Below are 109,377 nucleotides of genomic sequence, written 5' to 3' on the forward strand. Positions count from 1 at the left end.
GCGTTTTCCATCAAGTATCCGCACTTGGCGGAAAGCCATGTCTGATCCCTAACTTGCATTTCTGGCAATACGAATTGCTTTTCGTAACTGATCGGGCGTCCGGATAACGTACTTAACACAGAGTTCACGACAGTGCTCGCGGCTCATATGGCTGAACCTCTTTCGCATGACGGGCTGATGACGTTTATGTCATTATATTCAAATGATTAAAGCACTATATCGTCGACTAAACCACTGTAACGACCTGGCGGTAATAATCAGCAAGGCCAATACTGCACAACTGCAACAGTTAAAAGCGGAACTGGCCGAACTGATCGGGACACCCACGGGATGCTATACCATGGGCATTCCAGCTGTTCTCAGTACCCTTGGGGTGATCGTCAGTTTTGGGATACCGCAGCTGTGGTTAGGTTACAAAGTCAGCGCCGCCCTCGGGCAGCCTGAAGAAAGCGTATTTATATGGGTGGTTTTGATCGCCCTGCTGTTCTCAGGCATTAATGGCATGACGATGTTCCCGGTCTCAGCTTCACGTTCTGGCTGATGGCCGTCTTAAGGTCATTGACCACCGACACCATATCCCTGCCGCGGGCATCAATATAGATCCAGCTGGTTGGTCGGGCATTTTCCGTTTTCAGCATCGTCGGGCCGGAAACGACACGTATGTCCGCCACATCCCCCAGCGTGATTTGCTGCTTCATCGGGGTCAGGATCGGCATCTCTTTCAATGCCTGCGGGCTGTTCCGGTAGTCCTGAGGATAACGAATATTTATCGGGTACCGGGCCACGCCCTCAACCGTTTCCCCTACTGTCTCGCCACCAATGGCGGAGGAGACGAACAGCTTCACATCCCCCACCGTCATACCGTAGCGGGATGCTTTTTCACGATTAATATCCACATCAATGTAACGCCCGCCTTCCAGCCGCTCTGCCAAAGCAGACACCACGCCGGGTACGGTTTTGGCGACCGCTTCAATGCTCTGCGCCGTGGCGTCGATATCCGACAGAACGGTGCCTGACACCTTGATACCGATTGGGCTTTTAATCCCGGTAGAAAGCATGTCGATGCGGTTACGGATCGGCGGCACCCAGAGGTTAGCCAGACCGGGCAGACGGACGGTTTTATCGAGTTCGTCAATAATCTTGTCAATCGTCATCCCGGGTCGCCACTGATCCTCGGGTTTCAGCTGAATGGTGGTTTCCACCATTTCAAGCGGTGCGGGGTCCGTTGCTGTCTCTGCCTTACCGGTCTTGCCAAACACAGACGCCACTTCAGGAACGGTTTTGATGAGCTTGTCCGTGGTCTGCAACAGCGCAGCCGCTTCAGCCGGAGAAACGCCCGGCAGTGTTGATGGCATATACAGCAGATCGCCTTCGTTGATCTTCGGCAGAAACTCGCCGCCCATCTGACTCAGCGGCCATATAACCGTGAAGATCGACAAGGCCGCCACCAGCAGGGTTGTTTTTGGCCAGTGAAGCACCCGCAGCAGCAGCGGATGATAGGCTTTAATCAGCAGCCGGTTCAGCGGGTTACTGCTCTCGGCAGGAATTTTCCCCCGGATCCAGAAGCCCATCAGAATGGGAATGACGATAATGGCCAGCGCGGCTGCGCCTGCCATGGCGTACGTTTTGGTAAAGGCCAGCGGACCAAACAGACGCCCTTCCTGACCTTCGAGGGTAAAAATAGGGATGAACGATAAGGTGATGATAAGCAGGCTAATAAACAGCGCGGGGCCAACTTCAACGGAGGCGTTAGTGATCACCTTCCAGCGGGTCGCGTTATCAATCTGCTCGCCAGGGTGCTGATGATCCCACTCCTCAAGCCGTTTATGCGCGTTTTCAATCATCACGATGGCGGCATCCACCATCGCCCCCACGGCAATGGCGATCCCGCCCAGGGACATAATATTGGCGTTCAGCCCCTGGAAATGCATGACGATAAAGGCAATACACAGGCCTAGCGGCAGAGAGATAATCGCCACCAGCGCAGACCGCACATGCCAGAGAAACAGCGCGCAGACGATGGCCACCACAATAAACTCTTCCAGCAGTTTATAACTCAGGTTATCAATGGCCCGGTCAATCAGCTGGCTGCGATCGTACGTGGTAACAATCTCAACACCTTCCGGCAGGCTGGCCTTCAGCGTCTCCAGTTTATCTTTTACCGCGGTAATCACTTCACGTGCGTTTTTACCCGAACGCAGGATCACCACGCCGCCCGCGACCTCTCCCTGCCCGTTAAGCTCGGCGATCCCGCGCCGCATTTCAGGCCCGGTTTGTACGCGAGCAACATCACGCAGATAAACCGGTACTCCGTTCTCGCCGGTTTTCAGGACGATGTTATTGAAATCATCAATGGTCTGAAGATAGCCGCTGGCCCGGACCATATACTCTGCTTCCGCCATTTCGACCGATGAGCCCCCTGCTTCCTGATTAGAGGATCCCAGGGCCTGCTTCACGTCTGCCAGACTGATGCCGTATTGCGCCAGTTTCAGCGGATTGACCTGGATCTGATACTGCTTTACCACCCCGCCGACCGAGGCCACCTCCGCCACGTTCGGTATGGTTTTCAGCTCAAATTTCAGGAACCAGTCCTGCAAGGAACGCAGTTCGGACTGGTCGTGTTTTCCGCTGCGATCCACCAGCGCATATTCAAAGATCCAGCCCACGCCCGTAGCGTCTGGCCCAATTTCCGAACTGACACCAGCAGGCAGCTTCCCCTGAACCTGATTGAGATATTCCAGAACGCGCGAGCGGGCCCAGTAGAGATCGGTCCCGTCTTCAAAAATGACGTACACATAGGAATCACCAAACTGTGAAAACCCACGCACGGTCTTCGCACCCGGCACCGACAGCATGGTCGTGGTGAGCGGATACGTCACCTGGTTTTCGACAATTTGCGGTGCCTGGCCGGGGTAGCTCGTTTTAATAATCACCTGAACATCAGACAGATCGGGTAAGGCATCCACCGGCGTATTGATGATGGTCCATGTTCCCCAGACGCTAAGAAACAGCGCCCCCATCATCACCAGGAAACGGTTGGCGACAGCGCGCCGGATAATCCATGCAATCATCGTCGTCTCCTCAATGGCCTGAATGACTCTTTTCAGGTTGACGCATACGCTCCAGCGCACCGGTAATATTGGCTTCGGAATCAATCATGAACAGACCGCTAACCACCACCGACTCCCCTTCGTTGAGGCCGGATCCTACGGCGGACTGCTGCTGGGATTCGTGCAGAACGTGGATCTGCTTCGGCACAAACCGCCCTTCCGCATCAACGGTGATGACCCGCTGTTCTTTACCCGTATCGATAACGGCCTGGGAGGGGATCAACAGCATCTCCTGGCTTTGGGTGTTCAGCTTCAGATATGCATTCATGCCCGGCTTGAGCCGTTCGTCTTTGTTGGAAACCTGCAAGCGAACCTGCAGCGTACGGGTGGCAGGATCGACGCTTGGCAAAATGTTCCATTTTTCAACATGAAACGACGTGTCCGGGTACGCCGGGACCGAAATGTCAAACTGCGAGGAGTCTTTCAGCAGATACGCGATGGATTCAGGTATGGCCGCGCTGATCCACACCGGATCCATCCCCTGAATCTGTGCCACAACCTTATCTTTCGAAATATTCATCCCGGTACGCAGGTCAAAGCCGGTGATCACCCCGTCAATGGGGGCTTTGATGGTAAACCGGGTCTGGACCGTGCGGGTCGAGCGTAACCTTTGAATATCCGCTTCCGGCATGCCTGCCAGACGAAGCCGTTCAAGCACCCCTTTCAGCTGCGCGGGCGTGCCACCGGTGCCGGACAACAGAAGGAACTCACTCTGCGCTTCCACCCACTCCGGAATAGTAATGTCGATGAGCGGCGTGCCTTTCTTCACACGATCGCCTGTCGTCAGGGGATAGACCTTCTCCACAAAGCCTTCGGATCGTGACTGCACAATCACAAACTGATATTCGTTATAACTGACGTTGGCCGGGATGGTCTGGGCATAATTCAGCGTGCCGCGGGTTACTTTTTGCGTTTTTAATCCCAGGTTCTGAACCTGCGTCGGATCAATACGGATACCGGCACCGTTTTTATCGTCATTCTCATCCGCGTATTTAGGTACCAGATCCATATCCATAAACGGCGATTTACCGGGTTTATCGAATTTAACGTCGGGCTTCATCGGGTCATACCAGAAAAGCACCTTTCGTTCCGGCGGGGTATTTTCTGTTTTTTCGGCAGCATAAATATACTGCCACGCCGTCACTGCAATCAGCCCTCCCGCAAAAAGGCTGCCGATTATCATTGCAGCATATTTAACCTTTAACGATGCCATGCCGTTTCTCGCTATTTAATGCTTTTGAGTAAAGAGATATTGCCCTGCTGCACAAAAGAAAATTTCACGCGGTTGCCGACTTTTACGGCCTTAATACTTTCGTCTGCGTCGGTAAAGGTGAAACGCATGGTCATGGCGGGCCAGCCAATTTCCGGGATGGCTTCATGAGCGATCGTTACCTTTTTGTTTGTGAGATCAATGTCCTTTACGATGCCAGTCCCGGAGACAACCTGCTCTGTGGCCCCTTCGCTGGCAGCACTCATCTCTGCATGCTGATGAACCTCGGCCTGCAGGCCGGCAGAAAACATCATGGAGATCGCACCGAATACAACGGCCTTCATTGAATTACGCATATTATTTTCCTGTTGAGTTAATTATGGTTATTCGACCCAACCGCCGCCCAGCGCGGTGAAGAGATTAATTTCATTAACCTGTCGGGCATAAATAAGGTCGAGAATGTTTTGCTGCGTAGAAAACAGCGCGCGTTCCGCGTCTAATACTTCGATATAACTGACCGCACCGCGGGTATATAACCCTCTGGCACGCTGCAGGGTCATGTTTAGCGAATCAAGATACCGCTGTTGCGCAGCAAACTGCTGGCTGAGGCTGTCCCGCAGCGCGAGCGCGTCGGCGACCTGTTTAAAGGCGGACTGAATTTTTTGTTCATAATTCACAACCGACTGCTGCTGGCGAATTTCGGCCAGCTTCAGGTTGGCTTTATTCCTGCCCGCATTAAAAATGGGAATGTCTATTTTGGGAATAAAATTCCACATGCCGCTGCCGGACGTGAAGAGGCCAGATAATTCCATGCTGCCCGTTGAAAGCCCGCTGGTCAGGGAGATGGACGGGAAAAAGGCAGCGCGCGCCGCGCCAATATTCGCATCGGCCGCTTTAAGCTGATACTCCGCCTCCATAATATCCGGGCGCTGCAGCAATATTGCCGATGAAAGATGGGGTGGTAGTTGTACCGGCACAATATCGCTGGCGTTCATTCCGCCGTCGCCCGGTAGCGCGCGATACGTTCCGAGGACCAGTTGCAGGGCATTATTGGCCTGTGCCAGCTCCCCCTCTCTTTTGGCAATTTCTGCCCGGGTACTTTCGATCTGCCCCCGGGCCTGCTCCAGCGCCAGCACGTTCGTACTGCCCGTCACCAGCTGTTGCTCAACGAAGGCGTAAGACTGCTGATAATTTGACAGCGTATCGCGTGCGATACGCAGCTGTTTGTAGGCCAGCTGCTGGTTGAAATAGCTCTGGGACACATTAGCGACAAGCAAAATATGCACGGCACGACGGGCTTCTTCGCTGGCGAAAAAGTTTTGTCGGTCGGCATCGCTCATGTTCTTTAGCTTGCCAAAAAAGTCGAGTTCGTAGCTAAGCGCAAGTCCCGCGTCGTACTGCTGGGAAGTGGGTTTGTTACTCTTAAGCCCCCCGCTGTAAGTGATGCCCGAGGAGGCGTTCAGTTGAGGATAACGATCCGCATCCGTCACGTTGAACTGCGCCCGGGCCTCTTCAACCTTCAGCGCGGCCATTTTTATATCGCGGTTGTTCTTCAGGGCCTCTGTAATCAATCCCGCGATTTGCGGATCGACGAAGAAGTTGCGCCAGCCGGTGTCCTGATACATGCCCTCCACGGGCGTCAGGCTGTTACGCGACAGCGAAAACTGCTGGGGTACCGGTGACGTCGGGCGCTGGTATTCAGGGGCCAGCGAGACGCATCCTGTCAGGATAAATACCGTAGTGATGCTTAGTCGTTTTAGCAGGAACATAGCGGTTCAGATGAATTCCAGAGTATTTTTAGGGCTACTCTACTGAACGCGTCCTGTTTGACGGGTGACAGGATAATGACAATGTTGTCATTTATGGCGTAAGTCATTGTTAACGGTCACGGGTGCAATAGAATGTGCTGAGCAGCCAGTCGGGGAAGCGTGATGAAAATATTGATTGTTGAAGACGAAATTAAAACCGGTGAGTACCTCAGCAAAGGGCTTACGGAAGCGGGCTTTGTGGTGGATCGCGCTGACAACGGCCTGACCGGCTACCATCTCGCCATGACCGCCGATTATGACCTGCTCATTCTGGATATCATGCTTCCTGATGTGAACGGCTGGGATATCATCCGCATGCTCCGCTCTGCCGGAAAGGGAATGCCGGTCCTGTTGCTGTCGGCTCTCGGCACCATTGAACACCGGGTGAAAGGCCTGGAACTGGGGGCGGATGATTACCTGGTTAAGCCCTTTGCCTTTGCTGAGCTGCTCGCCCGGGTCAGAACGCTGTTACGACGCGGCAATACGGTGATCGCCGAGAGCCAGTTTACGGTGGCAGATCTGAGCATCGACCTCGTATCAAGGAAGGTAAACCGCGCCGGAAACCGCATTCTGCTCACCAGCAAGGAGTTCAGCCTGCTGGAGTTTTTTGTTCGCCATCAGGGTGAAGTGCTGCCCCGCTCGCTGATTGCCGCGCAGGTCTGGGATATGAATTTCGACAGCGACACCAACGCGATTGACGTCGCGGTGAAGCGGTTACGCGCCAAAATCGACAACGATTATGAACCGAAGCTGATCCAGACGGTGCGCGGCGTGGGCTATATGCTGGAGGTTCCGGATGCAGAGTAAGCCCGCCAGACGCCCCTTCTCCCTGGCTCTGCGCCTGACGTTCTTTATCAGCCTCTCCACCATTCTGGCTTTTTTCGCGTTTACATGGTTTATGCTCCACTCCGTTGAAAAGCACTTTGCCGAGCAGGATATCAGCGATCTGCAACAAATCAGCCGCGCCATGCACCGCATACTGCAGTCACCTGCGGATCCGGATGAAAAGAAAATCAGCAAAATCAAAGAGTCGCTGGCCAGCTATCGCAACGTTGCCGTCCTGCTGCTCGATCCCCGTGGCAATGTGCTCTTCAGCTCACAGGGCGAGGCCATCCGGCCAGCGGTGAATACCGCGGATTTCAGCGCCCATCGCCGCGCGCAGGATGTGTTTCTTTGGTCAGTGGAGGACGCTGGCAAGGCGATGCACGCCGGGTCCGACATGAAGATGGAAACATACCGGATTATCGCCTCTTCCGGCACGGCGACATTGCAGGGAAAAGAACAACACTATGTCATGCTGATCGGCCTCTCCATTAATTTTCATCTTCACTACCTTGAGGCGCTGAAAAAGAACCTGATTGCCATCGCGGTGGCGATCAGCCTGCTGATTATTCTGCTCATTCGCATCGCGGTACGTCAGGGACACCTGCCCCTGCGTAACGTCAGCAATGCGATAAAAAATATCACCTCAGAGAATCTGGATGCGAGGCTTGAGCCGTCGCGGGTGCCGGTTGAGCTGGAGCAGCTGGTGATCTCGTTTAACCACATGATTGAAAAAATTGAGGATGTCTTTACCCGTCAGGCAAATTTCTCTGCCGATATCGCCCATGAGATCAGAACCCCGATCACCAATCTGGTAACGCAAACGGAAATTGCGTTAAGCCAGAACCGCTCGCCGAAAGAGCTGGAGGATGTGCTGTACTCAAGCCTTGAAGAGTACAACCGGATGACCCGCATGGTCAGCGATATGCTGTTCCTGGCCCAGGCGGATAATAATCAGCTGATCCCTGACAGGGTAACCTTTGATTTGAGCGCGGAGGTGATGAAAGTCTTTGATTTCTTCGAGGCCTGGGCGGAAGAACGCCATATCACGCTGCGTTTTAACGGCACGCCCTGCCTGATAGACGGCGATCCGCAGATGTTCCGAAGAGCCATCAATAACCTGCTCTCCAATGCCCTGCGCTATACGCCGGACGGAGAAACGGTGACCGTGTCGGTAAGTGAAAAGGAAAACGCGTGCGAGCTGATCGTTGCCAACCCCGGCAAGCCGATCCCTGAGTCGCATTTGCCCCGGCTGTTCGACCGCTTTTACCGGGTGGATCCGTCCAGACAGCGAAAAGGAGAAGGCAGCGGGATCGGCCTGGCGATTGTGAAATCCATCATCACCGCGCATCACGGCAACGTGCGTGTGGAATCCGATGCTGTGTCGACCCGTTTTATATTATCGGTGCCGCGACTGATGGCACACCGCTAGCACCTTCTCTCTGAGCCACCGGTGGCCCGGATCCTGTTCCATCCGCGGGTGCCACATCTGCGATACGGTAATGGTCCGGGTGTTGAACGGCAGTTCAAAGATGTGCACATTCTCGCTCATCGGTTGATTGAGCAGATACAACGCCGGGACCATCGCAATCAGATCGGACGCCAGCGCCACGGATAACGCAGTAGGAAAACCGGGCACCACGCTGGCGATTTTGCGTTTCATCCCCCGCGCGGCCAGGGCATCATCAACAAAACCGTGTGATGAGCCATTTGGCGCGGTCACCACATGACCCCAGGCGACATAATCCTCAAGGCTGACTATTGGCAGCGCCGCCAGCGGATGCCCTTTGCGCACCGCGCCAACAAAGCGGTCCTCAAAGAGCCGCTGCAGACGAATTTCGGGCCCCATGTTGCTCTGCACACCAATTTCCAGGTCAACCAGCCCCTCCCGCAGATAACGCGACGTTTTCTCCGGTTTTGGGGCAAAGCGGATGCAGACATCCGGCGCTGCTTCCGCAACGGCCGCAATCAGCAACGGGCCAAACGCCACCACAAAGCCATCATTGGCTCTGACAGTAAACACCCGTTCAAGATTTTCTGCCCGGAAGGTGTCCGTTGAAGGCTGTAGTACCGCCCTTGCCTCATGCAGCGCATGTCGGGCGCGATCCCGGGTGGATTCGGCCCACGGAGTCAGCACCATCTGACGCCCGGCCCGCACCAGAATCGGATCGCCGGTGACCTCACGAAGCCTGCTCAGCGTGCGGCTCATGGCTGAGGTGCTCAGGTTAAGACGCCGCGCCGCCCCCGCCACGCTGGCTTCAGCCAGCAGGATGTCGAGCGCGACAAGCAAGTTGAAATCAGGATCGGTCACAAAACCTCCTCATACAGGGCGTTTGATGCAACGTATAAGTGCAAATGCTGCGTCTTCCGCCCTGTATAACCCATTACTATAGTGTCGTCATCAACATTCTTGCCTGGAGATAACACGATGACGCTCTTTTCATACCAACCCGGCGACGAAGGATTACCGGGACATGAACGCGCCCGGGTGATGGCTGCGGTGATGACCACCACGTTGATGGGCGTATTCGATGGCACCATGATCAACATTGCCCTGCCATCAATGGCCAGCGCGATGCAGGTGCCCGCGAATGTCGCAGTCTGGTTCGCCAACGGTTACCTGCTGTCAGCGGCAATGACGTTAGCCATCTTCGCCGCACTCGCCGCGCGCGTGGGTTACCGCCCGGTGTTTCTGGCAGGACTGGCTACGTTTACCCTGACCTCGCTCGGCTGCGCGCTGGCAACAACGCCGGAAATGCTGATCGGGATGCGTATTTTGCAGGGTATCGGCGGCGCGGCCACGCTGAGTATTGCCCCGGCGATCCTGCGCTCGGTGTTCCCGGGACGGCTGCTTGGCCGCATTCTGGGGCTGCACGCTCTGCTTATCGCCGCCAGCACCGCCATTGCGCCGGTGCTGGGCGGAACAATACTCGACGTACTGAGCTGGCAATGGCTGTTCGCGATCAACATTATTCCCGGTACCGTTGCCCTGATGCTGGCCTGGAAAGCGCTGCCGCGGGCGACGGCCTCTGATAGGTCCCCGTTCGACGTGCCCGGTGCCCTGTTGTCCGTGATCCTGCTGGGGTCGATGATCATGGCGGCAAACAGCGTAGAGAATAGAGCGCACGCCATCAGCACCGTTTGCTGGGCATTTGTCGCTACGGTCAGCCTCATCGCTTTTGTCTGGCATATCCGCCGTGCCCGGAGCCCCATCCTGCCGCCTGTGATATTCAGCAACGGACGGTTTACCCTCGCCGCGCTAACCTCGCTGGCCTCGTTTGTGAGTCAGGGCATTACCTTTATCGCGCTGCCGTTTCTGTTTCAGAGCGTGTACGGCTATAGCCCGGCGATCTCCGCTTTACTGTTCACCCCCTGGCCGATAGGTATCGTACTCATTGCGCCGCACGCGGGCCGTTGGGCAGACACGATCTCCGCCCCGTTGATCTCCACGCTTGGACTGATGATTTTTGTCGTTGGGTTGATTTTGCTGGCGACGCTGCCTGCCAGCCCTTCTGCCTGGGATATCTGCCTCAGGAGCCTGGTGTGCGGCATCGGCTTTGGCTGTTTCCAGAGTCCCAATAACCGTGAAATGCTCTCTAACGTTGCCAGGGAGTACGCCAGCTATGCATCCGGGGTGTTGTCCATCGTCAGAACGTTCGGCCAGTGTCTCGGTGCCGCCGTGGTGGGAATTTTGCTGGCTGCGACCGCAGGGTCAGATCATCAAATGCTGGATGACGGTGCCGTTCATCTTGCGCTGTGGATCGCGGTGATCGCGTCAACTGCGTCAGTATTATTTAGCGTTAGCCGACTGCGTCGCGCGCGACAGGCTACGGCATAAATGCCAGGGCAGCGTCCTGCGACGCTGCCCCCATATTTACTCCAGCGCCAGCAGCGCAAAACTCGCCAGCCAGTGCCCACCGCTGTAGTGGCTGCCGACAACATGCCCGACGCTCGCCGTCAGGTGTTTCGCCACCGCATCACGCAGCGCCTGCTGCGCCGGATGATCCTCCGGCAGCGCACTGGCAATATGTTTCATGCACCAGGCGCGGCTGAGGTTTAATCCGTCCAGATGCGCAATTTTGGGGTCGGTACGGTCGCTCACTTCTGCCGGGTTCATCAGCGCAGAGACAGCCCCGATATTCGGCAGAAACGCGTCGAACCAGGCCGGGAAATTCTCCGCGACCTTGCTCATCAGCAGAGCCTCTGTCAGCGCGCCGGATACATACTCATCACCACCCGGTTCATAGTGAGCCGGATACTGGGTATCCGCGTGATAAAACCGCGTCGCCGCCCCCAGAATGGCACTCTCCAGCGCGTTATCTTCCACCGCCCGGGCGTAATCGATCCCCAGCGCGAGGGCAAACGCGGTGTTGTAATGCGTGCCAACCCGAATCGGGTACGTCAGCTTACTGAGGTAATCCACCAGACGGTTGCGAATGTCCTGCGTTAACGGCGCAAGCGTCTGATACCAGCCTGCCGCCTGCGGCAGCGATGACTGTTTCAGCTCCTGGGCCAGTGCCAGCAGCCAGCCATAGCCATACGGACGCTCGAACGAGGCGCGGAACGGCGCGTTGAAATAAGCCAGCTCCTGCGCCACCTTTTCTGGCGTGAGATGGTCGGCAAACAGCGTGATAATGTCATCCCGGCACGACAGTTCCGGGTAGAGGCGCAGGCAGCGCAGCAGCAGCCAGTAGCCGTGTACCGCCGAGTGCCAGTCAAAACAGCCATAAAAAATGGGATGCAGTTCGCGCGGCGGCAGGACGTCCCCGTCATCATTGAGCAGATGCATAATGTGGTTCGGGTATTCCTGGCGCAGATAGGTCAAAGGCATTCTGGCAAAAGCATCAGCCTGGTGTTGCGTTAATTCCATCACAGCTCCTTAGGTTGCCACGCTTAGCGAAACACGAGGAAGTACATTAAGAACACGTTGACCACCAGCAGGGTTAACGCGGTCGGGATCTGGATCTTAATGACCTGATATTTGTCTTTCAGCTCCAGTAACGCGGCGGGAACGATGTTGAAGTTCGCCGCCATCGGCGTCATCAGCGTGCCGCAATAGCCAGCGTACATACCAATCGCCAGCAGCGGTGCCGGATTACCGTGATGCACGTGGATCAGAAACGGTAAGGCGATACCGGCGCTCAGCACCGGGAAGGCCGCAAAGGCATTACCCATGATCATGGTGAACAGCGCCATGCCGACGCAGTAAATCACCACCAGCATAAAGCGGCTGTCCGGGTTCACAAACAGGCTGACTACCTTCTGCACGGAGTTGCCGGTATTGGCCACCACAAAAACCCCGCCCAGCATGGCCAGCATCTGCGGCAGGATCACCGCCCAGCCAATGGTATCCACCAGTCGGCGAGACTGACGGACGGCATGCAGCGGCGTACCTTTTGTCAGCCACCAGCCGGTAAGGATGGCCGCCACACAGGCCACGCACAGCGCCGCCAGCGTGAGCTGTTTTTGATCGAGCAGGTAAACCCCGCCAATCGACACCCCTTTCAGGAACAGCGTGCCGATAACCGTCACTACCGGGATCATCAGGGCCGGTAAAAACAGCCAGTTTTTCAGCCGGTTTGAGGAGGCAATACGCTCAGGCTCACTGGCCATTTTGTACTGCCCTTTACCGACCAGCCCAAAGCCTGCCAGAAGGGCAATTACAATCACGGCGCCGCCAATGATCCGGTACGCCAGCGAGCGGCCCAGCTCCTGCACCATCAGGTCACCGAACAGGAAGATACCACCGAACAGAAACCAGAACAGCGCCGTGGTAAAACGTTTGGGGTTGGCGCGATCGCGCAGGGTCATAACCACCAGCAGCATCACGACAAAGCCAATCAGGTAGTACACGCGGTTAATGGTGAGCAGCGTCATCATGGCGCGATCTCCTGCGTTCCCTGCCCGGCTTTCCAGGCCATCACGTCACGGCGGATGCTGGCATCCAGGCGCAACAGACGCGTCATATGAATAATCAATGCCGCAATCGCCGTCGGGATCGCCCACAGGCCGATATGCAGCGGTTCAATACCCTGAATACCGTTCTCCTTCAGGAAGGCGTCGATCAGCAGCACCGCCCCGAAGGCGATAAAAATATCTTCGCCAAAGAACACCGCGATATTGTCACACGCGGCGGCATGGGCTTTGATTTTGTCGCGAATATGCTGGGGCAGTTCGCCGTACTCGTTCAGCGCCGCCCCTTCGGCCATCGGTGCCAGCAGCGGACGCACCGTCTGGGCATGACCGCCCAGCGACATCAGCCCCAGCGCGGCCGTCCCCTCGCGGGCGACAAAATAGATCATCAGAATACGCGCCGAAGTGGCGCTGGCGATCTTCGCCACCCACGCCTGTGCGCGCTCTTTTAGACCGTAATATTCCAGCAGACCAATAACCGGCAGGATCAGAATGAATGTAGCCAGAGAGCGGCTGTTGACGAACTTCTCGCCGAAGGTTTCCAGCAGCATGCCGAAATCCATCCCAACCAGCAGACCCGTCGTCAGCCCTGCTACCACGACCACCAGTAGCGGGTTGAAGCGCAGGGCAAAACCAATAACCACCACCGGGATCCCGATAAGCGGCAACAGTGTAGAACCGTCCATAAACGTTACCCTATCCAAAGTGAGCGTTGCGCGCCGACGGCTATTTTTTTAATTTGCGGCGAGCGATGTTGTGTTTTCCGTCAGGCTTCGAAAACCTGCGTTAAAAAGCTATATCTGAACCGCAAAAACATGTAAACAATTTATCAATAAAATGTTCTTATTTTATCGATGAGTTTACATTTCCGGGCAACAGCCACACTCCCGTAAGGAACGTTATGACCCTGAAGAATAGTGCTGCATCAATGAATCACGACGACATTAACGACGGCCGGATCGTCTCCTCCCGCCATCTGGTATCCGAGCGCTGCGCGGAGCTATCGGAGCTGGAGTACGCGCTGATCATGACCAGTAACGCGTTCAATAAATGGATGGTGCGCTGCATGACCGCGGCCGGTGAGCCGGATATGGGGGCCTTTGACGTCTCGCTTTTGCATCATGTGAATCACCGCAATCGCAAGAAGAAGCTGGCCGATATCTGTTTTGTGCTCAACGTGGAAGACACCCACGTGGTGACCTATGCGTTGAAAAAGCTGGTCAAGGCGGGCTACGTCACCAGTGAAAAGGCAGGAAAAGAGCTTTTCTTCTCCACCACCGAGGCGGGAAAAGCACTGTGCATGAAATACCGGGATGTGCGCGAAGCGTGTCTGATCAACATACATGCCGAAAGCGGGATTTCGGGTGCCGCTATCGGTGACACCGCCCAGCTGCTGCGCACCATTTCATCCCTGTATGACACCGCCGCACGGGCGGCGGCATCACTTTGACATCACGGGCGTCTGAAGAGAGTAATACTGCGCCCCGCCAGTTCGTAATCCACGGTCCGGGTGATGACCTCGCCCGTGGCAACTTCCCCCGCCGTGGAGAGTTCCAGCACCCAGCCTCCTTCACCAAACTGCGGGATCTGGAACGACACGGCGCCTTCGAAGGGGTTGAACAGCATCAGCACGTCGTGCCAGATCCCCTCCTCCTGGATGAGATCGGGCCGGCTGATGGAGACGCCGATTGTCGAGCCTTCCTCCCATTGCTCAGACTGCTGCGGTCCTCCTCCGGCGTTAAACCAGCGGATCTCAAGACCGTCTCGCCAGCTCTCCCGGCGCAGCAGCGGCTGTTTGGCGCGAAGCGCAATCAGGTGCCGGGTAAACTCGCGCAGCGCGACGTCGTTTTCTGACAACCCTTTCCAGTTGATCCAGGAGATCTCGCTGTCCTGACAATAGCCGTTGTTGTTCCCTTTTTGCGTCCGGCCAAACTCATCCCCGGCCAGCAGCATCGGTGTACCGTGGGAGAACAACAGCGTGGTGAGGAAGTTCCGTTTCTGCCGTTCACGGGTGGCAATAATGTCCGGGTTCTCGGTCGGGCCTTCCTCCCCATAGTTATACGCGCGGTTATCGTTATGCCCGTCGTTATTATCTTCACCATTATCGGCGTTGTGTTTCTCGTTGTACGACACCAGATCGTTCAGCGTGAAGCCGTCATGCGCGGTAATAAAGTTGACGCTGGCCCACGGGCGACGTCCGCGTAAATCATAGAGATCGCCCGAGCCCAGCAGGCGGGCGGCAAAATCAGTGGGAACGTTATCGCCCCGCCAGTATTCGCGAACGGTATCGCGATATTTGTCGTTCCACTCGCCCCAACCGGGCGGGAAGCCGCCCACCTGATAGCCGCCGGGGCCAATATCCCAGGGCTCACCAATGAGCTTGAGTTTTGATAAAACCGGATCCTGGGTCATGGCATCAAAGAAGCCGCCGCGCGGATCGAACCCTTCTGGCTCGCGCCCCAGTATCGTACCCAGATCGAAGCGAAAACCGTCGATATGCATCGATTCCGCCCAGTAGCGCAGCGAATCCATGATCATCTGCAGCACACGCGGGTGTGAGGTGTTCACCGTATTCCCCGTGCCGGTGTCATTGATGTAATAGCGATGCTGATCCGGCAAGGTGCGGTAATAGCTGTAGTTATCGATACCCTTGAACGAGAGCGTCGGGCCAAGCTCATTGCCCTCTGCCGTGTGGTTATAGACCACATCCAGAATCACCTCGATACCCGCGTCATGGTAGGCGCGGACCATATCGCGAAAACCCTGGATCCCTGCCGGGCCGTAATAACGTGACGCGGGCGCAAAAAAGCCCAGCGTGTTATAGCCCCAGAAATTCTTCAGGCCGCGGTCCAGCAGGTGCTGATCGTCCGGGAACCAGTGAACCGGCAGCAGCTCGACGGCGGTGATACCCAGACTTTTGATGTAATCGACCGAGGCTTTATGCCCCATGCCTTCAAAGGTGCCGCGCAGCTCGGGCGGTATCGCCGGGTTGAGCTGGGTAAAGCCTTTCACATGGCTCTCATAGACCACGGTATGCGGCCAGGGGATCGCTGGCCGCTGATGGTCCTGCCAGTCAAACGCATTCGGATCGATAACCCTGCATTTTGGAGTGAACGGCGCGCTGTCCCGCGTGTCAAAGCTCAGATCCAGCGCATCATGACCCAGTTCGTAGCCAAAATGGGCATCATTCCAGTCGATATCGCCCACCAGTTCACGGGCATAGGGATCGATGAGCAGCTTATGCGGGTTAAAGCGATGCCCGTTTTCCGGGTCATACGGCCCGTAGACGCGATAGCCATACAGCGCGCCGGGCTGGAGGTCGGGCACATAGCCGTGCCAGATCTCGTGGGTGTATTCAGGCAGCTCCAGACGGGCGATTTCCGTTTTACCGGAGGGATCAAACAGACAGAGCTCCACCCGCTCGGCGTGAGCTGAAAAAAGCGCGAAGTTAACCCCTTTCCCGTCATAATTTGCGCCCAGCTGCTGGCCATGACCGGCCCGTATGTCAAACGTATTTTCCTTTGCCATTTTCGTTCTCCACGATTATTCGCAGGTAAGCAGAACTAACAAACTTCCTGTTTCAGACGTTAAATCCAGCGTCTCCCGCAGCGCCCGACGTTCACCGGTAAACAGATCCCGGTAGCGTTTCCCGGAAAGCTCTTCGGGGATGACGACCGAAGTGTTGGCCCACAGCGTTTCGTTTGTGGGGGTAGCAAAAACCAGACGCGGTACGGCAACAATCAGCGCCTCCCCGTCCTTCACGCGCGCGTAGACAATCAGGTTTTCCTCGCGCTCGCCGCTGACCTTCAGCGGCAGCCAGTCGCCGTACTGGAAGAGCGGTAAATAGTGCTGCCGGACGCGTAACAGCGTGGCGGTGACATACTGCTTCACCCTGCCGTTTCGCCACTGCTGTTCGTCGGCAAAGAGCTTTGCGTCGGCGCTGCTCAGGTTTTGCCTCAGCGTGGCGAAATCCGGCTCCAGCCGGTTATCCGGGTCGACCAGGCTAAAATTAAGCGCCTCGCTTCCCTGATAGATATCCGGTACGCCCGGCGCCGTCAGTTTGATCACCGTCTGGCTCAGGCTGTTCATCAGCCCGGCGCGGATAAAAGGTTGCAGGGAGGACGAGAAATCATGCAGGAACAGCGTGTTCTCAGGGGACAGCAAGTGCCGGACGTAATTCAGCACCACGCTCTCATAGCTCTCATTGCTGTCGATCCAGTCGGTACGCTGTTTGGCCTCGCGCAGCGCTTTCTCAATAAACCCGAGGAAACGCGCTTCGAGAGACTTCAGCCCTTCACTATCGTCAGGCGACAACGTTGCAGGCCAGACGCCCGCCAGCGCCTGGTAGATCATCCAGGTATCGGCCGCGTTTGGCGCGGTACCGTCATTGAGAAAACGCACCTGGGTCTGGTTCATCTGTCGCCAGCGCGCCAGATTTTCGCCCCACTGTTCCGGGGCTTCCGTCAGGGTGTAGAGGCGTGCCCGCGCGTCTTCCCCGCGCTTGGTGTCGTGCGTGGAGGTCCCCAGCAGCGCATCGGGCTGACGGGCCAGACGGATGCGCATCTCCTGGTGAAAGCGGGATAACGAGAACGCGCGCGGGGTGGGATCGGCCCCCACTTCGTTCAGGGCGAGCTCGAGGTTATGGCGGAAAAAGAGCGTATCTTCCACCGATTTCGCCATCAGCGGCCCGGTAAGCTGCTGGAAGCGGGTTCTGAACAGCGAGGCCGCATCGCGGCTGCTGGCGTCCAGGTCGCCGGTGAGGATCCTCACCAACAGGCTTAACGCCGGTTCCGGTGCGTCGACGCTGGCAACAACGCGATTCAACAGCGCGACATCCGGGGCGGTTAACCCGTCGGTGGTGCCGTAGGTGCGGTAGACCGGAAACGCAATCAGCAGTTCGCGCAGCGTGTAACGTATGTCGTCCTGCGGTACGTCAATGCCGTTGCATCGGGCAAGGTCGGTGGCAATGTTAAGCAGCGTGGTGAATTCACCCTCAAAATTGCGATCGGTCATCAGCCCTTTAGCGTTGCGAAGTTCCGCATGGCGATCGACCGTCACGCCCAGCGTCTCGTCGTGGATTTTTTCCAGCCGCCCGAGGTTATTATCGTCGACCAGCACTTCGGCCAGCGAGGCGATAAACTCATATCCGGTGGTGCCGGATACCGGCCATTCCGCAGGCAGTTGTTCCCCTTTGGCGAGAATTTTTTCCACGGTGATATAACAGTCGGGACCGGTTGCCTGCCGTAACCGCTGCAGGTAACCCAGCGGGTCGGCCAGCCCGTCGATATGGTCAATGCGCAACCCGTCGACAATGCCGGTATGCACGAGCTCGAGGATCAGGCGATGCGTATCCTGAAACACCCCCTCGTCTTCCACTCTGACGCCCACCAGGCCGGTAATTTCAAAAAAGCGCCGCCATGAGAGCTGTTTCGGCGCTTCCCGCCAGGACATCAGCCGCCAGCTCTGCGCCTCGTGGATCGCCTCAATGCTTTTCTCCGCAGCCCATGTTCCGGGGTTAAGCGGATAGGCTGTGTCATAGTAGACCAGCGCGGCCTCACCGGTGACAATGTCACGTTTAAGAGCAATTGCCCCCTTCTCCAGCTCGGCCTCAAAGGTGTCGCCAAGGAACGGCAGCGTCAGCGGGCGCGACCAGTCGATATCAAAATAGTGCGCGTAACGGCTTTGCTGACCAAAGGCGATAATGTCCCGCCACCAGCGGTTTTCCAGCGAGGTCGACATATGGTTAGGGACGATGTCCAGAATGAGCCCCATTCCCGCCTGCCTGAGTGCCGCCGTCATGCGGTCGAAACCGGCGCGCCCGCCAATGGCAGGATCGATTTCGTTAGGATCGGTGACGTCATAACCGTGGGTTGAACCGGTGGTGGCGGTAAATATCGGTGAGGCATAGAGATGGCTGATCCCGAGGTCTTTAAGGTATGGCACCAGCTCCACCACGCGGTCAAAGGTCATGCCATTGCGGAACTGTATTCGGTATGTGGCACAAGGGATCATGATGCGTCTCCATCTGCAAAACGAATGACAATGCTGTTCGGCGCTAACACCTCAGCGGCCTCCGGCCAGCTAAAGAGCGTTTCGCCTGCCAGCGCAGGAACGTCAACGGGCTTATTACCGATATTCAGCGCCAGCGACAATGTCCCCGTCGGGAAAGACCAGCTCACCGCCACCATACCGGGAGCGGTCTTAACGATTTTGCCCTCAACGGTGCCGCCAGGGCGAAGTAACGGCACAAGATAGCGATGCCGCAGGACCAGCAGGCTTCGCGTGAAGCGCAGCCAGGATTTACCCTGTGCAGTCGTCACGTTGTGCCAGTCCAGTTTTGAGCGGGCAAAAGTCTGCTCGTCATTCGGATCCGGTACATCGCCATCGTGTCCGCTGTGGCCGGTAAACTCTTTTGCCCGCCCTTCCCGCACGGCTTTCGCCAGATCGCCATGAAAATCCGTAAAGAACAGGAACGGGTTGGTTTCGCCATACTCTTCGCCCATAAACAGCAGCGGGATATGGGGTGACAGCAGCAGCGCGGCGAGCAGAACGCGGGTTTTATCCGCGCCCGCCAGGGTAATAAGCCGTTCGCCCTGGGCGCGGTTACCGGTTTGATCGTGGTTTTGAATAAAATCGACAAAGAAGGTCGGCGGCTGGGTGTGGCATTCCACCCCGCGTGAGTGTCCGGTCTGCAAAGAGACCTCACCCTGATAGACAAATCCTTCTGCGAGTGCTCTGGCGAATTTTTTTTCCGGTTCGAAGGCAAAATCCTGATAGTAGGCATGCGTTTCGCCGGTGGCAAAGACGTGGGCGGCGTTGTGGAAATCATCATTCCACTCGGCGGTAAACAGCGGCGTGGCTCCCTTCTCATCCCGAGGATGCAGGAAAATCACGTTACGGCTGTCCTCGGTGGTGAGATGGATATGACGATCCGGGAGCGCTTCGCGGATCGTTTCCGCGATCTGCTGAAGAATATGTTTCGACGCCGTATCTTTAATCTGGTCGATGGCATCAAACCGTAAGCCATCCAGACGGTATTCGGTCAGCCAGAACAGGGGCGCGTCAAGAATGTAGTGTCTGACCGGCTCCCGTTCATAGGCGATACCGTTACCCCACGGTGTCATTCTCTGCGCATCAAAAAACGCGGGTGACAGCAAGGGTAAGTAGTTTCCTTCCGGGCCGAAATGGTTGAGTACGATATCCAGCACGACAGAAAGGCCCAGGCCGTGCGCCGCATCGATGAACGCGTGAAAATCCTCCGGCGTGCCATAGGCGGAATGCGGGGCATACAGCAATACGCCATCATAGCCCCAGCCGCGGCTGCCGCCGAACTGTGAAACCGGCATAACTTCAAGCTGGGTGATGCCGAGTTCAGCCAGATACGGCAGCTTGTCGATAGCCGCCCGGAAGGTGCCCTGCGGTGTAAAGGTGCCAATATGCAGTTCGTAAATCACCGTCTCTTCCCACGGTCGCCCTGCCCAGTCTGGGTTGATGGGCTGATAGCGGCCGGGATCAATCACCACGGAGGGGCCATTAACGTCCCCTTTCTGCGCCCGCGATGCGGGGTCAGGTACCGCCATGCCGTCCTGTAAAACGAACTGATACTCGGTGCCATGCGTCACGCCAGGTACGTCAATCTGGAACCAGCCGTTACCGACCGCCGTCATGGGCAGATCGCGTTCTGCCAGACGTAGCGTAAGTTGTTGTTGTCCCTCAGCCCAGACGCGAAAACGTACAACGTCACCGGAAATAAACTCAGCACCCCACTGCTTTTGAAATGTCCTGAATTCCATTCATTGTCCTCGAATGACCCACATTTTACGCGGAATGAAGTACAAGCTTAGTTCAGGATCGAAAGCACGTTTCAACAGAGCCCCAACGTGCAACCGTCATTTTTCTGTCACTTAAATTCATTACGCTTTCGTCATTTTGACAAGGGTGTTAAGGAAACAATAATGAATTCAATAGCTAAGGCTTTACTGTTGGCAGTACCGATGTTGAGCGCAACCGCTACCGCGGCAAATAATGAACTGTGTGAACCAAAAGCCTATGAAATGGCGCTGCGCTACCAGCAGAAGTCGGCTGAAATCATGGCGCTTCAACTGCAGACGTACCGTTTTGCCACCGGCCGTTTTGACGAGAAAGTGAAAGATCTGAAAACGCCAGAAAATTACGCGGTGGTCATGGATCTGGATGAAACCGTGCTCGACAACACCCCGCTGCTGGTGCGCGACATGGAACAGTGCCATGACTACACCCAATGGGATACCTGGAGCGACTGGGAAAAACAGGGAAAACCCGGCCTGATCCCCGGCGCGAAGGCGTTTCTTGAGCATGTGAATCAAAGCAAGGTGCGTATCTACTACGTCTCTGACCGCATGCAGGAAAATAAAGCAGATACCATCAACACGTTAAAATCCCTTGGCCTGCCGCAGGTCTCGGACGACAGCGTGCTTCTGGATACGGTGAGTAAAGAAGAGCGCCGCCAGAGCATCCTTAAAAAGCAACAGATCATTATGTTGTTTGGCGACAGCCTGCCGGATTTCGCCGTGCAGTTTAAAAACAAAAAACCGAGTGAGCAGCAGCGCGAGCTGGTTGAGGCAAGCGCAGAGCATTTTGGCAATGACTGGATTGTGCTGCCTAATGCCGCTTATGGCTCATGGTCAAAAGCCACGCCGGACAGCTGGAAGCCGTAACAATCTGCCCGCCGGGCACGGTATTGCCGTTGCCCGGTCACCCCACTGAGCTATCCATCCCATTTATAGGTCCTATCACTGTTGAGCGGGTTCTTAAATTTTGATGCATAAGTAAGATGAGGACTTACTAAAGGAGATCATCATGCTTACTGTCAAGAAACTTGCCCTCTCTACGCTCATCACCAGTTCACTGCTCTTCTACCCTGCGCTGCACTCCCTGGCAGAGACGCCTCAGCACGTGGTGGAACAACCGGCGGGCGGTTACAGCGTTCAGGTGGGCGACGTGCTGGTTACGTCGTTTACGGACGGCAGCGTCGCGCAGGATCTGCACACGCTGTTGCGCCGGACCACAGCGCAGAAAACCGATGCGTTACTGGCGAAAAATTTCCAGGCTAACCCGGTTGAAGCTTCCATTAACGCCTTTCTGATTGCGCTGCCGGGACACAAAATTCTGGTCGATACCGGTTCCGGCCAGCTTTTTAGTCCGGGCAACGGCGGGCGTTTAATCGAGAGCCTGGCAACGCAGGGGATCAAACCGCAGGACATCACGGAAATCTTACTGACGCACGCGCATTCCGATCATTCCGGTGGCCTGATAAAAGACGGTAAGGCGGTATTTACCAACGCCCGCGTGTTCGTGGGGAAACCGGATATCGACTTTTTCTTCAATGAAGAGAATCAGAAAAAAACCGGTTACGATCAGAACTACTTTGACGTGGCACAGAAGACTTTAAAACCGTATCTTGATGCCGGCAAAGTGGTGCCTTTTACCGGTACATCAGCGCTGCTGCCGGGTATTACCGGAACGGTTCACCCCGGCCATACACCGGGCTCGGCCTTCTATACGCTGGAGAGTAAAGGCGAGAAAATTACCTTCGTGGGCGACATTATCCACGTCGCTGCGGTACAGTTCCCGCAGCCTGATGTGACCATCGCCTACGATGAAGATCAGGACGGAGCCGCCCGTGTGCGCAAGCAGGCCTTTGACGACTTTGTCAAAAACAGAGATCTGGTTGCCGCGCCACACCTGCCGTTCCCCGGTATCGGTTATGTCACCAAAGGCGAACGCGCGGGCTATGCCTGGGTTCCCGTTACCTATACCAACCGGGACGCCAGCACAGCTAAATAAACAACGGAAAACAACATGACGCCATTTTCAGACCTGGATATTGACCTGATATTGACGTTGGATGCACTGCTCACCGACCGGAACATCACGCACGCCGCCGCACGTCTGGGGGTCAGCCAGCCCGCGCTGTCAGCCCGTCTTTCGCGCCTGCGTGCCATTTTTGGCGAGCCGTTGTTTATCCCTTCCCCACATGGACGTGGGGTGTTGCCCACACCCCGAGCCGAGGCGCTGAGGCCTCAGGTCGCGGCCGTTCTGCGTGGCATCAGCGCGATGCTTGCCCCCACCGGGTTTAACCCCCGCGAGAGCAATCGCACGTTCGTCATTGCCCTGCATGAAAACCCGGCCCTGATGCTTGGGGCTGAACTGCTGAATCACATCAGACGTGAAGCGCCGGGGATCCGCCTGCGTTTCGCCCTGCCGGAGTGGGTGAACCTGCCCCAGCAGCTGGAAAGCGGCGACGTTGATATTTACATTGGCGTGAGTGCGGGCGCGCATGACGGCTGGGTCAGACGCAAACTGTTTGAAGACGCGTTTGCCACCGCCCAGCGCAAAGGGCATCCTCGCGGTACGGGGCCGCTGGATCTGGCGCAGTATTGCGCCCTCTCTCATCTGGTGGTCTCCTCCCAGGGCGATCCATTTACCGGCTTTGTCGACCAGACGCTGGCCGGGCTGGGATATCAGCGCAACGTGGTGATGTCCACGCAAAGCTATGCCATGGCACCGCCTCTGGTGGCGGGGACTGACCTGATTTGCACCTTACCGGGACGCATGTTGCAGCAGTTCGCCACCACGCTCGATATTTTCCCGCCCCCGCTGCCACTCCAGCCGATCGCCATCAGCATGTTCTGGCATCCTAAAAACAGTCAGGACACGGCGAACGCCTGGCTGCGCGAACAACTGCTGCTGGCCGCCGGGCGTCAACCCTGAGCAACGGTGGTGAGGAATTTTTTTAAGACTTCAGAACGAATGATTCGGTGACAAACCAGCGTCAGTTCGCTCTTCCTGAGCCGATCAATAATGTCGACGTAAACCACATTCCCGACGCTCACCGCCCTTGCTGAGGCGGGCAAGAGCGCAATGCCAAATCCCGCCGCGACAAGGCTGATGACGGTGGGCACGTCGGTGGCATTCTGCACCACCTCCGGCTGGAAACCCGCACCGTTACAGGCGTCATAGAAATATTGTTCCAGCCCCATGCCTTGCGGATCGCGCAGCGAGATCCACTTTTCGTCCTTCACGGATGAAAGCGTCAGTGCGGATGACGTGGCCAGGGGGTGTTGGCGAGGCAGCGCCAGCACCGTTTTCTCTGAGGTAAAGGGGCGAGATTGCAGATCGTCAGGTAACGCAGGCAGCGGAGCCCGGATAATCGCCACGTCCAGCTGGTTGGTCTGCACGGCTTCGTAAAGCGTCTGCACGTTTCCGGTCATCAGCGAAATGGCAATCGCGGGCCAGTTCTCGTGCAGCTGGCGCAGCGTTGCAGGCAGCTTACCGTCGAACATCGCACTCGATACACATCCCAGATTCAACACCCCCTGTTCGCCACGGGCGGTTTGTCTGGCGTCCAGCACGGCCTGCTCGGTCATCGCAATTGCCAGCCGGGCTTTGACCAGAAACGCGTCTCCGGCAGGCGTCAGGGTTAAGCGACGATGTGCCCGGCTAAACAGTGTGACGCCCAGACGCGCCTCCAGCGCTTTAATCTGCTGGCTCAGCGCAGGTTGCGCCATGTTCAGGCGCTCCGCGGCGCGGTGCATATGGAGCTCTTCGGCTACCACCAGAAAATTACGCATCAGACGAAATTGCATGACGAAGTCCCGCGAAATTTGATAACAAAATTCTTATCAAAATAGCATCAATGATGCAATTGATGCTATCTGTCGTTCGCCCAACAATGGAGGTCAGCCATTAAGGGAGAAAAACATGCAAAACCCCATTAACGATCTCAGAAGCGCCATCGCGTTGCTGCAACGCCATCCAGGTCACTATATCGAAACCGATCACCCGGTAGATCCCAATGCTGAACTGGCGGGCGTCTACCGCCATATCGGCGCGGGCGGTACCGTAAAACGCCCCACTCGCACGGGCCCGGCCATGATGTTCAATAGCGTGAAGGGCTACCCCGGCTCCCGCATCCTGGTAGGTATGCACGCCAGCCGGGAAAGAGCGGCGCTTCTGCTGGGTTGTGAACCCTCGAAGCTGGCGCAGCACGTTGGTCAGGCGGTGAAAAACCCCGTTGCACCGGTGGTGGTTCCGGCCTCGCAGGCACCGTGCCAGGAACAGGTCTTTTACGCCGAGGATCCGGACTTTGACCTGCGTAAGCTGCTTCCGGCTCCGACCAACACGCCGATTGATGCAGGCCCGTTCTTCTGTCTGGGGCTGGTACTGGCAAGCGATCCGGAAGATACCTCGCTGACCGATGTGACCATTCACCGTCTCTGTGTGCAGGAGCGAGATGAACTCTCTATGTTCCTTGCCGCCGGTCGCCATATCGAAGTCTTTCGCAAGAAGGCCGAAGCGGCGGGCAAACCGCTGCCGGTAACCATCAATATGGGACTTGACCCGGCTATCTACATTGGGGCCTGTTTCGAAGCGCCAACCACGCCATTCGGTTACAACGAGCTTGGCATCGCCGGGGCATTACGCCAGCAACCGGTGGAACTGGTACAGGGCGTGGCTGTAAAAGAGAAAGCGATCGCGCGGGCGGAAATCATCATCGAGGGCGAACTGCTTCCCGGCGTGCGCGTAAGAGAAGATCAGCACACCAACACCGGCCACGCCATGCCGGAGTTCCCGGGCTACTGCGGCGAGGCGAATCCGTCTCTGCCGGTGATCAAAGTGAAAGCCGTGACGATGCGAAACCACGCGATCCTGCAGACGCTGGTGGGCCCGGGCGAAGAGCACACCACGCTTGCCGGTTTGCCGACCGAGGCCAGCATTCGCAACGCGGTCGAAGAGGCCATTCCCGGCTTTCTGCAAAACGTTTACGCCCACACCGCCGGAGGCGGTAAATTTCTCGGCATTTTACAGGTGAAAAAACGCCAGCCGTCAGACGAAGGACGTCAGGGCCAGGCGGCACTTATCGCCCTGGCCACCTATTCCGAGCTGAAAAACATTATCCTCGTGGATGAAGACGTGGATATCTTCGACAGCGACGATATCCTGTGGGCAATGACCACCCGCATGCAGGGCGATGTGAGCATTACCACGCTTCCGGGGATCCGCGGCCACCAGCTGGATCCGTCGCAGTCGCCGGATTACAGCACCTCGATCCGTGGAAACGGCATTTCCTGCAAGACTATCTTCGACTGCACGGTGCCGTGGGCGCTGAAGGCGCGGTTTGAACGGGCGCCGTTCATGGAGGTTGATCCCACACCGTGGGCGCCGGAGCTGTTTGCGACGAATAAGCAATAGTCCCACAGCACGCGTATGGTCATCGGGTCATACGCTTATTTTCTTTTCAAGCGTGGCGATATTCTCGCCCGCCACGCGCTCCACCGTAAAACGATCGACGCTCAGCAAAATCAGCATCAACCCTCTGCCGCTCTCCAGCAATGGCGATGTTTCACAAAATCGGTCTCGTCTGGCGGCATCAAGCCGCTCCTGCGGGAACGCCTCACCTGCGTCGGTAAAGATAAGGCAGACGTCGCTGTCGCGGATGTCGAACCGCACGCGGAATGCGCTTGAGGGATCCTCATGCAACGCATGCCGGATGATATTCGTCGCCACTTCACAGACGGCGAGATCGAGCGCGAAACGCCATTCATCATCAACGGTAAGCGCGCATAGCCTCTCTTCCAGCCAGCTTGCCAGCGGCGTCAGCGAGCCGAGCACCGCCGGAAATTCTGCCTGCTCCTGCGTCTGCATTTACTGCCCCAGCTGCGCAAGCGCGGTGCTTTTATCCGGATAGATGCGAAATATGCGATCCATCCGGGTCAGAGTGAACATATTCATGATCCCTGGGTTCAGGGAGCATAGCGCCATTTCGCCTTTGCCATTCATCAACTTGAACAACGACACCAGCATCCCCAGCCCGCTGCTGTCGATGAAATCTACTTTGCTAAAGTCGACAATCAGGGCTTTACGATCGCTGCCAATTTCTTCCGTCACAGTGGCTTTAAACGCTGCCGCAACGGAGGCATCCAGCCGCCGGACCGCCGGCGTAAGTACGTTGGCATGCGGTAATCGTTCAGTGTTCATCATCATTCTGTTCTCCCTGCCGCTCAATTACTAATAGTGAAACATCGTCAGTTAAGGCGGTCGGTTCATCGCGATGTGCGTTACGCCAGTCGGTCAGGTGTTGACCAAACTGTGATAACAGTTCATCAACAGGCAAACGGGCGTGCTGATGAAGCCAGCGCTGGAGACGTTGCGGGCCAAACTGCTCGCCCTCGACATTCTCACATTCCGTGATCCCGTCACTGAATAAGCATAAGCGATCCCCTGGATTGAGGGTAAACGCCACATCGTCCCAGCTGAGATCGGGGATCAGCCCTACAGGCGGTCCGCCGTCACCCACGGCGGTGACGGCACTGTCTGCATTCACAATTACGGGGGTAGGATGCCCTGCCTGACACAACAATCCCTGACCCGTTGCAGGATCGATTACCCCGTAGATAATGGTGAAATAGCTGGTGATGTCGTTCTCTTCACTGCAAAACCGGCTATTCAGAATTCTGATCACCTCAGCGGGAGACTGAACCCCGCCCGCTTCGGTAAACAAGAACCGGTCCACCACCCGGCCATGTAAAAACTGGCGCGCAACCGCGAGGGACATCATCGCCGCGCCTACGCCGTGACCGGAAACATCGACGCAATAAAAACCCAGATGGGAATCGAGCGCAAAAATATTAAAGACGTCGCCCGAGACCCAGGCTGAGGGTAAGAAAAGCCAGTCGGAAAAGTAATTGCCATAACGTAAGCGGTGCGAAGGCAGCACGGAGTGCTGGACACGCGCCGCCAGCTCAAGATCCTGTTCAAGCTGGTGTAAGGCCTCGCTCAGACGCTTATTGTGCGCGGCGAGCGTCGCTTCCAGCGTCAAAATGCGCCCTCCTGCGTGTAACCGTGCCCGTAGCTCTGCCTGCTCGACGGGCTTACTCAAAAAATCATCGGCCCCGGCATGAAAACCCTGCGTCAAATCGCCCGTGTTCTCGCGCGCCGTTAACAGGATGACGTAAACGTAGTGACCCCATTCGCGACTACGGATCGCCTTGCACAGAGCGAGCCCGTCCATCACGGGCATTTCCCAGTCGCTGATCACCATGCTGACGGGCTCGCTGGCCAATATCTCCAGCGCGGCGACGCCATTCTCCGCCTCGCTCACGATGTAGCCCCACTGGGTGAGCATCCGGGAGAGTAAACGACGATAAATCAGCGAATCTTCAACGATTAAAACGTGCAGCGCTGACATGCATCCCCCTATAGCGGTAAGAACCAGATAAGGCTGACGGTGCCTTCGCGGAACTTAGCATTCCCGTTACTGTGGCCAGGGTAGCGTGTCCCCGAGTAGTTCGCGTACTGGACGGAGAACGAACCCGGCGTATAGCCTGCATAACCAAAGCTGTAGCTGTAATCGCCGTTCCAGGGTTGTTGCTGACTGCTGTCGGGGAACCAGAATGCCGTTGCCCGAATAAAGAAATGCTGTTTAAAGGTGTAACCGCAGCCGCCGAGGAATACATTTTTATTTTTGCGAATGTCATCGCTGCTAAGGTCATAGTAACGTGGGACCCAACTGTACCCTGCCTGGCAGATAATAGAGTCGCCTTTGTTGATCAGAAGCGATTTTTCTATCGGCTTCGGTAAGGAAAACTTATAGGCGAGAGTCACCGCCCCCTGCTCGAAGTAGGTATGTCGTCGGCTACCAGGCGTCCAGAAGTGATTATCACCGTAGTTGCTGTACACAAGGCTAACCGTATTAGCATGCCAGTCGTCATAGCCAAAACTGTAACGAAAATCTGCGGTGTAGCGACTGGTATCCCTGACCGGCAGTCGGGAGGTAATGTTGGCAAACCAGAAGCTATAGGGCGAATACTGCAGGCTGAGATTCAGCGTCTGGTTAATTTTTCGCTTTTGTGTGGCGCTGTCTGAGCTGTTTGGAATGCTCATCCACTGCTCTTTCAGCCCCGAACTGAAACTCAGGGCACCTGAGAATTTTTTGTCATTACCCGAAAACAGGCGCCCCCATCGACTGGTAAATACGCCAGCCTGTACCGGTTCGCCGTTTTTATCGCGCAGGGTGTCATTTTCATTACTTTGTGCCGCATCTGCGGAAGATGTTGCGGCGAGCAGCACGCCCGCCAGAAGCCATTTCTCGCGCATAACCGCCATCCTTAGTTAGGTATCCAGCGTGCGGCGACGTTATATTTCGCCATGAGCCACAGTATGCCTAGTGCCGCAGCATGCACTAACGTGTTTTCTGTCCAGGCGTGACGCCATAAATCGAACGTAATGAACTGACTCACCAGCAACACCACGTACACATGCAAAATAAAGGTATAAAGCGAGTGCTGGCCTAACGGAATGAGAAACCATCCGAACATTTTGTTGAGCGGCACCCACCACCAGGTCAGCACCAGATAGACGGTAACCATCAGCGCGATATCGTTTAATACCCGCACCGGACCCAGCCCATTTTTTGCAGCCCAGGTGTGATAAAACGTGTTGAAGGTGTCAGATGGAATCACATGCAACAGCAGCGCAGGCGGCATAAACGGGTTGGTATGGTTCTGCGCAACAAACCCCAGAACAAGTGATACCATCACCAGCGCAACCACCACCACTTTACCTGCCGGCGTGCGGGCAAAAGAGAGTAATTCGGCTTTGTACCAGCCGCACGCCATGCCCAGCACGAAAATGAACTGCCAGGCCAGCAGCGGAAAAGCGAATTCGAATTCCGCTGGCGTCAGCCGCAGCGGCCAACGCTGCCACAGGCTGTACACCAGCAGCGACAGCCCCAGCAGCCACCAGACCTTCCCTTTCTGCAACATCCCTAAAAACAGAGGGCTAAAGAGCAATAAAAAGATATATAGCCCAAGAATTTGAGTCTGATGGGGGCCAATCTGCAAATAGAGAATGATATTGAACCAGGTCTCTTTTATTTGCGGTGTCACCGGATAAAGCGACCAGCTTTCACCCGAAAAGCGATCGGTAAAATGGGTAACCTCGAAAAGAGTAATATTGGGAACCCATGCCAGAAGAATAAATGACACTATGATAATGATATTTACGCGATATATTTTCCACGCCCGGAGATAAAGCCCCCATGACACCGTAAGTAATACCACTTTTTGCAGGCGAGCACGGTTGAGCATGCCCAACATAAAACCTGAGAGAATCACAAAACCCTCTGCGCCGGTGGTTAATCCGAAACGCTCCCAGGAAAATATATTAAATACTGACATCACTTCCGTATGTGCGACGACCATCATGACGAGGGCAATACCGCGCATAAAGTCGATTCTCAGGTCTCGTGCACCTGCAACGGCATACCGTCATGTTGTTGATTTTGATTTATCTTCTTGCGCGAGCGACGGCGCAATATGGCTCATAGGGTGTCCTTTACCAGGAAGCGAAAATAAAGTTCTAAATAAAGTAGATAGCCTATAGAAATAGTAACCGCAATTTCTCCCTGGCAGAGAAAATGGATTAAGCAAAATTTACATCCAATTAACCCATGCTAAATATTACTCATGTGCATGGCTGGACACTTTTATTCGGCGTTCTACACTTACCTTAAATTTCGTTCAATCGCTTTTTCTTTGGCCTTCGGGTAACTGTCTGCGCCGCAGAATGGGGCTGCATTTTCACGGAATCAGGAAAGCCGGATCTATGGATTTTTATTTTTCCCGTTTTGAACATCGTCAACCTCCGGAACCGTTAAAAACGCCACGTTGGGTCATGATGACCTGGCAGGTGTTAGCGGTCGCGGCGCTCATACTGGGCGCAAATTATATTTACTGGCGCTGGACCGCCTCCCTGAATACCGATGCCTTGTGGTATGCCATTCCGCTGGTTCTCGCCGAAACCCTGGCATGGATCGGAACCGTGCTGTTTACCATCAATTTGTGGAAAGAAGAGGATCCACCGCAAAGTCCCCCTCCCAGCGATATTAACGCCTGTCTGTCGCCCGAGGAGGCCACGGAACCGCGTCCTGTTAAAGTGGATTTATTCATCGCAACCTATTCCGAAGACACCGAGCTGGTACGGCTCTCCATTCAGGATGCGCTGAAGATGGATTACCCTTTCCCGATTGACTACCGGATCCACGTGCTTGATGACGGCCGCCGTCCGGATATGAAAGCCGTCTGCGAAGAGGAAGGCGTCAATTACATCAGTCGCCAGACTAACATCGGCTTTAAGGCCGGCAATCTGCGCAACGGCCTTGAGCAAACCGACGGCGACTTCATTGTTATTTGCGATGCCGATACCCGGGTCTTCCCTACTCTTCTCAGCCATACGCTCGGCTATTTTCGCGACCCCGATGTCGCCTGGGTACAGACACCCCAATGGTTCTTCGACCTCCCTGAAGGCGAAAATTTGTCACACTGGGGACACCGTAAAGCCGGGAAAGTTGGCTATGGCCTGGGCTGGGCGATCCAGAAGCTGGTTGGCCCGGTGACCCTTGGCCGCGATCCGTTTTTCAACGACCCGCGCATGTTCTATGACGTGATCCTGCGACGCCGCAACTGGGCCAATGCGGCATTCTGCTGTGGAGCGGCCTCCATTCATCGCCGTGAGGCCGTAATGCAGGCCGCACTGAGAAGCTATGCCTGGTCTGTTGAAGAGGAGATCCATCGCCATACCCGGGATATCCGTGACGAAGAAACGCGGGAAGCCTTGCAGAATGCGATGCGTCCGCACGTGGCATTTGACACCGAATTAACGCCCTACAAATTCCACGTATCGGAAGATATCTATACCTCAATTTTGTTGCACGGTGATGCCGCAAGACGCTGGCGTTCGGTCATGCACCCGCGCGTTGAATCGAAAATGCTCTCCCCGCAGGATATGCTGACCTGGATGATCCAGCGCTTTAAGTATGCCGCCGGTTCGCTGGATATTTTGTTCCATGACAATATCTTCAGTCGCCGCCGCTTTAAGCTTTCTCTCCCTCAGACGCTGATGTACGCCACAACCTTCTGGTCTTATCTGGCCTGCGTGTGGAACACGGTGTTTTTGATTTCGCCCATCATTTACCTGTTCACCGGCATTCCACCGGTTTCAGCCTGGTCGACGCCGTTCTATCTCCACTTTCTGCCCTTTTTTATCCTCTCTGAGCTGGCCTTTATGTTCGGCACCTGGGGAATTTCGGCCTGGGACGGCAGGGCCTCTTACCTCTCCTTCTTTTCCATGAATCTGCGCGCGCTCAACACCGTGCTGCGAGGCGAACAAATCAAGTTTCATGTTACGCCGAAAGAGAGGCAAACCGGCCGTTTTCTCTATCTGGTGAAGCCGCAGATTGCCATCGTGGTACTGACCCTGGCGGGGCTTCTCTGGGGAGGAATCCAGGTCGCTCGCGGCCAGGTTGACGATCCATCTGGTTACGTCATCAATATTTTCTGGGGGGCGGTCAATATCGCCGCCATGCTCCCTCTGATTTTCGCGGCCATGTGGACGCCAGCTGAAGAGGGAGAGGTCAGCCAATGAGACGACGCGATGCCCTGCTTTCTGCGCGCAGTTATTTGACAATTTTGCTGGGGTTCCTGCTCGGTTTTGCCATTGTGGTGTGGGTTGAGAAACAAATGCCTTCGCGTGTGGAAAGCAGCGGCGGCATTGCGCTCAGTAAAGATTTCCCTCCACTGCCTGCGACACGCGAACTGACCTATAACGAAGCCATCTGGGCGCGGGTGGCATGGCAGTATTACGTGAATAATACCCAGCCAAACGGGCTGGCGAACGCCAGCGACGGTGAGCCATGGCTAAGCCTCTGGAGCGTGGGAAGCTATCTCTTTGCGACCATCGCTGCACAGCAACTCAATATTATTACCACCGACGAGTTTGACGAGCGGATCGGCGCCGCCCTGTTCACGCTGGGGGCGCTACCGCTCAATGATAAAGGGCTCCCGGCCGCCTATTATCATGCGGACACGCTGAAGATCCTCGGCAAATCAGACGCCTCGCCCATAGGGCTCAGCCGCCTGCTGACGGCACTTCAGACTCTCCTGTGGCGCTACCCTCAGCACGCCGCGGCGGTTAGTGATGTGTTTAGCCACTGGCGTACCGGCTCGCTGATTGAAAATAACACTCAAAGCCAGGCGGCCGTGCCGCTTCATCACTGGACGCTGACTGCCGATGAACAGCGGGACAGCTTTGGCTATCGACTCTATGCCAGCCATACCCTGCGTTTGATTGACAGTGCAGCGGGCCTCGCGGTCACCAACCCGCCTCAAGGGCAAAAGATGATCGACCTGGATGGCATCATGGTCCCCGATGAAGGGTTACGTACGCCCTGGGGCAAGCAGACCTCTCTGATCAGCCTGCCCTATCTGTTAACCGGTCTTGAGCTGGGTTTTGATGCCCAGAGCGCGGAAATCGCGTGGCGAATTATGCAAATTCAGCAGCGTCGCCACCACCTCCGTACACCAAAACCGCCTGTCAGCACGGATTATGCCGAACCGGCACCGGATTATGTTACCGACCTGCCAGACAGACAGCCAGTACAGGCACGCGCCTTGCGCGACGAAGCACCGGAGAAGGTAGCCATTACCTCAACCCGTTCTGCGTTTGCCTGGTATGCCCTGTTTCGTAATAGCTGGAGTGAAGCGCTGCGCCAGCAGGTAGAGTCGCTTCAGGTGCCGGGCAAAGGCTGGCAAAGAGGATTAAATCTCAACAATAGCGTTAATTCCGTCGTAGATGCGGATACCAATGCCATTGTGCTGGAAAGCCTGTCTTATATCGCGCATGGCCAGATGCTCTGTCTGGCCTGTCTCTACACGGCCCCACGGCCATCCACTTCTGCAGGAGCAACGCCATGAAGCCACGATCCCTGATCTTCTTTCACCTGCTGACGGGAATAATGATCTGCTGGCTGGCATTATCGACCGTGCGTGCGGAAACCGGGCTGCCAGCATCGAATTACGCCCCGCGCAGTGGAGAGCTGACGGTCAGAGAGATGACCATTGCGAAAAATGCCTGGCAGTATTTTGTGGCGAATTATCAGCCCACGACGGGCCTGGTGAATGCGGTCAATAAATATCCCTCTACCACGATGTGGGACAGCGCATCCTATCTGGCTGCCATGACGGCGGCGCGTGAACTGGGGATCATTGATAAAGCAGAATTCGATCGCAGAATGCTGAAGTTTCTCGCCACGCTAAACACGCTGGTGCTGTTCCGCAACGAGCTGCCAAACAAAGCGTATAACACCATCAGCGGCCAGAAAGTGGACTATACCAACAAGCCCGGTGAAATTGGCTTCTCGGCCCTGGATATCGGACGGATGCTGGTCTGGCTGAAAATTATCAAAGAGCGTTACCCGGAATATGGCAACAGCATAGATAACGTGGTACTGGGATGGGATTTCAGCCATGTGATTGATCCCTGCGGTACCCTGTATGGTGCCTATCTGGAAAATGGCCAGCCCAAATATGTTCAGGAAGGTCGACTGGGCTATGAAGAGTACGGCGCGGCGGGTTTCCAGCTGTGGGGTTTTAATACCTGTAAAGCCAGTCGCCCGCAGCCTTATGAGCTGGCCGAAATTTACTGCGTACTCGTTCCCTATGATACACGCGACCCGCGTAACACATCTCAACATAACTATGTTGTGACGGAGTCTTACCTGCTTTACGGGCTGGAGTTCGGCTTCGATAAACCGACCGACCGGGATAACGCGCCCCGCGACTACTCCCTGACATGGATGAAGAACTTTGCCGACCGCGTTTATCAGGCACAGGAGAACCGCTATACCATCACCGGCGTCCTCACTGCCCGCTCTGAACACCAGCTCGATAAACCCCCATATTTCGTCTATGACACCGTATTCAGCGATGGTTTTAACTGGAACACCATCACCGATAAAGGCCAGTTCGTCCCTGGCGCTGCCGCGATTTCACTGAAAGCGGCGCTGGGGATGTGGGTATTGTGGAACTCGCCCTACACGGACCGCCTGCTGAATACCATTGAGAATGCAAACGAAGAGGGAAAAGGCTACTACGAAGGCCTGTATGAAAATGGTGACGGGCCGATCAAAGAGTTCACCGCGAACAATAACGGCATCATGCTGGAGGCGTTGTTATTCAAAAAAGAGGGAAAACTGTTGGCCTTCAATACCGACAACCCGAAGAGCAAGGATTTTGCCCCGTCACTCTGGGATCAAAAGCTGCTGGATCAGTTTGAAGAGAACAACGCGCTGCGTAGCCGACCGTTCCTTACCAGCACACCGGCAGTAAAAAGCTGGTGCGACCGGACCGGCGTCACGCTGCGCACCAAACCCGCCTGTCAGGCTTGTCAGTGCGCATCCTGCAGCGCGGACGAGCCTGTTAAACTGCCTCCGGTGACTGCGCAATGCTTAAAACCTTAGCCAGAGGGCTCGCGGGATTACTCCTCGCAGGCGTAGCGGTTTTTGCCCTGTTTGGCCATCAGGGGGCTGGCTGGCGCTGGCTGATAAACGGTGGCTGGCACTCCACTGCTCGCCTCGCCACCCTGACGCCGGAAGAGCAGAAATGGGCGGCAATTGCCTGGCGCTATTTCGTCAACAATACCCAGCCACAAACCGGGCTGGTCAACGGAAGCGACAAACAGCCGCGCGTCACGCTCTGGCAAATGGGCGATACACTTATCGCGCTGCTCTCAGCAAAAGAGCTGGGGTTGATTCAGGATGCCGAGTATGACGCCCGCTTAACCCGACTGATGGGGACACTCAACCGTCTGATGCTGACCGATACCCGTACACCAGGGCGGCTCTATTCCAGCCAGACAGCAACGCTTATCGATTTTAGCGGCAACCCGGTCAGACAGGGTTGGTCTGCCCGGGACATGGCTCGCCTGATGCTCGCTCTGCGCCTCACTGCAGAGCGTGAGCCGCAATATGGTGAGTATCTGGACAAAATCATTCTGCGGTGGAATTTCTGTCCGGTCATCGATAACGAGGGCGAACTGTGGTCATCTTCCCTGCAGAATGGCCAGCCGGTGGTGCGTGAGGAGCTGCGTCTGGGCGAAAGCGAATATGCCGCGACGGCGTTTCATCTGTGGGGATTTTCAGCGGAGAAGGCGTTTACGCCGCCGGTACATCACGTCATCATCGCGCAGCGGCGGCTGGCCGTGGATGCCCGCGATCCGCGCACCACGTGGCAGCCCTCCCTGATTACCACTCTTCCCTACATGCTGCCAGGTCTGGAGTTTGGCTGGGAACCCGATGGCGTGACGGCCGAACGACAAAAGCGTCTGCGTAAGCAAGCAGAAAACGTCTGGCTGAGTCAGAAGACCCGCTGGGAGATCGATAAAATCCTGACAGCGCGTGCTGATTTCGCGCTCTCACAGGCCCCCTGGCATATACAGGATACCGTCTGGGGAAATGGTTATGCCTGGAACTCAATAGGCGATGATGGCCGGGACTACACCCGGTTCGCGCAGGTGTCGACCAAAGCGGTCTTTACGCTGTGGGCCTTGTGGGATACCCCTTACACCGACGAGCTGATGTCAGTCACAAAACACCTTAACGATCCGCAAAGAGGTTGGTATGAAGGCCGCCTTGAAGCCACGGGCGATACCAATGCTGCCCTCACCCTCTCCACCAATGCCATGGTGCTGGAAGCCCTTTTCTTTAAGCATAACGCCGGGCCTCTCTTTGATACCCGCCAGTCAAGGAAAGAGAGCTACTTTACCCACCGTCTGGCAGATGAATATGCCCCCCCGGGACGTTGTCTGCCGGGTGAAAACGCCATAAGGAGGACGCCGTGAAATTCTACCGCGATCTGTTTGAATCCAGCCTGAACCGCGTCTTCCCGGATAATGAAAAAACGGCGTTTTTCGAGACGTTCTACGACGCTTTCGTGCATATGTCACCTGAGACGGAAGCACATTTTGCCCGTCTGCCGGATCAGGAAGGCCAGCAAACCCTGTTTAAAAGTTTCTTCGCCATGCTGGCGGTAGATGGCGCCCTGATTGTGCCGGATTTTCTTGAGCGCCTGGCGCGGGAGCAAAGCGATGACGGCTTGCACCTTCCGCCGCGTTTTTTTGCCCTCTGGCGGGAAGCGATGCTCAACACGGTGAGCCTGCGCGATCCGCAATGCGACGATGAGATCCTGACGGCATGGGCGATGGCAATTGCGCCCGGGCTGGAATACCTGCGCCGACAGGCAGAACTGCATTACCGGGCGTAAGGAGCATGACAATGCCTTCATTTAACTATGATCTTAACGCGCTCCCGGCTGCGGTCATGATTTATGACCGCAATGAACACCTGGTGGCCTGGAATCACAGCGTTGCCCTGTTTTATCCGGTCATCACTCCGTGGCTGAAAGCAGGTACGCCTCTTAAAGAGTTGGCAGAACGTTTCATTGACGCTGTTTACAACGTCGATCCAGGCCTTCGTCAAACGCTGCGTGAATCCATCGTTCGCAACTGTCGGCAGGATAAACATTGTGAAGTCAGACAGGCTGGTCAACGACGCATTTTTGTTCAACATCAGCGGCTTGCGGACGGCAGTATCGTCAGTCTGCATAGTGATATCACGGAGCTTGACGAAGCGCAGCGGTCGCGCCACCGGCTACATGACGATTTTCTGCTCACGGCGGAATCCATTCATATCGGAATTTGGGACTGGCAGGTTTCTGGTGACACTTTACAGGTGAACGACACGCTGCTGTCCATGCTCGGTCAGTCACGCACGCGGTGGCATTATCCGGTGCGTTTTTTGCTCAATCAGGTTCATGAGGACGATCGCGCTGCGCTGCGCAAGGCACTGCAGGCCTCAAAACAGGACCACCGTCCGGTCTTCGAATGTGAAATCCGCGTTCATCACCCCACAGAAGGGTTACGCTGGATGCTGTTGTCCGGCCAGGTGGTGACGCTCTCCATCGGGGGCAACGCTGAGCGGGTCATTGGTACACTACAGGATATTACCCGGCGTAAAGAGGCCGAAATACTGGCGATCAATGCCGCCCGGGAGGCCAGAAAGGCGAATGAGGCAAAAAGTGCATTTTTAGCCAATATGAGTCATGAAATTCGCACGCCTATGAACGGCATTATTGGCATGACGCAACTGTGCCTTGATACCCCTCTTGACGCCGATCAGCGTGATTACCTTACGCTGGTGATGAGTTCTGCCCAGTCTTTGCTGCACATCATTAACGACATTCTTGATTTCTCGCGTATCGAAGCCGGCAAAGTGGAACTGGAGACAGAGCCGGTTTCCGTGCGCCCCTTTATTCAGTCGCTTATTCGTCCGCACATGCCGGGTGCCAGTGAAAAAGGGATTGAGCTTCTGGTTGATATAGCGCCTGACGTTCCCGACGTACTGCTGGTGGATGGCGCACGGCTACGTCAGATCCTCACCAATCTGCTGGGAAATGCGCTCAAATTTACCCACCAGGGGGAAGTCATGCTGATTATTGAGCCGGAAGATGGCGAGCATCGCTGGCGTTTTCGGGTGCGTGACAGCGGTATTGGTATACCGGCGGATAAACAGAATGCCATTTTCGAAGCCTTCAGCCAGGCGGACAATTCAACAACTCGTCGCTATGGAGGTACGGGGCTTGGATTGACTATCTCTGCGCGGCTGGTTGCGGCGATGGGGGGTGAGTTAACCGTGACCAGCGAACCGGGTAAAGGCAGCGAGTTTACATTCGTGCTACCGCTGGCGACGCAGCCTCTGGCCCCGGAAGAACGGCCGTACAGCAAACGGTTTAGCGGGGAGCCGGTGCTTGTGGTCGATGATAACCAAACGAATCTGCGATTGTTGGCCGCAATGCTCAGCCAGATGGGGCTGAAACCCACCTGCGTCAATAAAGCCAGCGAGGCGATACATCGGGTTAAAGCGGGGCCCGCCTGGCCGTTAATACTGCTGGACGCGCAAATGCCTGAAATGGACGGGGTTTCTCTGGCGCTGGAGCTTTCAGTTCTGCCGCAGACAGCGGAGAGTCATATCATCATGCTGAGCTCCATGAGCCGACATTTTGACAGCAATATGCTGAAACGGATTGGTATCAAACACTATCTGCATAAACCCATCGCGCAGGACGAGTTGCATCAGGCCATTGCCGCAGCCTTTGAGCGGTTGCCGAAGCTAATGAGTGAAGCCCTCCCCGTGCCAGTCGCGTCATCGGGTCGTAAGGGGCTACGCATCCTGCTGGCTGAAGATAATCTGGTCAATCAGAAGGTGGCAGCACGGCTGCTTGAACGCCTCGGCCATAGCTGTCAGATCGTCGACAATGGACTCACTCTGCTTGAACGCTGGCGTTCGGGAGAATGGGACGTTTTGTTGATCGACCTTCAGATGCCCGAAATGGACGGTGAAACCGCCATTCGACGGCTTCGGGAAGAGGAACAGACCCTACCCGGCCCTGCTCAGCCAACCGTCGCCATGACCGCACACGCTATGCAGGGGGATAAAGAGCGTTGTCTCAATATGGGATTCGATGGCTATATTGCCAAACCCATCAGCCAGGAACGTCTTGCTGAAGAGATTGCCCGCGTTCTTCAGCGCGAAGATTCACTGGACTTTCCCGATGAAGCTCGCCTGCTGAACCAGTGCGCTGACGATCCCGCCCTGGTCCAGGAACTTCTGACCCTGTTTGGTGAAGAACTGGATGGGGCCGTGAAAGCCATCTCCCGGGCTATCAACCGTGATGACCGTGAAACGCTGCGCCGTGCGGCCCATAAACTGCGCGGCGAAGCCGTCACGCTGGACTTCCGGGGTCTCGCACAGCAACTGCAGGTGCTGGAGAGCGAAGCGCATACGCTGGAGACGCAACAGCTTGCGATGCTGAATGCCAAACTTCATAAGGAATCACGGCGCCTGATGGCCTGGCTCGCCAATCGTGGGGTAAATGTTATTCATGATTCGTAACTGCACGCTGCTTTTTGCATTGTTGACCCCCTCGGTGATGGCAACTTCAGTACCGATAAGCTGGTCTCTTGCGGGTGTATGGCAGGTTCAGGACGCCAACGATAACCCCCAGTCTGCCGGGGCAGGCTGGCGTAAACTGAACGTACCTGCCAACTGGTATAGCGCCGGGTACGATCATCAGGGGGCGTTGTGGTATCGCCACGCTTTTACCCTCCCCGCTCAACCGCCCGATATCATGACCACCCTGGTGTTTAACGGTGTCGACTACCTGGCCGATGTCACATTAAACGGCCAGTCACTGGGCCAGCATGAGGGTTATTTCCAGCGCTTTTCGCTGGATGCCACCGGAGCGTTACAACGTCACAACAAGCTTATAATTAGGGTTGATAGCCCCTTCGAAGATCCGCAGACGGTCTGGCCTCTGCATAAAACCGCCATGAAGGGGATTCTTAATCAGCATGACACTCGTCCAGGCGGGGCGTGGTCACCTGAAGGTCAGGATGCGAACTCTGGCGGCATCTGGGCACCGGTCAGACTGCATCTTAGCCGGGGAGCCACCATTGATGACATTATTCTGCGCCCCGACTGGACGCAGGGACTGACGCATCCGGCGTTAAAGGCTGAGATACGCTATCGCGCCCTCCAGTCGGAACGCGCTACCGTGCGGCTTACCGCAACCCCCGCCAACTTCAACGGCAAACGCTTTGAGGCTGACTTTCCGGTCACCCTCAAAAGCAACGCCCATTCCGTGCAGGTTACGCTGCCCATGACGGGGGCAAAACTCTGGTGGCCGGTCGGCACAGGGAAGCCACACCTGTATACGGTTCGCGCCTCATTACGCGATAAAACCGGGTTAATGGATACGGCTGTCACCCGCACCGGACTGCGCAAGATAGTAGAACAGCCGGGTAACACAGGCTGGCTTATTAACGATAAACGCCTGTTTATTAAGGGCAGCAATTACATCGGCTCCCCGTGGCTCAGCACCATGACGCGCGAGAAATACCGTCGCGATCTTCGTCTGGTCAAGACCATGAACGCCAACGCCATACGCGTACACGGACACGTGGCGGGTCGCGCGCTTTATGAGGTTGCCGATGAGATGGGAATGCTAATCTGGCAGGATGTTCCGCTGCAGTGGGGCTACGACAACAGCGAGGCCTTTACGAAAAATGCGGTTCGCCAGACTCGCGAGATGATCGAACAGTTCGGTAATTCTCCCGCCATCATCGTCTGGGGCGGTCATAACGAACCGCCCTGGAATTCACCCTGGATGGAAAAACGCTTCCCGGACTGGAACAAAAACCTTAATCGCGACCTCACGCAAAAAGTCGCGGATACGCTTGCCGAAGATACCTCCCGCATTGTGCATCGTTTTTCCGCCGTGGAGGAGCATTACTGGGCGGGATGGTATTTCGGTACCGTACGCGATCTGCTTGCCCCGGCCAAAACGGGTATCATTACCGAATTCGGTGCACAGGCCCTTCCCCGCCTGTCCACGCTAAAAACCATTATCCCGGCATCACATCTGTGGCCTAAAACGACCGCCGCCGACGACCCCGGCTGGACGCTCTGGAAATACCATAATTTTCAGCCGTTCCAGACCTTTAAGTTTGCCGGCATCGCGCGCGGCAATAACATTAAACAGATGATCCACAATACGCAGGCCTATCAGTCACAACTGGTGGCCACGGCGGCAGAGAGCTATCGTAGACAGCGATACCAGCCGGTAACGGCACTGTTCCATTTCATGTTTGTAGAAACCTGGCCCTCTATCAACTGGGGGGTGGTGGACTATTTGCGCAAACCTAAAGCCGGGTATTTCGCATTAAAACGCGCGTATCAGCCCATCCTGCCCTCCATTGAGCCGGTCACTGCGCAGTGGATGTCCGGCGCAGCGGCGCCCCTGCGTCTTTGGGCAATCAATGACACCTGGAAACCGTGCAATGAATGCCGTCTGATATGGCGTGTTACCCAGCGCGATAAGGTGCTGGCAAAGGGCACGATGACAATGACGATCGCCGCAGACTCCGGAAAAATGGTAAAAGCGCTTACGGTCACACCCGTGGGTCAGGACGCGGTGTTGATCAGATTCACGATCAAAAACAAAGCGGGGAAAACCGTCGGAGATAATCAGAGAACAGAATCCGTCATAAAGTGAGCGAGGGGAAAAGGAAAATTGCCGCTTCCCCTGCTTTCTTGTACCCTTTCAGCGTTTACCCCAATCCCCTGAAAATCGAGACACCAGACGTTTATGACTGCACATATTTCCAAAGATCCTTTGCATGGCGTTACGCTGGAGATGATGGTCAACGCCCTGGTGGCGCGATATGGCTGGCGCGAGTTGGGCGATCGAATCAAAATTAACTGTTTCAGAAATGACCCAAGCGTGAAGTCGAGCCTGAAATTCCTGCGCCGTACCCCCTGGGCACGGGCGGAGGTCGAGGCCCTGTATCTTGATTCCCTCAATGATAACGGGACCGCTGAACGCGAGGCGCCCGCTTTTAACCCCTGGGCCAATAGTCGGATAACCAAGAGCTAATACGCAAATGATGCGACATGTAAAACGGACTGGTGCGCTGCTTGGCTGCGCGCTTTTACTTGTTAGTTGCTCCTCAAAACCCCCAAAGTCGCTGGTCACACCGCTCCCGACCCCAGGCAAACCGACGCAGCAGGCAAACGAGCCGATGCGTGGGATCTGGCTGGCAACTGTCTCCCGTCTCGACTGGCCGCCGGTCGCGTCGGTGAATGGCCGCAGTGCTGACCAGCGTATTGCGATGCAAAAACAGGCGCTGATCGACAAACTCGACAATCTGAAACGCCTGGGAATTAACACGGTGTTTTTCCAGGTAAAACCGGACAGCACCGCGCTCTGGTCGTCCAAAATCCTGCCGTGGTCAGATATGCTTACCGGCAATATTGGCGAGTATCCGGGCTACGATCCGCTGCAGTTTATGCTCGATGAAGCCCACAAGCGTGGGATGAAAGTTCATGCCTGGTTCAACCCCTATCGCGTTTCAACCAATACCAAACCGTCAACCATCGCCGCGCTGAACCGCACCTCATACCAACAACCGTCCAGCGTCTATGTGCAGCACCCTGAGTGGGTTCGCATCGCAGGCGATCGGTTTGTGCTCGACCCGGGCATCCCGGAGGTGCGTGACTGGATAACCCGGGTGGTGACCGAGGTGGTGGCGAACTACCCGATAGACGGCGTGCAGTTTGATGACTACTTTTATGCCGAATCGCCTCGCTCAACGCTGAATGATGCGCAGACCTACAGACAATACGGCCAGGGGTTTAGCTCCAAAGCCGACTGGCGTCGCCACAATACGCAGCAGCTGATTGTGCAGGTCTCTCGGGCGATCAAACAGACAAAACCGCAGGTTGAATTTGGTGTCAGCCCGGCGGGTGTCTGGCGTAACCGCTCCTTTGACCCGGCAGGATCCGACACCCGTGGCGCGGCGGCGTATGATGAATCCTACGCTGACACCCGTCAGTGGGTGCAACAGGGGCTGCTGGACTACATTGCCCCGCAAATCTACTGGCCTTTCTCCCGCGATGCGGCACGCTATGACGTGCTGACCAAATGGTGGGCCGACGTGGTGAAACCGACCCATACCCGTCTGTACATCGGCATTGCGTTCTATAAAGTGGGCGAGCCGTCGAGAAATGAGCCGGACTGGACGGTTCAGGGCGGCGTGCCGGAGCTGAAAAAACAGCTCGATCTCAACGACTCCCTGCCGAACGTGAATGGCACGATCCTGTTCCGCGAAGATTACCTCAACCAGCCGCAGACGCAGCAGGCGGTAAACTACCTGAAAGGACGCTGGGGAAGCTAAGTACAGTCAGGCAGAAACGCCCTGTTTCTGCCTGATTTTTTACGGCTTCGGCCCGAACATCGCCTCAAGCTGCTTCGCGTCCGGCATACCGACAACCTGCTGGAGCTCATTCTGGTCATTGAGATAATAAATGGCCGGTGTGGCATTCGCCCCCAGACTGTCCATTAACGCCTGGTGTTTTTGCAGTATCGCCACGGTTTCACGCGAGGCGGTGCCTTCCGGTTTAGGCAGTTTTTTCCCGCCGGACAGTTCATACTCCTTCCACGCCGTAACCGGATCTTTTGCATTCAGGATCGCAGATGCGTTACGGCCGCTGTTTGGGTTGAGGAACGCCACCAGCAGCGTATTGAGCTGCACTTTACCCGCCGTCACCCACGGCTGTGCTTCTGACCAGAATGCCTTGCAGTACGGGCAGAACGGGTCGGCGAAGACAAACACTTTGCGTGGCGCGTTATCCGCCCCCTCTTTCAGGGGGTGCGCAGCGTTAAGCTGTTTCCACATTTCGCGTCCCATCGGGGCGTAGATCTCTTTCTGGAAAATACCCTCGCTGAGGTTTTTACCCTTCTCGTCATAGAGATAACCCGAAATAACGTGCTTTCCGTCAGGTGTCAGAAAGAGCGTCACTCCCATGTCCTGATATTGTCCCAGCCAGGCGGGTGCGCCACCGGGTACGTCGATCTTCTTGAGGATCTTAATCTCCTGCTGCTCGCTAAAGGTCTTCACGACATCAGGTATAGCATCCGCAGCCTGCGCCAGCCCTGACGCGGTCAGCAGCGAAAGTAACAGTAATTTTTTCATGTCCCTCTCCGGTTTGTTCGGGGGCCTGAGGCCCCCTTCAGGTTAGCGGTTTTTCAGTGCATCGGTGACCATTTCATCAAACTGTTCGAAAGGCACCCAGCCGGGTAACAGCCCTTCGCCAATCAGCGTGGCCGGTGTCCCCTGAATGCCCAGTTTTTCGGCGATGATCAGGCTGCGTTTTACCGTGACCAGGCTCGTATCATCCGGCGTTGCAACATTCACGCCCGCGCGCTTTTGCGCCTCCTGAATGCTGGCATCATCGTGATACCCTTTTTTCGCCATCAGGGTTTCGTTGAACTTCATAAACTGCTCAGGATGTGAACGCCAGACGGTTAACGCGTCGCGCGCGGCGGTTAGCGAGCTTTCCGAACGGAACGGCAAAAACTTAAACACCACGGCCACCTGCGGATGTTTCTCAACGATCTTCTCCAGATACGGATCGAATTTTTTGCAGTATGGACAGTTGTAGTCCGTAAACACCACCAGCGTCAGCGTTGGATTTTTGGCACCGATACGCGGTGAATCCGGGTCGTTAAACAGAAAATCGTAGACCAGCTTCTGAGCGCGTTGCTCCTGATCCGGGGTGATCGGGTCCGCCGCCATCACCTGGGCTGACGCGAAAAACAGCAGAAACGTAATAAGGATTTTTTTCATAACAGCGTTAGCCTTTTGCTTTGTTCAGGGTGGTCATCAGGGTGCGTTTGTCCAGCAATGGCGAGAGGATCTCGCCCTCCGGCGTTCCAGGGCCATACACCTGGTTAAACGGGATGGCGTAGCGATTGCGTGATTTCAGAAACGCCGCAATCGTCTCTGATGGCTGGCTCCAGTCTCCGCGTAGCGCCACCACATCCGGCTGGCGCAGCGCGGCGATAACCTCCGGCTGATTCAGCACCCGATGCTCATTCACCTTGCAGGTGACACACCAGTCCGCCGAGATATCCACAAACACACGTTTCCCCTGCGCAAGAGCATCGCTGATTGCCTCTTCACTGAGCGGCTGCCACGGGATCGTCTGTTCGCTATTCTCAGCCGTGGTTACCGGCGTTGCGTTCACTATCCCGCGCAGCTGATAGCCCCCGAATACGGCCAGCGCAATCACCACCACCCAGAACAGCGGCGATGATGTCTGACCGCGAAGGGCATAGACCACAATGGCGACCACAATCAGAAGCAGCATGAGGATGTGGCTGAACATCTCGCCCAGATGCAGACTCAGCAACGTCACCAGCCACAGGCTGGAGGCCAGCATCATCACCCCCAGAATCACCTTCAGGGTATTCATCCAGCGGCCAGGTTTTGGCAGCAACAAGGCGGTTTTGGGGATCAGCGCCACGAACAGCCACGGCAAGCTCATGCCCACCCCGAGCATCAGGAAGATAAGCCACAGGGAATGCAGCGGTGCGCCCAGCGCAAAGGCCACGGCCGTACCGAGGAACGGCGCGGAACACGGCGTGGCAAGCAGCGTGGCAAACACGCCTTCGCAGAAGCTGCCCGTCAGTCCGGTTCCGCCCGTTGTGGCGAGCCGTCCGGTGGCGGCGGAAGGCAGAAACAGCTCAAACGCACCAAACAGGTTCAGCGCGAAGATAAAGGTCACGGCAACCATCAGCCCAATAAACCACGGGTTCTGGAACTGGATGCCCCAGCCCAGCGACGCGCCGGTGAGTTTCAGAACGGTTACCATTGTGGCCAGCAGCATAAAGGAGGTCAGAATACCCGCACTGGTCGCCAGGAAACGCAGCCGGATTTTCCGCGTGTCCGTACCCGCCTGCAGGACGCTGCTGAGCTTCATGCCCATTACCGGCAATACGCAGGGCATCAGGTTCAGGATCAGCCCGCCCAGCAGAGCAAAGGCCAACATTTTGACTGTTCCCGCTGGCGCACTCTGCACCGCGTCTGCGGGGGCTGCGCCAACGGTCAGTTGCGTTTGCTGGGCTTTATCGCCATTGGTGACGACAAACGACAGCGTTTTCCCCGCAAGCGTCGCGGGTTTATCGCCCCACTCATCGGTGACCGGAACCGCGACCTGAAGCCGGTTTCCGGTGTGCTTAATCACCGGTTCGCCGGGCAGAATGTCACCCTCCAGCGGGTCAAAATAGATCCCAGGATTGACCCATTCGCCTTCCGTCGTGGCCGTCATCATCAGCTTGCCGTCTGATAACCAGGCGCTGAAGTCTGACGACACGCCTGACGCACCGGGTACTGAACGCATCGCGTCTTCAAATGCCGTACGAAAGCCCGCATCCGCTGGCGCACGGAAATCCAGATGCAGCTTGTAGTCCGTCAACAGACAGACGTTGCTGCAGGTTGAGAGCGTAAGCGTGGCGTCGAGCACATCCGCGTCCGTCCCGGCGATCGTGATGGGGATCGTAACGCTATCGTGGTAGCCCTGGGTCGTCAGGCCCGAGATATCAAAGCGGGAAGGAACCGGCCAGTACCAGGTATCCTTAACGCCCTGTGGCCAGCTGATTTTCGGGGCCACGCCGCCCTCGCCCGGCGAACGCCAGTAGGTTTTCCAGCCGGGCTGCAGCTCCACGCTGAGCAGGCCGATGATGCGGTCGTGATCCCGCTCAGCCTGAAAGCGGATGCGGGCGTGATCGTTTTGCGGTGACACCAGCCAGCCCGTATCTGCCGCATGAGCAATACCCATGCAGGACAGCCACAGGAGGACGAGTCCCCTGAAAAGGTTAACCATGTTTTACTCCGTGAATAGTGAAAATTATCGTGTGGTGACGATGTTTTTCATTCACGGAAAACGCAGTTTTTGAGGTGTATTCGGGGAGGCGGTGCCTGGACAGGCTGCTCCCTGGAGAGAAATGTGCGCCGTTGGGTAAATAACTGCAGCAGAGCGAAGAAGATAATAATCGCCGGTAGCGCACCGTCAAAAAACAGCGGCTGGGCGCAAAGCAAAGACTGTGCGCCAAGTTGACACGGCGACGGGCCGGGCTGTTCAGCCTCCTGACCCGGGGCGTCAGCCATCATGAGCGTTTGCACCTGAGGATCCAGCCCCTGTAAAAAATGGTTGAGATAAACCGCACGCTGAACCAGGCAAATTGCCATTGCCAGACACGTGATTATCAGAAGCCATTTACCGAGAAGCTGACGGTTGCGCATAACGTTCCAAAATAACAAGACGCCCCGATCATAAACGATAGTGATGAATCTACAAGTCCCGACAGTGTAAGGTTTTGTCTGCCGGGAACATTACCCCCCTGTCAGCGCGTCATACACATCCCGCAATCGCGTGCGCAGGAACAACACGGCCTTATGCTTACGCGATAATAATGCCTGCTCGCTAACCCCGGTTTCCCCGGCCAGCAATTTGATGCTGTAGCCCTGCAGCTCCGTCTTCTCAAAGACCTCGCGCTGCGCTGCGGGCAGTTCAGCCAGCGCCTGCCCCAGCTCTTCCCACAGCAGCGTTTTGAGGTACTCCTCTTCCGGGGTATGCGGAACGCCGAACAGGGTTTCAGCGATCTCATCTTCCGGAAAATCGTCATCCTCCTCGCCTGTGAAGCTGAAATAACCGGAGAGCGACACTTCACGCTTTTTCCGCGCCCGGTCGGTCATCTCATTTCGCGCCGCGCGAAACAGCCACGCGGCAACGTTTTCGACCGGCTGTTCCACCTTCATCAGCTGATACGTGATCTCCTGCAAAATATCGTCGGCGTCGTCACGTACCGGGGTTCTTCCGCGAATAAAGGCTCTCAGCCGGGCGCGGCAGGCATTAACCGCCGACATCAGCAAGGATCCGCCCGCCTCCCCGGTTTTCATCTCGCTCACTCTGCGTCCGGCGCTTTCGGCGCGTTGTCTTCACGCTTGTCGTCACGGTGGCCGTGCCAGCCACAGTGCCCGCGACCATGGCGACCAAATCCTTCCCGGCGCTGCTGCATGAACGCTTCACGCTGTTCGGGCGTCATGTTCATCCAGCGTTCGTGCATCCGGCGGTGCGCACCAAACATACCCGGACGGAACCCCAGACCACCAAACAGGATCCGGCTCAATATCAAAATGCCCAGCGCCTGCCAGAAGCCAATGGCTTTCACGCCGAGGATCGCCGGGAGTAAGGCGTTCCACAGGGACATCACCAGCAGGCCGAGCACGATAAAAATGACCGCGCCGATGACTAAGCCCTTGCCCATACGGTGGCGACCGAATCCGCGCCCGTGACCTCTGCCGTGCATATCAAACTCTCTCATGGTGTTAACCTCGTTTACAGTAACTGATTATGGCTTGTGATGAGGTAGACGGATGAGGAACAGAAATATTGCTAAAAATTTTTAAAAACATCGTAGTCAATGTGGTTTACGCTTTTCGCGACTGACGAACGGAAACAGCATAAAAATTAAAACCCGTAATAATGCCGTTCTGTTCGCGCTTTTAAATCAGGTTATTTATTCAGCAGGTTTGATATTGATGCTTTTTAAATGCCCTACTCCTGTTGTTGAGACTATTCCTATAATCATCCAAAAAACCTTCTATTTAACAATAATCTAAAGCGAGGCTTAATTAACTATTTTTAGTTAAAGGTTTGTAATCATTACATCTCTGTCTATTATTCAAAGCGTCATGCCCTGCAGCAGGAAATAGAAACAGACACATTAAAAAGGAGCAATCCGGTAATGATAGGCAGACTGACGAATTATATCCTCTGGTACCACACTGTCTGGGTGTTTATATTTTTATTAGTGGTCGGCGTGGCTGCTGGCGTATTTTTTAATGCCATACTGCATTTTCATGGGGATGACGCATTCCTGACAGGATTAATTTTCTTTTTATTCCCGGCGCTACTGGTATGCCTTCGGCTACATCGGCTATCAGCGAAACATCGCCAAAGATAATGCCCGTCACACCGGTTGTTGAATCAAAACACTTTGCAATATTAAGCTGAAACCAACAACTTAGCCGCGTTTATTGCCGGGTGGCGCTACGCTTACCCGGCTTACAATCCACAATAATATCAAGCCTGCACTGGCAAACTAAAACTCGAAATACTCCGCGTGAGCTGCTGGGCCTGCTCTTCCAGCGACGCGGCCGCCGCGGCGGACTGTTGCACCAGCGCGGCGTTCTGTTGGGTCACGCCGTCCATCTCCGTCACTGCCTGCCCGACCTGACTAATCCCGCGGCTTTGCTCTTCAGAGGCCACAGAGATCTGCTCCATCAGCGTGTTCACTTTATTGACGGAACTGATAATCGAGTCAATCACCTCCCCTGAGCGCCCCACCAGTTCGGCACCGTTTTTGACGCTGGAAACCGACTGGGCAATCAGACTTTCGATATCCTTGGCCGCCACCGCGCTTTTCTGCGCCAGCGTGCGAACTTCGCTGGCTACCACGGCGAAACCACGCCCCTGGGTACCGGCGCGCGCCGCTTCTACCGCCGCGTTGAGCGCCAGAATGTTGGTCTGGAAAGCGATGCTGTTGATCACGCTGGTGATGTCCTCGATGCGCTTCGAGTTTGCGGCGATGGTATTCATCGTTTCAATCACTTCACGCGTGACGGCCTCCCCGGTGTGGGCATTTTTCACCGCGTCCTGCACCAGTTTTCCGGCCTGATAGACGTTATCGGTGTTATTGGCGACGGTCGCGCTCAGCTCTTCCATGCTTGCCGCCGTCTGGGTTAGCGCAGAAGCCTGCTGTTCGGTGCGCGAAGCCAGGTCGATATTCCCGGAGGCAATCTCCTGTGCGGCATGGGTCACGGTATGACTCGCGTCACGCACCTGGGCGATGGTTGCCAGCAGCGCCTGGCGCATCTGCTCCATAGAGCCCATCAGGTGATCAATTTCATTGCCGGAATTCCCCTTCACAGGCACCGGAATATCGAGTTTGCCTGCGGCAATCTGGCTGCAATGTTCACGTGCCAGATTAACCGGTGCCAGAACAAGGCGTTTCATCAGCAGGCTGACGGCGACAATCACCAGCACAAACAGCAGTGCGATAGCGGCGATAATCGCCAGGCCAGAAACAAAGTTACTGCTCGCATCTTCGTTCAGGCTTTTGGCATAGGCCTGGTGTACGGCCAGAACCTGGTCGAGGACAATCTCATACTGACGATCGAGGCGCGAGACTTCCGGTATCAGGGCGTTGAATTTGGCAATATCGTGCGCGGCGGCAGCATCAATGAGCGGTGCCAGCCCCTGGTTACGGTAATTCTGCCAGGCATCCTGATAAGCGCTTACCAGCGGCGCTTCATCCGTCAGACGGGGAGACGCCATAAAGGCAGCAAAGGCGCGATCGGCTTTGGTCAGTGCCTCTTTTACTGCGGCGAGCTTCGCAGATTCATCCGCTGATGCGCCCGCCTCTACCATCTTCACATACTCCATCACCCGGACGCGCAGGGTGCGGCTATGGTTGATGGGATCAATAATTGACAGCACCACCTGGATCTCTTTGTTCACGTTATCCAGGGAGTTATTACTTTTGATGATGAGGCCAACGCTGGTGAGGGTGCTGGCGATAAAGAAGAAAAGCAGCGAGAAAAAGACAATCAGGGATGATTTTTTTAACGACATGAACCGATACCTCAAAGAAAATTATTCCTTATGGTTATCGGCTAAACCAAAACTTAAATTAATTAAAGTTATTGATGTATCCCGTCCTCCGGCAGGGCTATTCTGCCGCTTTATAGCGCCGCTGCAGGGTGGCATCCAGTTTCCGCTGCACGGGCTCTGGTGTTTCACCGTCGATCAATTTCCCAATCAGATCAAAGCAGTGCCATGCAAGCTGACGGTTATCCTGGCGCACGGTATCCACCGGGATCGTGAGCGAATCGTAAAGATAGTGATCGTCAAAGCTGGCTAACCTGATGTCACTTTGCAACAGATTGTGCTGCCCCATATAGCGCAGCACCCCTTCCAGCAGGCCGCAGGCGGCGGTGAACAGGGCTTTTGGCGGACGCCCCAGGCGAGCACAGAGTTCGGCGAACATCTCGTAACCGGAACTCGGGTGATAATTTCCGTGAATGATCCACTCCGGGCGCAGCGTAACGTTCGCGTCGCGCAGACCCTGTTTAAACCCTTCAAGGCGGTCGCGCGTGGGGGAAAGCCGTGGCTGCCCACCGAGGAAATAAAACTCATCGGGGTGCTGGCGGGCGATGTCGGCCACCAGTTTGGCTGTCGGGGTAATGGAATCGGTGATCACCAACGGCAGCGAGCTGTCATTCATATGGCGGTCAAAGAGCACCACGGGCAGCTGTTCACTCAGTTTCTGGTAATCCGCATCGTTGAGCATGCTGGAGGCAACAATCAGCCCGTCGACCTGACGCGCCACCATGTTGTTGACCACCACGGTCTCCTGCCCCGGATTTTCATCGCTACAGGAGATGAGCAGCTGAACGCCCGCCTCGCGGCACAACGTCTCTAGTTCGTGAGAAAACACGGCAAACCCGTAGTTGGTGATCTCCGGGACCACCAGACCAATGGTGTGACTGCGGTTATCGCGCAGCGAGCGGGCGTGAATGCTGGGCTGGTAGTGATGCTCTTTCGCAATGGCCAGCACGCGCTCACGGGTCTCTTCCGCCACGCGCAGCTCTTTGCTGCGTCCGTTCAGTACCAGGCTGGCGGTGGCTTTTGACACCCCCGCCAGCTCCGCGATGTCTTTAATGGTGACGCGTTTTGTTTTTCTCACAACGACTTAGATCCGGCTGCCAAAACCGCTATTCTACCATGCAGCCGCGCAGCGACCAGTAGCGTAATGTGATGTCGGACGCACCTTCGAATCGCACCCGGGCCGGTTGGTCAGGAAAATAGCGACTGCTCATCACCCCTTCGCCGTGGTTGATGAAAATTTCGACGCTGGAGCGGTCGCACAGAACGCGCAGATGGTGAACCTCACCCAGCCAGTAGCGGGTTAACGTCTCACCCGTTTGCAGGCTGGCACGTTCCAGACGCAGGCCATTGCAATCGACCGTGAGGTGCAGCGCACCGGCAAAATCCAGTTTCGCGCAGGCAGCGCTCAGCTCGAACTCAAGGCGCGAGGCATCAAGCTCCGGCGCATCGCAGGCGTTGCCCTGCCAGTGCAGTTCCTCTTCACGCAGCATTTCCAGCTCACGCACCGGAGTCTGCCAGAGCTTGCCGTCGCGGTAGCGCAGCTCTCGCGGACAGGTCATCTGATGGATCCAGCCCTGTGCCCGGGTGGGCTGCAGCATCTCTTCCCCGTCAGGCACGCCCATCCAGCCAATCAGGATCCGCCGGCCATCTTCCGCCAGCGTCGTTTGCGGGGCGTAGAATTCAAAACCGGCATCCAGTTCGTGTAACGCACCGTGCTCAAATGCGCCGCGCTGATAGTCAAACGCCCCGCTCATCCAGGCTGCCGGATAGGTGTTGAGATAACGATGCGGCTCACGCGCCAGCCCCTGCGGGCAGCAGATCAGAACGTGCGTCCCGTCGAGGGCAAACAGGTCCGGGCACTCCCACATGTATCCCGCCTCCGTCAGTCCATTGACGCCGTTACCGGCAATTTCTCCGCACGATTCCCACGTGTGCAAATCGGCAGACCTGAACAGCAGCACTTTGCCCCGCTTTTGCACATCCTGCGCGCCCAGCACCATGTACCACTGCCCGTCGTGCTGCCACACTTTCGGGTCGCGCACGTGGCCGGTGTAGCCATCCGGCAGCGCCAGCACCGGCCCCAGTTTTTTAAAGGTCCCGTCCGGTTGTTCCACCGCCAGGCACTGCCAGGCGGTGCGGCTGCCGTCATCGAACTTAACGTTGCCGGTATAGCACAGCGTCAGCATCCCGTTGTTGTCCACGGCGCTGCCGGAATAGCAACCGTTGCGGTCGTACTCTTCATCTGGCATCAGCGCCATCGGCTCGTGCTGCCAGTGCAGCAGATCGTGCGAACTCCAGTGCCCCCAGCATTTATAGCGGTGATCGCAGTCCAGCGGGTTCCACTGATAAAACAGATGGTAGCGCCCGGCAAACCAGATAAAACCGTTCGGATCGTTCATCAGCCCCGTCACCGGTGCCGGGTGCCACTGCGGGTAGTGGCGGTCGGCACGCGCGCGCGGTTGGCCTTTCATCACGGCCTGCAGCACGGCAGGCCAGCGGGAAGGTAATGTCATTATTCAGAGTCCGTTTTATATTTCAGCAGCAGCGAGACGGTAAACGCTACGCCAAAGGCAATCACCATGCCGATAATATAGTTGAGCAGCGAACTGGCCTGCACGATGGCCATCCCCGGCAGCGCCGTCAGCCCTACCGCCGTCATGTAGACATGCACCGACACCACCCATGCGCCGCCCACCGCACCGCCAATCAGCGCGGCCACAAACGGTTTCACGAAACGCAGGTTGATACCAAAGATTGCGGCTTCGGTAATGCCGAGCATGGCTGAGAACGACGAAGGTAAGGTAATGGCTTTGATTTTTGCGTCTTTGGTTTTAAACCACACCGCCAGGCACGCGCCACCCTGCGCCACGTTCGCCATGGCCCAGATGGGCAGCAGGAAATTAACGCCAATCGACGGATTCCCCAACAGCCCGGCTTCAATCGCGTGGAAGCTGTGGTGAATGCCGGTAATAACAATCACCGAATAGAGCCCGCCGAACAGCAAACCGGCCAGCCAGCCCGCGTGGGTAATCAGCGTGCTCAGAATAAAGGAGATGCCATCGCCTAACGCGCGTCCCGCCGGGCCGATAATCAGCAGCGCGATAAAACCGGAGAGAATGACGGTCAGGAACGGCGTCAGGATCAGGTCTAACGCATCCGGGATGACCTTGCGCAGGTTTTTCTCCACAATGCTCATAAACCAGACGGCCAGCAGCACCGGGAACACCGTTCCCTGATAGCCAATCATGGCAATCTCAAGGCCGAAAAAGTTCATGGTGTGGAAGCCGGACGCCACGCCCCAGGCGTTGGTCAGCGCCGGATGGGTCAGAATGCCACCGAGCGTGGCGCCTAAATAGGGATTACCGCCAAACTCACGCGCGGCGGTAAAACCAATCAGGATCGGTAAAATAATAAACGCCGCCGAGCTGCACATATCCAGCATGATGTAGATGGCGTTATCGGCATTCACCCAGCCGTAGGTTTTCACCATTCCGAGCAGGCCCATCAGCAAACCGGACGCAACAATGGCGGGAATGATCGGTACGAAAATATTGGAAAGCAGGCGGGCAATGCGCTGGAACGGGTTGAGCTTACGCGCCGCGAGATCTGCCGCTTCTGACTTGCTGGATTCACCAATCCCTGCCGCCTGAATAAAAGCCGCGTAAACCTTATTCACCACGCCAGTGCCAAAAATCACCTGCATCTGGCCCGCGTTACGAAAACAGCCTTTCACCCCCTCGACCTTGCCGATGGCCTGCTGGTCAGCAAGCGCATCGTCGACCAGCACCAGACGAAGGCGCGTTGCGCAGTGCGCGGCACTGGCGATGTTCTCTTTGCCACCGAGCAGCGGAATGAGCGCACGGGAAATATTATCAAAATCCATAGTTACCTCTGCCTGACTTCATTTTTATGATGTTTGATACGCTCCCGCCTGGCGGGAGCGTGAAGGGTTAAAACCAGGTTTCCATCTGGACCCCAAAGTTCCATTCCCCGCCAGCGTTAAAGCCGCTGCTGCCAAAGGCGTCATCGCTGGCGTAGTTATCCAGTTTGCTGCTCCAGTCCATCCAGGTGGCAAACAGGCGCAGTTCAGGACGGCTGAAGAAATCGCCAATTTTGCCCGCCTTTAAGGTCGGTGCGAAGGTCAGCTTGTAGAAGCTGCCGTTAACGGCGTTGCGATCTTTGTAGCCTTCCGGGTTCAAATCCATGTACTGATAGCTGCCCTCAAACGCCAGGGCGAAATTCTGCGTAACCTCTTTGATAAGGCGGGTATTGAGCGTAACCCACTCGTAGCTGTCGCCTTTGACGTAGCGGTCTTTACTGCTCTGAGCCAGTACCGCAGGCGCGATATGCCAGCCACCGCCGAGCGGCGTGACACCGTAACTTGCGAAGCGCCAGGTATCGGCTTCTGACAGCAGCGCGCCATCAGAGCCGATGCTTTTAACTTCTGCCCCCAGGCCGTGACCATACAGCAGCGCCGTTTTCGCTGAGCCTTCCCGCAGTCCGTAGAAGCTGTCATTGTGCAGACCCACCAGAGCATGCACGCCGGTGTTCGCCGCATCGGTTTTAATCAGATCGCCATTGCTGTCCTTGCGTTCGTCGTTATCCTTCGCCCGCAGGCCGCTCACCATCAGCTGGAATGGCCCGGCAAAGTGATTCATGCTGAGGATATAGTTCTGAACGTTGTTGTCGATCTGCTCTTCGCTGCCGAAGTTGCGCCCGTAAATCGAGAAGTTGCTGCGCAGCGTATCATTCCACTTCACGTCATAGACACCGCCGCCGGTACCGGCGAGGAACACGACATCAGAATCCAGCCAGTGAATATCAAAGTTATCGCGGTCAAAGCGTTTACCGGCCCAGAAGGTACTCCCTTTCAGCGCGCCAGTGAAATCAGGCAGATTGCCCAGCTCGGCAAAGGCCTGACGAATGTTAAGATCGCTGGTATCGGCTGACCAGTCGTTATAGGTCTTCTGCCCGTCGGCTAACATGGCCTTAAAGCGCGTGGTCGCCCCACTCTCCAGCGTCTGTTTGTGTTCCACATTTAGCTCAACGTAGGTATCCGCTTCGTTACCCAGACGACCGACCGCGCCCCCGGTTTCCCCGGCAGGCGTCAGATACGGACCGCTTTTGCTGCTGGACGCCGCATCATTCATCAGCAGGCCTGAGCGGGCATAACCGTGAAATTCAAAACCACTGCTCTGATCGGCTTTCTTTTCCAGCATCGTGGTACGCTGGGCCACCTCCTGGGTGGTGGTCTGCGTTTGCTGCTGGGCGGCAACCAGCTGCTGCGTTTTTTGTTCTGCTGCCGTCGCGCGTTTCTCCGCATTCTGGGCGCGCATTTCCGCATCCTGAAGACGCTGTTCCAGCGCCGCCAGGCGCGATTCAATGCTTGTCATATCGGTCTGGGCAAAAACAGAGGTACTACCGGCCAGCATGCCAATCATCACGGCAAGTCTGCGTTTTTTATACATTTTGTCGCATCCCTAAAAAAAGTGTTTTGATAATGCTAAATTGCTAAACCGGTTTAGGTTGCTGATACTAAACCCGTGAATTTTGGATCGGCAATACTTTTTGCTAAACCGTTTTAGTAAGTGTGATCGAGGCGACAATTCAGGCCGCCGGTCGGCGGCCAGGAAGGAATTACAGGTTGTGACGGTACGGCAGCGCGGTCATCGCCCCTTTGGCCGTCGTGGCCAGCGCACCACAGCGCTGGGCCAGTGCGAGGATGGCAGCCAGATCCTGGCCTGACGAGGCCAGGCCGAACAGCAACCCTGCGACGAACGCATCGCCTGCGCCGGTGGTGTCAACACACGCCACCGGAGTGGCCGGATAGTGTGTCGTGATGCCCTCATGCCAGGCCATTACCCCCTCTTTACCCAGCGTCACCAGCACCAGTCGGGCCGGACAATGTTGCATCAGCGCCGCCAGACCGGTTTCGATATGGGATTCGCCGGTCAAAAACGTCAGCTCTTCAACGGAGAGCTTCACCACGTCCGCGCGCTGTAGCGCCAGTTCGAGGCAACGGCGGAGCTCGCCCTCATCCTGCCAGAGGTCGGGGCGAATGTTGGGGTCGAAGCTGACAAAACCACCGGCTTTTTTAATTGCATCCATCGCCTGAAAAGTGGCAGAGCGACTCGGCTCCGCGCTGAGCGCAATGGAGCAGACGTGCAGCCACTCTTTGGCCCTGAAAGGCGGCAGATCGGTGGAGTCGAGAAACAGATCGGCGCTCGGCCGAACCATAAACGTAAACGAGCGTTCGCCCTGTTCGTCCAGATCAACCACCACCGTTGAGGTGCGGTGAGCCGGATCGAGGCGCATCCACTGCACATCAACCTGCTCATCCGCCAGCGTTTTCTGCATAAAACGGCCAAACGGATCGTCGCCAACCCTGCCAATAAAGGCACTTTTTCCGCCCAGTCGGGCGATGCCGACCGCCACATTTGCCGGTGCGCCGCCGGGACATTGCAGCAATGTGCCGTCCCCCTCTGGCAGTATATCCACCACTGCATCACCGAGTACCCAGATTTTATCCATGTCATCCCCGTAGCTAAACTATATTAAACCGTTTTAGCTATTTAAACACAGGCTGACCAAAGGGGAAATAATCAGGAAGGAAAAAGCGTTATCGTACCAGGTGTGGCCAGTGAATATCGCCCACCCCGTTAAGCTGCGGCCGGGCAAACAGAAACCCCTGAAAACGGCGAATACCGGCGGATTCCAGCCAGCACCACTCCTCCAGCTTCTCAATGCCTTCCGCCACCAGCGTGATCTCAAGGTCGGTGCAGCAGCTCACTATCGATCGGACAATCGCCTGTTTTGGGCCGCTGAGATGAATATTGCTGACAATTTCCCGATCGATCTTGATTTTATCCGGCTGGAAGCGGGTAAGCAGTGAAAGCCCCGCATACCCGGAGCCGAAATCATCGATCGCCAGGCCAATACCTTCCCCCCGAAGCTGTTTGATCGCGCTGTTGAATTTGTTAAAGCCGGAAATCATCTCGTTTTCAGTTACTTCTATGACCACCTGCTCCGGCTGAAGCCCGTGTTGTCTGATTTGCTCCACCAGAAACTCGACCGCCCCGGGCACCTTGACCAGCGACATGGGAAGCAAATTCACCGCAATTTTATGGCTGCCGATACCCAGTTTCTCCGCAAGCGCAAAGGCATACGCTTTGGTTTGCAGATCCACTTCGTAGAGCTTGTCCTGATCGAGCGTTTTGAAGAAATGTTCCGGGCTCCCGCCATCGTTGCCACGAATAAGCGCTTCAAGTGAACTGATTTTCCCTTCCGAGGGCTCGACTATCGGCTGCAGCGCAAACTGACAGATTTGACCGGCTATCAACCCCATGGCCTCACCGAAGGGCGCTTTTTCACATGCGAGCGTCCATTTTCCCGCATCCACCGGGTTCCTCGTCTGGCCGGTATGTTTCCCGGTGATAAAGGTCTGAATGAATTTGAACACCCGATCATCGGATATGAGATAGCTTTCCAGCTGGCTGTAATGCAAAACCGACTCAAGCACCTCTTTTGGGGACTGGACCTGCAGGTCAAACAGCAGCATGCCGACATTGTCAAACCGTCTGCGGGGGCCGTAATCCCGCATCAGTTCGACGACGCCACTGTGGCGCTCATCATCGCGAATTTTATGGAACAACTTCACGACGCTCTCTTCCGCGCCCTCAAGAATTTGCATGACGTCACAGCCGTTCGAGAGCAGGACACCCGTGATGTTCAGTTTGGCATTGCGGCTTCGTGCTCGTTCTACCAGCGCGCTTAATTCTGCGGACCGGCAGGATAAATGTAACTGGCTTCGATAAATCAGCGTGGTGAGCACAGGAATGGGTTCCAGAATAAGGGAGGCGCCGGGGAAGTTACTGTTTAACATACTTCACCAGCGCTACCTAATAAATTAACAGCTTAAGGGATCACCCTTTTTCCTCCGTCCCGATGCGGTTGTCGATCCGCATCTTCATGTAGTCGTAAAACGGATTTGAGGTCACCCGCATCAGGGTATCTTTACCCACGCTCAGTACGGAGGTCTCTCCCCACAACGCAATGGTGCCCAGGCTGATGCCATAGCGGTTTTTCACGGCAGGATGCCGGCCATACAGATCGTCATCAGGCGGGAAAGGTACGGCGACATGCGAAAGCGAATAGACCTCCGGCGGATACTGCTGCGCCAGCGGCTCCACGGTCTCCTCTGTGCTGCCTGCGGGGATGTGCTTCGCGACCGTGGCGAAACGCTCCGCACTGGCGTTGGTAATAATCGTGACACTGTAACGTCGTTGCGCAGACGGCAAAAGCTCAGAGAGGGCCGTCCACGACGATGGCCGGAATAACGGGCGGAAACTCGCCGCCTGGTTGATATCAAACACCACCAGTTCACTGCCGTTGGCCGGAAGCTGGTCGAATAACCCCGTGACAACCGCACGGGTACTGACGGTGGAATCCATCACCGACTGAAAGGCCAGTACTGGCGGCAACCGATCCAGCGTGTGGTTTTGTGCAGCGCGGCCAATCTGCTCCTGCAGCGCCTTCGTCAATAGCCACGACTGACGCGCCGCGTTTACCGGGAAAGAGTTGTATTTGTAAGGGTTATACTCCGGCGCGATATTCAGCCACGCCGCTTTCGCAAACGCCGGTAACAGTGCCGGTAAGCCTGCGAATCCGGCAAAGCGGGCAAACGCCGTGACGCCGATCATCGGTGACAACAACACCAGTTGCTGAGGTTTTCGCAGCGAAGGCGACTCCAGCGCGTCCAGGGTGTATTTCATCGCCAGCGCCCCGCCGTTGGAATAGCCCACCAGATGCAAAGGAACGTTATCCCCCGCCAGACGGGAGGCTTCGCGCACGGCAAGACGCGTCGCCGCCAGCCACATCTCCCAGTCAATATTTGTCAGCGCCCCTGGTGCCGTCCCGTGTCCGGGCAGACGCGGCACCACGGCCACAAATCCGCGCTGCTGATAATCAACGGCAAGGTGCTTAACGCTATAGGGCGAATCGGTGAGTCCGTGCAGTAAAACCACCGCACCACGCGGTTTACCGGCAGGCATCAGCACAAACGAGCGATTTGCATCCGGAGTAAATTTTCCGGGCCACACCAGGCTCTGACGGTAGTAGCGGTTTAAGGCGGTACGCTCCTCCCCCTTCGTTTTTGCCGTGACCGCGTTATCCAGGTCGGTGAAGATGGCCTTTTCCCGGTCGAGATAGTCAGCAAAGTTCGCCTTATCCAGCTCGCTTACGCTCATTTCATCCGCACGCCAGGTATGCCAGAGATGTAACGCCGGCCCCTGCTGCGAGAGATATACCCGCACTGCCAGCAGCACAACCACGATAATCCCTATGACCATCGCCACTTTCTTTGCGAGAGCCATCAGGCGCACGCTGACACGCCAGGGCAAATTCGCCATGCCGGGTTCCTTCTCTTAGTCACTGTGTTTGTATCTTATCAAAAATGTGAAGGGGCTGACGTATTCACCAAATTCATCTCTGTCGAATCCGACAATGCACCAAAAGTGAACTACGCTGCACAAATGTTGATCATTGGTTAATCAAATATTGCATGAAATTTACAGCACAGCGGCTTTTCGCCGTCATGTGAACATGGCACGCGTCATGCATTGTTAACCAGGTAACATAATTCCGGCCATTGACAGCCGGTTAACAGCGAGGCGGTAATGACCACCAAACCTGAAATGCTGAACCGTATCGAAGCCACCTTCAGCCAGCTGACGCCCAGCGAAAAGCGTGTGGCAAGCTGGATGCTGGCGCACGCCGCGCTGATACCGTTTGAGACGGCAGAGAGCGTGGCGCTGACTACCGGCACCAGCGGTATCACCGTCGGGCGCTTCCTGCGCAAGCTGGGGTATCGCAATCTGGACGATGCCAAAAAAAGCCTGCGCGATCCTTATCAGCCCTGGGGAATGAACGAACGCCTGGACTCCTGGCAACAGCAGCGTCCGCTCTCGGATCGCCTCCAGCACTCCCTTTCGCTGGAGGTGGACGCAATCACCCATGTTTATCAGCTGGCACAAACCGATGTCTTTAAGCAAATCGTCCATCAGCTCACCCATGCTGAGGCGGTGTTTGTGCTGGGTATTCAGTCAACGCGCGGGATTGCCAACGCCTTCTTCAGCCACCTGGAATATCTGCGTCCGCGCGTGAGCTACTCCGAGGGGTTATCCGGCAGTTGGGTTGAATCGCTCAACTCCGGTTTTGACCACCCTTATGTGGTGCTGACCGATACCCGCGCCTATTCCGCCATTGCCCGGCAGTACTGTCGTGTCGCAAGTGAGAAAAGTATTCCGATGGCCCTGATCACCGATATCTGGTGTCCGTGGGCGCGGGATTACCCTATTGATTTATTGCAGGTTAAAACCGATACCGGCCACTTCTGGGATTCGCTGGCCCCTGTGAGCTGTCTTTTCAACCTGCTGCTGTCAGGCGTGGTCCAGGCGCTGGGTGATGCGCTTGCAGACCGTCTGACGATAAACCGTGAATTACAACAAGAGTTTGGACAATTCGAACGCTAAAGGAGCGGAGCTATGCCCGAAGAGAGTGAACTGATTGATGTCGCCAGAATGTTTCCTGAGTTGCATATCGATCTGAAATACGCCACCGCCGACAACCTGACTGGCCGTCCCATTTATCAGGAGGCGCTGTGTTTGCTGCATACCGATGCCGCCACCGCGCTGGCGAAATCGATTGGCATCGCCACGCTCGCCGGACTGAAACTGGTGGTCTACGACGCCTATCGCCCACAGCAGGCCCAGGCGCAGCTGTGGGATGCGTGCCCGAACCCGGAATATGTGGTGGATGTGGCCATTGGCTCCAATCACAGCCGCGGCACGGCCATCGACGTCACCCTGATGGATGAACATAACAACGTGCTGGATATGGGGGCCGGGTTTGATGAGATGGATGACCGTTCTCATCCGTATCACCCCTCCGTGCCGCCGCACGCCCAGCGCAACCGCCTGCTGCTTAACGCCATCATGTTTGGCGGCGGCTTTGTGGGGATCGGCAGCGAATGGTGGCACTTCGAGTTGCCAAACGCCGCCAGTTATCCCCTTCTTGACGATCGTTTCGCCTGTTTTCCGTTGACGCACACCCCTCTTTAAACCTGGAGCACTGCCATGAAAACAACGCTTCTCACGACGCTTATCGCCGCCACGCTGGCCCTGAGCATGCCTGCTGCGCAGGCCGCCGTTCCGAAAGACATGCTGGTGATAGGTAAAGCCGCCGACCCGCAAACCCTCGATCCTGCAATCACCATTGATAACAACGACTGGACCGTCACTTATCCGTCCTATCAGCGTCTGGTGAAGTACAAGCCTGGCACCACGGAGGTCGAAGGCGATCTGTCCACGGGCTGGAAGGCATCTGAGGATCAGAAAGAGTGGACCTTCACCCTGACGGACAACGCGAAATTCTCTGACGGCACGCCGGTCACCGCTGAAGCGGTAAAACTGTCGTTTGAGCGCCTGCTGAAGCTCAGCCAGGGGCCGTCTGAAGCGTTCCCGAAAGATCTCAAAATTGATGCCGTTGATGACCACACGGTGAAGTTCACCCTCAGCCAGCCGTTTGCTCCCTTCCTCTATACCCTGGCGAATGACGGTGCATCGATTATTAACCCGGCCGTACTGAAGGCCAATGCCGCCGATGACGCGCGAGCTTATCTGGCGCAGAACACCGCCGGTTCCGGGCCATTTATGCTGAAGAGCTGGCAAAAAGGTCAGCAGCTGGTGCTGGTGCCTAACCCGCACTGGGCGGGAGATAAGCCCCACTTTAAGCGCGTCTCGGTGAAAATTATCGGTGAAAGCGCGTCGCGTCGCCTGCAGCTTTCCCGTGGCGATCTGGATATTGCCGACTCCCTGCCTGTCGATCAGCTTTCGGCGCTCAAGCAGGAGGGCAAAGTCGCCGTGGCGGAGTATCCGTCCCTGCGCGTGACCTATCTCTATCTCAACAACAGCAAAGCGCCGCTGAATCAGGTGGATTTGCGCCGCGCCGTCTCCTGGGCAACCGATTATCAGGGAATGGTGAAAGGCATTCTCAGCGGTAACGGCAAGCAGATGCGCGGCCCGATCCCGGATGGCATGTGGGGCTTTGACGCCACCGCCATGCAGTACAGCTTTGACGAGGCCAAAGCGAAAGCGGCGCTGGAGAAAGTCAAAGATAAACCGGCCAGCCTGACGTTCCTCTACTCGGACAACGACCCGAACTGGGAGCCTATCGCCCTCTCCACTCAGGCCAGCCTGGGCAAGCTCGGTATCAACGTCAAGCTGGAAAAACTGGCTAACGCCACCATGCGCGACCGCGTGGGTAAAGGCGACTATGACATTGCCATTGGCAACTGGAGCCCGGACTTTGCCGACCCGTACATGTTCATGAACTACTGGTTTGAGTCGGACAAAAAAGGTCTGCCGGGCAACCGCTCGTTCTATGAGAACAAAGAGGTCGATTCCCTGCTGCAGGCGGCGCTGAAAACCACGGACCAGGCGGAGCGCACCCGCGATTACCAGCAGGCGCAGAAGATTGTGATTGACGAAGCGGCCTACGTTTATCTGTTCCAGAAGAACTACCAGCTGGCAATGAACAAAGAGGTCAAAGGCTTCACCTTTAATCCAATGCTCGAGCAGGTGTTCAACATCGCCACCATGAGCAAATAACGGTTTCGCCGGGGGAAAGTGTATGACGTTCTGGAGCATTGTGCGCCAGCGCTGCTGGGGGTTAATCCTGGTAGTAGCCGGTGTCTGTATCATCACCTTTATCATTTCACACCTGATCCCCGGCGATCCGGCCCGCCTGCTGGCCGGTGACCGTGCCAGCGACGAGATAGTGCAGAACATTCGCCAGCAACTGGGACTGGATCAGCCGCTCTATATCCAGTTTGGCCGCTATGTGGACGCCCTGGCGCACGGCGATTTAGGGACCTCTATCCGTACCGGGCGGCCGGTGGCGGAAGATTTAAAAGCCTTCTTCCCTGCCACGCTGGAGCTGGCGTTCTGTTCCCTGCTGCTGGCGCTGGTGATCGGCGTTCCGCTGGGGATTTTATCGGCGGTCTACCGTAACCGCTGGCTGGATCATCTGGTACGGCTGATGGCGATGACCGGGATCTCCACACCGGCCTTCTGGCTGGGTCTGGGCGTCATCGTCTTGTTCTACGGCCATCTTCAGCTTCTGCCCGGCGGCGGCAGGCTGGACGACTGGCTCGACCCGCCGGCCCACGTGACGGGCTTTTATCTGCTGGATGCCCTGCTGGAGGGTAACGGCGAGGTCTTTTTCAACGCCCTGCAACACCTGATTTTACCGTCACTGACGCTGGCGTTTGTTCATCTTGGCATCGTGGCGCGTCAGGTACGTTCCGCCATGCTGGAGCAGCTCAGCGAAGATTACATTCGCACCGCCCGCGCCAGCGGCTTGCCGGGCTGGTATATCGTCCTGCGGTATGCCCTGCCGAATGCGATGATCCCGTCCATTACCGTACTCGGGCTGGCGCTGGGCGATCTGCTTTATGGTGCGGTACTGACCGAAACCGTCTTTGCCTGGCCAGGCATGGGTGCCTGGGTGGTGACCTCCATTCAGGCGCTGGATTTCCCTGCCGTCATGGGCTTCGCCGTGGTGGTTTCACTGGCCTATGTGGTCGTCAATCTGGTGGTTGATCTGCTCTATCTGTGGATTGACCCTCGTATCGGGCGCGGAGGTGCCGAATGATGTTGACTGAGGAAACGCCCGTCCCCGTAAACACAACGAAACCGGGCATCGACTGGCCAAGGTTGTTCTGGATGCTGCGTCAAAGCCCGCTCACGCTGATCGGCGGGGTGATTATGCTGGTGATGCTGTTGCTGATGGTAACTTCACCGTGGATCGTCCCCCATGATCCGAACGCGCTGGATCTCACTGCCCGGTTGCAGGCCCCGTCTGCGCAACACTGGTTTGGTACCGATGAAGTCGGACGCGATCTGTTCAGCCGCGTGCTGGTCGGTAGCCAGCAATCCATTACCGCCGGGCTGGCGGTGGTGGTGATTGCCGGGAGTATCGGCTCGCTGCTGGGCTGTTTGTCCGGCGTGCTGGGCGGGCGCGGCGATGCCATCATTATGCGGGTGATGGACATTATGCTCTCCATTCCCTCCCTGGTACTGACCATGGCGCTGGCGGCGGCGCTTGGGCCGAGTCTGTTTAACGCCATGCTGGCGATTGCGATTGTGCGTATCCCGTTTTACGTTCGCCTGGCGCGCGGGCAAACCCTGGTGGTGCGCCAGTTTACCTATGTGCAGGCCGCCCGTACATTTGGCGCGTCGCGCTGGCATTTGATCAGCTGGCACATTCTGCGTAACGCCCTGCCACCGCTGATCGTGCAGGCCTCACTGGATATTGGCAGCGCCATTCTGATGGCCGCCACGCTGGGCTTTATCGGCCTTGGGGCACAGCAGCCCACCGCCGAATGGGGAGCGATGGTGGCCGTGGGCCGCAACTATGTGCTCGACCAGTGGTGGTACTGCGCCTTTCCTGGTGCGGCAATTCTGATCACTGCCGTCGGGTTTAATCTATTTGGTGACGGCATTCGCGACCTGCTGGATCCGAAATCGGGAGGAAAACAGGCATGAGCGAAGCAGTATTAACCATTGAAGATTTACACCTGAGCTTCCCGATATTTCGCGGTGAAGTTCACGCCCTGAACCACGTATCGCTGGAGATCAAACGCGGCGAGATTGTTGGCGTAGTGGGCGAATCCGGCTCCGGAAAATCGGTAACGGCGATGCTGACCATGCGTCTGCTGCCGGAGGGCAGTTACCGGGTCCATCGCGGGCAGGTAAAACTGTTGGGTGAAGATGTCCTGAATGCATCCGAGAAACAGCTCCGCCAGTGGCGCGGTGCCAAAGTGGCGATGATTTTTCAGGAGCCGATGACAGCGCTGAACCCAACGCGACGAATTGGCAAACAGATGGTGGAGGTGATCCGCCAGCATCAGCCCCTTTCACGGCGTGATGCCGGGAAAAAAGCGATCACCCTGCTGGAAGAGATGCAGATCCCGGATGCGGCGGAGGTCATGGAACGTTATCCGTTCGAGCTGTCCGGTGGCATGCGCCAGCGGGTGATGATTGCGCTGGCCTTCTCCTGCGAGCCTGAACTGATTATTGCCGATGAGCCGACCACCGCACTGGACGTCACCGTCCAGCTACAGGTACTGCGATTGCTGAAGCATAAAGCGCGGGCCAGCGGAACCTCGGTACTGTTCATCAGCCACGATATGGCGGTGGTTTCACAGCTCTGCGATCGGATGTATGTCATGTACGCCGGGAGCGTGATTGAAAGCGGCACCACGCAAACGCTGATCCACCATCCCGTTCATCCCTATTCCATCGGCCTGTTGCAGTGTGCGCCTGAAAACGGCGAGCCGCGCGAGATGCTGCCTGCCATCCCCGGTACAGTGCCCAATCTTAGCCAGCTTCCGCGCGGGTGTGCTTTTCGGGAGCGCTGTTTTGCTGCGGGCGTAAAATGCACTGAAACGCCGCGCTTACTGCCTCAGGGGGCCGAAGGCCAGCGGGCGGCCTGCTGGTATCCGCAACAGGAGAAAACCCATGTCTGACGTACTGCTGGAACTGGATCGCGTGCACGTTAACTTTCCCGCACGCAAAAACTGGCTGGGGCGGGTCACGGAACAGGTGCATGCTCTTAACGGGCTGGATCTTCAGATCCATCGCGGCGAAACGCTGGGGATTGTTGGCGAATCCGGCTGTGGTAAAAGCACACTGGCGCAGCTTTTAATGGGGATGCTCAAACCCAGTGCCGGCCTGTGTGCACGGACAAACCACGCGGGCGGTATGCAGATGGTGTTCCAGGATCCGCTCTCGTCGCTTGACCCGCGTCTGCCGGTCTGGCGCATTATCACCGAGCCGGTGTGGGTGCAAAAACGCAGCAGCGAACGGGAACGACGTCAGCTTGCTGAAAACCTGGCGCAGCAGGTCGGTATCCGCCCGGAATACCTCGACCGCCTGCCGCACGCCTTTTCCGGCGGGCAACGCCAGCGTATTGCTATCGCCCGCGCTCTTTCCTCTGACCCGGACATCATCGTGCTGGATGAGCCCACCAGCGCGCTGGATATTTCCGTACAGGCGCAGATCCTCAATTTACTGGTGAAGCTGCAGCAGGAACGCAATCTGACCTATGTGCTGATATCCCATAACGTCTCGGTTGTCAGGCACATGAGCGATCGCGTGGCGGTGATGTATCTGGGGCAGATTGTCGAACTGGGTACGGCGGCACAGGTGCTGGTTACGCCGCGTCATCCCTACACCAGGCTGCTGCTCGATTCCGTTCCCAGAACCGGTGAGCCGCTGGATGAAAACCTGGCGCTGCGTAAAACGGATCTCCCGGGGAACCGCCATCTGCCCGAGGGGTGCTATTTCCGCGACCGTTGTCCGCAGGCCACGCAGGGGTGTGAACGCCCGCAGCCGCTACAGCCTTCACACGAGGGCCGTAGCGTGCGCTGCTGGCGTAATGTGGATTAAATTTGCGCCATCCCACCATCAACAAACAGCTCGGTGGCGTTAATAAAGCTGGCCGCGTCAGAGGCCAGAAACGCCACCACTTTCCCCACCTCGCCCGGCGCACCTAAACGTCCTAACGGAACCTGTGCAGCCAGCGCATCGTACAGCCCCTGACGATGTTCTTCTGGCACCAGTTCGCCGAGTCCAGGGGTTTTGACGGGGCCAGGACTGACCACGTTGATACGGATCCCACGGCCCTGCAGATCCAGCGCCCAGGAGCGGGCAAAGTTGCGCACGGCGGCTTTGCTGGCGCTGTAGACGCTAAAGTTTGCCGTTCCCTTTATCGACACCGTTGAACCGGTCAGAATAATGGACGAACCGGCAGATAACAGCGGCAGCGCTTTTTGTACTGTAAACAGCACTCCGCGCACGTTTGTGCCGAAAATACGGTCAAACTGCTCCTCGGTGATTGCTCCCAGCGGCAGCATATCTCCGCCACCCGCATTGGCGAACAAAATATCGAGACGCCCTTCTTCTTTTGCTATCTGCGCATAGACTCGATCCAGATCGGCGAGTTGTGAGACGTCGGCACGAATACCCACCGCACGGGAATCAATTTGTGCGACGGCGGCATCCAGCTCGGCCTGTCGACGACCGGTGATATAGACTTTGGCGCCCTGAGCCGCCAGCTCCTGCGCCGTGGCAAGACCAATACCGGTGCTGCCGCCAGTGACCAGTGCGATTTTTTCGAAGAGCGTTGTGTTCATGTCATTTACCTTTTGTTGGGTTTGCGTTGCGCGTTTTTGCTTGCGCTGGAGACACATTAGCCCTTGCCGGATTAGTGAAAAACCAGCAAAAATGAAAATGACTATTCACAGACAGAAATAATCGAGAGAAAAAGATGGACCAGCTCATGGCGATGCGCGCCTTCACGCGGGTTGTGGAAACCGGTAGCTTTACCCGAGCGGCTGATTCGCTAAACATGCCCATTGCCACACTGAGCAAGCTTGTGAAAGCGCTTGAGGCGCATCTTGAAATACGGCTGCTGCACCGTACCACCCGCCGGGTGGTCACGACGCCGGAAGGCGCGGAGTATTATGAAAAAGCGCTCAGGGTGCTCATTGATATCGAAGATATCGATACCTCGTTTCGCGTCTCTCACGCCACACCGAAAGGACATCTGCGGGTGGATATTGGCGGTTCGACTGCCCGCGACGTGCTCATCCCCCTGCTCCCGGATTTCATGCAGCGCTACCCGGATATTCGCATCGATCTTGGCGTGGCGGATCGTCCTGTTGATTTGATCAGCGGCAACGTGGATTGTGTGATCAGAGGCGGTCCGCTGAACGATTCCACCCTTATCGCCCGTCATCTGGGCGACGCCGACATGGTGACCTGCGCAACGCCGGGCTATCTGAAAAAGCACGGCGTTCCGGCTTATCCGCAAGAGTTGCGCAACGGACATAAACTTATAAGCTATCTCTCCCCGGTCACCGGGCGACCCTTTCCGTTTCGCTTCAGGAAAGGCGGCGAGGTGCAGGAGATCGGCATTTCGCACTATCTCGGCGTTAATGAAAGCAATGCGCACCTGGCAGCGGCGGTGGCAGGATTAGGGATCATTCAGACGTTTACGTATTCAGCAAAGACATATCTTCAGGCGGGTACGTTACAAGAAATTTTAAGCGACTGGCGACCGGCCGCGTATCCGTTTCACGTGGTTTATCCGCAAAACCGGCATCTGACGCATCGGCTTAAGGCGTTTATTGCATGGCTGGCAGCGGTTTTTCCTGCTGCGCTGAAGGGATAGCCGGGCCTTCGCCCGGCTCAGGCTTAGTTAAGTTTATAGTCCAGCGTGATTTCCGCTTTCAGTACCTGCGACACCGGGCATCCTGCTTTCGCTTTCTGGATGATGCCGTCGAATTTCTGCGGGTCGATACCCGGTACGGTGACCTTGCTGTTTAGCGCAATTTTGCTGATTGCGAAGCCGCCATCGGTTTTATCCAGCGAGACATCCGCTGTGGTATCGATGGAATCTGCGGTATAGCCCGCTTCACCAATCATCAGCGACAGCGCCATTGAGAAACAGGCGGCGTGAGCTGCGCCAATCAACTCTTCCGGGTTAGTGCCTTTAGCGCCTTCGAAGCGGGTGTTAAAGCCGTAAGGTTGTTGATTCAGGACGCCACTTTCCGTTGAGACCGTCCCTTTGCCATTTTTGATATCACCAGACCAGTGTGCCGAACCGTGCTTATGAATCGTCATTCTTGCTCTCCTTTTGGCTTACAAAGGGGTAAGTATAGACGATGATTCCGGCACACCCTGGAACACAGACAATTCTGTAACCTATTCCCGCTGCACGTCGCCTGACAGATGGTGCGCTATCTCATCAAGAAACACGCGCAACGCTGCGGGCTGAAACTCCCGGGACTGATAAATACCGTGAATGGCTAACGCTTTGGGCGTCAGGCTGCTCAGCAGCGGGACCAGCGTGCCCTGTTCAATCGCGGCATGTGCTTCCTGCTCCGGCAGCATGGCAATGCCGCAATGCTTCACCGCCGCCTCCATCAACAATGACGAGATGCTGGCGCTGAGGTTGCCGCTCACGGCGACGCTGACGTTTTCCCCTTCCGGCGTCAGGAAGTGCCAAGCCTGACCGGCGAAAAAGCTGTAGTGCAGACAGTTGTGCTGCGCTAACTCCTTCACCTGCTCTGGCGTGCCGTGGGTTGCAAGATACTGCGGCGACGCGCACAGCACGGAACGACACTCCCCGAGCCTGCGGGCGATCATCCCGGGCTCTGGGTTATCCGTAATGCGGATCGCCACATCAATGCGTTCCCCTACCAGACTCACCGGGTGGTTGTTCACATCCAGCTCAATGCGCAGCTGCGGGTAGCGCGAAAGCAAGCCGGGCAGCACCGGGGCAATCAGATGCATGGCGGTAAAATGGGCGCAGGCCACCCGTAGCGTGCCTGAAGGGAGATCTTTCTCCGACTGGCCCTCAATTTCCTGCGACAGCTGGGACAGCGTTCGCGTTTTTAGCAGCACCTTCTCTCCGGCCGCCGTCAGCGTCAGCTTGCGCGTCGAGCGGTTTACCAGCCGCGTACCGGCCCACTTCTCCATTTGCTCAAGATAGCGGCTCACCATCGGACGGGAGATACCCAACGCCCGGGCCGCTGCACTCAGGCTTCCCAGCTCGCATATCCGGTTATAGACCTGAGCGGCAATAACGCGATCCATATCACACCCCATTTGCTCGATTTATGAAACAAAGCATGTCTTGTTTCAGGAATTCTGGCAAATGCGAATATCCGTACAATAAAGACTTTCCTGAACAACAGAGACATCAGAATGAAATTCACTCACCTTGCACTGCTTTCCACGCTTATCACGCCCGCGGTGTTGGCTGCGCCATTAACCATTGATACCTATAATCCGCAGAACAAAGGGATGTTTGCGGTCTCCTCCACGCTGGTCTCTGGTCCAAAAGAGGCCGTGCTGTTTGACGCCCAGTTCAGCGTCAAAGATGGCGAAGCGCTGGTCGACAAAATTCGCAAAAGCGGGAAAACCCTGAACAAAATCGTCATTACCTCTGGCGATCCGGATTTCTATTTTGGACTGCAACCGCTGGTGAAAGCCTTCCCGAATGCCAAAGTGGTGGCCACACAGCAGGTGGTTGACCATATCAAGGCCACCAAAGACGCCAAGCTTGCCTTCTGGGGACCGCAGATGAAAGACGGTGCGCCAACCGAACTTATCGTTCCGCAGGTACTGGCATCCACTACCTTCATGGTGGACGGCGAGAAGATTGATATCGAGCAGCCAGAAAGCTACGCCGCCTATGTCTGGATCCCTTCGGCTAAAACTATCCTCGGTGGCACCGGTGTCGCCTGGGGTATCCACGTCTGGACGGCAGACACCCAGACGCCAGCCAGCCGCAAGGAGTGGCAACAGACGCTGGAAAGCATGGCGGCACATAAGCCTGAACGCGTGATCCCGGGTCACTATCTGGGAACACCACCGGCAGGCAGCGGTGCTATCGACTTTACCCGTGATTATCTCCAGCACTTCGAACAGGCGTTGTCAGAACATAAAACATCGACAGGCGTGATCAACGCCATGAAAAAACAGTATCCGGGTCTGGCTGAAGAGAGCTCGCTGGAATTAAGCGCCAAAGTGAATACTGGCGAAATGAAGTGGTAATGTAAAATCTGCTCCTGCTATATTTCAGTGATAGCAGGAGCACCTGCAGAATATCCTCGCGGCAAACCCTCAATATATCCTCCCATTCTAAAAGCGCATAAAAGCATGCACTTATGTCATTTTTATTTCTAAGATGAATCTTAGACACAGCGGCCAAAATATTTGCCATTCTGTTTGTGAATTAAATTTTTTGCGAGCCGTACCATTAAACAGACAACGACACGGAGGCAGCATGTTTACTTATTACCCGGCCAATACTGCAGCAGCACAACCTGAACTCGTTAACGCGATTGCACAGGGTCTTCACGCCGAGCATGGTGCTGTGACTGAAGATGACATTTTGATGGAACTGACCAAGTGGGTGGAATCCACAGACAATGACATCCTCAGTGACATCTACCAGCAGACCATTAACTACGTCGTCAGCGGGCAAAACGCACCTTTGTAAAAACCTGCTAAGCTGGATCTGCAACCTAAGGGGTTACATTTCGTTTGCGTAAGCGAACTGGTCCTTAAAACTATCAACAGGATTGAGGAGTTAACATGAAATCGAACCGTCAGGCACGCCATATACTGGGACTGAACTACAAGCTTTCTAACCAACGTAAAGTGGTGATTGAAGGCGACAGTGAAACACAGGTCACTCACGCCACCGGCAGAAAACGCCACGCGGGCAAGTAAGTTCCCAGGAGAGATCCTCAACACCATCGGCAAAACCGATGGTGTTTTTGTTTATGTGTTGCGGTAATTAATATTTAGCTCCTTTATAATACCGCCTGACCGCACCCCATCGCACAGGCCAGAAAGATGACAAACAGCAGTGTCAGGGACGGATCTTCAAAAAAAGAGTGAGTGACATGGACAACAAACTGAAAAAACATCGTTCCCTATATATCCCTTATGCCGGCCCGGTATTACTCGAATTCCCCCTGCTCAACAAAGGTAGCGCCTTCAGCATGGAAGAGCGCAGCAGCTTCAACCTGCTCGGTTTGCTGCCAGAAGTGGTGGAAACCATTGAAGAACAGGCAGAGCGCGCGTGGATCCAGTATCAGGGTTTCAAAACCGAAATCGACAAACATATTTACCTGCGCAACATTCAGGACACCAACGAAACCCTCTTCTATCGTCTGGTACAAAATCATCTCGAAGAGATGATGCCGGTGATCTACACCCCAACGGTGGGTGCCGCCTGTGAACGCTTCTCAGAGATCTACCGTCGCTCCCGTGGCGTCTTTATCTCTTATCAGAACCGCCACAACATGGACGATATTCTGCAGAACGTGCCGAACCACAATATCAAAGTGATCGTGGTGACCGACGGCGAACGTATTCTGGGTCTCGGTGACCAGGGTATTGGCGGCATGGGGATCCCAATCGGTAAGCTCTCTCTGTATACCGCCTGCGGCGGCATCAGCCCGGCGTATACCCTGCCGGTGGTGCTGGATGTGGGCACCAACAACCAGCAGTTGCTTAACGACCCGCTGTATATGGGCTGGCGTCATCCGCGTATCACCGACGACGAGTACTATCAGTTTGTCGATGATTTCATCCAGGCGGTCAAGCACCGCTGGCCGGACGTGCTGCTGCAGTTTGAAGACTTCGCGCAGAAAAACGCGATGCCGTTGCTGAACCGCTATCGCGATGAGATCTGCTCTTTTAACGATGATATTCAGGGCACCGCCGCGGTCACCGTCGGCACGCTGATTGCCGCCAGTCGCGCGGCAGGCAGCCAACTGAGCTATCAGAAAATTGTCTTCCTGGGCGCAGGCTCTGCGGGTTGTGGTATCGCCGAGCAGATTATCGCCCAGACGCAGCGTGAAGGGCTAAGCGAAGAGCTGGCGCGCTCCCGCGTGTTCATGGTCGACCGTTTCGGCCTGCTGACCGACGGCATGCCAAACCTGCTGCCGTTCCAGACCAAGCTGGTGCAGAAACGTGAGAACCTGAAGAACTGGGACACCGACAACGAAGTGCTCTCTCTGCTGGACGTAGTGCGCAACGTGAAGCCGGATATCCTGATTGGCGTCTCCGGTCAGACGGGGCTGTTCACGGAAGAGATCATTCGTGAGATGCACAAGCACTGCGAACGCCCTATCGTGATGCCGCTCTCCAACCCGACCTCGCGCGTGGAAGCAACGCCGCAGGACATCATTGCCTGGACCGAAGGGAACGCGCTGGTCGCAACCGGCAGCCCGTTCGATCCGGTGGTGTGGAAGGACAAAACCTATCCTATTGCCCAGTGCAACAACTCCTACATTTTCCCGGGCATTGGTCTGGGTGTGATCGCCTCCGGCGCGTCGCGCATTACCGATGAGATGCTGATGTCGGCAAGCGAAACCCTGGCGGGCCACTCGCCGCTGGTGAACGATGGCGAAGGACTGGTGCTGCCAGAGCTGAAAGACATTCACAAGGTGTCGCGTGCTATCGCGTTCGCGGTCGGGAAAATGGCCCAGCAGCAGGGTGTGGCAGTGAAAACCTCTGCCGACGCGCTGCAGCAGGCCATCGACGACAACTTCTGGATGCCGGAATACCGCAGCTACCGTCGTACTTCGATCTAACACTGTGTTCCGACCGTTCCCTCTCCCTGTGGGAGAGGGAATTACATTCGTCCCCCCTAGCCAAACCGCCTTTCCCCCGCTACACTCCTTTCATCCATTAACCCACTGAATATATAAGGAGGCCAATTATGCTGTACTGTGAAATTTTCAATGTTTCACATGCATTTGGTGATCGCACCAGCTCAAGCGTTATCGGTATCGTGCTGCGATAACTTCTGCTTGAGCGAAGACACCAACCCCTGAAATCCCTTCTCTCGGGCTTACTGAGTTATCGTCAGCGATGTTTGACGAGGCATAAACATGCCTGTAACTCTTGGGTAAGCAACAATGAGCATTTTACTCACTGCACAATCTTTACGTGTTGATACGGCGTTTGGCACGCTCTTCGACTCCCTCTCCTTTACGCTGAAAAAAGGCGACCGCATTGGCCTGCTGGGCGACAACGGCTGCGGCAAAAGTACGCTGCTGAAGGTGCTGGACGGCACAGATTCTCCCGCTGCCGGAAGCGTCGCGCTGGCCGGACACTGTCTGATGGCGCGCGTTGAGCAACATCTGCCAGAAGCCATTTATCCTCTGACCATGCTGGATGCCGTGCTGGCGCAACTGCCCACGACTGAGCGCGAGAGCCTGCGCTGGAAAGCAGAAACGCTGCTGGCAGGTATGGGCTTTACGCCGCAGGACATGGCCTTAACGTCGGCGACGCTGAGCGGCGGGCAACACACGCGTCTCCTGCTCGCGCGGGCGTTGATCGGCGAGCCGGATCTGTTACTGCTGGACGAGCCGAGCAACCACCTCGATTTGCCTACCATGCTCTGGCTGGAGCAGTTTTTACAGAACTGGTCCGGCAGCTTTGTACTGGTCTCGCACGACAGGCAGTTGCTGGATGCCGTCACCAACGGCAGCTGGATCCTGCGCGATAAGATGTTGCACTACTTCGCCCTTCCCTGCACCGCCGCGCGCCAGGCGCTGGTGGCGAAAGACGAAAGCGATGCGCTGCGGCATAAGGCGGAGCAAAAGGAGATCGACCGCGTAACCGCCAGTGCCAGACGGCTGGCCACCTGGGGCAAAGTCTACGATAACGAAGATCTGGCCCGCAAAGCCAAACAGATGGAAAAACAGGTCGAGCGGCTAAAGGAGAGCCAGACAGAGCTCACGGCAGGCAGTCCGTGGACGTTAACCCTGCGTGGTGATGCCCTGCGGGCGGACCGACTGCTGGAGATGGAAAACCTCGGCGTACCGCCTGCACCTGGTTTGCCCGATCTATTTCACGTCGACATTGCGCGGCTTAAAAGTGGCGATCGCGTGGCTATCGTCGGGCGTAACGGCTGCGGCAAATCATCGCTGATGAAGCTCATCTGGCGGCATTTCTCAGGTGAACCGTCAGAGGCTGGGCTAAAACTCCATCCTCGCGTGTCGCCAGGCTATTACGACCAGACGCTGAATCAGCTTCCGGATGAGGCAACGATCTTCGACGCGCTGGAGCCTTTTGCGCCAGCGCCACAGGATCGCAAGATGGCGCTTATCAGCGCCGGGTTCCCGTGGGCGCGTCACGGGCAAAAGGTCAGCACCCTCAGCGGGGGGGAGCGTTCGCGCCTGCTGTTTGTCGGCCTGACGCTTGCCCGTTATAGCCTGCTGATGCTGGATGAGCCTACCAACCACCTGGACATGGAAGGCAAAGAGGCGCTGGCCACTACCCTGCAACAGTTTGACGGCGGAGTGCTGCTGGTCAGCCATGACCGGCAGCTGATCGCCCAAAGCTGCAATCGCTTCTGGCTGATTGAGGACGGTTTGCTGAGCGAATGGCATGACGCCGAAGCGGTGTTCGAACGGCTGCGTGAACGCACAGGCCTGATGGCGTCGTCGGCGTCACCCGCAGTCGCGGATGTTAAAGCGCAAGCATCGGACGATCTGCTTGAAAGGCTGATCGCGCTGGAAACGCTACTCGCAGAAGACCTGGCGCGTAAGCCTAAGCATCAGAAACCACAGCTGCAGGCGCAATGGCGCAAAGAGATTGAGGTGATAGAAGCAAAACTGTAGATCTGTGCCCGGCGAGCTTCTCGCCGGGCCAGTGAATTCCCCCCTAATTATTAGAGGATCGCTGTATTCTTAATCTGAAATCGCATCAATTGGTGACATTATGTTGCCGCCGCCTTGCATAACACCTCTAAACTATTAATCCTTAAGTAGTATTCCCCTGCGATACACATACCCATCAGAAACAAGGAGAAACCTATGAAGGCTGCTGTTGTTACACAGGATCATCAGGTCAATGTTACCGAAAAAACCTTACGCCCACTGAAGCACGGCGAAGCCCTGCTCAAAATGGAGTGCTGTGGCGTTTGCCATACTGACCTCCACGTCAAAAATGGCGATTTCGGTGATAAAACCGGTGTGATCCTGGGCCACGAAGGGATTGGGATCGTGAAAGAAGTTGGGCCTGGCGTGACGTCACTGAAAGTCGGCGACCGTGCAAGCGTCGCGTGGTTCTTTGAGGGCTGCGGCCACTGTGAATACTGTAATACCGGCAACGAAACCCTGTGCCGCGATGTGAAAAACGCCGGTTATTCCGTTGATGGCGGCATGGCTGAAGAGTGCATTGTCACCGCGGATTACGCGGTAAAAGTGCCTGACGGGCTGGATTCCGCTGCGGCCAGCAGCATAACCTGTGCCGGCGTCACCACTTACAAAGCGGTAAAAGTCTCCCATATCAAGCCGGGCCAGTGGATTGCGATCTACGGCCTGGGCGGACTGGGTAACCTCGCGCTGCAGTATGCGAAAAACGTCTTCAACGCCAAAGTCATCGCCCTTGACGTTAACGACGAACAGCTGAAGCTGGCTGCAAGCATGGGGGCGGATTTAACCATCAACTCCCGCAGCGAAGATGCCGCTAAAATCGTGCAGGAAAAAACCGGCGGCGCGCATGCGGCTGTGGTAACGGCGGTCGCGAAAGCAGCGTTTAACTCGGCGGTGGACGCGGTGCGTGCCGGTGGTCGCGTGGTGGCCGTTGGCCTGCCGCCGGAAGCCATGAGTCTTGATATCCCCCGTCTGGTGCTGGACGGTATCCAGGTGGTCGGCTCGCTGGTTGGTACCCGTCAGGATCTGCAGGAAGCGTTCCAGTTTGCAGCCGAAGGCAAAGTGGTGCCAAAAGTGACGATGCGCCCGCTGGAAGATATCAACGCCATCTTCAAAGAGATGGAACAGGGCCAGATCCGCGGCCGTATGGTGATTGATTTACGCTCGTAACGGTCCGTACCCACTAACCGCTCCGTTTATGGGGCGGTTTTTTATGACCATATTCCGGCACTCAGGCCAGCGCACGAGCATCAGACTGAGCCCGCCGGGCGCGCAGATAGCCATACGCCAGCAGCGCGCTCATCGCAAGGAAGGATAAAATCGCCGCCGGTAGCGTGACATAGCTCCAGCTGAAACCGAGCGTAATCATCATTCCGCCAAAATACGCGCCAATCGCACTGCCCAGGTTAAACGCCATCTGTCCGCCTGCGGCACCAAGCATTTCCCCTCCTTTCGCATTTTGCAGCAGCAGAATTTGCAGTGGTGCAGAGAGTGCGAACAGCCCGGCACAGCAGATAAACCCCATCACCAACGACGCGGTTTTCTGTTCACCAAAGGCGAAAAGCAATAACAGTGAGGCGACAATCACCATATCGGTGGTGGCAGCAATACGCAGCGGGCTGAAACGGCCCGATAGTTTCCCGCTCAGCAGGTTACCCAGCACCATGCCGAGGCCCATCAACATCATGATGATCGTCATCAGCCCCTCGGAGAAGCCAGAGACATTGACCATAAACGGCTTCACAAAACTGAACCACGCAAAAACACCAGCGTTGCCAAACATGGTGGCGGCGAAGATCAGCCACGGTTCCGGTTTTTTCAGGAAGTGAAACTGCTCGGTGAGTTTTATTTCTGATGCGTCATGAAGGTTTGGTACCCACACCAGCACCGAGAGGATCACCAGCGCGTCAAACAGGGCTATCAGGAAAAAGGTATAACGCCAGTTGAATGTATGCCCTAGCCAGGTTCCAAACGGAACCCCCACCAGATTCGCCACGGTCATCCCGGCGATCATCCCCGCCACGGCCACCGTCACCTTACCCGGTGGCGCTATTTTCGAGAGGATAATCGCCCCCACACCGAAAATTGCGCCGTGCGGGAACCCCGAGATTAAGCGCCCTGCAGCCAGCCAAAAATAGGATGTGGAAAAGGTAAACATCGCGTTGCCCACCGCACACAGGGCAACCAGAAACAGCAGCGTGGTTTTTAACGAGAACTTACTGGAAAACAGCGCCACAATCGGCGCGCCAATCACCACGCCAAAGGCGTAAAACGAAATCATATTTCCGGCGGAGGGAATGGAAATACCGGTATCATGCGCCAGTTCCGTCAGGACACCCATAATGCCAAATTCAGCCATGCCCAGGCCAAACGTGCTAAGGGCTAACGAGAAAATTGTCTTTTTCATACCACAACCACGAGTGAAAATTCGCAGCGGGCATTATTGAATAATCTTGTATGGTGAGCCAGTTCAAATCAGCAGACTGACACGTTAATCCATTAATTCAGGTGAATTACACTTCTTAATGCGGCCTCGCTTCTTCCCCGCGATCGGACAACCTGAGGATGACAATCATGGCAAGTAACAAGAAAACCAGCGTCGCTGTTGATGTCGTTAAAAATGCCCCTCTGAAAACAAAAGAGTATGAAAAAGAGCTTCGTCGCCTTCACGTTGAACTGGTCAAACTCCAGCAATGGGTTGTCGCCAAAGGATTGAAAGTCTGCATCGTGTTTGAGGGACGCGACGGGGCCGGTAAAGGCGGCACCATAAAAGCGATAACCGAACGCGTCAGCCCGCGCGTATTCCGGGTTGTCGCGCTGCCTGCGCCTACAGAAAAAGAGAAAACGCAGCTCTATTTCCAGCGTTATGTTCCGCACCTGCCCGCTGCCGGTGAAATCGTTATTTTTGACCGCAGCTGGTACAACCGCGCAGGCGTTGAACGGGTGATGGGGTTCTGCACGCCGGAACAGGTTGAAAAGTTTCTTGATGGCGCACCGGTGATGGAAAAAGCGATGGTCGATGCCGGGATCATTTTGCTGAAATACTGGCTTGAAGTGACGCCGAAAGAGCAGGAACGCAGGCTACGCGATCGCATCAACGATGGCCGCAAGATCTGGAAATTATCGCCTATGGATATTAAATCGTTCAATTTATGGGATGAATACACCGTAGCGCGGGATGCCATGTTTGCCTCCACGGACACTGCCTGGGCACCGTGGTTTGTGGCGCGCTCGGAAGATAAAAAACGCGTGCGGTTGAATATTATCTCCCATCTGCTTTCGCAGATCCCGTATAAAGAACTTCACGTTGAAAAAGTGGATTTGCCGAAGCGAAAAATTGGCAAAGTCAAACCGACAAAATATCCTTTCCGATATATTGCGGAGAAATTCTGATAAGCTGGAATACGGCTCGCATAATGAAGATTACCAGGGGAAACGGTATTGTTTTTTGTTGGCTGCGGTTGATAATGACCGCACCAACAAAGGAGGCTAAAAAATGAAACCAAACCGAACAAAAAACTGCAGTGGCAGACTACCCCGGATAGAGAGAATACCGCGTCAGGCCTTGACTCCAGAGGAACGTAAACGCCAGCACCATCAGGATCAGGAGTTCATAAAAGCAATGAATGAATTTACTGCTAAAGCGGGATTATTATCAGATGACCCTTATTTTGGAGGGCTTTAATGTGCTTTCAGTTCGATGTTTATCGAAACATAATAACTTACACAGGTATTACAACCCTCCGGACCGTTAGTGAATATTGAATTTGAGAGATATTTTCTCAACACCGCTGGCATAACACACGTGGAGAAAAAGAAATTAAATAATAAAAATTTTGTATGTAAACTTCGCAGCGCAAGAAGTACCGTCATTGCGGCGATAGATGCGTTAGTGACGAACACATAACGTAGGCCCGCGCAAGCGAAGCGCCGCCGGGCAAAGCCAACGGCGCAGGACGTTTTACTTCATCCCTTCCGTACTCTCCTGTTTCGCTTCCTGTCGCTCCACTTCCCGGTACCAGCGTGGGTGGTGTTTCTGCGCCCAGCGGCGGCTCACCTTCCCTTCAATCATGCCTTTAATCGACCCTTTAACCCAGAACGCCATATACATATGGATCAAAATGGCATGGATCAGAATGATGGCTGAGGTTGCGTGGATCAGCAGCGCGTAGCGGATGACCTGCATCGGGAAGTACTGCGCAAAATAAGGACGCCAGATGATCACACCAGTCACCAGCAGGACGAAAATCATGCTCATGATGCTCCAGAACATCATCTTCTGTCCGGCATTGTATTTACCGACCTTCGCGACTTTATGTTCGTTCCCCTTCAGGACCTCAATAATGCCCTTCAGCCAGGGAATATCCTGCTTGTCCGGGATATTGTGGTGGACGAAACGCACAAACATAAACATCAGCACCACAAAAATCAGTACGCCAAAAAACGGGTGCAGAATACGCCCCATCTGCGGCGTGCCGAACGTTTCCGTCAGCCATTGCAGCGTCGGGAAGAAGAACGAAATTCCGGATACGGCCACCAGGAAGAAGCAGATCACCACCGTCCAGTGACAGGCGCGATCGACAAACTTTGTGCGCACTATCATTTTCGACTTACTCATGATGCTCCTCCTCGTCGTCATCCACCTCTTTATTCGGCCCGATACCGATGTAGTGATAAATCAGCCCGGCAAAGGTGGCGATAAAGCCCGCCGCCGAGAGCGGTTTTAGCGCCCCTTTCCACAGGTTGATGGAGGTATCGATCGCCGGATCTTTCGGCAGATTGTGGTACAGCTCCGGCTGATCATTGTGATGCAGAACATACATCACATGCGTACCGCCCACCCCCTGCGGGTTGTAAATGCCCGCCTTGTCGTAGCCGCGCGCTTTCAGTTTGTCCACGCGCTGCTGCGCCACCTCCAGCATCTCTTTCTTGGTGCCGAAGTGAATGGCCCCGGTTGGACAGGTCTTGACGCAGGCAGGCTCCTGCCCGACGCTGACGCGGTCTACGCACAGGGTGCATTTGTATACCCGGTTATCCTCTTTATTGAGGCGCGGGATGTTAAACGGACAACCCGCAATGCAATATCCGCAGCCGATACAGTTATCCTGCTGGAAGTCGACGATCCCGTTCGCATACTGGATGATGGCGCCTGCAGACGGGCAGGCCTTGAGGCAGCCCGGATCTTCACAGTGCATACAGCCATCTTTTCGAATCAGCCACTCCAGCTTGCCGTTCTGGTCAGTTTCGCTAAAACGCATCACCGTCCAGGATTTGGCGCTCAGATCGGCCGGGTTGTCGTAAACGCCAACGCAGTGCCCTACCTCATCGCGGATATCATTCCACTCTGAACAAGCCACCTGGCAGGCTTTGCAGCCCACGCAGGAAGAGACATCGATAAGCTTGGCGACTTCGGCCTTATAATCCCGCGCGCGCGGCGCGGGCGTTATCGGGTTGGTCGCGGAGCGTTTAATAATGTCTTGTGTTTCCATCGCCATTTACTCGCTCCTTACGCTTTCTCGATGTTGACCAGAAACGCCTTGTACTCCGGCGTTTGCGAGTTGGAATCGCCAACGTTTGGCGTCAGGGTATTGGCGAGATAGCCTTTCTGCGCCACACCTTCAAAGCCCCAGTGCAGCGGGATACCCACGGTTTCCACCTGCTGACCATTCACGTTCAACGTCTGCAGACGACGAGTGACCACCGCAACCGCACGGATAAAGCCACGTTTGCTGCTCACCGTCACGCGATCGCCATTGGCAATCCCTTTCGCTTTCGCCAGCGTTTCGCTTATCTCCACAAACTGTTCCGGCTGCGCGATGGCGTTAAGCCGCGCATGCTTGGTCCAGGTGTGGAAATGCTCCGTCAGGCGATAGGTGGTTCCCACATACGGGAATTTGTCCTTTTTGCCTAAACGCAACACGTCGTCAGCGTAGATACGCACGACCGGACTGGAGATAACATTTGGGTGTAGCGGATTCGTGCCGAGCGGCGTTTCCATTGGCTCGTAGTGTTCCGGGAATGGCCCCTCTGCCAGCTTGTCGAGGGCAAACAGGCGTCCCAGCCCCTCCGGCTGCATAATAAACGGCCCGGTCTCACTGCCCGGTGGCGCGGTGTTGAAGTCAGGAATATCATTCCCCGCCCATTTCGCGCCGTTCCACGCGATCAGCATCCGTTTCGGATCCCACGGTTTACCGTTGATATCCGCCGACGCGCGGTTGTACAGCACCCGACGGTTTAGCGGCCATGCCCAGGCCCAGCCCAGCGTATTGCCCAACCCGGACGGGTCTGCGTTATCGCGATTGGTCATCTGGTTGCCCTGCTCGGTCCAGCTGCCGGTGTAGATCCAGCAGGACGACGCGGTAGAACCATCATCGCGCAGGAGCGCAAAGCTGTTCAGCAGCTGGCCTTTCTTCGCCACCAGATTGCCGTTGGCGTCATAGAGATCGGCCAGCGCCACGCCGTTGTTCTCTTTGGCCACCTCTTCGGATTCAGGATGATCCGGTTGCTTATAGTTCCAGCTCATCTTCAGCAACGGTTCAGCGCCTTTGCCACCTTGGGTGCGGTACATCTCACGCAGGCGATGGTAAATCCCGGCCAGAATTTCACCGTCATTACGCGCTTCACCCGGCGCATCCTGCCCCTTCCAGTGCCACTGTAACCAGCGACCGGAGTTGGCGATCGACCCGTCTTCCTCGGCAAAACAGGTAGACGGCAAGCGGAAGACCTCGGTCTGAATTGATGCGGGATCCACATCATTCATCTCGCCGTGGTTCTGCCAGAAGTTAGACGTTTCCGTCACCAGCGGATCGATAACGACCATGTACTTCAGCTTGCTTAGGCTGCGAACCACTTTGTTTTTGTCCGGGAAGGACGCTACCGGGTTAAAGCCCTGGCAGATATAGCCCGTGACGTTGCCCTTATCCATCATGTTGAAATACTTGATGACGTCGTAGGCCTGGTCCCATTTCGGCAGCCACTCAAAGCCCCAGTCGTTCTCTTTCTGCGCCGCATCGCCATAAAACGATTTCATCAGGCTGACGTAGAACTTCGGATAGTTGCTCCAGTAGTTCACTTGCTCCGCACGCGTCGCTTTTGGCGTATTGGCCGTGAGATAGGTTTGCAGATCGGCCTGTTTTTCCGACGGAAGCGTCAGGTAACCCGGCAGGCTGGTCGAGAGTAACCCCAGATCGGTTAAGCCCTGGATGTTGGAGTGACCGCGCAAGGCATTTACCCCGCCTCCCGCCATCCCCATATTGCCGAGCAGCAGCTGAATCATCGCCATGGTACGGATGTTCTGCGCACCAACGGTGTGCTGCGTCCAGCCCAGCGCGTACAGGAACGTGGTGGTTCTGTCGGCGGCACTGGTAGAGGCCAGAACCTCACACACTTTCAGGAAGTCGGCTTTTGGCGTACCGCAGATGTTTTCTACTACGTCCGGCGTATAGCGGGAAACGTGCTGTTTCAGCAAGTTCCACACGCAGCGTGGATGACTCAGGGTTTCATCGCGTCTGGCATAGCCGTTTTCATCGAACTGATAGTTCCAGGACGATTTATCGTACTGACGTTTGTCCGCGTCATAGCCGCTGAACAGCCCCTCATCGAAGGCAAAATCATCCCGCACCAGCAGGCTGGCGTTGGTGTAGTGTTTTACGTACTCCGCGTTGATTTTATTGTTTTCAATCAGATACAGCAGCACGCCCGACAGGAACGTAATGTCCGTACCGGAGCGGATCGGTGCATAGATATCGGCCACCGATGCCGTACGCGTAAAGCGCGGATCGACGACGATAAGCGTCGCATCGTTATTGTTTTTCGCTTCCATCGCCCAGCGGAACCCCACCGGATGGGCCTCAGCGGCGTTGCCACCCATCACCATCACGACGTTGGCATTTTTGATATCAACCCAGTGGTTGGTCATCGCACCGCGACCAAATGTTGGAGCAAGACTTGCTACCGTTGGTCCGTGTCAGACGCGCGCCTGGTTATCAACCGCCAGCATCCCGAGGGAGCGAACAAATTTTTGCGTTAGCATGCCGGTTTCATTGCTGGCCGCCGAGGCGCACAGCATGCCGGTAGAGAGCCAACGGTTCACCGTCACGCCCTGTGCGTTCTTCTCAATGAAGTTGGCGTCGCGGTCAGCTTTCATCAGTCTGGCAATCCGGGAGAAGGCTTCATCCCAGGAAATACGCTGCCATTTGTCGGAACCCGGCGCGCGGTATTCCGGATAGCGCAGACGGTTATCGCTGTTAACGTAGTCCAGCAGCCCCGCCCCTTTCGGGCAGAGTGCCCCACGGCTCACCGGATGGTCCGGATCCCCTTCAATATGATAAATGGCCTCTCTGGCGTTCTTCGCGCCATCGCCCAGGCTATACATTAAAAGCCCACAACCCACGGAGCAGTATGTGCAGGTGTTACGGATCTCTTTGGCACGCAGCAGTTTATAGTTGCGCGCCTGAGCCAGCGCCATTTTGGGAGCGAATCCCAGCATCGCGGCTGTTGTTCCGGCCATACCGCCCGCGCAGATTTTGAAAAATTGTCTGCGGCTGACGTCCATTGTTGTCCTCATTTACGGATAAGACTTCGCGCCGCAAACTAACAGCAAAGCCCCTGTTTTTTTTGCGTCAAATCAAGGTCGCCGGTGTTCGCCCCCTTAATAGTCAGCCATCTCGCATTTAAATACCTCTTTTTGATTAACGGCTTAAGAGAATAATTCGCGACCGGGGCGCGATCGGTGCTATAAGTTTTGCCTTTAGTTTTGAGAGTAGCGGCAAGGATATGGACAGAAAAAGAGCAACGCTGATTGGGCTGGCAGCAATCTTGTTATGGAGCACCATGGTGGGGCTCATTCGCAGCGTGAGTGAAGGGCTTGGGCCTGTGGGGGGTGCCGCCATGATCTATACCGTCAGCGGCTTACTCTGTCTGGTGACGGTAGGATTTCCTCAAATCCGGCGCTTCACTCCCGGCTATCTTATTGCCGGCAGCCTCCTGTTTGTGAGCTACGAAATTTGTCTGGCGCTGTCGTTAGGGTATGCGGCTACGCGTTCACAGGCGATTGAAGTCGGCATGGTGAATTATCTCTGGCCAAGTCTGACCATTGTGTTTGCCATTTTGTTTAACGGACAGAAATCGTCCCTGTGGGTGATCCCCGGATTAGCCCTCTCTTTACTCGGTGTGTGCTGGGTATTGGGCGGCGAACAGGGGTTGCAGGTGAATGAGATTATCCGCAATGTTGTCTCCAGCCCCCTCAGCTATGCCCTTGCATTTGCCGGCGCGTTTATCTGGGCGGCGTACTGCACGGTAACCAGTAAATATGCCAAAGGACAAAACGGGATCACGCTCTTTGTGTTGCTTACCGCGCTGAGTTTGTGGGTGAAATATGCCCTAAGCGATCAACCGGAAATGGTGTTCAGCGTTCCGGTGGTAGTGAAATTACTCATGTGCGGCGTCGCACTGGGGCTGGGCTATGCGTCGTGGAATATTGGGATCCTTCACGGTAACGTCACGGTGCTGGCAGCCGTGTCCTATTTTACCCCGGTCTTATCCGCTGCGCTGGCGGCGCTGTTGTTGAGCGCCCCACTGTCCTTCTCCTTCTGGCAAGGCGCCATCATGGTCTGTGTGGGTTCTTTGCTGTGCTGGTACGCCACACGAAAATAATCTTTTCCTGATGCCGGGTTAATTACAACCCGGCCACATAATTAACATAAATTTAAAATGTGATCGCCCATTCACTCTTTAGCAAAATAATAGAAAGCGGTTTAGATTCTGTTTATATTAACTCTAGTTCGTAAAGATATGGCGCGCAAATTGACATAAACTGACACCGGAACGTAATAACTGCATAGCAAACAGTCACGTCAGAAAAAGCATAAAATAATATAATTCACTGCAAAACATTCACATCACACATCGGAATCAGCGTGCGATTAATCTTATAAAGCACTGATTTTAATGCATATAAATTTCATCAACGATCGCAAAAGAACGGAAAAAACGATAATTAACACCATGAAATAAAAATGGTAATAATTATATTCCCCGCAACGAAAATGGCGGTAAAACGCGCACAAAATGCATAATTTTCAGGCAATTTATTCGTTAAAGCTGAAATTTACCCGATCACGATCACACTAATTGAAATTATCTTTAATATTTTGAAACTTATTATTGAAAGCAGGCTACAAGATTTTTAAAAATAGCTTGCCATTGACGAACAGCCTCGTTTGGAAATCGTTCGAAGTGGTTCAGGAAATACCCAAGAAAATTATAAGGAATATTTAAGATGAAACTTAAATTAGTTGCAGTGGCGGTCACTTCCATGTTGGCAGCAGGCGTTGTAAACGCGGCTGAAGTTTTTAACAAAGACGGTAACAAGCTGGATCTGTACGGTAAAGTCACAGGTCTGCACTATTTTTCTGATGATACTGACAACGACGGCGACAAAACCTACGTTCGTCTGGGCTTCAAAGGCGAAACTCAGATCAATGACCAGATGACCGGTTATGGCCAGTGGGAATATGAGTTCAAGGGCAACCGCTCTGAATCCCAGGGTGCTGACGGTAACAAAACGCGTCTGGCGTTCGCAGGTCTGAAATTCAACGAATTCGGTTCCTTCGACTACGGCCGTAACTACGGCGTGGCGTACGACATCGGCGCATGGACTGACGTTCTGCCAGAATTCGGTGGCGATACCTGGACCCAGACTGATGGCTTTATGACTGGCCGTACAACTGGCGTAGCGACTTACCGTAACACCGACTTCTTCGGTCTGGTTGACGGTCTGAACGTTGCCGCTCAGTACCAGGGTAAAAACGACCGTAACGACATCACCGAATCTAACGGTGACGGCTGGGGCCTCTCTTCTACCTATGAATTCGACGGCTTCGCAGCGGGTGCAACCTACGCGAAATCTGACCGTACTGACCGTCAGGTTCGTGCAGCTAGCGACCTGAACGCAGGTGGCGAGAACGCAGAAGTATGGGCAGCCGGTCTGAAGTACGATGCGAACAACATCTACCTGGCAACCACCTACTCTGAAACCCGTAACATGACAGCTTTCGGTGACGGTCACGTTGCAAACAAAGCACAGAACTTCGAAGTTGTGGCTCAGTACCAGTTCGACTTCGGTCTGCGTCCGTCCATCGCTTACCTGAAATCCAAAGGTAAAGACATCGGTTCTTACGGCGACCAGGATCTGGTGGAATACGTTGACGTTGGCGCGAGCTACTACTTCAACAAAAACATGTCCACCTATGTTGATTACAAAATCAACCTGCTGGACGACAATGCGTTCACCAAAGACGCTAAAATCGCTACCGACAATATCGTTGCTGTAGGTCTGACCTACCAGTTCTAAGATTTGTCACACCAGAAAGCCAGCCCCTGCGGCTGGTTTTTTTTTTGCCCCTCTGCCCGCTCCCCTGATCGTCATCCCCTGGTTCCGGTATACTGCTCTGTCGTCACTGTCCTAACGTCACAGCCTGAACAGGGAGCCCTCGATGATTACCACCCACGTTTTTATCGCCGTCAGTCTTGATGGCTACATTGCCCGCCAGGATGGCGATATCGGCTGGCTACTCCAGCGCGATGATCCAACGGAAGATCATGGTTATGATGCGTTCATCGCCGACAAAGACTGGATTGTGATGGGCCGGGGAAGCTATGAGAAAGTGCTGACCTTTGACCAATGGCCCTATAACCGACCCGTGCTGGTGCTCTCCAGTCAGTTGGCTGACACCGAGGTGCCCGAGGCGCTGAAAGGTAAAGTGCAGTTCTCCCGCTGTACCCCAAAGGAAGCGCTTGATGAGCTGGCAGCGCAGAACGCACACCGCGTCTATATTGATGGCGGACAGGTGATCCAGTCGTTTCTGCGCGAAGGACTGGTGGCCGATATGGTTATCACCACTGTTCCTGTCCTGATCGGCTCAGGCAAGCCGCTGTTCGGCTCGCTGTCCCGGGATATCGATTTAATGCTTTTATCCACCCGTAGCTTCCCGTCGGGTCTGGTGCAATCGCACTATCGGCTGACGCGATAACGACACCGCGCCGCTACAGCAGGAGTGAATAGCCCGAAGGTGCAGCGCCTTCGGGCTTGCATTTACTGTTGCGGCGCGTTCGCCAGGCTAAACCAAATCCCAATCGCCAGCAGCAATAACATCCCACCGGCGCTGCCTAACGCCACGCTGTGCGACGTGATAAACGCCGTTTTTGCCGCCTCAATGACGGTTTCACCGAGCGCCGGACTGAGATCCTGCGCGACCTTCATCGCTTCGCCAATGGATGACGAGGCTTTATCAGCCAGCGTTGAAGGTAAGCGCTGCGGTAGTTCAATCGACGCCGAGAAGCTGCGGGTCAGCAACAGACCAAATATCGCGATCCCCAGGCCCGCGCCCAGTTCGTAGGACATGGTTTCGATCGCCCCGGCAGCGGCGGCTTTCTCTTTCGGCGCCGCCGCCATGATTGCCGAGGTGGAGGCCAGCAGCGCACTCGCCGCACTGAAGCCAAGCAGCACCATCAGGCACCACGCCTGCCACTGCTGCGTGCTGAAGTCGAGCATCGACAGGCCAATAAAGCTGACGGCGCTCAGCCCCATTCCGCCTGCCGCTACCATGCGCAGCCCCAGACGACCAACCAGTATCCCGGCAATCGGGCCGCTGAACCCACTGGCGACCATGAGCGGCAGCATGAACATGCCCGCTTCAAACGGGGTAAAGCCATGCACAAACTGCAGCTCCTGGGCCATCAACAATTCATACCCCACCAGGGCGATCATGGCGGTCATCGCCATCACCACCCCGCTTAAAATGATGCGATGGCAAAACAGGCGCATGTCGATCATCGGCACGCGGGCGCGAAGCTGAATACGCACGAAGATAAACAGCAATACCGCGCCGGTGAGCAGTGTACAGGCCACCAGCCATGGAGAAAGCCCGCCTTTCAGCGCGGTTTTGGCGCTATAGACCAGCAGCAAAATTGCCACAATCAGCATGACGGCATGGCTAATATTCAGCGGCTGCTCTGGGCGCCCTTGCTGACGCGGAACATAGACCGCGGCCAGCGACACCACCACCAGCACAATCGGCACGTTGATCAAAAAGACCGATCCCCAGTAAAAATGCTCCAGCAGCATACCGCCAATCAGCGGACCAAACGCCGCCCCGCCGGACCCGACCGCGGCCCAGACGCCAAGCGCGATGTTGCGATCTCGCGCGTTAATAAACAAGGTGCGTATACCCGCAAGGGTTGCCGGTATGATCATTGCCGCGCCAATTGCCAGCGAGGCGCGCGCGGCAATCAGCCAGCCCGCAGAGGGGGCAAAGGCCGCCGCCAGCGATGACAGGCCAAACAGCGTGCTGCCAAGCATCAGCAGCCGTTTAAAACCGATGCGGTCGCCGAGCGCGCCCATTGGCAACACCATACCCGCCATCACCAGCGAGTAGATATCGATGACCCACAATAATTCGTTACCGCTGGCGCCCAGCGTCATGCTCAATGTCGGCGCCGCCACGTGCAGCACCGTCGCGTCAATCGCCACCGGGATATACACCAGCACGATAATCACTAACGCTAACCACTGACGAAACATAAATTTCCTTTTTATATAAAAATGGACACATGTCCAGGATGCGATCCTACGGAATGTTGAACACTTGTCCAGCTCTTTGTTACACTCGTTTCATTGCTATTTAAGAGTGAGAGAAAATGGGTTATCTGACCAGGGATGAAAGACGGGAAGAGATCTTACAGGCCGCTATGCGCGTGGCGCTGGCCGAGGGATTTTCCGCCATGACGGTGCGCCGCATCGCGTCCGAAGCCGGTGTCGCTACCGGGCAAGTGCATCACCATTTCACCTCCGGCGGTGAGTTAAAATCGCTGGCCTTTATCCGGCTGATCCGCGAACTGCTGGATGCGGATGTGCTCGGGGAACACGCCAGCTGGCGGGCACGTTTACATGCCATGCTCGGCAGCGATGACGGCAGGTTTGAACCCTACATTCGCCTCTGGCGAGAAGCGCAAATCCTCGCAACCCGCGACGCGGAGATCAAGGGCGCGTATGTGCTGACAATGGAGATGTGGCATCAGGAAACGGTTGCCCTTATTGAAGCTGGCAGGAATGCAGGCGTATTCCGTTCCGGTGACCCGGCAGCAAGTATTGCCTGGCGTTTAATTGGCCTGGTGTGTGGCCTTGACGGCATATATCTATTAAACATGCCTGAAATGGATGACGCTGCGTTTAATAATCATCTTGATAAATTAATTTCTCTGGAGTTGTTTTAATACTCCCTTCTGAGTAATTAAATCCCGCCGTTACAATTAGTAACACATTAGGCGAACCCCTATTTCATTTCCAAACTCTGGGGTTCGCTTTTTTATCTATCCTTTCAGATGTATCTCAATACTTCCAATAACCACAATACCAGACATTCACATATCTAGCTGTTTTTACTTATTTTTTTATCTCCATTTGGGTAAGCAAGAGGGCGATATGTCACAACAAAGTGAGAAAAGTCATCACCATCTTTTAAGTAACTGGAAACCGGAAAATCCGCAATTCTGGGAGAATAAAGGCAAACATATCGCGCGAAGAAACCTATGGATTTCTGTGGCTTGCCTGCTATTGGCCTTTTGCGTCTGGATGTTATTTAGTGCCATTGCGGTTAACCTCAATAAAGTCGGATTTAATTTCACTACCGATCAGCTTTTTATGCTAACGGCATTACCTTCTCTCTCCGGCGCAATATTGCGTGTCCCCTACTCTTTTATGGTGCCGATATTTGGCGGACGTAACTGGACAGTATTGAGCACCGTGATCCTGATTATCCCCTGCGTCTGGCTGGGGATTGCCATTCAGAACACCGCGACGCCTTACTGGGTCTTTATCGTCATTGCCCTGCTCTGCGGATTTGCGGGCGCTAACTTTGCCTCCAGCATGGGTAATATCAGCTTTTTCTTCCCGAAATCCAGACAGGGTAGCGCGCTGGGAATCAACGGCGGGCTGGGAAACCTGGGCGTCAGCGTGATGCAGTTGATCGCGCCACTGGTCATTTTTCTGCCGATCTTCACCTTTCTGGGGGTAAACGGTGTGCCTCTGGAGGACGGGTCCACCATGTGGCTGGCGAATGCCGCCTGGATCTGGGCCCCGCTTCTGCTGCTGGCCACCATTGCGGCGTTTATTGGCATGAACGATATCGCCAGCTCAAAAGCCTCTATCGCCAGCCAGCTTCCGGTACTTAAGCGGTTTCATCTCTGGCTGCTGAGCCTGCTCTATCTGGCGACCTTCGGCTCGTTTATCGGTTTCTCGGCAGGCTTTGCCATGCTGTCGAAAACCCAGTTTCCGGACGTTAACATTCTTCACCTTGCCTTCTTTGGCCCCCTGATTGGTGCGCTGGCGCGTTCAGCGGGCGGGATGATCTCCGACAGGCTGGGCGGCGTGCGCGTCACGCTCATCAACTTTGTCTTTATGGCCATCTTTAGCGCCCTGATCTTCCTGACCCTGCCCGGCTCGGGCTCCGGCAGCTTTGTCGCGTTTTATCTGGTCTTTATGGGGCTGTTCCTCACCGCCGGGCTGGGCAGCGGCTCAACCTTCCAGATGATTGCGATTATCTTTCGCCAAATCACCATCGACCGGGTGAGAAAGCAAGGTGGCACCGATGAACAGGCGCAGCATGAAGCCGTGACGGACACCGCTGCCGCGCTGGGCTTTATCTCCGCCATTGGCGCAGTAGGCGGATTTTTTATCCCTAAAGCCTTCGGCACCTCGCTGGCAATGACCGGATCGCCGGTCGGCGCCATGAAAGTCTTCCTCGTGTTTTACATCGTCTGCGTGCTCGTCACCTGGCTGGTGTACGGCCGTAAATCCTCACAAAAATAATAACTACATCTTCGCCGGAGCGTGATGCAGCACCCTCCGGCCATGCTATCGAAGCAGGAGAAATGTCATGAGCAAACTGCTGGACCGCTTTCGTTACTTCAAAACAAAAGGCGACAGTTTCGCCGATGGGCACGGGCAGGTGTATCACACCAACCGGGACTGGGAAGACAGCTACCGCCAGCGCTGGCAGTTCGACAAGATTGTGCGCTCTACCCACGGCGTGAACTGTACCGGCTCCTGCAGCTGGAAGATTTATGTCAAAAACGGACTGGTGACCTGGGAAACCCAGCAGACCGATTACCCCCGCACTCGCCCGGACCTGCCTAACCATGAGCCACGCGGTTGCCCACGCGGCGCAAGCTACTCCTGGTATCTCTACAGCGCCAACCGCCTCAAATATCCGCTGGTGCGCCGCAGGCTGATTGAACTCTGGCGCCAGGCGCTGGCGCAGCACAGCGACCCGGTACTCGCCTGGGATGCCATTCAAAACGATCCGCAAAAAGCGCAGAGCTACCGACAGGCACGCGGTAAAGGCGGGTTTATCCGCTCGAACTGGAAAGAGCTGAACCAGCTGATTGCCGCCGCCAACGTCTGGACCATCAAAAATTATGGCCCGGACCGCGTGGCCGGTTTCTCGCCTATTCCGGCAATGTCGATGGTCTCTTACGCTGCCGGTACCCGCTATCTCTCTCTGCTCGGCGGTACCTGCCTGAGTTTCTATGACTGGTATTGCGACCTGCCTCCCGCCTCGCCCATGACCTGGGGCGAGCAGACCGACGTGCCGGAGTCCGCCGACTGGTACAACTCCAGCTATATCATCGCCTGGGGCTCTAACGTTCCCCAGACGCGCACCCCCGACGCCCATTTCTTTACCGAGGTTCGTTATAAAGGGACCAAAACCGTTGCCATCACGCCGGACTTCTCAGAAGTTGCCAAACTGAGCGACCAGTGGCTCGCCCCCAAACAGGGGACCGACAGCGCGCTGGCGATGGCCATGGGACATGTGATCCTCAAAGAGTTCCACCTCGATAACCCAAGCGACTACTTCCTCAACTACTGCCGCCGCTACACTGACATGCCGATGCTGGTTCTGCTGGATGAGCAGGCCGATGGTCGTCTGGTGCCGGGACGCATGCTGCGGGCGTCCGACCTTGTGGACGGGCTGGGCGAAGCCAACAACCCGGAGTGGAAAACCGTCGCCTTTGATATTGCCGGTAATCTGGTGGTTCCTAACGGTTCCATTGGCTTCCGCTGGGGCGAAAAAGGCAAATGGAACCTGGAATCGCAGGCTGCGGGTCAGGAAACGGAGTTGACCCTTTCCCTGCTGATCACCCACGACAGCGTGGCGGATGTCGCCTTCCCCTACTTTGGCGGTAATGAGAACCCGCATTTTCGCAGCGTGAAACAGGAACCAGTGCTGACCCGCCGCGTGCCGAGTAAAACCCTGACGCTTGCCGACGGCAGCCAGAAACATGTGGTCAGCGTGTACGATCTGGTGCTCGCCAACTACGGTCTCGATCGTGGTCTGGAAGACAGTAACGCGGCTGAAAATTATGGTGAGATCAAAGCGTATACACCGGCCTGGGGCGAACAGATCACCGGTGTCCCCGCGTATCTGATTGAAAAAATTGCCCGTGAGTTTGCCGACACGGCGCACAAAACGCATGGACGCTCGATGATCATTCTCGGTGCCGGGGTAAACCACTGGTACCACATGGACATGAACTACCGGGGCATGATCAACATGCTGGTCTTCTGCGGCTGCGTAGGCCAAAGCGGCGGTGGCTGGTCGCACTACGTGGGCCAGGAGAAGCTGCGTCCGCAAACCGGCTGGCTGCCGCTGGCCTTCGCGCTGGACTGGAACCGCCCGCCGCGCCAGATGAACAGCACCTCGTTCTTTTACAACCACGCCAGCCAGTGGCGCTATGAGAAGCTGACGGCGCAGGAGCTGCTTTCTCCGCTGGCGGATGCATCCCGATTCACCGGTCACCTGATCGACTTCAACGTCCGCGCCGAGCGTATGGGCTGGCTGCCGTCGGCGCCGCAGCTCAACCTCAACCCGCTGCACATCAAAGCCCGCGCTGAGGCAGCAGGCCTGTCGCCGCAGGAGTACACCGTTCAGGCGTTGAAATCGGGCGATATCCACTTCGCCTGCGAGCAGCCCGACAGCGGTAAAAACCACCCGCGCAATCTGTTTGTCTGGCGCTCGAACCTGCTTGGCTCCTCCGGCAAAGGCCACGAGTACATGCTCAAGTATTTGCTCGGCACCGAAAGCGGGATACAAGGGGAAGATTTAGGCTCCACCGATGACGTGAAGCCTGAAGAGGTCGACTGGCAGACTAACGCCATTGAGGGCAAACTCGACCTGCTGGTAACGCTCGATTTCCGTATGTCCAGCACCTGCCTGTTCTCTGACATCGTCCTGCCCACCGCCACCTGGTATGAAAAGGACGACATGAACACCTCCGACATGCATCCGTTTATTCATCCGCTGTCTGCCGCCGTCGACCCGGCGTGGGAATCGCGCAGCGACTGGGAGATTTACAAAGGCATCGCCAAAGTTTTCTCTGACGTGTGCGTCGGCCATCTCGGTACGGAAACGGACGTCGTGTTGCAGCCCCTGCAGCACGATTCCCCGGCGGAACTGTCCCAGCCGTTTGATATTCAGGACTGGCGCAAAGGCGAATGCGATTTGATCCCCGGCAAAACCGCGCCGAACATTGCGGTCGTCGAGCGTAACTACCTGGAAACCTGGGAGCGCTTTACCTCCCTCGGCCCCTTGCTGGACAAGCTCGGCAACGGCGGGAAAGGGATCTCGTGGAACACGCAAAACGAGGTCGAGTTCCTCGGCAAGCTGAACTACGTCAAGCTCGACGGTCCGGCGAAAGGCCGTCCGCGTATCGAGACGGCCATTGATGCCGCCGAAGTGATCCTCGCGCTGGCACCGGAAACCAACGGTCAGGTGGCAGTGAAGGCGTGGGAGGCGCTGGGCGAACTGACCGGACGCGACCACACCCACCTGGCGCTGAATAAAGAAGATGAAAAAATCCGCTTCCGCGATATTCAGGCGCAGCCGCGTAAAATCATCTCCAGCCCGACCTGGTCCGGTCTGGAAAGCGAGCATGTCTCCTACAACGCGGGTTATACCAACGTTCACGAGCTGATCCCGTGGCGCACCCTCTCCGGCCGTCAGCAGCTGTATCAGGATCACCCGTGGATGCGCGCCTTCGGCGAAAGTCTGGTGGCTTACCGTCCGCCGATTGATACCCGCAGCGTCAGCCATATGCGCGAGATCCCGCCGAACGGCTTCCCGGAAAAAGCGCTCAACTTCCTGACGCCGCACCAGAAATGGGGCATCCACTCTACCTACAGCGAAAACCTGCTGATGCAGACCCTGTCGCGAGGCGGGCCGATTGTCTGGATCAGTGAAACCGACGCGCGTGAGCTGGGCATTGAGGACAACGACTGGATTGAAGCCTTCAACGCCAACGGCGCCCTCACCGCCCGCGCGGTGGTGAGCCAGCGCGTGCCACCGGGTATGACCATGATGTACCACGCCCAGGAGCGCATTCTTAACATTCCGGGTTCCGAGGTGACCGGACGGCGCGGCGGTATTCATAACTCGGTGACCCGCGTCTGCCCGAAACCGACGCACATGATTGGTGGTTACGCGCAGTTGGCTTACAGCTTCAACTATTACGGCACCGTTGGCTCCAACCGCGACGAGTTCATCATGATCCGCAAAATGAAAAACATTAAGTGGCTGGATGGCGAAGGTCGGGATCAGGTACAGGAGACGAAAAAATGAAAATACGTTCACAGGTTGGCATGGTACTGAATCTCGATAAATGCATTGGCTGCCACACCTGCTCGGTCACCTGTAAAAACGTCTGGACCGGGCGTGAAGGGATGGAATATGCATGGTTTAACAACGTCGAGACCAAACCGGGGATCGGCTACCCGAAAAACTGGGAAGACCAGGAGGAGTGGCAAGGCGGCTGGATACGCGGTATTCACGGTAAGCTGACGCCGCGTCTCGGCGGCAAAATGGGGGTGCTGTCGAAAATATTTTCTAACCCCGTCCTGCCGCAGATTGACGATTATTATGAGCCTTTCACCTTCGATTATCAGGATCTGCACCGCGTGCCGGAGGGGGATCACCTCCCTACCGCCCGTCCGCGCTCGCTGATTGACGGCAAGCGGATGGACAAAATCGTCTGGGGGCCCAACTGGGAAGAGCTGCTGGGCGGCGTATTCGAAAAACGCGCCCGCGACCGTAACTTCCAGAAGATCCAGAAAGAGATGTACGGCCAGTTTGAAAACACCTTCATGATGTACCTGCCGCGCCTGTGCGAGCACTGCCTGAACCCAAGCTGCGTCGCCACCTGCCCGAGCGGCGCCATTTACAAGCGCGAAGAGGACGGCATTGTGCTGATTGATCAGGACAAATGCCGCGGCTGGCGTCTGTGCATCAGCGGTTGTCCGTACAAAAAGATCTACTTCAACTGGAAGAGCGGCAAGTCAGAAAAATGCATATTCTGCTACCCGCGCATTGAATCCGGCCAGCCGACCGTCTGCTCGGAAACCTGCGTCGGGCGCATCCGCTATCTCGGCGTGCTGCTGTATGACGCGGACCGTATTGAGGAGGCCGCCAGTACCGAGCATGAAACCGATCTCTACGAACGCCAGTGCGACGTGTTCCTCAACCCGAACGACCCGGCGGTGATTGAAGAAGCGCTGAAACAGGGCATTCCGCAGAACGTGATTGATGCGGCCCAGCGCTCCCCGGTCTACAAAATGGCGATGGACTGGAAGCTGGCCCTGCCGCTGCACCCCGAATACCGCACCCTGCCGATGGTCTGGTATGTGCCACCGCTGTCACCGATCCAGTCCTACGCTGACGCAGGCGGTCTGCCGCAGAGCGACGGCGTCCTGCCTGCCGTAGAGAGCCTGCGCATTCCCGTGCAGTACCTGGCGAACATGCTCAGCGCGGGGGATACCGACCCGGTGCTGCGCGCCCTTAAACGCATGATGGCGATGCGACACTACAAGCGCTCCCAGACGGTAGAAGGCGTCACGGACACCCGTGCGATTGAGGAGGTAGGCCTTACCGTGGAACAGGTTGAAGAGATGTACCGCTATCTGGCCATCGCCAACTATGAGGATCGTTTCGTGATCCCCACCAGCCACCGTGAAATGGCGCGCGATGCCTTCCCGGAACGTAACGGCTGCGGCTTCACCTTTGGCGACGGCTGCCACGGCTCTGACACCAAATTTAACCTCTTCAACAGCAGCCGGATTGATGCCATCAACATCACCGAGGTGCGCGAACATGGGGAGGGAGAGTAATGCAGATCCTCAAAATCATCGCGCTGCTGATTGAGTATCCCGATGAGACTCTGTGGGAAAATCGCGAGGAAGCGCTTTCGCTCATTGAGCAGGACGCACCCATGCTGCTGTCATTTGCCCGTCAGCACCTGAGCGCCCCGCTGCTGGATAAACAGGCCGAGTGGTGCGAGGTATTTGAGCGTGGCCGCGCGACCTCGCTGCTGCTGTTCGAGCATGTTCACGCTGAATCCCGCGATCGCGGTCAGGCAATGGTCGACCTGATGGGGCAGTATGAGAAAGCCGGGCTACAGCTCGACTGCCGCGAACTGCCGGACTATCTGCCGCTCTATCTGGAGTACCTCAGTATCGTTACGGACGACGAGGCGCGCGAAGGATTGCAGAACGTCGCGCCTATCCTGGCGCTGATTGGCGGGCGTCTGAAGCAGCGCGGCGTGGCCCATTATCAGCTGTTCGATGCCCTGCTGGTGCTGGCGGGAACGCGGCTTTCCAGCGACAGCGTGGCGAAACAGGTGGCCACGGAAAAACGCGATGATACCCGCCAGGCGCTGGATGCCGTCTGGGAAGAGGAACAGGTCAAGTTTATCGAAGACAACGCCACATCGTGCGACAGCTCGCCGATGCAGCACTATCAACGACGCTTTAGCCAGGACGTCGCGCCGCAGTACGTGGACGTCAGCGCCGGAGGCCCAAAATGACACATTACCTGAACGTCTTTTTCTATGACATTTACCCCTACATCTGCGCCACCGTGTTTTTCCTTGGCAGCTGGTTGCGCTACGACTACGGGCAATACACCTGGCGCGCCTCATCGAGCCAGATGCTCAGCAAACGCGGTATGAACTGGGCCTCTAACCTGTTTCATATTGGGATCCTGGGGATTTTCTTCGGCCACCTGTTCGGCATGCTAACCCCGCACTGGATGTATGCCTGGTTTTTACCCGTCGCGGTTAAGCAGCAGTTAGCCATGATTGCAGGGGGGATTTGCGGCGTGCTGACGCTGATTGGCGGTTCCATGCTGCTGATTCGCCGCCTGTTCAACCAGCGGGTGCGCGCCACTTCCACCACGCCGGATATCATCATCATGAGTATCCTGCTGATACAGTGCATTCTGGGGCTGACCACCATCCCCTTCTCCGCACAGTATCCTGACGGAAGCGAGATGATGAAGCTGGTCGGCTGGGCGCAGGGAATTGTGACGTTTAAGGGCGGCTCATCGGAAATGTTGAGTGGCGTTGCCCCCATCTTCCGCGTTCATCTGGTGCTGGGGATGACTATTTTCCTTATCTTCCCGTTCACCCGCTTGGTGCACGTGTGGAGCGCGCCGTTTGAATACTTTACCCGTCGGTATCAGGTGGTGAGATCGCGCCGTTGATTTTGTCGGGTGGCGGCTTCGCCTTACCCGACCTACGTTCAAGCACCTGTCGGCCCGGTAAGGCGTAGCCACCACCGGGCTTTAATGTCAACTTACTGCCCCTCCGGTTACCAGAGAGAGAATAAATAGCAGCAACAGCACCGCGACGATCAATCCGAATGCAAGTAGCACAGCATGGAACGTTAGCGTTAGCCCTGAGAAAAGAAGTGCCCCGGAGATCCCCCAACGGCTCTCCTTGCACATCCCTCCGATGAACGAAAGCCCCAGAGCCACAACAGCGAGAATAATCCCGGCATTAAGAAGAATGCGGTCGATATCGACCGTTGTTTTTTCTGTTCGGGCAGCAGGACGCTCCCCCTTTAGCCCCGCAATTATCCCTTGTTTTACAGCCGAAACCTTCTCAGCAACCATAACTTCAAGCGCTGGCGGCTTTGGAGAAAACGGGCCGAATGAAAACTGGACGATTGAGAGAATGAGTGCAATTCCTCCCAGCAACATACCCAATGAACTGAATTTATTTCGTAAAACGATTTCCATATCAACATGCCTTCGAATGATGCTGCCGCGTGGGCTGTAGGCCCGGTAAGGCGTAGCCGCCACCGGGCGATGAAGGCTGAAGCATGCCGCTTTGCAGACGAAAATTCCACCACGAAATATCCTCTCATAATGGCCCAAAAGTATCGTTATTGGTCCTCCAGGTGACTCATACTGTGAGCAACTGTGCGGAATAATGGCTCCCGAACACAACACAGAAGGAGTTCGCGTGATGAAACCATTTTTTCGTACAGCATTGCTGATCGGCATGATGAGCACTTTTTCCACTTATGCTAGCGCGCAGGAAACGACCGGCACGAATAGCAAAACCATTCGTGCAATGACAGGCGCAACGGCGACTTCGTCTTTATCCGCCTCACAAACGGCGTTAATCGTGGTGGATATCCAAAACGAATATTACGCAGGTAAAGATTTTCGTGGTCAGATGGTGATCCCTGATGGCGATAAGGTACTGAAGAACAGTCAAAAGCTGGTTAGCTATGCCCATCAAAAGGGGATGCCGGTGTACTTCGTGCGCCATATAGCGCCAAAGGATAGCCCGTTGTTTGCCGAAGGGTCTGTTTATGCCAAGTTCCATCAAGACCTACAGCCTTCTGCACGCGATGCCATTATCACCAAAGCGACCCCGAGCTCTTTTGTTGGCACCGATCTGGATGCGCAATTAAAGAAAAAAGGGATCAAAAAGGTGATAGTCATTGGCCTGATGACGCACATGTGCATTTCCTCTACCGCACGTGACGCTGTTCCGCTGGGCTATAACGTGATTATCCCTGAAGATGCGACAGCAACACGCGATCTGGATGATGGTCAGGGTGGCGTGGTGGACCACAAAGCGCTGCAACGTGCGGCATTAGCCGGTGTTGCCGATGTGTTTGCCGAGATTATGACGACCAAAGACGTTATGGCGCTGCCAGTCACAGAATAAGACCGGACTTGATCCCCGTCGCCAGCCAGGTCTCTATACTGGCTGGCACACGGAGGCTTACATGACGCTTAAAATTGGTATTGTTGTATTTGATGGCATTATTCCTTTTCACCTTTCAGTGCCCTATTCCGTATTTGAGAAAGCGCTAACACCAACGGGCGCCCCCTTTGCCAGCTTGTCGTATGCGCCACCACGCCCGGCGCGCTTAAAACCAATGCCGGATTTTCAATCGTTGTCGAGCGTGGGCTTGATGAGTTGGCCGGAATGGATATGGTGATCGTCCCAAGCTGGGACAGTCCCGAGCATGCCCCGGCCCCCGATCTCCTGCAAGCCCTGCAAAAAGCACATGCCGCGGGTTCGCGTATTGTGGGTTTGTGTATGGGCGCGTTTGTGGTAGCGCTGCCGGGCTACTTGAAAACCGCCCTGCGACGACGCACTGGCGCTGGGCGTCTGACTTTCAACGTCTCTATCCCTCTGTGCAGATGGATAAAGACGTTCTTTATATCGATAATGGTGACGTTGTCACTTCTGCGGGCACGGCGGCCAGTATCGACTGCTGCCTGCATCTGGTGCGTCAGGCCTGGGGCGCGGAAGTGGCAAACAGCGTGGCGCGGTTGCTGGTGGTACCGCCCCATCGCCAGGGTGGACAACGTCAATACGTAGAACTGCCGGTTCAGAACACGCGTCGTGGAGACAACTTCACCGACGCGCTAGCCTGGGCGACGGAAAACCTCCAGCTTGCGCTCACGCTGGACTGCGTGGCGGAAAAAGCCTGCATGAGCCGTCGCAGCTTTACCCGGCGTTTTCAGCAAACCACCGGTGAGAGCTTTTCGCGCTGGCTGCTAAACCAGCGCATTATCGTCGCACAACGTTATCTCGAAAAAACCGACCAGCCTGTGGATGACATTGCCGAGCGTGTCGGGTTTCCCTCAACAACATCCTTGCGCCGTCACTTTCACAAACTGCTTAACACCTCGCCTTCTCGCTATCGGCGCGAGTTTCGTGGCCGATAGCGAGGCGGCTATTTTCCGTGAGTTTCAAACCCTGCCATCACCGCCGTCAGCTCCGCCAGTGAAAAACCGTGCTTCGGATCGTCAACACCCAGCCCGAAGCGCTCCTGCATCAACTGATACAGCGCCGCAACATCGGGAAGATGGATCTGCTCCTCCACATGGCCCTTTTGCCAGTGGGTAAAGTTGAAGTTGGTCAGCGTCAGTTTGCCGCCGTCAGGCAGATGGCGGCACATCAGCAGATGATGGCGGAAATGGGACTGCGGCCAGTGCGCCGACCAGAAATTCCCCATGACGTAATCACTGAAATATTGTGTCGTCAGGTCAAAGTGGTACATCGACTGCCAGTGCTCATGGTGACGGAATTGTAGTACCCAGTCGTTCCCCTCGCTCAGCAGACGATACAGACCGTGCGGCGTCTCCTGCTCTTCGTTGGCAAGCAGACGAATCGGTGCCGTCAGCGTCTGGCCGCCAAACCCAACGTCGGCAATCCAGCGCTCGCCGTTAAGTTCGACGAGCAACAGGCGATGCGTGCGCGGCGGCATTTGCGGTGGATTCGCTAATACCACACGTCCCAGCACGCTGCGCACCGTAAACCCGACTTCGCGCAACACGCGCTCAAACAAGCCATTTTGTTCAAAGCAATACCCCCCGCGACGCGCCTTAACAAGTTTGTCGACAAGGCTTTGATCGTCGAGCTGTATTTCGCGCGGCAGAACGACATCGATATTTTCAAACGGGATCGCACAGTTGTGATGTAAATGCAGCGCGCGCAAGGTGTCGATATCAACAGTAGCCGGTTGTTTCCAGCCGATGCGGGCGAAATAGGCAGTCAGAAATGGGGACATGCATCAGTTTCCTTTAACAGTGATGTTCTGTTTATAAACTAATTTCACGCGTCCACTTTGATTTCCGTGCTTTTTCGCCATACTCATCGTTATTGATGAGGAGACCCTATGAACCACTTTCGCCCTGTTGAATTACGTCATGCCAGCCGTCTTTTAAACCATGGCCCCACCGTGCTTATCACCAGTCGGGATGAAACCCTGGACAGGCGTAACGTTATGGCTGCCGCGTGGTCGATGCCGGTTGAATTTGAACCACCGCGTATCGCCATTGTGGTGGATAAAAGCACCTGGTCGCGTGAACTGATTGAACGCAGCGGGCAATTTGGCATCGTCATTCCCGGCGTGTCCGCCGCCAACTGGACCTACGCGGTCGGTAGCGTTAGCGGGCGCGACGAAGACAAATTCAACTGCTACGGCATCCCGGTGGTGAACGGTCCGGCACTCGGCCTGCCCGTCATTGAAGAGAAATGTCTGGCTTGGATGGAGTGCCGGTTATTACCCGTTACATCCGCGGCAGAAAAGTACGATACGCTGTTCGGGGAAGTGGTTTCAGCCGCCGCCGATGAACGCGCGTTTGTCGCCGGACGCTGGCAGTTTGACGGGGATAAGCTGAATACCCTGCACCATCTGGGAGCCGGGACGTTTGTGACGAGTGGGAAAATGGTGAAGGCGCTGGATTGATATTATTAATTGTATCCCACTGAATTATATAAAACTTCTATGGCATTTTATGTTTACCATAACGATGTAAAACAGAGGATATTTCCGGATTGTTGCATTAGCAATCTCTCATTAAGGAAATATCAATGTCATGGAATAAAGATGGTGCAATCTCGTATGCCAAATCTCATGCCCAACCTCGGAGCACAGGTTATTGCGCTCACTACGTCACAAAAGCAATCAGAGTGGGAGGAAGATTAAAAATCCCCAATACGCGTCTTGCAAAAGATATGGGGCTGACATTAGTCAACGCTGGCTTCCGCCTGGTATATGATCAACCGCATGCAGGTGACGTAGCCGTTATTCAAAATATTGTGGGTCACGATAGTGGCCACGTTTGTATATACGATGGGCAACAGTGGATTAGCGATTTTGTACAACGCACCATGTACCCAGGACAGGCATACCGCAACATACAGCCACATTATGAATTATTCAGGCATAACTAATGAAAAGACGCTTCTTTTTACTTTTCGCCCTGTCACCGTTCGCAGTCGCTGATAGCAGTGATGCACCGGCAGTGGCAGCTCTTACATTTAATCAATGGTATATCGCGCAGTTGAATCAGGACAAACCGCCAGTCCTCAATCCAGACATCATGAATGATTACGTTACCTCTGAGACCGTTGCAGCAATTAAAGCAATGTACTCAGGCGACAGTAACGAAAAAGATATGCCTGATGCGGATATGTTCATCAAATCTCAGGACTGGAATGAGGACTGGGATCAGATAACAGTCTTGCATTCAGATTTTGATGCCGTATGCACAAATGTCTATCTCGCATTTGGTAAAACGCAAGATCATGTTGTCGCAGATTGTCTCGTCCAGGAAAAAGGAAAATGGAAAGTTCGATCGGCTACGCTGATTAAGTAAAACGATGAAAGAAAAGAAGGGCTTTTTGTATAACTCAGTGGCAGGCTCAAAAACACATGGTAGCCCAACGACTACCATGTGTAATTAATTAACTCTTCGCACGCCGGGCAATAATCTCATCCGCCACATTGCGCGGTGCTTCCGCAAAATGGTGGAACTCCATCGTGTAGGTCGCGCGGCCTTGCGACATCGAGCGCAGCGTGGTGGCGTATCCAAACATCTCTGCCAGCGGCACGTCAGCGCGGATAATCTGGCTGCCGTACTGCTCTTCCATGCCCTGCACCATGCCACGACGGGATGAGAGATCGCCCATAATATTACCGGCATACTCTTCCGGCGTTTCCACCTCGACATGCATCACCGGCTCAAGGATCACCGGATCCGCTCTGCGAGCGCCCTCTTTAAACCCGAGGATCGCCGCCATGCGGAACGCCATTTCCGAGGAGTCGACGTCGTGATACGACCCAAAGGTCAGGGTCGCTTTTACATCGACAACCGGATACCCCGCCAGCACGCCGCTGTTCATGGCTTCGCGCAGCCCTTTTTCCACAGAGGGAATATACTCACGCGGCACCACGCCACCCTTCGTGGCATCTTCAAACTTGAAGCCACTGCCAGGCTCTAACGGCTCAAGGCTCAGGACCACATGCCCGTACTGCCCTTTACCACCGGACTGCCGGACAAATTTGCCTTCAATATCTTTCACCGCTTTGCGCAGCGTCTCGCGGTAGGTCACCTGCGGACGGCCGATGTTTGCCTCGACACCAAACTCACGCTTCATGCGATCGACGATAATCTCAAGATGTAACTCACCCATACCGGAAATAATCGTCTGGCCGGACTCTTCATCGGTATGCAGACGGAAAGACGGATCTTCCGCCGCCAGGCGTTGCAGGGCAATGCCCATTTTCTCCTGATCGCCCTTGGTTTTTGGCTCGATGGCAAGGGAGATCACCGGGTCCGGGAACTCCATTCGCTCAAGCGTGATAACCGCATTCGGATCGGTGAGCGTGTCCCCGGTGGTCACATCCTTCAGACCCACACAGGCCGCAATATCACCGGCGCGCAGCTCGTCCACTTCGTGACGATCGTTGGCATGCATCAGCACGATGCGTCCGATACGCTCTTTCTTGCCCTTCACCGGGTTATACACCGCGTCGCCTTTTCTCAACACGCCTGAATAAACTCGGATAAAGGTCAACTGCCCGACGTACGGATCGCTCATCAGTTTGAACGCCAGCGCAGAAAACGGCTCTTCATCACTTGGATGACGCTCCGCATGCTGCCCTTTTTCGTCCACACCGTCGATGGCCGGTACATCCAGCGGCGATGGCATCAGCTCAATCACCGCATCGAGCATGCGCTGTACCCCTTTGTTTTTAAAGGCGCTGCCGCACAGCATCGGCTGGATTTCACCGGAGATGGTCCGAATACGCAGCCCTTTGATGATCTCAGCCTCATCAAGGTCGCCCGTCTCCAGGTATTTATCCATCAGCGCGTCGCTGGCTTCTGCTGCCGCAGAGACCATTTTTTCCCGCCACTCCTGCGCGGTGCTCAGCAATTCGTCCGGTACCGGCGCATAGTTAAACACCATGCCTTGTGTGGCATCATCCCACACAATGGTACGCATCTTGATGAGATCCACCACGCCGGTGAAATGCTCTTCCGCGCCCACAGGGATCACAATAGGCACCGGATTCGCCTTCAGGCGTTCCTGCATCATCCGTACGACGCGGAAGAAATCGGCACCCGGACGGTCCATTTTGTTGACGAACGCCAGGCGCGGCACATGATACTTATTCGCCTGACGCCAGACGGTCTCTGACTGTGGCTGCACGCCGCCCACGGAGTCGTACACCATGACGGCACCGTCCAGCACGCGCATGGAACGTTCCACCTCAATGGTGAAATCCACGTGCCCCGGGGTGTCGATGATATTGATCCGGTGCGGTTCAAACCCTCTGTCCATACCCGGCCAGAAGCAGCTGACGGCCGCGGAGGTAATGGTGATCCCGCGCTCTTGCTCCTGCGCCATCCAGTCGGTTGTTGCCGCGCCATCGTGTACTTCACCCAGCTTGTGGCTCATCCCGGTGTAAAACAGGATGCGTTCGGTGGTTGTCGTTTTACCGGCATCGATATGCGCGGAAATACCGATGTTGCGATAACGTTCGAGAGGGATGGGTCGGGGCATAATATTTCCTTAAGTCTGTAAGACTGAGTTGTGACGACCGGGATGGTCGCCTGTGTGTTCGTTTGCTATAATAGTCCTATTGTACGAGTATTATCGAACTATTTTTTCACGGTTGACCTATTGTTGATATAGCTCAATCTGAACGTTGACGCAGGAAAACGATGATCCCAAACCACCCCGAACCTGAACAAATACTGCTGGAAAATGTGCTGTTTGCTCTCGGCAACCCGCTCCGGCTATCGATTATCCGCAGGCTGGCCGATGGCAGTGAACTGAGCTGCAACGCGCTGCGCCCGGACGATGTGGTGAAATCCACCATGACCCACCACTGGCGCGTGCTACGCGACAGCGGCGTTATCTGGCAGCGCCCGCAGGGGCGAGAGAATATGATTTCACTGCGAAGAGACGATCTGGATGCCCGTTTTCCTGGGTTGATGGCGATATTGCTGCGGGCTGTATAGCCCTGCGGTTACGTTAATATCCGTGGCAACGCTACGCTTTTTCCTGACGATAGACCGGGATCTGCCGTCGGGTGCTGGTCAGCGTATCAAAGACCTCGGTCCCGGAGGTGGTTATTCTCATCCCCGTTTTGCGCAACCGTTGCACATCGGCCGCGATGCGCTGAATGCCGAACCAGAAAAGCCCGTCGAGTGCGGTTACCGCGAGCCCGTTTTCCAGCGCTAACTTTAATCGCTCACGGGGCGCTTTCACCTGCTGGGCGATTTGCCGGTACGGCACTTCGCTCCCCCCTTCGCTATCACTGCGCTGGATACGCGTTTTCAGGTGGTAGTTAAATTCATCGGGGATCCCGTCCAGATTCATTTTCAGGCTATAAACACAGCCGAAGCGCTTGCCGTTAAAAAGCACATTTTTTTGGCTGAGTTGAAGCTCTTTTCTGAGGCCGTCAATTAACTGCGGGGCGCGGGTGAGGAGTAACCGGAAAGGAAGCTCAAAGCTGGTGACGTAATCCACATTCAGCAGCGCCAGACGCAGGCGTTCTTCTGTACCGGCCTGTTGCTCCCGACACTCTTCCAGTACCTCCGCCCACTGACGCGTCAGACGCTCTGGTTCGGCGGCTTCGGTAAAGAGAAATTTTTCAATCTGGTAATCAACTCTTCCGGTCATCGTGCGGTTTCCCGTCGCTGTGAATGCGGTAATTCTATCCAGCGCAGTGATATTTATAAAGAACTGAACCGCAACGGCGTGCTGAAAATATCGTTGCGATTCAGTCTTCTGACATCCAGGATCAGTGCGCCATTAACCAGCCCATCAAAAGCGTGGCGAAAATCACCGTCGACGCACCGCCAATGCGGGTCGCAATCTGGGCAAACGGCATCAGCGACATGCGGTTAGACGCGGAAAGAATTGCCACATCTCCTGTCCCGCCCAGCCCGCTATGACAGCAGGTGACAATCGCCGCTTCCACCGGGTACATATTCAGGCGCGACGCAATAAAATAGCCGCTCAGCGCCATTGCGATGACGATCGAACCGCACACCACCACGTATCCCACCGAAAAGACCGACACCACGCTCTCGAGCGGCACGTACAGCATGCCGAGACCAATCATCAACGGCCAGACCAGCGCAGCGGAGACGAATTTATAGCAGCTGTGCGCGCCCTGCTCCATGGAGGCCGGGATCACCTTGAAGTATTTGCACAGCACGGCGATGAGGATCATCAATACCGGGCCGGGAATATGCACCAGCTTCTCAAACAGTCCGCCAACGATAAAAAACGCACACACCATCAGCAGCCCGCCCCCCATCAGATGGAAATCCGTCTGCTGTACGCTCTGCGCGCTGGCAAACAGGCTTGTGTCATCTTTGCTGCGGGTTAACATGCCATTGCCTGAAAGCGAGGGACGTTTTGCCCCGAGGCGCGCCAGCGTACCCGCACAAATAATGGCAAAAATATTCCCCACTACGGCGGCGGGTGCCAGTTGCGCCACATACACGTCAGGTGTCTGACCCAGTATCGCCGAATAGGCCAGCGACAACGGTAAAATCCCCTCGCCAATCCCTCCGCCGATAATCGGTACGATGATGAAGAAGAAGGTGTGATACGGCGTATAGCCAAACAGCGAACCAACGAGTAAGCCGGTCAGCACGGCCATCAGGGTACCCACCACCAGCGGAACGAACATGCGGATCATCCCCTGAATCAACAGCACGCGGTTCATCCCCAAAATGCTTCCCACCACCAGACAGGCGATGACGAAATAGAGCAAATTGGCCTCTTTCATCAACAGGTGAACCGTATCCAGGGTGTGTTTCTCGAATACGCCAAAATAGACCAGCACCGAGGGCAGCATCAGGCACAATATTGCCGGGCCACCAATATCTTTCAGCAGCGGGATTTGTCGGCCAATTTTGGCAAAGGCGAAACCGAGCGTCATGATCACCGCGAGTCCACCGATCATGTTTTTCGGCAGCAGCCCCGCCCACGCAGAGGTGGCCACAATGGCCGCGATCCCGACAAACAGCATCAACGGGACCGCGCCAACTTCAGCATTGCTCAACCCAAAAGCAAAACGTGAAGCGACTGGAGACGTGGTTACAGAATTATCTTTCATATAATCACCGGATTAGTAGGTTCGGATATCAATAAACAGGAATAAATCGTAATTAGCCTGTATTTAATAAAGCTTTAATATTTAATCGTATTCAAATTGCCATTTATAAAAATGGTTCATCGAGAAATTAGCATGGCGATTTCGCCGGAAGTGTGAACAGCTCGAGAATTTGTTTTTAAATAACTTAATTCATCCTTTCGTAACTAAAGTTTTTAATCGCCGCGTCGGTGTTTTGAAATTAATTAAACCAGAAAGACTGTGACCGTTATCACTACGCCTATGATCCTTAACCGCTAGATTAGCGCGAAACCAAAGACATAAATAAACCTGCGCCTGCAACTGAACCTTATCCGATTATTGAAATTCAGGAGTCATTCATGTCTCGCAAAGAAGTACTGTATACCCCTTATAGCGGCGCCGTATTACTGGAAAATCCGTTATTAAATAAAGGGCTCGCATTTATTAAAGAAGAACGTGATAACTTTAATCTGCACGGTTTGTTGCCACACAACGTTGAAACCATCGAGGAACAAACCGAACGCGCCTGGGTACAATTCTGTCATTTTAAAAGCGATATTTCCCGCCACGTTTATCTGCGTAATATCCAGGATACTAATGAGACGCTGTTTTACAACCTGCTGCGTTCGCACCTGAAAGAGACGTTACCCATTATCTATACCCCCACGGTAGGAGAAGCGTGCGAACACTTCTCGACTATTTATCGCCGCGCGCGTGGGCTGTTTATTTCCTGGCCCAATCGTCACCGTATTGATGAAATGCTGCAAAGCTTCTCACGCAATGATATTCGCGTCATCGTCGTGACCGACGGAGAGCGTATTCTGGGGCTTGGCGATCAGGGAATTGGTGGGATGGGAATACCCATTGGAAAACTCTCGTTATATACCGCCTG

Annotated in this window: 91 protein-coding genes and 3 pseudogenes; 50 read left to right on the forward strand and 44 right to left on the reverse strand. The window is 55.6% G+C overall.

Annotated features, from left to right (window positions below):
• Positions 1-202: 202 nt before the first annotated feature.
• On the forward strand, positions 203-541 hold the full coding sequence (locus M8370_RS07705) for a hypothetical protein (RefSeq protein WP_349665601.1): 339 nt from the start codon (positions 203-205) through the stop codon (positions 539-541).
• Here M8370_RS07705 and M8370_RS07710 read toward each other — a convergent pair.
• From M8370_RS07710 to M8370_RS07725, 4 genes and pseudogenes are all read right to left on the reverse strand, one after another.
• Positions 507-3,071 (reverse strand): annotated as a pseudogene (locus M8370_RS07710) (CusA/CzcA family heavy metal efflux RND transporter); the annotation flags it as partial. The gene M8370_RS07705 and the pseudogene M8370_RS07710 overlap by 35 nt on opposite strands.
• 10 nt (positions 3,072-3,081) lie before the next feature.
• Positions 3,082-4,323, reverse strand: coding sequence for an efflux RND transporter periplasmic adaptor subunit (locus M8370_RS07715; protein ID WP_045294096.1), 1,242 nt, complete (start codon positions 4,321-4,323; stop codon positions 3,082-3,084).
• Positions 4,324-4,334: 11 nt separating this feature from the next.
• On the reverse strand, positions 4,335-4,676 hold the full coding sequence (cusF, locus tag M8370_RS07720; protein WP_020688657.1) for a cation efflux system protein CusF: 342 nt from the start codon (positions 4,674-4,676) through the stop codon (positions 4,335-4,337).
• 27 nt (positions 4,677-4,703) lie between these two features.
• Positions 4,704-6,089, reverse strand: a complete 1,386-nt coding sequence (locus tag M8370_RS07725; protein ID WP_194500138.1) for an efflux transporter outer membrane subunit — start codon at positions 6,087-6,089, stop codon at positions 4,704-4,706.
• 162 nt (positions 6,090-6,251) lie between these two features.
• On the opposite strand from M8370_RS07725, the gene M8370_RS07730 reads away from it, so the two are divergent.
• Both M8370_RS07730 and M8370_RS07735 read left to right on the forward strand, forming a co-directional pair.
• Positions 6,252-6,935 (forward strand): copper/silver response regulator transcription factor, encoded by a 684-nt coding sequence (locus M8370_RS07730; protein ID WP_029883300.1) that lies wholly within the window; start codon positions 6,252-6,254, stop codon positions 6,933-6,935.
• On the forward strand, positions 6,925-8,382 hold the full coding sequence (locus tag M8370_RS07735) for a Cu(+)/Ag(+) sensor histidine kinase (protein WP_194500137.1): 1,458 nt from the start codon (positions 6,925-6,927) through the stop codon (positions 8,380-8,382). Before M8370_RS07730 ends, M8370_RS07735 begins: the two co-directional genes overlap by 11 nt.
• Here M8370_RS07735 and M8370_RS07740 read toward each other — a convergent pair.
• Complete coding sequence (locus tag M8370_RS07740) at positions 8,350-9,261, reverse strand: LysR family transcriptional regulator (protein ID WP_250020724.1); 912 nt, start codon at positions 9,259-9,261, stop codon at positions 8,350-8,352. The genes M8370_RS07735 and M8370_RS07740 overlap by 33 nt on opposite strands.
• 117 nt (positions 9,262-9,378) lie before the next feature.
• On the opposite strand from M8370_RS07740, the gene M8370_RS07745 reads away from it, so the two are divergent.
• Positions 9,379-10,788 carry an MFS transporter gene (locus M8370_RS07745; RefSeq protein WP_250020725.1) on the forward strand — a complete coding sequence of 470 codons (1,410 nt, stop codon included), beginning with the start codon at positions 9,379-9,381 and terminating at the stop codon, positions 10,786-10,788.
• A gap of 36 nt (positions 10,789-10,824) precedes the next feature.
• Here M8370_RS07745 and M8370_RS07750 read toward each other — a convergent pair whose 3' ends face one another.
• The 3 genes from M8370_RS07750 to M8370_RS07760 are packed head-to-tail and all read right to left on the reverse strand — an operon-like array spanning position 10,825 to position 13,549.
• Positions 10,825-11,820, reverse strand: a complete 996-nt coding sequence (locus M8370_RS07750; RefSeq protein WP_148790919.1) for a DUF2891 domain-containing protein — start codon at positions 11,818-11,820, stop codon at positions 10,825-10,827.
• 23 nt (positions 11,821-11,843) lie between these two features.
• On the reverse strand, positions 11,844-12,830 hold the full coding sequence (locus tag M8370_RS07755) for a DUF979 domain-containing protein (protein ID WP_013096574.1): 987 nt from the start codon (positions 12,828-12,830) through the stop codon (positions 11,844-11,846).
• Positions 12,827-13,549, reverse strand: a complete 723-nt coding sequence (locus M8370_RS07760) for a DUF969 domain-containing protein (protein WP_013096573.1) — start codon at positions 13,547-13,549, stop codon at positions 12,827-12,829. The genes M8370_RS07755 and M8370_RS07760 overlap by 4 nt, the downstream gene beginning before the upstream one ends.
• A gap of 215 nt (positions 13,550-13,764) precedes the next feature.
• Here M8370_RS07760 and M8370_RS07765 point away from each other — a divergent pair, with 215 nt between their 5' ends.
• Entirely contained in the window at positions 13,765-14,313 is a 549-nt protein-coding gene (locus M8370_RS07765) for a winged helix DNA-binding protein (protein ID WP_250020726.1), read from the forward strand.
• Positions 14,314-14,315: 2 nt separating this feature from the next.
• On the opposite strand, the gene glgX is transcribed toward M8370_RS07765, so the two are convergent.
• The 3 genes from glgX to treZ are packed head-to-tail and all read right to left on the reverse strand — an operon-like array spanning position 14,316 to position 20,656.
• The gene (glgX, locus tag M8370_RS07770; protein ID WP_250020727.1) at positions 14,316-16,391 is read right to left on the reverse strand and encodes a glycogen debranching protein GlgX; all 2,076 of its coding nucleotides are present in this window, start codon (positions 16,389-16,391) and stop codon (positions 14,316-14,318) included.
• Positions 16,392-16,406: 15 nt separating this feature from the next.
• Complete coding sequence (gene treY, locus M8370_RS07775) at positions 16,407-18,875, reverse strand: malto-oligosyltrehalose synthase (RefSeq protein ID WP_250020728.1); 2,469 nt, start codon at positions 18,873-18,875, stop codon at positions 16,407-16,409.
• Positions 18,872-20,656 (reverse strand): malto-oligosyltrehalose trehalohydrolase, encoded by a 1,785-nt coding sequence (gene treZ / locus M8370_RS07780; RefSeq protein WP_250020729.1) that lies wholly within the window; start codon positions 20,654-20,656, stop codon positions 18,872-18,874. The genes treY and treZ overlap by 4 nt, the downstream gene beginning before the upstream one ends.
• Positions 20,657-20,818: 162 nt before the next feature.
• Between treZ and M8370_RS07785 the strand changes: the two genes are divergently transcribed.
• From M8370_RS07785 to M8370_RS07795, 3 genes are all read left to right on the forward strand, one after another.
• On the forward strand, positions 20,819-21,559 hold the full coding sequence (locus tag M8370_RS07785; RefSeq protein WP_194500131.1) for a 5'-nucleotidase, lipoprotein e(P4) family: 741 nt from the start codon (positions 20,819-20,821) through the stop codon (positions 21,557-21,559).
• A gap of 142 nt (positions 21,560-21,701) precedes the next feature.
• The gene (locus tag M8370_RS07790) at positions 21,702-22,688 is read left to right on the forward strand and encodes an MBL fold metallo-hydrolase (protein WP_250020730.1); all 987 of its coding nucleotides are present in this window, start codon (positions 21,702-21,704) and stop codon (positions 22,686-22,688) included.
• A gap of 15 nt (positions 22,689-22,703) precedes the next feature.
• Entirely contained in the window at positions 22,704-23,615 is a 912-nt protein-coding gene (locus tag M8370_RS07795; RefSeq protein ID WP_013096566.1) for a LysR family transcriptional regulator, read from the forward strand.
• Here the strand turns inward: M8370_RS07795 and M8370_RS07800 are convergent.
• Entirely contained in the window at positions 23,606-24,490 is an 885-nt protein-coding gene (locus tag M8370_RS07800) for a LysR substrate-binding domain-containing protein (RefSeq protein ID WP_114518809.1), read from the reverse strand. The genes M8370_RS07795 and M8370_RS07800 overlap by 10 nt on opposite strands.
• A 115-nt stretch (positions 24,491-24,605) precedes the next feature.
• Here M8370_RS07800 and M8370_RS07805 point away from each other — a divergent pair, with 115 nt between their 5' ends.
• Positions 24,606-26,096 carry a UbiD family decarboxylase gene (locus tag M8370_RS07805; protein WP_250020731.1) on the forward strand — a complete coding sequence of 497 codons (1,491 nt, stop codon included), beginning with the start codon at positions 24,606-24,608 and terminating at the stop codon, positions 26,094-26,096.
• 27 nt (positions 26,097-26,123) lie between these two features.
• Here the strand turns inward: M8370_RS07805 and M8370_RS07810 are convergent, their stop codons facing one another.
• The 5 genes from M8370_RS07810 to opgC are packed head-to-tail and all read right to left on the reverse strand — an operon-like array spanning position 26,124 to position 30,145.
• Positions 26,124-26,549, reverse strand: a complete 426-nt coding sequence (locus M8370_RS07810) for an ATP-binding protein (RefSeq protein ID WP_250020732.1) — start codon at positions 26,547-26,549, stop codon at positions 26,124-26,126.
• A complete protein-coding gene (locus M8370_RS07815) occupies positions 26,550-26,888 on the reverse strand; it encodes an STAS domain-containing protein (RefSeq protein WP_045294124.1) in 339 nt (112 codons plus the stop codon).
• The gene (locus M8370_RS07820) at positions 26,872-28,092 is read right to left on the reverse strand and encodes a PP2C family protein-serine/threonine phosphatase (RefSeq protein WP_058679074.1); all 1,221 of its coding nucleotides are present in this window, start codon (positions 28,090-28,092) and stop codon (positions 26,872-26,874) included. The genes M8370_RS07815 and M8370_RS07820 overlap by 17 nt, the downstream gene beginning before the upstream one ends.
• Positions 28,093-28,100: 8 nt before the next feature.
• Positions 28,101-29,000: a hypothetical protein gene (locus M8370_RS07825; RefSeq protein ID WP_045294355.1), complete on the reverse strand. Its 900-nt coding sequence runs from the start codon at positions 28,998-29,000 to the stop codon at positions 28,101-28,103.
• An 11-nt stretch (positions 29,001-29,011) separates the two neighbouring features.
• Complete coding sequence (gene opgC / locus M8370_RS07830) at positions 29,012-30,145, reverse strand: OpgC domain-containing protein (RefSeq protein WP_284038866.1); 1,134 nt, start codon at positions 30,143-30,145, stop codon at positions 29,012-29,014.
• A gap of 364 nt (positions 30,146-30,509) precedes the next feature.
• On the opposite strand from opgC, the gene M8370_RS07835 reads away from it, so the two are divergent.
• From M8370_RS07835 to M8370_RS07875, 9 genes are all read left to right on the forward strand, one after another.
• On the forward strand, positions 30,510-32,327 hold the full coding sequence (locus M8370_RS07835) for a glycosyltransferase family 2 protein (RefSeq protein WP_161657104.1): 1,818 nt from the start codon (positions 30,510-30,512) through the stop codon (positions 32,325-32,327).
• Entirely contained in the window at positions 32,324-33,655 is a 1,332-nt protein-coding gene (locus tag M8370_RS07840) for a DUF3131 domain-containing protein (protein ID WP_250020734.1), read from the forward strand. The genes M8370_RS07835 and M8370_RS07840 overlap by 4 nt, the downstream gene beginning before the upstream one ends.
• Before the next feature lie 41 nt (positions 33,656-33,696).
• Positions 33,697-35,199, forward strand: coding sequence for a DUF3131 domain-containing protein (locus tag M8370_RS07845; RefSeq protein WP_058679094.1), 1,503 nt, complete (start codon positions 33,697-33,699; stop codon positions 35,197-35,199).
• Complete coding sequence (locus M8370_RS07850) at positions 35,184-36,578, forward strand: DUF3131 domain-containing protein (protein WP_250020735.1); 1,395 nt, start codon at positions 35,184-35,186, stop codon at positions 36,576-36,578. The genes M8370_RS07845 and M8370_RS07850 overlap by 16 nt, the downstream gene beginning before the upstream one ends.
• Positions 36,575-37,000, forward strand: a complete 426-nt coding sequence (locus M8370_RS07855; RefSeq protein WP_045294136.1) for a globin family protein — start codon at positions 36,575-36,577, stop codon at positions 36,998-37,000. Before M8370_RS07850 ends, M8370_RS07855 begins: the two co-directional genes overlap by 4 nt.
• An 11-nt stretch (positions 37,001-37,011) precedes the next feature.
• Positions 37,012-39,687: a hybrid sensor histidine kinase/response regulator gene (locus M8370_RS07860; protein WP_250020736.1), complete on the forward strand. Its 2,676-nt coding sequence runs from the start codon at positions 37,012-37,014 to the stop codon at positions 39,685-39,687.
• On the forward strand, positions 39,677-41,848 hold the full coding sequence (locus M8370_RS07865) for a glycoside hydrolase family 2 protein (RefSeq protein WP_250020737.1): 2,172 nt from the start codon (positions 39,677-39,679) through the stop codon (positions 41,846-41,848). The genes M8370_RS07860 and M8370_RS07865 overlap by 11 nt, the downstream gene beginning before the upstream one ends.
• 93 nt (positions 41,849-41,941) lie before the next feature.
• Positions 41,942-42,229: a VF530 family protein gene (locus M8370_RS07870; protein WP_023619621.1), complete on the forward strand. Its 288-nt coding sequence runs from the start codon at positions 41,942-41,944 to the stop codon at positions 42,227-42,229.
• 7 nt (positions 42,230-42,236) lie between these two features.
• Positions 42,237-43,529 (forward strand): glycoside hydrolase family 10-like protein, encoded by a 1,293-nt coding sequence (locus M8370_RS07875; RefSeq protein ID WP_095455242.1) that lies wholly within the window; start codon positions 42,237-42,239, stop codon positions 43,527-43,529.
• Positions 43,530-43,568: 39 nt separating this feature from the next.
• On the opposite strand, the gene dsbG is transcribed toward M8370_RS07875, so the two are convergent.
• From dsbG to M8370_RS07945, 14 genes are all read right to left on the reverse strand, one after another.
• On the reverse strand, positions 43,569-44,327 hold the full coding sequence (gene dsbG, locus M8370_RS07880) for a thiol:disulfide interchange protein DsbG (RefSeq protein ID WP_020688674.1): 759 nt from the start codon (positions 44,325-44,327) through the stop codon (positions 43,569-43,571).
• Between the two features lie 42 nt (positions 44,328-44,369).
• Positions 44,370-44,981 (reverse strand): DsbA family protein, encoded by a 612-nt coding sequence (locus M8370_RS07885; protein WP_029883313.1) that lies wholly within the window; start codon positions 44,979-44,981, stop codon positions 44,370-44,372.
• A 7-nt stretch (positions 44,982-44,988) separates the two neighbouring features.
• Entirely contained in the window at positions 44,989-47,019 is a 2,031-nt protein-coding gene (locus tag M8370_RS07890; protein WP_250020738.1) for a protein-disulfide reductase DsbD family protein, read from the reverse strand.
• A gap of 47 nt (positions 47,020-47,066) precedes the next feature.
• Positions 47,067-47,438 carry a hypothetical protein gene (locus tag M8370_RS07895; RefSeq protein WP_013096558.1) on the reverse strand — a complete coding sequence of 124 codons (372 nt, stop codon included), beginning with the start codon at positions 47,436-47,438 and terminating at the stop codon, positions 47,067-47,069.
• A 90-nt stretch (positions 47,439-47,528) separates the two neighbouring features.
• The gene (locus M8370_RS07900; protein WP_048972091.1) at positions 47,529-48,095 is read right to left on the reverse strand and encodes an RNA polymerase sigma factor; all 567 of its coding nucleotides are present in this window, start codon (positions 48,093-48,095) and stop codon (positions 47,529-47,531) included.
• A 5-nt stretch (positions 48,096-48,100) separates the two neighbouring features.
• Complete coding sequence (locus M8370_RS07905) at positions 48,101-48,520, reverse strand: hypothetical protein (RefSeq protein ID WP_013096556.1); 420 nt, start codon at positions 48,518-48,520, stop codon at positions 48,101-48,103.
• A gap of 761 nt (positions 48,521-49,281) precedes the next feature.
• On the reverse strand, positions 49,282-50,832 hold the full coding sequence (locus M8370_RS07910) for a methyl-accepting chemotaxis protein (protein ID WP_023619630.1): 1,551 nt from the start codon (positions 50,830-50,832) through the stop codon (positions 49,282-49,284).
• 97 nt (positions 50,833-50,929) lie between these two features.
• Entirely contained in the window at positions 50,930-51,946 is a 1,017-nt protein-coding gene (locus M8370_RS07915) for a LacI family DNA-binding transcriptional regulator (RefSeq protein ID WP_020688679.1), read from the reverse strand.
• Positions 51,947-51,974: 28 nt separating this feature from the next.
• Complete coding sequence (locus tag M8370_RS07920; protein ID WP_250020739.1) at positions 51,975-53,381, reverse strand: sucrose-6-phosphate hydrolase; 1,407 nt, start codon at positions 53,379-53,381, stop codon at positions 51,975-51,977.
• Positions 53,381-54,751, reverse strand: coding sequence for a sucrose-specific PTS transporter subunit IIBC (locus M8370_RS07925; protein WP_250020740.1), 1,371 nt, complete (start codon positions 54,749-54,751; stop codon positions 53,381-53,383). Before M8370_RS07925 ends, M8370_RS07920 begins: the two co-directional genes overlap by 1 nt.
• 67 nt (positions 54,752-54,818) lie before the next feature.
• Positions 54,819-56,336 carry a carbohydrate porin gene (locus M8370_RS07930; RefSeq protein WP_139936505.1) on the reverse strand — a complete coding sequence of 506 codons (1,518 nt, stop codon included), beginning with the start codon at positions 56,334-56,336 and terminating at the stop codon, positions 54,819-54,821.
• 169 nt (positions 56,337-56,505) lie between these two features.
• Positions 56,506-57,399, reverse strand: coding sequence for a fructokinase (cscK, locus tag M8370_RS07935; protein WP_250020741.1), 894 nt, complete (start codon positions 57,397-57,399; stop codon positions 56,506-56,508).
• Positions 57,400-57,487: 88 nt separating this feature from the next.
• The gene (locus tag M8370_RS07940; protein ID WP_038420913.1) at positions 57,488-58,699 is read right to left on the reverse strand and encodes a diguanylate phosphodiesterase; all 1,212 of its coding nucleotides are present in this window, start codon (positions 58,697-58,699) and stop codon (positions 57,488-57,490) included.
• A 91-nt stretch (positions 58,700-58,790) separates the two neighbouring features.
• On the reverse strand, positions 58,791-60,275 hold the full coding sequence (locus M8370_RS07945; protein ID WP_250020742.1) for an alpha/beta hydrolase: 1,485 nt from the start codon (positions 60,273-60,275) through the stop codon (positions 58,791-58,793).
• A 267-nt stretch (positions 60,276-60,542) separates the two neighbouring features.
• Here M8370_RS07945 and M8370_RS07950 point away from each other — a divergent pair, with 267 nt between their 5' ends.
• The 7 genes from M8370_RS07950 to M8370_RS07980 are packed head-to-tail and all read left to right on the forward strand — an operon-like array spanning position 60,543 to position 67,376.
• Complete coding sequence (locus tag M8370_RS07950; protein ID WP_013096546.1) at positions 60,543-61,397, forward strand: MurR/RpiR family transcriptional regulator; 855 nt, start codon at positions 60,543-60,545, stop codon at positions 61,395-61,397.
• A 12-nt stretch (positions 61,398-61,409) separates the two neighbouring features.
• Positions 61,410-61,985: a D-alanyl-D-alanine dipeptidase gene (gene ddpX / locus M8370_RS07955; protein ID WP_013096545.1), complete on the forward strand. Its 576-nt coding sequence runs from the start codon at positions 61,410-61,412 to the stop codon at positions 61,983-61,985.
• A gap of 15 nt (positions 61,986-62,000) precedes the next feature.
• On the forward strand, positions 62,001-63,533 hold the full coding sequence (locus tag M8370_RS07960; RefSeq protein ID WP_023619646.1) for an ABC transporter substrate-binding protein: 1,533 nt from the start codon (positions 62,001-62,003) through the stop codon (positions 63,531-63,533).
• Between the two features lie 22 nt (positions 63,534-63,555).
• Entirely contained in the window at positions 63,556-64,578 is a 1,023-nt protein-coding gene (locus tag M8370_RS07965) for an ABC transporter permease (protein ID WP_013096543.1), read from the forward strand.
• Positions 64,575-65,471: a D,D-dipeptide ABC transporter permease gene (gene ddpC, locus M8370_RS07970; protein WP_095455249.1), complete on the forward strand. Its 897-nt coding sequence runs from the start codon at positions 64,575-64,577 to the stop codon at positions 65,469-65,471. The genes M8370_RS07965 and ddpC overlap by 4 nt, the downstream gene beginning before the upstream one ends.
• Positions 65,468-66,454 carry an ABC transporter ATP-binding protein gene (locus M8370_RS07975; protein ID WP_013096541.1) on the forward strand — a complete coding sequence of 329 codons (987 nt, stop codon included), beginning with the start codon at positions 65,468-65,470 and terminating at the stop codon, positions 66,452-66,454. Before ddpC ends, M8370_RS07975 begins: the two co-directional genes overlap by 4 nt.
• Complete coding sequence (locus tag M8370_RS07980) at positions 66,447-67,376, forward strand: ABC transporter ATP-binding protein (protein ID WP_029883328.1); 930 nt, start codon at positions 66,447-66,449, stop codon at positions 67,374-67,376. The genes M8370_RS07975 and M8370_RS07980 overlap by 8 nt, the downstream gene beginning before the upstream one ends.
• Here the strand turns inward: M8370_RS07980 and M8370_RS07985 are convergent.
• A complete protein-coding gene (locus tag M8370_RS07985; protein WP_029883329.1) occupies positions 67,373-68,122 on the reverse strand; it encodes an SDR family NAD(P)-dependent oxidoreductase in 750 nt (249 codons plus the stop codon). The genes M8370_RS07980 and M8370_RS07985 overlap by 4 nt on opposite strands.
• Before the next feature lie 134 nt (positions 68,123-68,256).
• On the opposite strand from M8370_RS07985, the gene M8370_RS07990 reads away from it, so the two are divergent.
• Positions 68,257-69,162, forward strand: a complete 906-nt coding sequence (locus tag M8370_RS07990; RefSeq protein ID WP_029883330.1) for a LysR family transcriptional regulator — start codon at positions 68,257-68,259, stop codon at positions 69,160-69,162.
• Between the two features lie 23 nt (positions 69,163-69,185).
• On the opposite strand, the gene M8370_RS07995 is transcribed toward M8370_RS07990, so the two are convergent.
• Both M8370_RS07995 and M8370_RS08000 read right to left on the reverse strand, forming a co-directional pair.
• On the reverse strand, positions 69,186-69,614 hold the full coding sequence (locus M8370_RS07995) for an OsmC family protein (protein ID WP_020690322.1): 429 nt from the start codon (positions 69,612-69,614) through the stop codon (positions 69,186-69,188).
• 81 nt (positions 69,615-69,695) lie between these two features.
• Positions 69,696-70,589, reverse strand: coding sequence for a LysR family transcriptional regulator (locus M8370_RS08000; protein WP_181870558.1), 894 nt, complete (start codon positions 70,587-70,589; stop codon positions 69,696-69,698).
• Positions 70,590-70,700: 111 nt separating this feature from the next.
• On the opposite strand from M8370_RS08000, the gene M8370_RS08005 reads away from it, so the two are divergent.
• The 6 genes from M8370_RS08005 (at position 70,701) to adhP (ending at position 77,350) form a co-directional block, all read left to right on the forward strand.
• On the forward strand, positions 70,701-71,552 hold the full coding sequence (locus M8370_RS08005) for a Vmh family MBL fold metallo-hydrolase (RefSeq protein ID WP_114518817.1): 852 nt from the start codon (positions 70,701-70,703) through the stop codon (positions 71,550-71,552).
• Between the two features lie 232 nt (positions 71,553-71,784).
• Positions 71,785-72,000, forward strand: a complete 216-nt coding sequence (gene bdm / locus M8370_RS08010; RefSeq protein ID WP_013096534.1) for a biofilm-dependent modulation protein — start codon at positions 71,785-71,787, stop codon at positions 71,998-72,000.
• A gap of 95 nt (positions 72,001-72,095) precedes the next feature.
• Positions 72,096-72,233: a stationary-phase-induced ribosome-associated protein gene (gene sra, locus M8370_RS08015; RefSeq protein WP_013096533.1), complete on the forward strand. Its 138-nt coding sequence runs from the start codon at positions 72,096-72,098 to the stop codon at positions 72,231-72,233.
• A gap of 176 nt (positions 72,234-72,409) precedes the next feature.
• Complete coding sequence (locus M8370_RS08020; RefSeq protein WP_013096532.1) at positions 72,410-74,107, forward strand: NAD-dependent malic enzyme; 1,698 nt, start codon at positions 72,410-72,412, stop codon at positions 74,105-74,107.
• 327 nt (positions 74,108-74,434) lie between these two features.
• On the forward strand, positions 74,435-76,144 hold the full coding sequence (locus tag M8370_RS08025) for an ABC-F family ATP-binding cassette domain-containing protein (protein ID WP_129327333.1): 1,710 nt from the start codon (positions 74,435-74,437) through the stop codon (positions 76,142-76,144).
• 195 nt (positions 76,145-76,339) lie between these two features.
• Positions 76,340-77,350, forward strand: coding sequence for an alcohol dehydrogenase AdhP (gene adhP / locus M8370_RS08030; protein WP_013096530.1), 1,011 nt, complete (start codon positions 76,340-76,342; stop codon positions 77,348-77,350).
• Between the two features lie 61 nt (positions 77,351-77,411).
• Here the strand turns inward: adhP and araJ are convergent, their stop codons facing one another.
• Positions 77,412-78,587, reverse strand: a complete 1,176-nt coding sequence (gene araJ, locus M8370_RS08035) for an MFS transporter AraJ (RefSeq protein ID WP_058678657.1) — start codon at positions 78,585-78,587, stop codon at positions 77,412-77,414.
• 167 nt (positions 78,588-78,754) lie between these two features.
• On the opposite strand from araJ, the gene ppk2 reads away from it, so the two are divergent.
• The gene (gene ppk2 / locus M8370_RS08040) at positions 78,755-79,573 is read left to right on the forward strand and encodes a polyphosphate kinase 2 (RefSeq protein WP_013096528.1); all 819 of its coding nucleotides are present in this window, start codon (positions 78,755-78,757) and stop codon (positions 79,571-79,573) included.
• A 103-nt stretch (positions 79,574-79,676) separates the two neighbouring features.
• Positions 79,677-79,865, forward strand: coding sequence for a type II toxin-antitoxin system CcdA family antitoxin (locus M8370_RS08045; RefSeq protein WP_109455517.1), 189 nt, complete (start codon positions 79,677-79,679; stop codon positions 79,863-79,865).
• A gap of 276 nt (positions 79,866-80,141) precedes the next feature.
• Here M8370_RS08045 and fdnI read toward each other — a convergent pair whose 3' ends face one another.
• Genes fdnI through fdnG form a run of 3 tightly spaced genes read right to left on the reverse strand, consistent with a single transcriptional unit; the run spans position 80,142 to position 84,734 of the window.
• On the reverse strand, positions 80,142-80,798 hold the full coding sequence (gene fdnI, locus M8370_RS08055) for a formate dehydrogenase-N subunit gamma (protein ID WP_013096526.1): 657 nt from the start codon (positions 80,796-80,798) through the stop codon (positions 80,142-80,144).
• Entirely contained in the window at positions 80,791-81,675 is an 885-nt protein-coding gene (fdxH, locus tag M8370_RS08060; protein ID WP_003857048.1) for a formate dehydrogenase subunit beta, read from the reverse strand. Before fdxH ends, fdnI begins: the two co-directional genes overlap by 8 nt.
• Positions 81,676-81,686: 11 nt before the next feature.
• Positions 81,687-84,734 (reverse strand): formate dehydrogenase-N subunit alpha, encoded by a 3,048-nt coding sequence (fdnG, locus tag M8370_RS08065; RefSeq protein ID WP_148790941.1) that lies wholly within the window; start codon positions 84,732-84,734, stop codon positions 81,687-81,689.
• Between the two features lie 221 nt (positions 84,735-84,955).
• Here fdnG and yddG point away from each other — a divergent pair, with 221 nt between their 5' ends.
• The 3 genes from yddG (at position 84,956) to M8370_RS08080 (ending at position 88,212) form a co-directional block, all read left to right on the forward strand.
• Entirely contained in the window at positions 84,956-85,834 is an 879-nt protein-coding gene (yddG, locus tag M8370_RS08070; protein ID WP_062676900.1) for an aromatic amino acid DMT transporter YddG, read from the forward strand.
• A gap of 625 nt (positions 85,835-86,459) precedes the next feature.
• Positions 86,460-87,533, forward strand: a complete 1,074-nt coding sequence (gene ompC / locus M8370_RS08075; protein WP_013096520.1) for a porin OmpC — start codon at positions 86,460-86,462, stop codon at positions 87,531-87,533.
• Positions 87,534-87,675: 142 nt separating this feature from the next.
• On the forward strand, positions 87,676-88,212 hold the full coding sequence (locus M8370_RS08080) for a dihydrofolate reductase family protein (protein ID WP_148790942.1): 537 nt from the start codon (positions 87,676-87,678) through the stop codon (positions 88,210-88,212).
• A gap of 62 nt (positions 88,213-88,274) precedes the next feature.
• On the opposite strand, the gene M8370_RS08085 is transcribed toward M8370_RS08080, so the two are convergent.
• Positions 88,275-89,762, reverse strand: coding sequence for an MFS transporter (locus M8370_RS08085; protein ID WP_250020743.1), 1,488 nt, complete (start codon positions 89,760-89,762; stop codon positions 88,275-88,277).
• A gap of 116 nt (positions 89,763-89,878) precedes the next feature.
• Between M8370_RS08085 and M8370_RS08090 the strand changes: the two genes are divergently transcribed.
• The 6 genes from M8370_RS08090 (at position 89,879) to narI (ending at position 98,769) form a co-directional block, all read left to right on the forward strand.
• Positions 89,879-90,454, forward strand: a complete 576-nt coding sequence (locus M8370_RS08090; RefSeq protein ID WP_045294179.1) for a TetR family transcriptional regulator — start codon at positions 89,879-89,881, stop codon at positions 90,452-90,454.
• A 208-nt stretch (positions 90,455-90,662) separates the two neighbouring features.
• The gene (locus M8370_RS08095; protein WP_045294182.1) at positions 90,663-92,048 is read left to right on the forward strand and encodes a NarK family nitrate/nitrite MFS transporter; all 1,386 of its coding nucleotides are present in this window, start codon (positions 90,663-90,665) and stop codon (positions 92,046-92,048) included.
• Between the two features lie 67 nt (positions 92,049-92,115).
• A complete protein-coding gene (locus tag M8370_RS08100) occupies positions 92,116-95,856 on the forward strand; it encodes a nitrate reductase subunit alpha (RefSeq protein ID WP_250020744.1) in 3,741 nt (1,246 codons plus the stop codon).
• Positions 95,853-97,397, forward strand: a complete 1,545-nt coding sequence (gene narH, locus M8370_RS08105) for a nitrate reductase subunit beta (RefSeq protein WP_250020745.1) — start codon at positions 95,853-95,855, stop codon at positions 97,395-97,397. Before M8370_RS08100 ends, narH begins: the two co-directional genes overlap by 4 nt.
• Complete coding sequence (gene narW / locus M8370_RS08110) at positions 97,397-98,092, forward strand: nitrate reductase molybdenum cofactor assembly chaperone (RefSeq protein WP_013096513.1); 696 nt, start codon at positions 97,397-97,399, stop codon at positions 98,090-98,092. The genes narH and narW overlap by 1 nt, the downstream gene beginning before the upstream one ends.
• Entirely contained in the window at positions 98,089-98,769 is a 681-nt protein-coding gene (gene narI / locus M8370_RS08115) for a respiratory nitrate reductase subunit gamma (RefSeq protein WP_013096512.1), read from the forward strand. The genes narW and narI overlap by 4 nt, the downstream gene beginning before the upstream one ends.
• Before the next feature lie 87 nt (positions 98,770-98,856).
• Here narI and yidI read toward each other — a convergent pair whose 3' ends face one another.
• Positions 98,857-99,306 carry an inner membrane protein YidI gene (yidI, locus tag M8370_RS08120; RefSeq protein ID WP_108453123.1) on the reverse strand — a complete coding sequence of 150 codons (450 nt, stop codon included), beginning with the start codon at positions 99,304-99,306 and terminating at the stop codon, positions 98,857-98,859.
• A gap of 229 nt (positions 99,307-99,535) precedes the next feature.
• On the opposite strand from yidI, the gene M8370_RS08125 reads away from it, so the two are divergent.
• Together M8370_RS08125 and M8370_RS08130 are read left to right on the forward strand one after the other, a co-directional pair.
• Positions 99,536-100,249: an isochorismatase family protein gene (locus M8370_RS08125; protein WP_029883346.1), complete on the forward strand. Its 714-nt coding sequence runs from the start codon at positions 99,536-99,538 to the stop codon at positions 100,247-100,249.
• 61 nt (positions 100,250-100,310) lie between these two features.
• A pseudogene (locus M8370_RS08130) lies at positions 100,311-101,262 on the forward strand (GlxA family transcriptional regulator).
• 8 nt (positions 101,263-101,270) lie between these two features.
• Here the strand turns inward: M8370_RS08130 and nhoA are convergent.
• A complete protein-coding gene (gene nhoA, locus M8370_RS08135; protein ID WP_029883347.1) occupies positions 101,271-102,107 on the reverse strand; it encodes an N-hydroxyarylamine O-acetyltransferase in 837 nt (278 codons plus the stop codon).
• A gap of 108 nt (positions 102,108-102,215) precedes the next feature.
• On the opposite strand from nhoA, the gene M8370_RS08140 reads away from it, so the two are divergent.
• The 3 genes from M8370_RS08140 to M8370_RS08150 all read left to right on the forward strand — a co-directional run bounded on the left by M8370_RS08140 (position 102,216) and on the right by M8370_RS08150 (position 103,701).
• Positions 102,216-102,788 (forward strand): flavin reductase family protein, encoded by a 573-nt coding sequence (locus M8370_RS08140; protein ID WP_029883348.1) that lies wholly within the window; start codon positions 102,216-102,218, stop codon positions 102,786-102,788.
• A 125-nt stretch (positions 102,789-102,913) separates the two neighbouring features.
• Positions 102,914-103,276 carry a hypothetical protein gene (locus M8370_RS08145; protein ID WP_029883349.1) on the forward strand — a complete coding sequence of 121 codons (363 nt, stop codon included), beginning with the start codon at positions 102,914-102,916 and terminating at the stop codon, positions 103,274-103,276.
• Positions 103,276-103,701 (forward strand): DUF3828 domain-containing protein, encoded by a 426-nt coding sequence (locus M8370_RS08150; protein ID WP_029883350.1) that lies wholly within the window; start codon positions 103,276-103,278, stop codon positions 103,699-103,701. The genes M8370_RS08145 and M8370_RS08150 overlap by 1 nt, the downstream gene beginning before the upstream one ends.
• A gap of 88 nt (positions 103,702-103,789) precedes the next feature.
• Here M8370_RS08150 and fusA read toward each other — a convergent pair whose 3' ends face one another.
• A complete protein-coding gene (fusA, locus tag M8370_RS08155) occupies positions 103,790-105,892 on the reverse strand; it encodes an elongation factor G (RefSeq protein ID WP_029883351.1) in 2,103 nt (700 codons plus the stop codon).
• Positions 105,893-106,053: 161 nt separating this feature from the next.
• Here fusA and M8370_RS08160 point away from each other — a divergent pair, with 161 nt between their 5' ends.
• On the forward strand, positions 106,054-106,353 hold the full coding sequence (locus M8370_RS08160; protein WP_029883352.1) for an ArsR/SmtB family transcription factor: 300 nt from the start codon (positions 106,054-106,056) through the stop codon (positions 106,351-106,353).
• A 31-nt stretch (positions 106,354-106,384) separates the two neighbouring features.
• Here the strand turns inward: M8370_RS08160 and M8370_RS08165 are convergent, their stop codons facing one another.
• Positions 106,385-107,017: an ECs1377 family protein gene (locus tag M8370_RS08165; RefSeq protein WP_250020746.1), complete on the reverse strand. Its 633-nt coding sequence runs from the start codon at positions 107,015-107,017 to the stop codon at positions 106,385-106,387.
• 121 nt (positions 107,018-107,138) lie between these two features.
• Positions 107,139-108,467 carry a 2-hydroxycarboxylate transporter family protein gene (locus M8370_RS08170; protein ID WP_029883354.1) on the reverse strand — a complete coding sequence of 443 codons (1,329 nt, stop codon included), beginning with the start codon at positions 108,465-108,467 and terminating at the stop codon, positions 107,139-107,141.
• A gap of 377 nt (positions 108,468-108,844) precedes the next feature.
• Here M8370_RS08170 and M8370_RS08175 point away from each other — a divergent pair.
• Positions 108,845-109,377: pseudogene (locus M8370_RS08175) on the forward strand (NAD-dependent malic enzyme); the annotation flags it as partial.

Origin of the sequence: Enterobacter cloacae complex sp. OE43NF (assembly GCF_023544405.1) — a bacterium.
GTDB lineage: Bacteria > Pseudomonadota > Gammaproteobacteria > Enterobacterales > Enterobacteriaceae > Enterobacter > Enterobacter cloacae.

Bases quoted from the DNA above. Each gene is read 5' to 3' on its own strand.
- M8370_RS07705 (WP_349665601.1), top strand. From the start codon at position 203: ATGATTAAAGCACTATATCGTCGACTAAACCACTGTAACGACCTGGCG.
- M8370_RS07715 (WP_045294096.1), bottom strand. From the start codon at position 4,323: ATGGCATCGTTAAAGGTTAAATATGCTGCAATGATAATCGGCAGCCTT.
- cusF (WP_020688657.1), bottom strand. From the start codon at position 4,676: ATGCGTAATTCAATGAAGGCCGTTGTATTCGGTGCGATCTCCATGATG.
- M8370_RS07725 (WP_194500138.1), bottom strand. From the start codon at position 6,089: ATGTTCCTGCTAAAACGACTAAGCATCACTACGGTATTTATCCTGACA.
- M8370_RS07730 (WP_029883300.1), top strand. From the start codon at position 6,252: ATGAAAATATTGATTGTTGAAGACGAAATTAAAACCGGTGAGTACCTC.
- M8370_RS07735 (WP_194500137.1), top strand. From the start codon at position 6,925: ATGCAGAGTAAGCCCGCCAGACGCCCCTTCTCCCTGGCTCTGCGCCTG.
- M8370_RS07745 (WP_250020725.1), top strand. From the start codon at position 9,379: ATGACGCTCTTTTCATACCAACCCGGCGACGAAGGATTACCGGGACAT.
- M8370_RS07750 (WP_148790919.1), bottom strand. From the start codon at position 11,820: ATGGAATTAACGCAACACCAGGCTGATGCTTTTGCCAGAATGCCTTTG.
- M8370_RS07755 (WP_013096574.1), bottom strand. From the start codon at position 12,830: ATGATGACGCTGCTCACCATTAACCGCGTGTACTACCTGATTGGCTTT.
- M8370_RS07760 (WP_013096573.1), bottom strand. From the start codon at position 13,549: ATGGACGGTTCTACACTGTTGCCGCTTATCGGGATCCCGGTGGTGGTT.
- M8370_RS07765 (WP_250020726.1), top strand. From the start codon at position 13,765: ATGACCCTGAAGAATAGTGCTGCATCAATGAATCACGACGACATTAAC.
- glgX (WP_250020727.1), bottom strand. From the start codon at position 16,391: ATGGCAAAGGAAAATACGTTTGACATACGGGCCGGTCATGGCCAGCAG.
- treY (WP_250020728.1), bottom strand. From the start codon at position 18,875: ATGATCCCTTGTGCCACATACCGAATACAGTTCCGCAATGGCATGACC.
- treZ (WP_250020729.1), bottom strand. From the start codon at position 20,656: ATGGAATTCAGGACATTTCAAAAGCAGTGGGGTGCTGAGTTTATTTCC.
- M8370_RS07785 (WP_194500131.1), top strand. From the start codon at position 20,819: ATGAATTCAATAGCTAAGGCTTTACTGTTGGCAGTACCGATGTTGAGC.
- M8370_RS07790 (WP_250020730.1), top strand. From the start codon at position 21,702: ATGCTTACTGTCAAGAAACTTGCCCTCTCTACGCTCATCACCAGTTCA.
- M8370_RS07795 (WP_013096566.1), top strand. From the start codon at position 22,704: ATGACGCCATTTTCAGACCTGGATATTGACCTGATATTGACGTTGGAT.
- M8370_RS07800 (WP_114518809.1), bottom strand. From the start codon at position 24,490: ATGCAATTTCGTCTGATGCGTAATTTTCTGGTGGTAGCCGAAGAGCTC.
- M8370_RS07805 (WP_250020731.1), top strand. From the start codon at position 24,606: ATGCAAAACCCCATTAACGATCTCAGAAGCGCCATCGCGTTGCTGCAA.
- M8370_RS07810 (WP_250020732.1), bottom strand. From the start codon at position 26,549: ATGCAGACGCAGGAGCAGGCAGAATTTCCGGCGGTGCTCGGCTCGCTG.
- M8370_RS07815 (WP_045294124.1), bottom strand. From the start codon at position 26,888: ATGATGATGAACACTGAACGATTACCGCATGCCAACGTACTTACGCCG.
- M8370_RS07820 (WP_058679074.1), bottom strand. From the start codon at position 28,092: ATGTCAGCGCTGCACGTTTTAATCGTTGAAGATTCGCTGATTTATCGT.
- M8370_RS07825 (WP_045294355.1), bottom strand. From the start codon at position 29,000: ATGCGCGAGAAATGGCTTCTGGCGGGCGTGCTGCTCGCCGCAACATCT.
- M8370_RS07835 (WP_161657104.1), top strand. From the start codon at position 30,510: ATGGATTTTTATTTTTCCCGTTTTGAACATCGTCAACCTCCGGAACCG.
- M8370_RS07840 (WP_250020734.1), top strand. From the start codon at position 32,324: ATGAGACGACGCGATGCCCTGCTTTCTGCGCGCAGTTATTTGACAATT.
- M8370_RS07845 (WP_058679094.1), top strand. From the start codon at position 33,697: ATGATCTGCTGGCTGGCATTATCGACCGTGCGTGCGGAAACCGGGCTG.
- M8370_RS07850 (WP_250020735.1), top strand. From the start codon at position 35,184: ATGCTTAAAACCTTAGCCAGAGGGCTCGCGGGATTACTCCTCGCAGGC.
- M8370_RS07860 (WP_250020736.1), top strand. From the start codon at position 37,012: ATGCCTTCATTTAACTATGATCTTAACGCGCTCCCGGCTGCGGTCATG.
- M8370_RS07865 (WP_250020737.1), top strand. From the start codon at position 39,677: ATGATTCGTAACTGCACGCTGCTTTTTGCATTGTTGACCCCCTCGGTG.
- M8370_RS07870 (WP_023619621.1), top strand. From the start codon at position 41,942: ATGACTGCACATATTTCCAAAGATCCTTTGCATGGCGTTACGCTGGAG.
- M8370_RS07875 (WP_095455242.1), top strand. From the start codon at position 42,237: ATGATGCGACATGTAAAACGGACTGGTGCGCTGCTTGGCTGCGCGCTT.
- dsbG (WP_020688674.1), bottom strand. From the start codon at position 44,327: ATGAAAAAATTACTGTTACTTTCGCTGCTGACCGCGTCAGGGCTGGCG.
- M8370_RS07885 (WP_029883313.1), bottom strand. From the start codon at position 44,981: ATGAAAAAAATCCTTATTACGTTTCTGCTGTTTTTCGCGTCAGCCCAG.
- M8370_RS07890 (WP_250020738.1), bottom strand. From the start codon at position 47,019: ATGGTTAACCTTTTCAGGGGACTCGTCCTCCTGTGGCTGTCCTGCATG.
- M8370_RS07895 (WP_013096558.1), bottom strand. From the start codon at position 47,438: ATGCGCAACCGTCAGCTTCTCGGTAAATGGCTTCTGATAATCACGTGT.
- M8370_RS07900 (WP_048972091.1), bottom strand. From the start codon at position 48,095: ATGAAAACCGGGGAGGCGGGCGGATCCTTGCTGATGTCGGCGGTTAAT.
- M8370_RS07905 (WP_013096556.1), bottom strand. From the start codon at position 48,520: ATGAGAGAGTTTGATATGCACGGCAGAGGTCACGGGCGCGGATTCGGT.
- M8370_RS07910 (WP_023619630.1), bottom strand. From the start codon at position 50,832: ATGTCGTTAAAAAAATCATCCCTGATTGTCTTTTTCTCGCTGCTTTTC.
- M8370_RS07920 (WP_250020739.1), bottom strand. From the start codon at position 53,381: ATGACATTACCTTCCCGCTGGCCTGCCGTGCTGCAGGCCGTGATGAAA.
- M8370_RS07925 (WP_250020740.1), bottom strand. From the start codon at position 54,751: ATGGATTTTGATAATATTTCCCGTGCGCTCATTCCGCTGCTCGGTGGC.
- M8370_RS07930 (WP_139936505.1), bottom strand. From the start codon at position 56,336: ATGTATAAAAAACGCAGACTTGCCGTGATGATTGGCATGCTGGCCGGT.
- cscK (WP_250020741.1), bottom strand. From the start codon at position 57,399: ATGGATAAAATCTGGGTACTCGGTGATGCAGTGGTGGATATACTGCCA.
- M8370_RS07945 (WP_250020742.1), bottom strand. From the start codon at position 60,275: ATGGCGAATTTGCCCTGGCGTGTCAGCGTGCGCCTGATGGCTCTCGCA.
- M8370_RS07950 (WP_013096546.1), top strand. From the start codon at position 60,543: ATGACCACCAAACCTGAAATGCTGAACCGTATCGAAGCCACCTTCAGC.
- ddpX (WP_013096545.1), top strand. From the start codon at position 61,410: ATGCCCGAAGAGAGTGAACTGATTGATGTCGCCAGAATGTTTCCTGAG.
- M8370_RS07960 (WP_023619646.1), top strand. From the start codon at position 62,001: ATGAAAACAACGCTTCTCACGACGCTTATCGCCGCCACGCTGGCCCTG.
- M8370_RS07965 (WP_013096543.1), top strand. From the start codon at position 63,556: ATGACGTTCTGGAGCATTGTGCGCCAGCGCTGCTGGGGGTTAATCCTG.
- ddpC (WP_095455249.1), top strand. From the start codon at position 64,575: ATGATGTTGACTGAGGAAACGCCCGTCCCCGTAAACACAACGAAACCG.
- M8370_RS07975 (WP_013096541.1), top strand. From the start codon at position 65,468: ATGAGCGAAGCAGTATTAACCATTGAAGATTTACACCTGAGCTTCCCG.
- M8370_RS07980 (WP_029883328.1), top strand. From the start codon at position 66,447: ATGTCTGACGTACTGCTGGAACTGGATCGCGTGCACGTTAACTTTCCC.
- M8370_RS07985 (WP_029883329.1), bottom strand. From the start codon at position 68,122: ATGAACACAACGCTCTTCGAAAAAATCGCACTGGTCACTGGCGGCAGC.
- M8370_RS07990 (WP_029883330.1), top strand. From the start codon at position 68,257: ATGGACCAGCTCATGGCGATGCGCGCCTTCACGCGGGTTGTGGAAACC.
- M8370_RS07995 (WP_020690322.1), bottom strand. From the start codon at position 69,614: ATGACGATTCATAAGCACGGTTCGGCACACTGGTCTGGTGATATCAAA.
- M8370_RS08000 (WP_181870558.1), bottom strand. From the start codon at position 70,589: ATGGATCGCGTTATTGCCGCTCAGGTCTATAACCGGATATGCGAGCTG.
- M8370_RS08005 (WP_114518817.1), top strand. From the start codon at position 70,701: ATGAAATTCACTCACCTTGCACTGCTTTCCACGCTTATCACGCCCGCG.
- bdm (WP_013096534.1), top strand. From the start codon at position 71,785: ATGTTTACTTATTACCCGGCCAATACTGCAGCAGCACAACCTGAACTC.
- sra (WP_013096533.1), top strand. From the start codon at position 72,096: ATGAAATCGAACCGTCAGGCACGCCATATACTGGGACTGAACTACAAG.
- M8370_RS08020 (WP_013096532.1), top strand. From the start codon at position 72,410: ATGGACAACAAACTGAAAAAACATCGTTCCCTATATATCCCTTATGCC.
- M8370_RS08025 (WP_129327333.1), top strand. From the start codon at position 74,435: ATGAGCATTTTACTCACTGCACAATCTTTACGTGTTGATACGGCGTTT.
- adhP (WP_013096530.1), top strand. From the start codon at position 76,340: ATGAAGGCTGCTGTTGTTACACAGGATCATCAGGTCAATGTTACCGAA.
- araJ (WP_058678657.1), bottom strand. From the start codon at position 78,587: ATGAAAAAGACAATTTTCTCGTTAGCCCTTAGCACGTTTGGCCTGGGC.
- ppk2 (WP_013096528.1), top strand. From the start codon at position 78,755: ATGGCAAGTAACAAGAAAACCAGCGTCGCTGTTGATGTCGTTAAAAAT.
- M8370_RS08045 (WP_109455517.1), top strand. From the start codon at position 79,677: ATGAAACCAAACCGAACAAAAAACTGCAGTGGCAGACTACCCCGGATA.
- fdnI (WP_013096526.1), bottom strand. From the start codon at position 80,798: ATGAGTAAGTCGAAAATGATAGTGCGCACAAAGTTTGTCGATCGCGCC.
- fdxH (WP_003857048.1), bottom strand. From the start codon at position 81,675: ATGGCGATGGAAACACAAGACATTATTAAACGCTCCGCGACCAACCCG.
- yddG (WP_062676900.1), top strand. From the start codon at position 84,956: ATGGACAGAAAAAGAGCAACGCTGATTGGGCTGGCAGCAATCTTGTTA.
- ompC (WP_013096520.1), top strand. From the start codon at position 86,460: ATGAAACTTAAATTAGTTGCAGTGGCGGTCACTTCCATGTTGGCAGCA.
- M8370_RS08080 (WP_148790942.1), top strand. From the start codon at position 87,676: ATGATTACCACCCACGTTTTTATCGCCGTCAGTCTTGATGGCTACATT.
- M8370_RS08085 (WP_250020743.1), bottom strand. From the start codon at position 89,762: ATGTTTCGTCAGTGGTTAGCGTTAGTGATTATCGTGCTGGTGTATATC.
- M8370_RS08090 (WP_045294179.1), top strand. From the start codon at position 89,879: ATGGGTTATCTGACCAGGGATGAAAGACGGGAAGAGATCTTACAGGCC.
- M8370_RS08095 (WP_045294182.1), top strand. From the start codon at position 90,663: ATGTCACAACAAAGTGAGAAAAGTCATCACCATCTTTTAAGTAACTGG.
- M8370_RS08100 (WP_250020744.1), top strand. From the start codon at position 92,116: ATGAGCAAACTGCTGGACCGCTTTCGTTACTTCAAAACAAAAGGCGAC.
- narH (WP_250020745.1), top strand. From the start codon at position 95,853: ATGAAAATACGTTCACAGGTTGGCATGGTACTGAATCTCGATAAATGC.
- narW (WP_013096513.1), top strand. From the start codon at position 97,397: ATGCAGATCCTCAAAATCATCGCGCTGCTGATTGAGTATCCCGATGAG.
- narI (WP_013096512.1), top strand. From the start codon at position 98,089: ATGACACATTACCTGAACGTCTTTTTCTATGACATTTACCCCTACATC.
- yidI (WP_108453123.1), bottom strand. From the start codon at position 99,306: ATGGAAATCGTTTTACGAAATAAATTCAGTTCATTGGGTATGTTGCTG.
- M8370_RS08125 (WP_029883346.1), top strand. From the start codon at position 99,536: ATGAAACCATTTTTTCGTACAGCATTGCTGATCGGCATGATGAGCACT.
- nhoA (WP_029883347.1), bottom strand. From the start codon at position 102,107: ATGTCCCCATTTCTGACTGCCTATTTCGCCCGCATCGGCTGGAAACAA.
- M8370_RS08140 (WP_029883348.1), top strand. From the start codon at position 102,216: ATGAACCACTTTCGCCCTGTTGAATTACGTCATGCCAGCCGTCTTTTA.
- M8370_RS08145 (WP_029883349.1), top strand. From the start codon at position 102,914: ATGTCATGGAATAAAGATGGTGCAATCTCGTATGCCAAATCTCATGCC.
- M8370_RS08150 (WP_029883350.1), top strand. From the start codon at position 103,276: ATGAAAAGACGCTTCTTTTTACTTTTCGCCCTGTCACCGTTCGCAGTC.
- fusA (WP_029883351.1), bottom strand. From the start codon at position 105,892: ATGCCCCGACCCATCCCTCTCGAACGTTATCGCAACATCGGTATTTCC.
- M8370_RS08160 (WP_029883352.1), top strand. From the start codon at position 106,054: ATGATCCCAAACCACCCCGAACCTGAACAAATACTGCTGGAAAATGTG.
- M8370_RS08165 (WP_250020746.1), bottom strand. From the start codon at position 107,017: ATGACCGGAAGAGTTGATTACCAGATTGAAAAATTTCTCTTTACCGAA.
- M8370_RS08170 (WP_029883354.1), bottom strand. From the start codon at position 108,467: ATGAAAGATAATTCTGTAACCACGTCTCCAGTCGCTTCACGTTTTGCT.